Raw genomic sequence first — 111414 nt, forward strand, 5'->3', positions numbered from 1 at the left:
CAAGCTTACGGCTCAATCCTTACGCACCGTGATTGTCTACGGGATGGCCCTGGGCGGCATGAACTTCCTCTTCTATATGTCACTGCGCACCGTTCCACTGGGAATCGCCGTGGCACTGGAGTTCACTGGTCCTCTGGCGGTGGCCATTTACGCTTCGCGCAGGGCAATCGACTTTCTCTGGATAGCCCTGGCATTGATTGGCCTGCTTCTGTTGATACCCACTGGAGCCGCCAGTGCCGGGATTGACTTGGTAGGAGCCGGCTACGCATTGGGGGCCGGGCTCTGCTGGGCGCTGTACATTCTATTTGGGCAGAAAGCCGGGGCGGACAATGGCGTGCAAACCGCCGCCCTGGGGGTGATGATCGCCGCCCTGTTCGTCGCCCCTATCGGCATCGTGCACGCCGGCGCCGCACTGCTGACACCGAGCCTGATTCCAATCGCCATTGGAGTCGCCATCTTGTCTACCGCCCTACCCTACACCTTAGAGATGATCTCACTGACCCGGATACCGGCCCGTACCTTCGGTACCCTGATGAGTATCGAACCGGCATTCGGCGCCTTGTCGGGGCTCGTGTTCCTCCAGGAGTATTTATCATTGGCCCAATGGACAGCCATTACCTGCATCATTCTTGCGTCGGTCGGCGCTACGTTGACCATGGGCAACACAGCGAAGCCCGCCATCGCGGCAGATTGAAGCAGGATTTAACGAAGGACTGGTATTTACCCCGCATTTAGGCCATGTTTAGCTCCGTAACCCAATGCCAGACATGGATTTTTTTCATACAGGACGTCATGAACGCTTCAAGCGAAAGCGAACGCCACCGTATGTGGGCATAAGATCCACGACGGTATAAGGACGGGAATGAAACGAATTTTGATATTGATCGCCGTACTTGCAGTTGCGGGCTGCGCGGCGACATCGAAAACTGAAGTCAAGCGCGGTAAAAAGGGTCTGCACATCAACTGCTCTGGTCTTTCCTCATCCTGGGACCAGTGCGCCGCCAGCGCCGCCAATTCATGCGCCCCAAAAGGCTACAAGGTCATCGCCAAATCGGGTGATGCCGTCGAGGAGCCGGGGGATTATCCCTTCGGACTCAACCCCGCCGGTTATACCAGCCGCAGTATGATCGTCATCTGTAAGTAAATAGGCGGTGTCAGTCGAGCCGTTGTTCGACTATTCGACGATTGATCTCTTCATAGCTGGACTTGAGGACATCACGCTGGACCTCCGGAGCGACCAGCATCCGCGCCACAACCAGCGCACCTACACATTGCGACAGGATGGCCCAAGCCAGGCTGTCGCTTTCCAATATCCGCGTCCAGCTTTCATGCAACCGGCAGATCCATGTTTGCGCCGCTTCCCTCACCCCCACATCCGATCGCGCGATCTCGGCGCCCAGAACCGGCAATGCGCAACCGGCCTCCGGTTGCTCAACGTGGCTCATGCTCAGGTACTGCTTGAGACAGCGCTGCAGTTTCGTTGTGCCCATGGCCCCGTCACCGCTCAAACGATCAAGGCTTTGGGCCAACTCCCGCTCAACAATAGCCTTGAACAGCTCATCCTTGGATGAGAAGTGGCTGTAGAACGCCCCGCCGCTCAACCCAATCGCTTTCATCAGGCCATCGACACCGACCGTGGAGAAACCCGATGTCTTGGCGGATACGGCACTGCTGGCGAGCAGTTTCTCCCGGGTTTCCATTTTGTGATTGGCTGAATAACGCATCGTCCTGCCTCTGATTACTCATCTTGACGCTCGCCGGATCTTAGCATAACGTCCGTTTAGTTAACGATCGTTTACCAATGAGGCTACTCATGAACAACAAGAAGGTCGTACTGGTTGTTGGCGCGGGTGATGCCACTGGTGGAGCAATTGCCAAGCGTTTCGCACAGGAGGGGTTTGTCGCCTGTGTCACCCGCCGCAACGCCGACAAACTCGAGTCATTGGTTGACGGGATCCGTGCCCAAGGTGGGGAAGCTCACGGTTTTGCCTGTGACGCCCGTAAAGAGGACGACGTGATTGCGTTGGTCGAACAAATCGAGAACCAAATCGGCCCGATTGAAGCCTTTGTGTTTAACATCGGCGCCAATGTGCCCTGCAGCATCCTCGAAGAAACCGCGCGCAAATATTTCAAGATTTGGGAGATGGCCTGCTTCTCGGGCTTCCTCAACGCACGGGAAGTAGCCAAGCGGATGGTCAAACGCCAGCGAGGGACCATTCTGTTTACCGGAGCAACGGCGGGATTGCGCGGAGCCTCAGGGTTTGCCGCGTTCGCTGGCGCCAAGCATGGCATCCGGGCATTGGCCCAGAGCATGGCGCGTGAACTGGGCCCGATGAACATTCACGTGGCTCATGTGGTGGTGGACGGCGCTATCGACACCGATTTCATCCGCGATAATTTTCCAGAAAAATATGCCACCAAGGATGAGGACGGCATCCTGAATCCCGAGCACATTGCCGACAATTATTGGTATCTGCACAGCCAACCCCGTGATGCCTGGACCTTTGAGCTGGACCTGCGCCCCTGGAATGAACGCTGGTAAACCCTCCCCCCACAAAAAATAAGAGAGCAGATACCATGAGCAAATCGGTGGAGTTTTATTTCGATCTCGGCAGCCCGACCACGTACCTGGCCTATACCCAGTTGCCGACGCTTTGTGCACAGACAAACAGCCAGCTGGTCTATCGCCCAATGCTGCTGGGTGGTGTCTTCAAGGCCACCGGCAATGCGTCACCGGTCACCATACCGGCCAAGGGCCCTTATCTGTTCAAGGATTTGGATCGCTTCGCCAAACGCTACGGCGTTGCCTTCAAGCTCAACCCTTTTTTCCCCATCAATACGCTCTTGCTGATGCGTGCCGTGACCGGCATGCAACTGCGCCAACCCGAACGCTTCGAAGCTTTCATCGACTGCCTATTCCGCGCCCTGTGGGTGGACGGTCGAAACCTCAACGACCCGGCAACGGTGGCAGCGGTCTTGGATGAAGGGGGTTTCGATCCTGAATATGTACTGGCCATGACGACCGACGAACAGGTCAAGCAAGCGCTCAAGACCGCCACCGAAGAAGCCATCGAACGAGGCGTATTCGGCGCCCCAAGCATGTTTGTCGGCGACGAGCTGTTCTTCGGCCAGGATCGGCTGGACTTCGTCCGTGAAGCCCTTGCCTGATCTCCTGCGTCAGATCGCCAGTGTCCGCGTGTTCAGCCATTGCAGCGCGTCGCCTTCCAGCAACGGGCTCAATCGACGCTGAACCTCGGCGTGATAAGCGTTGAACCAGTCTTTTTCGTCCTGGGTCAGCAGCGACGCCTCCAGGCAACGGGTATCGATTGGGCAGAGCGTCAGGGTCTCGAACTCAAGGAACTCACCGAACTCGCTGTTACCCGCTTCACGGTTCAACACCAGGTTTTCGATCCGTACCCCCCAACGGCCCGGACGATAAGTGCCCGGTTCGATGGAGGTGATCATGCCCGCCTGCATCGCCGTTTGCGGCGCCACAGCGGCCTGGTAGGCAATCACTTGAGGACCTTCGTGAACGTTGAGGAAATAACCCACGCCATGGCCGGTACCGTGCCCGTAATCCACTTGTTCGGCCCAGATGGGCGCACGGGCGATGGCATCCAGCAAGGGCGACAGGATGCCTCGCGGGAATTTGGCTCGGGACAAGGCAATCACACCTTTGAGCACACGGGTGCAATCACGTTTCTGCTCGGCGGTGGGTGTCCCGACCGGCACCATGCGGGTGATGTCGGTGGTACCGCCGAGGTACTGTCCGCCGGAATCGATCAGCAGCAAGCCATCGCCTTCGATGAGCGCATGGGCTTCTTCGGTGGCGTGGTAATGAGGCATCGCGCCATTGGCGTTGAACGCAGCGATGGTGTTGAAGCTCAGGGAAACAAAATCCGGCCGACGGGTACGGGCGGCGGTCAGGTGCTCATCGATGGTCAGCTCAGTGATGCGCTCGCGGCCCCAGGCGCTGTCCAGCCATGCGAAGAACTCGCAAAGCGCCGCTCCATCCTGCTCCATGGCCCGACGGATGTGCTCAGCGTCGGCCAGGCTTTTGCGGGACTTGGCCAACGTCGTCGGATTAAGTCCTTCGACCAGCTTCACGCCACTGCCCAGGTTATCCAGCAAGCCGACCGTAACCCGCGCCGGATCGATCTGCAGGCTAGCCCCGTCCGGTATTTCACGCAATGCGGCCGCGGCTTCGCTGTAATCACGCAAGGTCACGCCGTCCTGTTCGAGAACGGCACGCAGCGATGCGTCAACCTTGTCCAGGGCCACGAACAGCGTGGCCTGTTCCTGGCTGATCAAGGCAAAGGACACGAACACCGGGTTGAAGGACACATCCGCGCCGCGCAGGTTGAACAGCCAGGCGATGTCATCCAGCGTGGCAATAAAATGCCAGTCGGCGCCACGTTCCTTGAGGGCTTCGCGCAGCTTGGCGAGTTTCTCGACCCGGCTGACAGTCGCCTGCGGGGGCAAGTGCGCGTAGACCGGCTGAGCGGGCAAGCTTGGGCGATCAGTCCAGACCTCCTTGAGCAAATCGATGTCGGTGCGCAACCGCGCGCCGCGTTCCTCGAGCTTGCCGCTCAGGGTCCGGGCCGACGCCACGGCCATGACCGCACCGTCGACCGCAACCACGCCACCTTCAGGCGTCTGTTCGGCGAGCCAGTCCAAGGGCCCGGGCTGGCCAGGAATGAGCTTGACCAGCTCGATACCGCTGCCCTCCAGCTCCTTGGTGGCCTGTTCCCAATAACGGCTGTCAGCCCAAACTCCGGCGAAACTTGCGGTCACGATCAACGTACCTACCGAGCCATGGAAGCCCGACAACCATTGCCGCCCCTGCCAGTAGCCCGGCAGGTACTCCGACAGGTGTGGGTCGGCCGATGGCACCAGCAGCGCGTGAATGCCCTCCCGGCTCATCAGTTGGCGGATTCGGGCCAGGCGCTGGGGAACCAGTCCATGGGTCAAAGGCTCGGTGCTCATCGTTTCTCCTGTTCATCAATATTGTTGTTTGGTGCCGAAGACGCTCGGCTTACGGGGTGGAGGCCCAGAACGCGGGCGCAGTCGCACAGGCTGCCTTGATCAACCGCACCGCCTCATCGATATCCTGCTCGCGGGTAAAACGCCCCAGACTCAAACGAATGGTCCGCCCAGCCGCACGCGCATCGTGCCCGAGGGCCAGCAGCACGTGAGATGGCGTATTAGCTGCCGAATTGCACGCCGAAGTCGCGGAAAATGCAATCGACGCGCCCAAGGTTGCCGGGTTGAACTCACCTTCGTTGAACGTCAGGCTCAGCGTGTGAGGAATTCGCTGGTTCGCACTGCCGTTTATACATACACCGGGCAAAGCCAGCAGTGGTTCCAGCAAACGATTGCGCAGCAGAGCGATTTTAGCGAGTTCTTCGTCGAATGCCTGGGCGGCCAGTTCGAATGCGGCCCCCATGGCGGCGATCTGATGGGTCGCCAGGGTGCCGGAGCGCAAACCGCCTTCATGTCCGCCGCCATGAATTTGTGCCAACAGCCGAGGCCGGGCGCGGTCGCCGACGTAAAGGGCACCGATGCCCTTGGGGCCGTAGATTTTATGCGCGGAAAAAGACATCAGATCCACCGGCCAGCGGGCCAGGTCGATCCTCACCTTGCCGGCGCCCTGGGCCGCGTCTACATGCAACAACGCACCGTGCTCGCGAACGATCTCGCCAATGGTGACAACGTCATTGACGGTGCCCAGTTCATTGTTCACCAGCATCAGCGACACCAGGAACGTATCGTCGCGCAGGGCCTCGCGAACAGCTTGCGGGTTGATCAGGCCTTCGGCGTCCGGCGCCAGCCAGGTCACCGCGATGCCACGTTCTTCGAGCTGTCGCGCCGTATCGAGAATGGCTTTGTGTTCGATCAAGCTGGTGATGATATGCCCACCGGAACCGCTGCGCGCCTGGGCTACCCCCTTGAGGGCCAGGTTGTTGGACTCGGTGGCGCCGGACGTCCAGACGATCTGTTCGGCCTGAGCCGCCACCAATTGCGCCACCTGCTGGCGCGCAAGCTCCACCGAACGCCGGGCTTCCTGGCCGAAGGCATGGGAGCTGGAGGCCGGGTTGCCGAAGTTGCCGTCAAAACCCAGGCATTGGACCATGACCTGGATGACCCGCTCATCCACCGGCGTGGTGGCGGCGTAATCAAAATACAAAGGACGTTTATTCATAGGAAACTCGCAGAGCCTGCTCGGGATCAGGCGCCCTCGTTGGGTTCAAGACTAGCAATACCTGATCAAGGACCTTAAAGAAGTCGGACTTCGTTTTAAAGTGCGTAGGAACGCTCCTGAACCGCGAGCTTAACAGGCATCGCGTCGAAGCTCAGCCCTCAATGTAATGCCGCTCACTTAAGGCAATCGACAAACCCGTGGCGAGGGAGCTTGCTCCCGCTGGTCCGCGAAGCGGCCCCAAAACCTGCCAAATGCGGAGCATCAGACACACCGCACCCGCCGGTTTACGACTGCTTCGCAGCCGAGCGGGAGCAAGCTCCCTCGCCACACGTCCATCACTTTTCTTAAATGAACCGCATTGAGCCCTCAACGGAGGCTTTCGAGCAACAACGGATACAGCGAGGCGACCAGTAACAGCGCCATTCCCCAGTTGAACAGGCGCAGCCAGCGGCGATCACGCAGCAAGTTGCGCAACAGGCTGCCGCAGACCACCCACAGGCTCACGCTAGGCAAGTTGATCAAGGCAAACACCGCTGCAATCACCACCACATTGAGAAAATAACCCTGAAGCGGTGTATAGGTGCTGATCGCGCCGATAGCCATGATCCAGGCTTTCGGATTGACCCATTGGAACGCTGCTGCGCCCCAATAGCTGATCGGCGTATTTTCCCCAGGCTGGTTTTCCGAGACCGGACCGGAGTGGGCTATTTTCCACGCCAAGTACAGTAGATACGCCGCACCGATGTAACGCAGCGCGGTATAGAGCAAGGGGTAAGTCTGGAATACCGCTCCCAAGCCAAGGCCTACCGCCAACACCAAGGAGAAGAACCCGCAGGTGATGCCCAGCATATGTGGAATGGTGCGGTTGAAACCGAAGTTGACACCTGAAGCCAGCAACATGGTGTTGTTGGGCCCAGGCGTGATCGAAGTCACGAGGGCAAACAGGGCAAAGCCCAGCAGCAGGTCAAGTGAAAGGGTCATGGCAGGTCAATCCATCGGGGCAGTCAGTCAAGTCATGACCCTACCCCACGTCCTGGCGCAAACCCATGGACAGTTGGGCAAAACTTCGAGCGGTACAGTCCCTCAGCTGGACCGGCCAGGCTGTTGCACGACCCGCTCGGCACTCATCTGACCCTGATCGTCGAAGCTCACGTTTTTTTGCGACGGGCCGAGCAATTCGATTTTTTTCGCGTGGTATTCGTCGAACGACAACCCACGGCGGTTCAAGGCTTCGAGTGCCAGCTCTCGGGTTTCTTCGGCGGTGTAGGGGCGCAGCTCTGGAGATGAGGTAGCGCAACCGCTCAATACGGTGGCAGTCAACAGCAGCAAAACAGCAAGGGTACGGTTCATGGCGGATGTCCGGGGTTCTGGGGTTGGGCGATGAACAAAGGCTACCCGCCGGCCACGCCCGGCAGAAATCAACCCTCTCGATAGTGGATATTGCCCCCCAGGATCTACCGCTGCGCTCCATCGACCAACGGGCAGTGCAGCGCGTTATCCAGACTGCGTTCAATATTGCGCAGCACTTGGAACGAGCCGAATGTCACGGCTTTGGCACGGTGTGCCTGGATCAGCCGCCAGAAATCCTGCTCGCCACTTTCAAAGCGTTGAAACGCCGCTTCACCCGCCTCACGGGTTTGCCATTGCAAGTAATTGAGCACACGTCGACCGTCCTCGCTGGCCTGGATACTGGCGCTCAGGAAACCCTGATGATCCCGCGCCAGCCGCTCGGTCTGTTCCGACAGGGCTGTGACCAGCGCTTGCTGCCATTGAGGTTCGATGTCGAACTCCATGAGTTGGGTGAAGCTGTGATTGTTCCTTGGTGATTGCATGAAAGGTCCCCGATGCTCGTAAGGCGAATCTTGCGATCCGAAGGCATGCAGGGTAAAACCTCTAGTTAACTAAAGGTCAAGCAGTGAATTCAGGCGATGGCACAGATAAACGTCCATAAGGAACTCACCGTCGGCCAAGTGGCCGCCCGCAGCGGCGTAGCGGTCACGGCCCTGCACTTCTATGAATCCAAGGGACTGATCAAAAGCACTCGCAACCCAGGCAATCAACGCCGCTACCCGCGGGAAGTGTTGCGCCGTGTAGCGCTGATCAAGGTCGCCCAGCGCCTGGGCATTCCTTTGGCGGAAATCGGCGAGGCATTGAAAACCCTGCCGGATAACCGCACGCCAACGGCTGCTGACTGGCAGATCCTGTCGGCGCGGTGGAGCCGGGACCTGGATGAACGCATCCAGCAACTGATGGCACTGCGCGATCGACTCAACGGTTGCATCGGCTGCGGATGCCTGTCGATGGAAGCTTGCCCGCTGCGCAATCACGGCGATGTGCTGGGTCAGCAAGGGCCGGGAGCACATCTGTTGGACAAGCCGCGGACGTTCGTCGGGCCGTGAACCGGCCCCAAGGTGCTGGCCTATAGTGGATGGGCGCAAATCGACGAAGACCCTCTTCGCCTCCCGTAACAACAAGGAGAAACGTCATGGGCGTCAAATCCACTCCCGAAGGGTTCAATAACATCACACCCTACCTGGGCATTCAAAAAGCTGCCGAAGCCATCGACTTCTACAAAAAAGCCTTCAATGCCACCGAGATCATGCGCCTGGCCATGCCCGACGGGGGCATCGGCCATGCCGAACTGCGGATCAACGGCTACCCGATCATGCTCGGCACGCCTTGTGATCAGGGCCCGCTGAGCAACCCGGACCAATCGCCGTCGGTCGGCCTGCACTTATACGTCGAGGACGTGGACAGTGCCTTTGCCCAGGCGATTGCGGCCGGTGGCAAGGTGATTTCCGAGGTCAAGGATCAGTTTTATGGTGACCGCAGCGGCAGCCTGAAAGATCCCTATGGGCATGTGTGGTTCCTGGCAACGCACAAAGAGGACCTGACCCAGGAGCAGATCGAGCAGCGGGCCAAAGAAATGTTTCAACAGCAAGGCTGACGCGTTCTGAAGCTAACGTACCTGTGGCGAGGGAGCTGCCCCTCGCCACAAAATCCACGAACACTAAACGCGAAACATTTTCTTTCATCTTCCCTTTCAGGATTTGGGTTGCTCGTTCGTCTTAATTAGATGCAGCAGGCCACGTCGGCAAAAGCCACGGCCGGCTTTTCAGGGTTCAGGGTATTGCGAAGCCCCTAATACCGAGCCTTTCATCGAATCAAGACGTTCAATCATGTCGAAGAAATCCCGCTCCAAACTGTGGTTCCTGGTTCATAGCTGGCTGGCCCTGCCTATCTGGTTTTTCGTGCTCATCGTTTGCGTAACCGGCACCCTCGCGGTGGTCAGCCAGGAGATCGTCTGGCTGGCCAACCCCGACATGCGGGCGAGCAAGCCCTCGGACGATGCCCCGCTGCTCAGCTATGACCAGGTGATCGCCGCGATCAAGCAGGCCCAACCGCAAACCCAGGTGCAAAGCATCATCCGCCCGGACGAGTCGCATTTTGCGCTGGAGGCCAAGGTGACCTACCCCGACGGGCGCCCCGACACGGTCTACGTCAACCCGTACAGTGGCGCCATCCAGGGCTCGGCGCCGACGTTCAACTTCCAGGCCTTCACCCGGGCCCTGCATGGCTGGTGGCTGGTGCCGTTCACCAACGGTTACAGTTGGGGCTGGTACCTGGTGTCGTTCCTCGGCCTGCCCTTGCTCGCATCCCTGGTGACCGGGCTGGTGGTCTACAAGCGTTTCTGGAAAGGCTTCTTTCGTCCGACCTTGCGGATTCGCCATGGCGCACGGATTTTCTGGGGTGATTTCCACCGGCTCAGCGGAATCTGGTCAATCTGGTTCATCGCCGTCATCTCCATCACCGGCACCTGGTTCCTGATCCAAGCCTTGCTGGGCGACAACCAGATATCCATTTCCAGCGAACCGGTCATCCCGGTGGTGGCCCGTGAAAACGTTCCGTTGTCGGTCGATGGCCTGGCGCCACCGCAAGTGAACCTGGACCGGGCCATTGAAATCGCCCAGCAACGCATCCCGGGACTGGAAGCGAGTTTCATCAGTCTGCCCGGCAATGCCTACAGCCATCTGGAAATCGGCGGCCGCGGTTGGTATCCGCTGATGTTCCAGACCGCCACCATCAACCCCTACAACGGCGACGTGGCCGCCTCAAGGCTGCTGTCGGACCGCACGACCCTGGAGTTCGTCACCGAATCCATGCGGCCATTGCACACTGGGGACTTCGGCGGCCTCTGGATCAAGCTCATCTGGTTTTTCTTCGGTTTGATCCTGAGCATGATGGTCCTCAGCGGGCTGCTGATCTGGACCAAACGCACCGCCCTGGCCACCGCCAATGCGTTCAAGCGCAGCCAAAAACCTACTCGTGAAGCCCGAACTGCGCGGTCATTGCAGCCGTCCATGCACCGTGAATCGCCGGAGGGCAACCTGTGAACCCGTCCAACACAGCCTCACCACCGTCGCGCCTGAGCTTGTTCTGGCACAAATGGCGCTTTCACCTCAACGTGCTGTTGCTGCTGATCCCCTTGGGATTCATGCCCAAATATTTCTCGGAAGCGTCGTTGTTCCGCGGTGATGGCGGGCTTGGTGAGCGGGAAGTCGGCGAAGTCCAGGTCGGTCCCTGGAGCCTGCGCCTGGCGGAATTTCGCAACGAACCCCCTCGCGTCCAAGGGCCTGCCGGGCCGATGAAGCACTTCAACGCGGCCCTGTGCCAAAGCTGTACCGGCCAGGTCAAGGCCACCTACCTGCGCATCGGCAAGCCCCGCAGTCTGCGGGCCGCCGGGGTGATTTTCTTCGGCTCGCCCTATCGCATGGGCGCCTTGTTGCCGGTGCCACAAAAGACCCAGCCCGACGCTGAGTTGTGGATAACCCTAGAAGGCTGGGACGGTTCGATGCATCAGGCCTCCATCCCCCTGAGCCAGGCCTCCCCCGCCACTGTCGCCTGGCTGAAGACTCAAGGAACCCAACCATGACTCCCCGCGCCTCTCTCAACAGCCTGGCGCTGCTGCTCTGCATCGGCTTCAGCAGCATCGCCCTGGCCCACAACCCCATGTGTGAATGCAAGGCCATCGACGCCGAACAGATCCAATGCACCGGCGGCTTTTCCGACGGCAGCGGCGCGCCCGGGGTGACCCTGGACGTGATCGGCTACGACGAAACCATCCTGGTGCCAGGCAAGCTCGGCGCCGACTCGACGCTGACCTTCAAGAAACCAAACGCCGAATTCTACGTGCTCTTCGACGCCGGCCCCGGCCACGTGGTGGAAATCGACCAAGCCGATATCGAGGCCCCATGACCAGCCCCACCACCCAAGTCATCCGCCCCGCTGGCGCGGGCCATGAAACCCTGTATGTCTTGCTGCTGTGCCTGATCATCGTGCTGGTGGCCGGCTCGGTAGTGGCCTGGCACGGCGAAGCCGACGACACCGTTCACATCGCCTCGAACCAACTCGATGCCCGCCGTGACCTCAGCGCCGCCGAGCAAGGCATTTACGCAGACTTGCGAGTGACTCTGGATGAGATCCGCCTGCTGCGTGAGGAGCAACAGTCCCTGCCCGGCCCGCAAACACTGGCCGATGAAGGTTTTGCCCCGTTCGCCCAGGACGCCAGCTCCGTCAGCCGCGGCGGCCATACCTGGCAACAGTTGGAGGACCGGGCCTACTTCGGCGCAAGCCCCCGCCCATCCGTCGCTGGCTCGTTTCTGATGCGCATCAGCGAAGCGTCAGACGCCGTTCCCGACATCTGGCTCAATCGCAGCAAAGACCTCTCCGCCCCCTCCGCGCTGGACGATGCCGCGTTGTCCGCCGCTGGCTGGCAACAGATCGTCGCGCAATTCGACGCAGGCGTAACCCGCCAGCACCGACACTGACCCACGCCCCCATTCGAGAAGACCCTCCGCCCATGCCTATTGCATCTCAACGCCGACCCTTGCTGCGCCTGTTGTTGATCGGCCTGCTGGCCTGCCTGTTCACCTCGCAGGCCAGCGCCGAAACAGCCAAGCGCCTGCGCATCGGCATCACCTTGCACCCTTATTACAGCTACGTGGCGAACATTGTCGGCGATAAGGCCGAAGTGGTGCCGCTGATCCCGGCGGGTTTCAACCCCCATGCCTATGAACCACGGGCCGAGGACATCAAGCGTATCGGCGGCCTCGACGTGATCGTGCTCAACGGCGTAGGTCACGACGATTTTGCCGACCGCATGATCGCCGCCAGCGAAACCCCCAACGTGAAGGTGATCGAGGCCAACGAGAACGTACCCTTGCTGGCCGCCACCGGCACCGCGGCCCGCGGCGCGGGCAAGGTCGTGAACCCGCACACCTTCCTGTCCATCAGCGCCTCCATCGCCCAGGTCAATAACATCGCCCGGGAGTTGGGCAAGCTCGACCCGGACAACGCCAAGGCCTACACCCAAAACGCCCGCGCCTACGGCAAGCGCCTGCGGCAGATGCGCGCCGCTGCCCTGGCGAAACTGACCCAGGCCCCCAATGCCGAGTTGCGGGTCGCCACGGTGCATGCCGCCTATGACTATCTGCTGCGCGAATTCGGCCTGGAAGTGACCGCCGTGGTCGAGCCGGCCCACGGCATCGAACCGAGCCCCAGCCAGTTGAAGAAGACCATCGACCAACTGCGCGAGCTGGACGTGAAGGTGATTTTCTCGGAAATGGATTTCCCGTCCACCTACGTCGACACCATCCAGCGTGAATCGGGGGTGAAGCTGTACCCGCTGTCACACATTTCTTACGGCGACTACAGCGCCGAGAAGTACGAAAAGGAAATGACCGGCAACCTCGACACCGTGGTCCGAGCGATTCAGGAGTCCGGCGCATGACTGTCCAGGAAATCGTCACCCCGCAACGCGTCGGCCCTTTGATTGAGTGCTCCGACGTCAGCCTGAACCTGGGGCGCACCACGATTCTCGACGCGGTGACCTTCCAGGTACAGCCCGGCAGCATCCATGCACTGGTGGGCCCCAATGGCGGCGGCAAGAGTTCGTTGATCAAGACCTTGCTGGGGCAGATGCCGCATCAGGGACGCTTGAGCCTGCAGTGGCCGGGCGAACCCGGTGTCATCGGCTATGTGCCCCAGGCGCTGGAGTTCGACCGGGGCCTGCCTATGACGGTGGATGATTTCATGGCGGCGATGTGTCAACGGCGGCCGGCGTTCCTGGGCCTGAGCAAGCATTATGCCGGCGCCATCGGCCAGGCCCTGGAGCGGGTCGGCATGCAGGACAAGCGCAAGCGGCGCATGGGCGCGCTGTCCGGCGGCGAGCGCCAGCGGGTATTGCTGGCCCAGGGGCTTATTCCGCCGCCGCAATTGCTGGTGCTGGATGAACCGATGTCGGCCCTGGATGAGGCCGGCATCCAGGTGTTCGAACAATTGTTGCAAGACTGGCGCCAGGCCGGCATCACGGTGCTCTGGATCGAACATGACCTGGAAGCCGTCGGGCGCCTGGCCGACCGCGTCACGGGCTTGAATCGCCGAGTGCTGTTCGACGGACCGCCTCGCCAAACCCTGACTCCAGAACGCCTGCTGACGCTGTTTTCCACCCACCCACGCACGAATGGGAGCGCTGCCTGATGAGTTATGAAGCCTTCCGTTTGATGGTCCAGGGCTGGGCCTCGTCCGGTTACCTGCCCGAGGCGCTGGCCTACGGGTTTGTGGTCAATGCGCTGTTGGCCGGATTGTTGATCGGCCCGGTGCTGGGCGGCCTCGGCACGCTGGTGGTGGTCAAGCGCTTTGCATTTTTCTCCGAAGCGGTGGGCCATGCGGCGCTGACCGGCGTGGCCGTTGGCATCCTGCTCGGCGAACCCTATACCGGCCCCTACGGCAGCCTGTTCGGTTACTGCCTGCTGTTCGGCATCCTGCTCAATTACCTGCGCAACCGCACCGGCCTGGCGCCGGACACGCTGATCGGTGTGTTCCTGTCGGTGTCCCTGGCCCTGGGTGCCAGCCTGCTGCTGATCCTGGCGGGCAAGATCAATGTGCACATCCTGGAGAACGTGCTGTTTGGTTCAGTGCTGACGGTCAACGGCAATGACCTGCTGGTGCTGGCGGTGGTCGGCTCGCTGGTGATGGCCCTGGCGCTGCCGCTGTACAACCGCATTATGCTCGCCAGCTTCAACCCGCAACTGGCGGCGGTGCGCGGGGTGGCGGTCAAGACCCTGGATTATCTGTTCGTGGTGTTGGTGACGTTGATCACCGTGGCGGCAGTGAAAGTCATCGGCGCCATTCTGGTGGGCGCCCTTTTGGTGATTCCGGCAGCGGCGGCGCGTCTGCTCAGCCAGTCGTTGAAAGGTTTTTTCTGGTGTTCCGTGTTGATTGCGACCGTCAGCACCTTGTGCGGGATTCTCGCGCCGATTGTCTTCGATCTGCCGATCCCGTCCGGTGCCGCAATCATCCTGGTGGCCGGCATCGCCTTCGCCTTGAGCGCCATCGCCCGCGGCATTGTCCCCAGTCTCAAAGGGAATCTTGGATAAATGGTTTTTTCATTACGACAACTGGCCTTGGTCGCGGCCCTGTGCAGCGTGGTCACCCCCTCTTCATTTGCCACCGAAAGCAGACCGGTGCACTTGCTGGCGTCGTTGCCGGTCACCTATGGCTTGGGCGAGGCCTTGCTCAAGGGCTCCGACGTCAAACTGGAAAGAGCCGCGCCCGCCAATTTGCCCGGCACTCGGCAGAGCGCCTACTTCAGTGGCCGTGGTGCGGCGGCCCTGAGCAAACTGGCCAACGATGCCGACGGCGTGATCGGCCTGCGCTCGTTGTGGCCGGACGATCCGTTGTACCCCATGGCTCGCCGGAGCAATATTCGCATCGTCGAAATCGATGCCGCTCGCCCCGTAGACGGCGCCCTGCCCGGCATTGCCCTGCAGCCGGGCACAGCCGACGGGCTGGCGAGCCAGCCGTGGATGGCCAGCCATAACCTGGGGCGCATGGCCGATGTGATCGCCGCCGACCTGGTGCGCCTGGCCCCAACGGCCAAACCGAAGATCGACAGCAACCTGGCGGCGCTCAAGCAACGTCTGCTCAAACTCAGCGCCGACAGCGAGAAGCAGCTCGCCAATGCCGACAACCTGAGCGTGGTCAGCCTGAGCGAGCATTTCGGTTACCTGATCAGCGGGCTCAATCTGGACGGCATCAGCACCGATACCCGGCCCGACGCCGACTGGACAGCCGAAGCGCTCAAGCAATTGACCGCTAACTTGAAAGACAACGACGTGGCCTTGGTGCTGCACCATCGTCAACCCTCGGAGGCGGTGAAAGCAGCCATTTCCGAGGGTGGCAGCCAATTGCTGGTACTCAGCACCGACGCCGCCGACCCGGTGGCGGAGCTGGAGAGCAATGTGGGACTGGTGGTCGCGGCGCTGACGAAGAAGGGCTGACTACAGAAAACGCAATCCCCCTGTGGGAGCTAGCCTGCTCGCGAAGAGGCCGACACCTTCAACATCGATGTCGACTGACACACCGCCATCGCGAGCAAGCTCGCTCCCACAGTTGATCGCCGATGGTCACAGATTTCGCCTACACCACAAAGTCCATGTGGGAGCGAGCCTGCTCGCGAAGAGGCCGGCACCTTCAACATTGATGTCGACTGTCACAGCGCCTTCGCGAGCAAGCTCGCTCCCACAGTTGATCGCCGATGGTCACAGATTTCGCCTACACCACAAAGTCCATGTGGGAGCGAGCCTGCTCGCGAAGAGGCCGACACCTTCAACATCGATGTCGACTGTCACAGCGCTTTCGCGAGCAGGCTCGCTCCCACAGTGATCGCGGATGTTCACAGATTTCGCGTACACCACAAAGTCCATGTGGGAGCGAGCTTACTCGCGAAGAGGCCGGCACCTTCAACATTGATGTCGACTGACACAGCGCCTTCGCGAGCAGGCTCGCTCCCACAGTTGATCGCCGATGGTCACAGATTTCGCCTACACCACAAAGTCCATGTGGGAGCGAGCTTGCTCGCGAAGAGGCCGGCACCTTCAACATTGATGTCGACTGACACAGCGCTTTCGCGAGCAGGCTCGCTCCCACAGTTGATCGCCGATGGTCACAGATTTCGCCTACACCACAAAGTCCATGTGGGAGCGAGCCTGCTCGCGAAGAGGCCGACACCTTCAACATCGATGTCGACTGACACACCGCCATCGCGAGCAGGCTCGCTCCCACAGTTGATCGCCGATGGTCACAGATTTCGCGTAAACCACAAAGTCCATGTGTGAGCGAGCCTGCTCGCGAAGAGGCCGGCGCCTTCAACATTGATGTCGACTGACACAGCGCTTTCGCGAGCAGGCTCGCTCCCACAGGTTTTGTGTTATTCCTGAAATATTGCGTTAAAACACCTCCCCCGGCACCCGCACAAACCCTTCCATCAACACCCGTGCGCTGCGGCTCATGATGGCTTTGTTCACGGTCCATTCGCCGTTGACCTGGCTGGCCTCGGCGCCGACGCGCAAGGTGCCGGACGGGTGGCCGAAACGCACGGCGTTGCGCTCGATGCCGCCCGCTGCCAGGTTCACCAGAGTGCCGGAAATCGCTGCGGCCGTGCCGATGGCAACTGCCGCCGTGCCCATCATGGCGTGGTGCAGTTTGCCCATGGACAGCGCCCGCACCAGCAGGTCGACATCCCGGGCCGCCACGGCTTTTCCGCTGGATGAAACGTAAGCCGCAGGCGGTGCGACAAACGCCACTTTCGGCGTGTGCTGGCGCTGGGTGGCTTCGTCCAGGTGCTTGATCAAGCCCATGCGCAAGGCCCCATGGGCGCGGATAGTTTCGAACATCGCCAACGCCTTGGGATCGCCGTTGATCGCGCCCTGCAATTCGGTGCCGGTGTAACCGACGTCCCGGGCATTGATGAAGATCGTCGGGATGCCAGCGTTGATCAGGGTAGCCTTGAAGGTGCCGACACCTGGCACTTCAAGGTCGTCCACCAGGTTGCCAGTGGGGAACATCGAGCCGCTACCGCCCTCTTCCTCCGCCGCCGGGTCCATGAATTCCAACTGCACTTCGGCTGCCGGGAAGGTCACGCCGTCGAGTTCGAAATCACCGGTTTCCTGCACCGCGCCGCCAGTGATCGGCACGTGGGCGATGATGGTCTTGCCGATGTTGGCTTGCCAGATTCGCACCACAGCCACGCCGTTTTGTGGAATACGGCCGGACTCCACCAAGCCACTGCTGATGGCGAATGAACCGACCGCCGCCGACAGGTTGCCGCAGTTGCCGCTCCAGTCCACGAACGGTTTGTCGATGGACACCTGGCCGAACAGATAATCTACGTCGTGGTCGACCCGGGTGCTCTTGGACAGGATCACGGTCTTGCTGGTGCTGGACGTCGCACCGCCCATGCCGTCGATCTGCTTCTCATACGGGTCGGGGCTGCCGATCACCCGCAACAGCAAGGCATCCCGGACGGGGCCTGGGACACGGGCCGCTTCGGGCAGGTCTTGCAGGCTGAAGAACACGCCTTTGCTGGTGCCGCCACGCATGTAAGTGGCGGGAATTCTGATTTGAGGTGCGTGAGCCATGGTGCTCCTTAAGCGGACACCCACCGGTGCCCGCAGCAGTGATTTAAACGGCAACCGCCGATTCCAGGAAGTCCTGGGCAAAGCGTTGCAATACGCCACCGGCCTCGTAGATCGACACTTCTTCAGCCGTATCGAGGCGACAGGTCACCGGCACCTCGACGCGCTCGCCGTTCTTGCGAGTGATGACCAAGGTCAGCGTCGCACGCGGAGTGCGTTCGCCGATTACGTCATAGATCTCGGTGCCGTCGATGCCCAGGGTCTTGCGATCGGTCCCGGGCTTGAACTCCAGCGGCAACACGCCCATGCCCACCAGGTTGGTACGGTGGATGCGTTCGAAACCTTCGGCGGCGATCGCCTCGACACCCGCCAGGCGCACGCCCTTGGCTGCCCAGTCCCGGGACGAACCCTGGCCGTAGTCGGCGCCGGCAATGATGATCAGCGGCTGCTTGCGTTCCATGTAGGTTTCGATGGCTTCCCACATGCGCATCACTTTGCCTTCCGGCTCGACCCGGGCCAGGGAACCCTGCTTGACCTTGCCGTTTTCCTGGACCATTTCGTTGAACAGTTTCGGGTTGGCGAAGGTCGCGCGCTGCGCCGTCAAGTGGTCGCCGCGGTGGGTCGCATAGGAGTTGAAGTCTTCTTCCGGCAGGCCCATTTTCGCCAGGTATTCGCCGGCGGCGCTGTCCAGCATGATGGCGTTGGACGGCGACAGGTGGTCAGTGGTGATGTTGTCCGGCAACACCGCCAGCGGACGCATGCCCTTGAGCGGCCGCGCACCGGCCAGCGCCCCTTCCCAATAAGGCGGACGACGAATGTAGGTGCTTTGTGGGCGCCAGTCATAGAGCGGCGTGACTTTCGGCCCGGTGTCTTCCTGGATGGCGAACATCGGGATGTACACCTGGCGAAACTGCTCCGGCTTCACCGACGCCTTGACCACCGCATTGATTTCTTCGTCGCTCGGCCAGATGTCCTTGAGGCGGATTTCCCGACCGTCCACCATGCCCAGCACATCCTTCTCGATGTCGAAGCGGATGGTCCCGGCGATGGCGTAGGCCACCACCAGTGGCGGCGACGCGAGGAACGCCTGCTTGGCGTACGGGTGGATGCGCCCGTCGAAGTTGCGGTTGCCCGACAGCACAGCGGTGGCGTACAGGTCCCGGTCGATGATTTCCTGCTGGATCACCGGGTCCAGCGCGCCGGACATGCCGTTACAGGTAGTGCAGGCAAAGGCCACCACGCCGAAGCCCAGTTGCTCCAACTCTTTGGTCAGGCCGGCTTCATCCAGGTACAACGCCACGGTTTTCGAACCCGGTGCCAGGGACGACTTGACCCATGGCTTACGGGTCAGGCCAAGGCGATTGGCGTTGCGCGCCAGCAGGCCAGCGGCGATCACATTGCGCGGGTTGCTGGTGTTGGTGCAGCTGGTGATGGCGGCGATGATCACCGCGCCGTCCGGCATCTGTCCTGGCACATCGTCCCACTGACCGGAAATGCCTTTGGCGGCCAGATCCGACACCGCGACGCGGGCGTGGGGGTTGCTCGGGCCGGCCATGTTGCGCACCACCGAGGACAGGTCGAACGTCAGGCCGCGCTCATATTGCGCGCTCTTGAGGCTGTCAGCCCAAAGACCGGTCTGTTTGGCGTAGGTCTCGACCAGTTGCACCTGCTCGTCTTCGCGGCCGGTCAGCTTCAGGTAATCGATGGTCTGTTGGTCAATATGGAACATCGCCGCCGTGGCGCCGTATTCCGGGGCCATGTTGGAAATGGTCGCACGGTCGCCCAAGGTCAGGGCACTGGCCCCTTCGCCGAAAAATTCCAGCCAGGCACCGACGACTTTTTGCTTGCGCAGGAATTCGGTCAGTGCCAGCACCATGTCGGTGGCAGTGATGCCAGGTTGCAGTTGTCCGGTCAGCTCGACGCCGATGATTTCCGGCAAGCGCATCCACGAGGCGCGACCCAGCATGACGCTTTCGGCTTCCAGGCCGCCGACGCCGATGGCGATCACGCCCAGGGCATCGACGTGGGGCGTATGGCTGTCGGTACCCACACAGGTGTCGGGGAACGCCACGCCGTCACGTTGCTGGATCACCGGTGACATTTTTTCCAGGTTGATCTGGTGCATGATCCCGTTGCCCGGCGGAATCACATCGACGTTCTTGAAGGCCTTCTTGGTCCAGTTGATGAAGTGAAAGCGGTCTTCGTTGCGCCGGTCTTCGATGGCGCGGTTCTTGGCGAAGGCTTGAGGGTCGGAACCACCGCTTTCCACCGCCAGGGAGTGGTCGACGATCAGTTGGGTCGGCACCACCGGATTGACCTGCGCCGGATCACCGCCCTGCAGGGCGATGGCGTCGCGCAGGCCGGCCAGGTCCACCAGCGCGGTCTGGCCGAGGATGTCGTGGCACACCACTCGGGCCGGGAACCAGGGGAAATCCAGGTCGCGCTTGCGCTCGATCAGTTGCAGCAGTGACTCGCGTAGCGTGGCCGGGTCACAGCGACGCACCAGGTTCTCCGCCAGCACACGGGAGGTGTACGGCAGGCCGTCGTAGGCGCCGGGCCGGATGGCATCCACCGCCTCGCGAACGTCGAAATAATCCAGCGAAGTGCCGGGCAGCGGTTTGCGAAATTCTGTGTTCATCGTCAGGACTCGGTCACGGTGGTTTCAGAAGGGGCTGGCTCAGGACTTGAAGTCACCCCCGGCCACTGTGGGAGCGAGCTTGCTCGCGATAGCGGTGTATCCGTCGACATCAATGTTGAATGTCAGTGCGCAATCGCGAGCAAGCTCGCTCCCACAGGGTTTCGGGGTCATTCAGTTCCGGCGGCTAAAACCCTCCAGCTCAGCGCTGCTCGATTGGCACGAACTTGCGCTGTTCGACGCCGGTGTATTCGGCGCTCGGGCGGATGATGCGGTTGTTGGCGCGTTGTTCGAACACATGGGCGGCCCAGCCGGTCAGGCGCGAGCAGACGAAGATCGGCGTGAACAGCTTGGTCGGGATGCCCATGAAGTGGTATGTCGAGGCATGGTAGAAATCGGCGTTGGGAAACAGTTTCTTCTGCTCCCACATGGTCTTGTCGATGGCTTCGGAAACCGGAAACAGCACCGTATCGCCCACTTCGTCGGCGAGTTTTTTCGACCAGCCCTTGATCACCTCGTTACGCGGGTCGTTGTCCTTATAGATCGCGTGGCCGAAGCCCATGATCTTGTCCTTGCGCTCGAGCATCGCCAAGGTGCCCTTGACCGCCTCCTCCGGCGACTGGAAGCGCTCGATCATTGCCATTGCCGCTTCGTTGGCACCACCATGCAACGGGCCGCGCAGCGAGCCGATGGCGGCAGTGATGCAGGAAAACAGGTCCGACAGGGTGGAGGCGCAGACCCGGGCGGTGAAAGTCGAGGCGTTGAATTCGTGCTCGGCGTACAGGATCAGCGAGACGTTCATCACCTTGACGTGCAACTCGCTCGGCTTCTTGCCATGCAGCAGGTGCAGGAAATGACCGCCGATGGACGCTTCGTCGGTCACGCACTCGATGCGCTGGCCTTCGTGGCTGAAGCGATACCAGTAACACATGATCGCCGGGAACGCGGCCAGCAGGCGGTCGGTCTTGTCGTGCTGCTCGGAAAAGTCTTCCTCGGGTTCCAGGTTGCCCAGGAACGAGCAGCCGCTGCGCATCACGTCCATCGGGTGGGCGTCGGCGGGAATGCGCTCCAGCACTTCTTTCAAGGCTTGGGGCAAGTCGCGTAGCTGGCTCAGCTTGCGCATGTAGGCGTCCAGCTGTGCCTGGGTCGGCAGCTCGCCGTACAGCAGCAGGTAGGCCACTTCTTCAAATTGCGCGTCAGCCGCCAGGTCGCGAACGTCGTAGCCGCGATAGGTCAGGCCAGCGCCCGACTGGCCCACGGTGGACAATGCAGTTTGCCCGGCCACCTGGCCACGGAGCCCGGCGCCACTGAGTACTTTTGCTTCGGCCATTTGCTGTCTCCATTTTTTGAATTTGTAGGGAATCGGCAAGTTGTAGGGGATCGCGCCTTACTTCTTCGACGCGAACAACGCATCGAGCTTCTGCTCGAAGGTGTGGTAGTCGATGCGATCGTAAAGCTCCATGCGCGTTTGCATGGTGTCGATGACGTTCTGTTGCGTACCGTCGCGGCGGATCGCGGTATAGACGTTCTCGGCGGCCTTGTTCATGGCACGGAAGGCCGACAACGGGTACAGCACCAGGGACACGTCGGCACCGGCCAGCTGCTCGGTGGTGTACAACGGAGTCGCGCCGAATTCGGTGATGTTCGCCAGGATCGGCGCTCGCACGCGGCTGGCGAACAGCTTGTACATCTCCAGTTCGGTGATGGCCTCAGGGAAAATCATGTCGGCACCCGCCTCGATGCAGGCGGCGGCGCGGTCGAGAGCAGACTCCAAGCCCTCCACGGCCAGGGCATCGGTACGGGCCATGATCACGAAACTGTCGTCGGTGCGGGCATCGACGGCGGCCTTGATGCGGTCGACCATTTCCTGCTGGGAGACGATCTCTTTATTCGGACGATGACCGCAGCGCTTGGCGCCGACCTGGTCTTCGATATGAATGGCTGCCGCACCGAACTTGATCATCGACTTGACCGTACGGGCCACGTTGAACGCCGAGGAACCGAAACCGGTGTCCACGTCCACCAGCAATGGCAGGTCGCACACGTCAGTGATCCGCCGCACATCGGTCAGCACGTCATCCAGGCCGGTGATGCCCAGGTCCGGCACGCCGAGGGAACCGGCCGCCACGCCGCCGCCGGACAGGTAGATCGCCTTGAAACCGGCGCGCTTGGCCAGCAACGCGTGGTTGGCGTTGATCGTCCCCACCACTTGCAGCGGATGCTCATTGGCGACCGCATCGCGGAAACGCTGGCCTGGAGTGCTGTTGCTCATGACTCACCTCGTTCAGTGGCGCTGTCCTGAAAATGACGCGCGATGTTGCGTTTGGAGGCGCCGATGTGCCGACGCATCAATAATTCAGCCAGTTCGCCGTCGCGGTCGGCGATGGCGTCTAGAATCCGATGGTGCTCGGCAAATGCCTGGCGCGGACGGTTGGGCGTGGTGGAAAACTGGATGCGGTACATGCGCACCAGTTGATACAGCTCGCCACACAGCATTTGCGTCAGGGTGCGGTTGCCGCTGCCCTGGATGATCCGGTAGTGGAAGTCGAAATCGCCTTCCTGCTGGTAATAGCCGACGCCGGCCTGGAACGCCGCATCGCGCTCGTGGGTTTCCAGAACCCGGCGCAGCTCGTCGATTTCTTCCAGGGTCATGCGTTCGGCCGCCAGGCGGCAGGCCATGCCTTCGAGGGACTCACGGATTTCATAGAGTTCCAGCAGCTCGGCGTGGCTCAGGGACACCACTCGGGCCCCGACGTGGGGAATGCGCACCAGCAAGCGCTGGCCTTCCAGGCGATGGATCGCCTCGCGCAGCGGCCCGCGGCTGATGCCGTAGGTGCGTGCGAGCTCGGGCTCGGAGATCTTGCTGCCGGGGGCGATCTCGCCTTTGACGATGGCGGCCTGGATACGTCGAAAGACATTCTCGGAAAGGGTTTCCGAGTCATCTTGGACCATCACCGGGGATTCGAGCTGATCGAGCATATTGTCGACACCTTTAAAATCAATACAGCAAAAACTACCCAATAAGCCCGTAAACGTCAAAGATAAAATCAACATTGTCGACAATCGTCTAATAAGAGCAGCAGTCATAACCGATCTATTGATTGACTCGTAGCGTCGGGCCAGCGGTGGCGTCAGAAAACCACCGTGCTAGAATGCCGCGCGATTTGCCGCTCTCCTTTTATAGGGAAGGCTGCCCAGGGAGCTTGTGCAGTAATGCCAGGGCCTGAACCGATAAACGGAACGCTGCGCACCAGGATCTATGACACTCAAGCCCTTATCTGCTGTTCTATATTTCATGTGCCTGCCGGGGCTTGCTGCGGCGGGCGAAAAAACTGTGTACGGTCTCAATGAATACGCAGCCCTGCAGGGCATCGACCTGGAGGTCGCCGCCAAGCTTGACACCGGTGCCAAGACCGCTTCGCTCAGCGCTCGCGACATCAAGCGTTTCAAGCGCAACGGCGAATCCTGGGTGCGCTTTTACCTGGCCATCGACGCGGCCCACTCTCACCCCATCGAACGCCCGCTGGCCCGCGTCAGCAAGATCAAGCGCCGTGCCGGAGACTACGACCCGGAAGAAGGCAAGAATTACACGGCGCGGCCGGTCATCGAGCTGGACATCTGCATGGGTTCGGCCCTACGCAGCATCGAAGTGAACCTGACCGACCGTAGCGCCTTCCAATACCCGTTACTGATCGGCTCCGAGGCGCTCAAGCGCTTCGACGCGCTGGTCGACCCCAGTCTTAAATACGCTGCCGGCAAACCCGCCTGCGCCAATGCCGCTCAAACCGCAGAGTAATTCCAATGCGCTCCCTTACCCTCCATCTGAAAATGCTGATCGCCATCCTGGTGGCGGTGGGCCTGTCGGTGACGGCCTATCAGATTTTCGTGCTCGGCATTCCGGTGACCGAAGACGCCACCGACGACTTGTGGAACATCGACGCCAAGGTCGAGTTCGTGCCCAATGCCAAGGATCCGGTAAAGATCCAGATGTTCGTGCCGCCCCTGAGCCGCGACTACGTCAGCCTCAACGAGAGCTTCATTTCCAACAACTACGGTGTAGCGGTGAACCGGGTCGACGGTAACCGCAAGGTGACGTGGTCGGCCCGTCGCGCCAAAGGCAACCAGACGCTGTATTACCGGCTGGTGTTGACCAAGCGCTACACCGCCGAAAAAACCAAGGTCAAGGGCCCGACCTTCCGCGACAGCATCGCCGTCGAAGGCCCGGAGAAGCTGGCCGCCGAAGCCCTGCTCGCGCCGATCCGCCAGCACTCGGCCGACGTCGAGACGTTCATCAGCGAGGCCATCAAGCGCGTCAACAACCTCAACGACGACAACGTCAAGCTGCTATTGGCCGGCGATCCCTCATCCGCCAACAAGGCCCGGATCGTCGAATTGGTCCTCTCCATCGCCCACGTGCCGGTGGAAAAGGTCCACACCATCCGCCTGGTCGCCGATCAACCACAGACACCTGAACTGTGGTTGCGCAGTTTCAACGGCGCCGACTGGCTGTACTTCAACCCGGACAGCGGCGAACAGGGGCTGCCCACCGACCGCCTGCTGTGGTGGACCGGCGATGAAAACCTGATCACCGTCGATGGCGGCAAGAAAGCCACCGTCACCTTCACCATGAACAACAGCGAAATGAACGCCATTCGCCTGGCCAAGCTGACGGACGAGAACACCGACGCCAACTTCCTCGAGTACTCGCTCTACGGCCTGCCGCTGCAAACCCAGCAGACCTTCATGATCATGGTGATGATCCCGATCGGCGTGCTGGTGATCCTGGTGCTGCGCAACCTGATCGGCCTGCAGACCCTCGGGACCTTTACCCCGGTGCTGATCGCCCTCGCCTTCCGGGAAACCCAACTGGGCTTCGGGATCATCCTGTTCACGGTGATCACGACACTGGGCCTGTCGCTGCGTTCGTACCTGGAACACCTCAAGCTGCAGATGCTGCCGAGGCTTTCGGTGGTGCTGACGTTCGTGGTGGTGCTGATCGCCGCCATCAGCCTGTTCAGCCACAAGCTGGGCCTGGAGCGGGGCCTGTCGGTGGCGCTGTTCCCGATGGTGATCCTGACCATGACCATCGAACGCCTGTCCATCACCTGGGAAGAACGCGGCGCCGGCCACGCGATGAAAGTCGCCATCGGCACCTTGTTCGCCGCCGCCCTGGCGCACCTGATCATGAGCGTGCCGGAGTTGGTGTACTTCGTGTTCACCTTCCCGGCGATCCTGCTGATCCTGGTGGGCTTCATGCTGGCCATGGGTCGTTATCGCGGCTATCGCCTGACCGAGCTGGTGCGGTTCAAGGCCTTCCTCAAGGCTGACTCGTAATGTTCGGCCTCTGGAAGACCTGGAAGGCCCTGGAAGCCCGGGGCATCATGGGCATCAACCGGCGCAATGCCGACTACGTGCTCAAGTACAACAAGCGCAGCCTGTACCCCATCGTCGATGACAAGATCATCACCAAGGAACGGGCCATCGCTGCCGGCATCCACGTGCCGGAACTGTACGGGGTAATCTCCACCGAGAAGGAAATCGACAAGCTCGATGCGATCATCGGTGGACGTACCGATTTCGTGATCAAGCCGGCCCAGGGCGCGGGCGGCGACGGCATCATCGTGATCGCCGACCGCTTCGAGGGGCGTTATCGCACGGTGTCCGGCAAGATCATCAGCCACGAGGAAATCGAGCACCACGTTTCCAGCATCCTCACCGGCTTGTACTCCTTGGGCGGGCACCGTGACCGGGCGCTGATCGAGTACCGCGTGACGCCGGACCAGATCTTCAAGAGCATCAGCTATGAAGGCGTGCCGGACATCCGCATCATCGTGTTGATGGGCTATCCGGTGATGGCCATGCTGCGCTTGCCAACGCGTCAATCCGGCGGCAAGGCCAACCTGCACCAGGGCGCCATCGGCGTGGGTGTCGACCTCGCCACCGGCCTGACCCTGCGCGGCACCTGGCTGAACAACATCATTACCAAACACCCCGACACCACCAACGCGGTGGACGGTGTCCAGCTCCCCTACTGGGACGGGTTCATGAAGCTGGCCGCCGGTTGCTATGAGCTGTGCGGGCTGGGCTACATCGGCGTCGACATGGTGCTGGACCAGGAGAAAGGTCCGTTGATCCTGGAACTGAACGCCAGGCCGGGGCTGAACATCCAGATCGCCAACGATTGCGGCCTGACCCTGCGCACCCACGCCGTGGAAGCACGCCTGGAAGAGCTCAAGGCCCGTGGCGTCGTTGAAACCGTGGAAGAACGCGTAGCGTTTGCCCAGGAGTTGTTTGGGCATATTCCGCCGGTTGAAGGCTGAGGGCTGAAACTGAGGTTTGACGTTTGCCCCTGTGGCGAGGGAGCTTGCTCCCGCTGGGGTGCGAAGTACCCCTCAAAACCCGGCACCACGCTGCATCAGGCTGACCTCGTTCAACTGCTTGGGGCTGCTGCGCAACCCAGCGGGAGCAAGCTCCCTCGCCACATGGTGTTCACACCCAAATATTTTCGATAACCCCCATACTTGCTCATCTCCGACATCCCTCTAGGAGCAAATCCTACAGAGGGATTACAATCGCCACCCCGCCTCAACGGCTGACCCGCCCCGCCATGCCAACCTGCTTCGTACACCCGTTGCCCTACCGCGCCAACCCTGCCGAGTATTTCGCGGCGATCCGCCATGCCCCCGGTAGCGTGCTGCTCGACAGCGGCCGGCCGAGCGCCGAACGCGGTCGTTATGACCTGCTCAGCGCCTGGCCGCTGGAGCAGCTGGCGGTGCAACCGGACGAGAACGGTGGCGATTTCCTTCAACGCTTACGCACTCAACTGACACAGCTGGGGCATGCAGTCTTGCCAGACATGGTGCAATTGCCCTTCGCCGGTGGCCTGATCGGCTACTTGAGCTACGACTTCGGCCGACACCTCGAAGCCCTGCCGTCCCACGCCAAAGACGACCTGCAACTGCCCGATGCGCGTTTCGGTGTGTACGACTGGGCGATGGTCACCGATCATCAGGCCGGCACCAGCCAACTGGTGTTCCATCCCCATTGTGGCGAAGGCGAACGCCAGCGCCTGATCGCGCTGTTCAGCCAGCCGGCCGTGTTACCCATGGCCGCCTTCAGCCTTCAAGGCACCATGACGCCTGACCTCAGCGCCGAAGCTTATCGACAGGCGTTCGAACGTATCCAGGCGTATATCCAGGCCGGCGACTGCTACCAGGTCAACTTTGCCCAGCGTTTTCGCGCGTCCTGTGAAGGCGACGCCTGGGTCGCCTACCAGGCGCTGCGGGCGGCTTGCCCGACGCCATTCTCAGGCTTCCAGAGCCTGCCGGATGGCGGTGCGGTGCTGAGTCTGTCGCCGGAACGCTTCGTCAAGGTCAGCCAGGGCCACGTGGAAACCCGACCCATCAAGGGCACCCGCCCCCGGGGCACTACGCCTGGCGAAGACGCGGTCTACGCCGCCGAACTGCTGGCCAGCCCCAAGGATCGGGCGGAAAACCTGATGATCGTCGACCTGCTGCGCAATGACCTGGGCCGCACCTGCCGTATCGGTTCGGTGCGGGTGCCGGAGTTGTTCAGCCTGGAAAGCTACCCGAACGTGCATCACCTGGTCAGCAGCGTGACCGGCGAGCTGGCCGACGAGAAGGATGCCCTGGACCTGATCGCCGGCAGCTTCCCTGGCGGCTCGATCACCGGCGCCCCGAAAATCCGCGCCATGCAGATCATCGACGAACTCGAGCCGACCCGGCGCGGGCTGTATTGTGGCTCGTTGCTGTACCTGGACGTGCGCGGGGAAATGGACAGTTCCATCGCCATCCGCAGTTTGCTGGTCAAGGATGGCCAGGTGTGTTGCTGGGGCGGCGGCGGGATTGTCGCGGACTCGGATTGGCAGGCGGAATACCAGGAGTCGATTACCAAGGTCAGGGTGCTGCTGGAAACCTTGCAGAATTTGTAACCGTTCCCCTTGTGGGAGCTTGCTCGCGATTGCGTTGGGTCAGCAGCATTTGAATCGACTGGCATACCGCTATCGCGAGCAAGCTCGCTCCCACAGGGGATAGTGGTTTACAGGACCAAGGTCCGGTTCGAAGCCTTGATGAATTCCTGCTTCAACTCGGCAAAACTGTGCACCGCCGGGAATTGCGGGAACTCACGGATCACATTCTCAGGCGCATGAAACAGAATCCCGGCGTCGGCTTCGCCCAGCATCGTGGTGTCGTTGTAGGAGTCCCCCGCCGCAACCACGCGGTAGTACAGGCTCTTGAAAGCCAGGACCGACTGGCGCTTGGGATCTTTCTGGCGTAGCTGGTACCCGGTCACCCGCCCGCTGTCATCGGTAATCAATCGATGGCAGAGCAAAGTCGGGAAACCGAGTTGACGCATCAAGGGTTGGGAAAATTCATAGAATGTGTCGGAAAGGATCACCACCTGGAAACGCTCGCGCAGCCAGTCGACGAACTCGATAGCGCCATCCAGCGGCTTGAGCGTGGCGATGACTTCCTGGATATCGGACAGCTTGAGGCCGTGTTCATCGAGGATGCGCAACCGTTGCTTCATCAGCACGTCATAGTCGGGAATGTCCCGAGTGGTTGCCCTGAGGGATTCAATCCCGGTTTTTTCAGCGAAGGCGATCCAGATTTCCGGGACCAGCACACCTTCCAGGTCGAGACAGGCAATTTCCACAAGACACTCCCATTTTTTGATATTTATCGGTTGAGCGAATAAAAGGCCTGCCGACTCTAGCCATTCGCCGGAGGCTGCGCAACGCACAGGAGCGCGCCAGCCTCGACAGCTTTTGTTACCATCAGCCCATATAGAGCGCCCAGCGCCACCGACCTGTAGGAAACCGCCCTGATGAGCCCATCGTTTGACGTCGTGGAACTCGCCACGACCTATGCCAACAAGTCCCCGCAGGACATCCTCAAATTGGCCTTCGCCGAGTTCGGCGATGACCTGTGGATATCTTTTAGCGGCGCCGAAGACGTGGTGCTGGTGGACATGGCCTGGAAGCTGAACAAGAACGTCAAGGTATTCAGCCTCGATACCGGTCGCCTGCACCCGGAAACCTACCGTTTCATCGACCAGGTGCGCGAGCACTACAAGATCGAGATCGAACTGGTTTCGCCGGACTACACGAAACTTGAACCCTTCGTGAAGGAAAAAGGCCTGTTCAGCTTCTACAAGGACGGCCACGGCGAGTGCTGCGGCATCCGCAAGATCGAGCCGCTGCGGCGCAAGCTCAGCGATGTCCGCGCCTGGGCCACCGGCCAGCGCCGCGACCAGAGCCCCGGTACCCGCAGCCAGGTGGCCGTGCTGGAAATCGACACGGCGTTTTCCACCCCGGAGCGCACCCTGTACAAGTTCAACCCGCTGTCGCAGATGACCAGTGAAGAAGTCTGGGGTTACATCCGCATGCTGGAGCTGCCTTACAACAGCCTGCATGAACGCGGCTTCATCAGCATTGGTTGCGAGCCCTGCACCCGCCCAGTACTGCCAAACCAGCACGAACGCGAAGGGCGTTGGTGGTGGGAAGAAGCCACGCAGAAAGAATGCGGGCTGCACGCCGGCAATATCATCAGCAAATCCAAGGCTTGAGAAAACCGCTGCGTCGTGAAGCCTGGGGCCGCTTTATTTTTCGTTGGAAAGGACAGCTCATGCGAATTCTCGTGGTCAACGTCAACACCACCGAATCCATCACCCAGGCCATCGCCCGCCAAGCCCAAGCCGTGGCGGCGCCGGGCACCGAGATCATCGGGCTCACGCCGTTTTTCGGCGCCGACTCCATCGAAGGCAACTTTGAAAGCTACCTGGCAGCCATTGCGGTGATGGACCGGGTGATGTCCTACGATCAGCCGTTCGACGCGGTGATCCAGGCCGGCTACGGCGAACATGGCCGAGAAGGCTTGCAGGAACTGCTGAATGTGCCGGTGGTGGACATTACCGACGCCGGCGCCAGCACCGCCATGTTCCTGGGCCACGCCTATTCGGTGGTCACCACCCTGGACCGCACCGTGCCGCTGATCGAAGACCGCCTCAAATTGTCCGGCCTGTTCGACCGCTGCGCCTCGGTACGGGCCAGTGGCCTGGCGGTGCTGGAGCTTGAGCAGGACCCGCAACGGGCGGTTGAAGCCATCGTGCGCCAGGCCGAACTGGCGGTCAGCCAGGACAAGGCCGAGGTGATCTGCCTGGGGTGCGGCGGCATGGCCGGGCTCGATGAGCAGATCCGCCAGCGCACCGGGGTGCCAGTGGTCGATGGTGTGACCGCTGCGGTGACCATTGCCGAATCCCTGGTGCGGCTGGGGTTGTCGACCTCGAAAGTGCGCACCTATGCGACGCCTCGGCCCAAGACCATCATTGGTTGGCCGGGGCTGTTGGGGCGGTGAGCATTATTTTCTAAACTGCGTGATCCTATCGCGAGCAAGCTCGCTCCCACATTGGTTTTGCGGCGAGCACACATTTTGTGAACACTAAAATCCATGTGGGAGCGAGCTTGCTCGCGATGAGGGCAACGCGGTACTCGGCCAACCTCAAACCGCGCTAAACCGCTCCCCCAACCCCTGCGCGGCAAACTGCTCAATGATGAAATCCACAAACGCCCGGGTCTTGCCCGGTAAGAGTTTGTGCTCAGCGTAATAGATGGAAATGTTGCCATCGTCGACGTACCAGTCCGGCAGCACCCGTTGCAACACGCCGGATTCCAGGTAGGAAACGGCGAACGGCATGCTCACCAGGGCGATGCCCAGCCCTTGGGCTGCGGTGGCGCAGGCCGCTTCCGAATCGCTCATGGTCATACGGGCCTTAAGCATGAGCGGGCTGTGTTGCCGGGTGCGGCTGGTCAGTTGCCAGGAACGAATACGCCCAGTCTGGGGCGAGCGGATCAGGATGCCGTGGTGGTGCGCCAAATCCTCCGGCTCGATCAGCGGCCCATGGTGTTGCAGATAGTCTGTTGAGGCGACCAGCACCCGATGGGCCACCGTCAACTTGCGCGCCACCACACCCAAGGGCAACTCAAAACCACCCCCGATGGCGGCATCGAAGCCTTGGCCGATCAGGTCCACCTGGCGGTTATCGAAATGCCAGTCCGGATTGATCGCCGGGTAACGTTGCAAAAACTCCCCCAGTAACGGCACGACATACAATCGACCGAACGCCGTGCCCATGCTCACCTTCAGCGTCCCTGCCGGCTGCCCACTGGCACTGGCCAGGTTGGCGACGGCGTTCTGGATGGTATTGAAACTGCTGCTGACTTCCCTCAAGAACAGCTGGCCGGCTTCAGTCAGGGCCAGGCTACGGGTGCTACGCTGGAACAGCCGGACGCCCATCCGCGCTTCGAGCTTGGCCACGCTTTTACCCACCGCCGCCGGGGTCACGCTCAAGCGCCGCGCAGCCTCGGCAAAGCTGCCGACTTCGGCGCTGCGCACAAAGCATTCGATACTGCTAAAGGTTTCCATCGGCGCCACTCTAAACTTTTGGTTTACACAGACTGTATCAATAAGCGTCTACACAGCCGAGAACCATTTCCCGATACTCCGTCCATCAACCGCGGCATCTCGCCTCGGCACACTTGGAGAACACCATGAGCACGCAAACATTGAGCGGTAAAGTCGCCTTGATCCAAGGCGGTTCTCGCGGCATCGGCGCCGCCATCGTCAAACGCCTCGCAGCAGAAGGCGCCGCGGTGGCCTTCACCTACGTCAGCTCTGCCGCAAAGTCTGAAGAACTGCAAAACAGCATTACCGCAACGGGCGGCAAGGCCTTGGCGATCAAGGCCGACAGCGCCGACGCCGACGCCATCCGCAATGCCGTCGCTGCCACGGTCGAGGCCTTCGGCCGGTTGGACATCCTGGTCAACAATGCCGGCGTGCTGGCCATGGCACCGCTGGACGAATTCAAACTCGAAGACTTCGACCAGACCCTGGCGATCAACGTGCGCAGCGTGTTCGTCGCCACCCAGGCCGCCGCGCGACACATGACCGAAGGTGGTCGGGTCATCAACATCGGCAGCACCAACGCCGACCGCATGCCCTTCGCCGGTGGCGCGCCTTACGCCATGAGCAAATCCGCGCTGGTGGGCCTGACCAAAGGCCTGGCCCGTGACCTCGGCCCGCGGGGCATCACCGTCAACAATGTGCAGCCCGGCCCAGTGGACACCGACATGAACCCGGCCGACAGCGACTTCGCCTCCAGCCTGATGTCGCTGATGGCGATCGGGCGCTACGGCAACGTCGACGAAATCGCCAGCTTCGTTGCCTATCTGGCAGGGCCGGAAGCCGGCTACATCACCGGCGCCAGCCTGACCATCGACGGTGGTTTCGGCGCCTGATCAGGCATGAAAAACGCCGATCATGGCTTCAACCCATGTGGCGAGGGAGCTTACTCCCGCCGGGCTGCGCAGCAGCCCTTTTTTAGGCCCACTCCAATTCCGGCAAGCCACAAAGGCCTGGCTGGAACATCTTCAAGGAGCGAATGATCCCGTCGGCATGGGCGTATTTTTCGTCAGCCATGGCTGAATCCGGAATGGCAATGGCGGTCATGCCGGCGGCTTTTGCAGCCGTCACACCGAACGGTGAATCCTCGAACACCAGGCAGTCGCGCGGAGCAACGCCCAGGCGGCGTGCGGCAGTGAGGAAGATATCCGGCGCCGGTTTCGCCGCAGTGACTTCAGGGTCGTCCGCCGTCACGATGAAGTCGAACAGCGCGAACCAGTCCCGGTGCAAGGTAGTTTTAAGCGCAAACGACTGGCTCGACGAACTGGTGCCCACCGCTATCGGAACGCCACTGGCCTTCAGGTGCCGCACCAGCTCCTCGGCGCCCGGCATTGCCAGCGCATGGGGAAAGCGCTCACGCATCAGCGGCTCACGAATCACCAGGAACTCCTCGGGAGTGATCGGCAACTCCAGCGCCTGGACCACATAACGGGCCAGATCCCCGGCACCACGACCGATGATGTTCTGCTTGACGCTCCAGTCGAACGTGCGCCCGTAGCGCTCGGCGATGATGGAGGTGACCTCGGTGTAAATCCCCTCGGTGTCCAGCAGCAGCCCATCCATGTCGAAAATTACAGCCTTGATCGGGCCAAACTCTTTCAGCGGTGCATTCATCGCATCTGATCCGTTATCAACACAACATTCCAGGGATGGCTCAGGTGCGGCCAGGTCAGTGTGTTCGCCTTAAAGGATTCAGCAGGATAACGAGGGGCGCTTGGAACAGGCAACGAGAAATCTGTATGTCGGACATTTCTTTGGCGAGGAAGCAAGTTTCCGCGCCAAAGAAAGCGCAGCATCAAGTCATGGCCGGGTCGCTACTGACTCGATCCGCTGGATCCACTCGAACCACTGCTTGAGCTACCGCCGCTGTCGCTGGTCCCGGCTCCGGTTCCGCTGCTGGAAGAATCGCCGCCCATGGAACTGCCACCGCTCGTTGAACCACTTCCCGTACCCGGGCTGGTGCTGCTGCCACTGGCGTCGCTGCCGTTGCCGCCCTCCACGGAGCCCGGCGGCAAGGCATTCCCGGATGGCGAACTGGAGCCCGCCTCCATCTCGGTGGACGGTGGCATCCCGCCTTTATCCACAGGAGGGTTACTGCTTGAGGACTGTGCGCCAACAGCCACTGAGCTGAGCGAAAGAACGCCGGCAAGTGTCAACGCCGTCACGGTGAACTTCATCATGGTGAGTCTCCTTTTCAAGATACCTACCTGATGTGTGGCAACCGTGGCTGGTCGATGGTGCCGCGAAATCGACGAGCGGACCCGTTATCAGCTCGGCTTGCCTGAAGCATCGTCACCGGCGATGTCCGGGTCATCCGGGGTCGCCTCGACATCTTCATCGTCGCTGGGCACCTGCTCTACACCAGCCTCGTCGTCAGGCGGACGCTGGTCGCGGCTCAGGGAGTCGGTCGGTGATGGCAGCGGGTACTCCGGGGTTTCATCGTCGTCGGGGACAGGAAAATCGGCAGTCATATAACCTCCTGGCAGGCGGGATCACCTGTCATGCAGTTCGAGGACGAGAAGCATCAGCTTGAGCGGCTTCAATCGTAGGACTCGTCCTCAAGCTCAGCGTCCTCATCCTCGATCAAGGGCACCTGGGCGTCATCCATCAGGGACCCGGGGTCTTCATTGCCCGGGTCGTTGACGCCCGGATCATTGATGAAGGGAACGCCCGTCGGACCTTTTTCTTCCTTGCCTTCAGTTTCCGGCGTCATGGCACACCTCGCGATTGCTGATGGATGTATGAATTCGAGGCGGGCAGCGGCCAATCGTTCCAGTTATATGCTCAAGAAAAAACCCGGCACATGGCCGGGTCTTTTCATCCAAGCATGCGCTTAGCGATGCTTTCTTTTATGTTTGTGCTTGTGCTTCTTACCACCCGAGTGACCGTCGTTGTCATTCGACAGGTTGCTGCCTAATGCGCCACCCGCCGCGCCGCCAACGCCCGCGCCGATGGTAGAACCGGTAGAGCCGCCCAGGCGATTGCCGACAATTGAACCACCGGCCGAACCCAAGCCGCCACCAATAGCCGCTTCCGTACGGCTGCCTTTACGCGCACCCACCGCACTGCCGGCTGCACCACCGACGCCGGCGCCAATCGCGGCACCTGTGCTGCCGCCCATCTGCTGGCCGACCACGTTACCCAATACACCGCCCAAACCCCCGCCGACTGCAGCGGTACCGTCACCGGCAGCCATCGCGCCCTGGGCTACCAAAAGCCCAAGCACCAAGGTGGACAAAGTCAAACGCATGATAGAAACCTCAAGAATGCCGCATCGGGGGAGAAATGGCCGGTGCGCGCTAGCGTCAGTTTACGCTAGATAGCGATCAGCCATACCGGTTGGACAACAAACGGAGGGGGAGTTTTATGACAGGCAAAAAAAAGCCCGCTGGGGAAACGGGCCAGGTACTGCTTTCTAACGGATGAGCTGAGATTACGTGCCTGCTTGTGAAAGAAACGTGAAAGGAACGGCCCGTTGAAAAAAGATGAAAAATATTTACGAGACTTTCTATTTTCTTGGCGAAATCCAGCTAAAAAAAAGCCCCGTTCAGTGACGGGGCTGCGCTTTCTATCATTTCCTGACCGGAACCTTGGGCAAAAACTTGGCCTTCTCCCCTCGCTGCACTTTGGACACCTTCGTCCGGATGGACTTGATCGGCTCGTCGCCAAAGTCTGATCGGTAGGCTGACTGACCACATTGCAACCCTTCATTGATCGGATACGCGGCGCCGTTCTCTTCGCTGTACGTTGCTCCCATCGACTTTCCCCTTTCATCGAGGTCCATACCGGCAACAACCGATTGCCTGAAAAATATCGACCTTCACGACCATGAGACTAGTCGGTCATTAAAAGACTGGCGCTTCAGAAAAGCCCTTGGCCGACGAATGGAACTCGCTGTTTCAAAAAGGAAACACTCACTCAGCCCCCAACATCGTCCGGTTTAAAATCCGCGAAACCTGATCGGCTGAATAAGGTTTGGACAAAAACTCAAAGCCTTCATGACCACTGTAGGCCAACTCTTCGCTATAACCAGACGTCAGGACCACCGGCAGGTCCGGGCGACGCCGACGCAATTCCTTGGCCAGGGCTATGCCGCTGATGCCCGGCATGACGACGTCAGAAAATACCGCATCGAATGCCTTCGCATCCGGGCCAACCATTTCCAGCGCCTCTTCGGCGTTGGTCGCCCAGGCCGTTTCGTAGCCCAGGTCGTGGAGGATCTGGTTCGCAAAACGCCCTACCTCGAGGTTGTCTTCCACGATCAACACCCGGCGCTGGCCCTTTTCCAGCATCAGATGCGGGCTTTCTTCCTTGGCCGGCTCACAGGTTTTTTCGGGTTCCACTTCCGGAAGGTACAAGGTAAATACCGTTCCCTCCCCAACCACGGTCGAAACATCGACGTCGCCGCCAGACTGCTTGGCAAACCCGAACACCTGGGACAACCCCAGCCCGGTGCCCTTGCCCACGTCCTTGGTGGTGAAAAAGGGTTCGAAGATGTGCTCAAGCACTTCTGAGGTAATACCGGTGCCGGTGTCCGCCAGGGCAATAGCAGTAAAGGCCTGTCGGGACCCGGCATGACCGCGGATCGGCGGCATGCCATCACCGCAATGAAGCCGAAGCCACAACGTGCCCTGCCCATTCATGGCATCCCGGGCGTTCAGCGCCATGTTGATCAGGGCCGTTTCGAACTGGCTCAGATCCGCACGGATGAAACACGGTCGGTCGCACAACTCGACCTTGACCTGAATGCGCGCCCCCGTGACGGTTTCCAGCATGTCCCCCAGGCTCTGCACCTGCTTGCCCACATCGATGACTTGCGGCTTCAACGGCTGACGCCGGGCAAACGCCAGCAGTTGGCTGGTCAACTTGGCGGCGCGCTCCACGGTCTCGGAAACCGCTGTCATGTAGCGATTGCGACGCTCAGTGGACAGGTTGGGCATGCGCAGGAAGTCGACGGAGGAGCGGATGATCGTCAGCAGGTTATTGAAGTCATGGGCTACGCCGCCCGTAAGCTGGCCAATGGCCTCGAGTTTTTGCGACTGGCGTAGCGCCGCTTCGGTCTGCTTGAGACGGGTGGTGCGTTCCTCCACGCGTTCCTCCAGCGTCGCATTCAGCTCAGCCAAAGCGGTCAGCCCTTCACGCACGGCGGCGTCGGCGCGGGTGCGTTCGATATGGGCCCAGGACCGCTCGGTGACTTCCATCAGCAGCGCCAGATCATGGGATGACCAGACTCGGGGGGTTTTATCGTGGATGGCCATCAACGCCGTCAAACGCCCATTCTTGATCAGCGGGACGCAAATGGTCGCGGCGATACCAATCGCCTGGAACGTTGCCGCTTCGTCTGGCGCCAGCTCTGCCAAGTTATCGTTGATTACCAGCGGTTTGCCAGCGCGCAGGTTGGTGACCGCCAGCCGACCGAAATCCGCCAGCCGATAGTGTCCGACAATATGGGGCGAGCCGGCCCGGGCCCAATCGCCGCGAATCGTGAAACCGTCCTCATCCTCATCCATGTCCGCATACGCACAATTGGACAGGTTCAGGTGCGCCGCCAGAATCCGCGTGGTGGTCGCCATGATCACCAGCGGGTCGGTGGCGTTCGCCACCGCACTGCCGATGGCATCCAAGACCGCCAGGCGCTGGGTCATGAACACCGTCGAGGTGGTCTCGGTGACCGTATCCAACATGCCCACGACCTTGCCGAACTGGTCGCGAATGGGGCTATAGCAGAAGGTGAAATAGGCCTGCTCAAGGCCGCCGCCACGCTCGATAACCAGGGGAAAGTTTTCTATATAGGTCGCTTGCCCGCCGAAAGCCCCCTGCACGATCGGGCCAATGTCGCTCCAGACCTCCTGCCAGACCTCATCGAACCGCCGGCCCAGCGCTTCAGGCTTATTGCCGAGGATGGTCAGGAATGCATCGTTGTACACCGTGATCAAATCCGGCCCCCACACAATGGCCTGGGGGAAATGCGAGGCAAGGCTCAGCGCTACGGTGGTTTTCAACACGTCGGGCCACTGTTTCGGCGGCCCGAGCGGATTCTCGCCCCAATCATGGCCGCGTATCCGTTCGGCCATTTCTCCGTAGCTTTGCAGCCAGTCTGTCATTGCGATCGATCCTTCTGCCGCCAATACAAATCAAGGGAGGCACTCATGACCTCAAGCCGGGCCGTATTATCCCGCGTCAGGGGGGAATGCGCGATTGGATTGTGGGATGTGTAGGGCTGTAAATGGGGGGTGAAGGGCGAAAAGGTGCAGGGGGGCTACAGTAATGTCCTACATATCAGCGGGGAACGCCCTGATGTAGGCAATAGATCTACTGATTTGTAAGACGTACAGCTCGGACGCTTACGATGATGACAACGTCCTACATATGATTGGGAATCCCCTTCCCTATCAATCCCTTGCGTATTTTTTGCGGTGGCGGCTATAGTCCTGGCGTCGCCCAGATGGCGACCGGGTTTGGCGACCCGCAGTGGTATGCGAAAGCGCTTGCTTGTTGCAGGCGTTCTCGCATCTGTAGAGTTGTCGTTATGGCAGCTGTACGCGGGAGATCTTCGGGTCTGCCGGCTTCCACTCCGGTTCGCCAACCTGCGTACAGTTGCCACCCTCGTTTGGCGACGACAGGTGGCGAAACTCTTCCAGTGGAGCTTTCTAATGAACCAATATATGGGCCTCACCAGCAACGCCGACGACCAACCCCTCTACGTCGATACCACCGCCCCGCTACACATCCTGCTCGATGCAGCAGCCTACCGAATCCGTGCCGCTACCCAGTTTCTGGAAAACATCGCGATGCGTGACGACCAGACCATCGACCCAGCCACCCTTCAGGATCTGGCGCAGCTTTGTTGCATTCCGCTGCGCGATGGTTGCGACGTGATGGATGTGATTGCGCGACGGTTGGATGCGGCGCCTGCAGGTTCCACTGTATAAACCTGCCAGTCGACAATCCCGTGGCGAGGGAGCTTGCTCCCGCTTGAGTGCGAAGCGCTCACCAAAAGGGGCCGCTACGCAGCCCAGCGGGAGCAAACTCCCTCGCCACCGAGAATCTATTGGAGCGTCAGGACCGAACCGACTCAAAAAGAGATGCCTATGACATTGACGGTCGAAAGCTTGGTCAGGATCGCAATGACCAATCCAATCAACGCGCAAATCACCTCGCGCCTACCTTCACTCGGTCTGGATCAATGCCTGCTCACGGCTGGTTGCCTGTTCCAAGCCATCTGGAATCATCAGTCGAAGCGGCCACCCGCGTGGGGCGTGAAGGATTACGACGTTTTTTACTTTGACCCTGACCTGTCTTGGGAGGCCGAGAACGAGGTTATCAACGCCGCCCAGCGTCTCTTCCAGGACCTCGACGCCAATATTGAGATCAAGAACCAGGCTCGCGTCCACCTTTGGTACGGTCAGCGGTTTGGCAAGCCTTATCCTCAGCTTCAGTCAGCCCGGGATGGCATTGATCGTTATCTGGTTGCGGGTACGTGTATTGGACTGGACGCGGAAACCGGTGAGGTCTATGCGCCCTATGGCCTGGACGACGTAGAGCAAGGCGTTCTTCGTATCAACCCAAAGAATCCCCTGCCAGATTTATTCGATGAGAAGGCGAAAAGTTATCAGGCTCGCTGGCCTTGGCTCAGGATCATGGATGACCTTCGCTGATCCGACTCACTCAAGGAGCGAAGCCGACTTGAGCAAATCGTAAAGCCCCTCAGGTACCAACGGTGATAGAGCCGTGAAACTGGCACTGGAGCACCACGTAGCCCTGAACGAAGCGCCGTCGCTTTCAAAGCCTTCCAGCCAAGGTTTTTCGTAGACATCGGCGTCGTCGAACCTAGCATCGTAGACTTGGACGATCTCGTGCCCAGGCTTGCCGGCGTAGGTGAAAATGCTTTCCAACGTGCCAATCAGTCGAAGGTCGCTGATCGAGGTGCCCAGCTCTTCTTGCACCTCTCGGACGATGGCATCGTGGCTCCTTTCGCCGAACTCAATACCACCGCCAACAGGACGAAAAAACGTCTGCTTTTTGATGGCATCGTAAAACTGGTTGACCAGTATTTTTCCGTGATGATGAAAGATACAGAGCGCGAGAGGACGAATACGGTGTTCCGACATGAGTAAAACTTCCTTTTGATTTAATAACGTACAACGCCCTGCCAATCCAACGGTGTCAGGGTTGAAACGCATACCGACTCAACCTTGGCTCATCGTCCCCGAAAAACTCGCCTCCACCGGACCGATAAGAACGACTTCCCCCACGCCGTTCCAGTGAACCGTCACACGCCCGCCATCACATTCAACTTCAACGGTGCTGTCCAACAAACCACGACGAATCCCATTAACAACCGCGCCACACGAGCAGGAGCCGGAGCCAAGGGCAATACCAGCGCCCCGCTCCCAGATGCGCAGTCGGATGTGCCTCCGGTTAATGACCTGGACGAAATGTACGTTGGTCTTGAGTGGAAATAGAGGGTTGGTTTCGATTGCCGGTCCGATCGTCAAGATATCAACGGCTGCCAAGTCATCCACAAAATAAGTGCAGTGCGGATTTCCCATGCTGCATGTTGCCGGGTCACCTGAAAGTGGCAAAGCAGCGGTGTTCAATTCCCGAGCCAAGGGAATATCTTGCCAGTCGAAAAGCGGCAGCCCCATGTTGACAGAGATTTCTCCGGTCGAGGTTCGCTCGCAGCCAAGTAGTCCGCGCTGGGTGCGCAGCACTATCGAATTCGTATTGGACTCGCGCATGAGCAGGTCCGCAGCACCTCGCGTCGCACTGCCGCAAACATCCAGCGTAGAACCATCGGCATTCCAGAAAACCAAACGCGCATCAGCATCGTCGCAATCGAGCAGCACCGCCAATTGATTGAAGCCGATGCCTCGATTCCGATCACCCATTCGCCGGACCATGGCGCTTGTCACAGGATTGATCGAGCTTCGCGAATCCACGACAACGAAGTCATCGCCGTTGGCGTGCATTTTATGAAAAGTCAGCGGCATGCAAATACTCTATTGATGTGTAGGTTGCATCTGCCCGTAAGCATGGGTCATGACCTCCCAGGTCTTCGCATCAGCAGGAATCAGATGCTCGATGCGCAATGAGCTCATCGTGATATCGAGCGGCATGCCGAATGTCGTAAACGTTGACATAAACTTCAGCTCGCCGCGGGAAGAGTTGATTCGCGTCAGCAACAACGGCGGCACTTCGTCAGCCAGCGTTGAAAGTCTGTGCGGGACCGGCAGGTTCTTCAGAATATCGGCCAGCGCAGGATTGCTTGAGGCTTCTCGAGCTGCCCGTTGCCAAGCCACCCATCTTATTTCCTCGGCGTTGCACAAATGATCGCCCAAGCCGCCTGCTTGCAGCAGCGTCACCAAGAGGTTCAGCCCTTCTGCCGCGTCTCTGGCAAGACCCACCAAATCGAACAAAACGCCAGTGCTGGCGTTGGCTGCAAGAACTTCCCAATGACTGCCCAAAACAATCGCCGGAGCAGGATTGTTGGCGTGAAGTATGTGATCAATGGCCCCACGAACCACTTCCATCGACGGTGAGGCCAGAGGCGTAGCGTCATAGCGGGGGGCATAACCGCTGGCGAGAAAGATGTTGTTGCAACGCTCCAAAGGAACATCCAGAGCGGTCAGCAGATTATGCAAAGTACCAGGACTGGCTTTGGCGCGACCCGTCTCGATGCAACTGAGGTGGCGCTGAGACATTCCGGTAATCAGTGCGAGATTCAACTGGCTCAATCCAGCCTGTTGGCGCAACTGGCGCAGTTGTACACCCGCTGATATGGATGATGTTGATCGAGGAAAAGGTCGGCTACTCATGCGTTGACTCTGATATTGCGGATAGGCGTCGTCCATGACCTCAGAGGTCATTGAGGCCATTGCGACCTTATCACTAACCTTCCCGTACTGATCGATGGTTTTGTCCAAGGAGGACAACGTGAAAAAGCCCTACATTGCTCTAATCACATTGCTGCTTTTTTCTTTATATACAGCGAGCACTCTACTGCTCGCAGAGCAATCGCTACTCGAGTTCGGCTACGGGCTAATGTCTAGTCCAGACACCGCGCAGGTTGTCATCGACCTTTATCTGCTCGCTTGCCTGGCGTGCATCTGGATGTACAAGGACTCGCGCTCGAAAGGCCGGTCGCTCGCCTCATTACTGCCCTACTTCCTGATCACGGCGTTGTTCGTATCGATCGGTCCACTGCTGTACATCGTCATTAATGGGTTTGCCCGTAAACCGGTTAACGACTAGCGCCCACCTAAACCAATCCTTCAATCACGCTGAGGTGGCATTGACCAGCCCTGCCCTCAATCCAAACGGCGACACAGATAGGCTTGGGTTTGATAGGGAAAGTCAATAACTTCACGCCCTCGCAAGGATGGATGCGTGTCGACCAAGTGCTGCAACTGATCGCTCACCTTGGCCTTTTCGGCAGGAGGCAACGCGGCGATGAAACTCACCGACAGGAAGCGGTCCATGATGACTTCCTTGGCAGTTCCTGAATGCGTGTATTGAAAACAGGTCAGTTCGGGAGTCGAGAAGTCGTTTCCCGTGAAGGGTGACCGCCACGATCCGGTATGAAAACGGGGAGTGTCGCCTTCGTACGGCGTGATGATGTCAGTGATGGCGGCCACCCAGTCCACCGACTCATCACGTACGTTCCAGATCAGCCCCAGGCGGCCATTCGGCCTGAGCACTCGGTGGATCTCGGCAAGCGCTCTTTCGTTTGCAAACCAGTGGAAGGCTTGGGCGCACACCAGCGCTTGTGCTGCTCCAGATCCGAGCGGAATACTTTCTGCCGTCCCTTCCACAATCCTGACGTCCGGTAGACTCTTGGAAAACTCGGCGCGCATGGCCTCAACGGGTTCGACTGCAACAACATCGAGCTCCATGGATTTCAACAATCGAGTGAATTTTCCTGTGCCGGCTCCTAAATCGATAACTGCCGATCCGGGAAGAAGGCCCAATTCCTGTTTAAGCCAGGCACGTAGTTCGCTTGGGTAGTTCGGGCGTCCCTTGGCATAAGTGTGGGCTTGGGATGAGTATCCAATCTGAGCGGCCTTTTGAATGTTCGCCATGAGCAATGACCCTCATTGTGATGTTCATTAGCCGGGCTGCCCCTGGATTGAAGGGGAAGAATAATTGCCTAGCCCTTTTCCGGATTTTCAACTGTCTTTCTGCGGCCCTTCGGAGTCACCACTTTGTATTCACCGGGACTGGCCTCTCCAACTGGCTGTGCGGTCAAAGAGTCGCTACGAAAGCGGTAATGCGCTGAGGTCTTCTTGGCGGAGGGGCGAACGGTTTGGATAGGCGTCGCCTTTGCCGGGGCAGCCGACAGGAAAGCGCTCGGCTCCATCGCAAACCGCTCTGCCAGCGCGTAAGCCATCTTGTGACTGATGGGCCGATCTCCACTGAGGACCTTGGACACCGCCGTTTTATCACCAATTTCAGGGAGGTCTGAACCCGTGAGCCCGAGCGTCTCCATCAAATCCTTGATCAGTTGCACAGGGGTGCAGGTCGCCTCAGAAGTGGCATTCGATTCGCGGAACTGGTCGGAGTCGCGCTGGTAAGCGAGAATTTCGTCCTCAAGCTCAACGAGAATTTTCTCCTCGGTCTTGCTCAGTTCACGCCCGTCTGTGAGTTCATCGAGCAGGCCGGTCGCACGCTCATAGTCGGCAGGGGTCTTGATGCCATGCACAAACTCCCCGCGCAGGCGCTCCAACACCGCGTGCAACTCACCCAGCGTTGCGATCACGGTTTGAAAGTCGTTCCGGGCTGCGCTCATCGTTTTACCCCTTTGTTTCTTGCATACCAGCTGTTGGCAACGTCGTAATCGGCATGCGTGTAGATGTGTTTGACGTAGAACTTTTGCCGGGTGTAGTTGACTCCGCCTACCACCCTGAGATTGTTACCGCCTACGTCGATCACAACCCAATTCATCGCGGCTCTGGGCTTGAACAAGTCGACACCGTGCGTACCAAAAAGCTTTTGCAGGTCCGCGAACGCCTTGGGGCGAGCCATCTTCAAAATACGTAGGCAACGATCAAGCCCAGCCTTGTCGTTCGGGTACAAAATCGCAGCGTCGTCAAAACGTGATGGCGTGAGTATATCCATGGGCGTCCTTGTCTTTGAGCCGATGGTACTCTGGTTGTGTTTTTTCACAACCCGGGTTGTAAGCCAAGTCGTAACATGGCTTACCGTTTTCTGGGAACACCTGGAGTTTCTTCTGGAGGGTCAAGGCATCCCTCACAAATCAGCGCAGGATCAGCACCGCCGCCACCGCTATCACGGCCACCACGCCAAAAACCATTCGCGCGATCCAGGGCGCGGTGAGCCAGACGCCGGCAGCCCCGGCGATCTGCCCGACGTTCTTCTCGGTCAGGCGGAAGCTCGGTTCGCGGAAAGGGTTGCCGCAATGAGGACAGGCGTAGGCCTTGTCGGAAATTCGGGAAGCGCATTCAGGGCAATCGATCAGACTCATTGTGCAACCTCAGGGTGAGTGGAATTTGTGGTCTTCAACAGACTGCTTATTTGCAGTTTTTGTTCGGGATCAGCTTAGTCTTTCGATTAGCGCTGTACGAAAAAACCAACGGCTTCACAAAAAAACCATAGCCCTGGACACTCGAACACTGATCGAACCCCTCGCAATGCCATGGGTCTGCTCCTGTATGACCTCTTCGGAATCTCCCCCTATGACCCCACACCAAAGCCTCGTTTTCCTGGCACGAGGCGGCTATGCCGCTCGAGGCGCTATTTATCTGATCATGGGTATCTTCGCCTTGCTGGCGGCTCGAGACTCAAGCAATCCGAAAGACAGCCACAGCAGCCTGGAAGCGTTGTTGAGCCAACCGTTCGGCCACGCCCTCGTCGGTCTGGTGGTAATGGGACTGCTCGCCTTCGCCGGATGGCGCGTGTTGCAAGCCACCCGCGATGTCGATCATCACGGCAACGAACTCAAGGGCCTGGTCATTCGTGCGGGCCTGCTGGCGGGAGGGTTGATCAACGGCGCGCTGGCGTTCTTTGCGTTGAGCCTGCTCGTCAGCGGGTTGAAAAACTCCGGCGGTTCCGGCGACGGACACACCCAGGACCTGCTGGCGCGCTTGTTGTCCTGGGACCATTCGAATGTGTTGATCTACCTTATCGCCCTGGTGCCATTCGGGATGGGTATCGCTCACATCATCAAGGGTTGGAAAGCGTCGTTCGAGCAGTACTTTGAAGCGGACGAAGACGTCATGCGCTATGTGCGCCCGGTGTCGCGCTTCGGTCTTATCGCCCGTGGTGTCGTCTTCATCGAAATCGCCCTGCTGTTGATCATCAGTGGCTCGACCTATAAAGCCATGGACCCACCCGGCATGAAGGACGCCCTCGATGCGCTTCAGAGTCTGCCGGCTGGGGGTGTGGTTTTGATGATGATGGCGTTGGGCTTGATCGCTTTTTCGGTCTACAGCTTTTCCGAAGCGGCCTGGCGCAAGATCAACATGGATGTGCCAGGGATGTCGGACACATAGCGCTGACTTATTACTGGGCAGGTTGTACGCGACGTAAAAGGTCGTTCAACACGTAGGTGTCCAGGAAAGCTGTGACCTCGGTGACCTGTCCATCCTTGAATGTCATGTGCCACAGGTAGGTGTTGTTGTAGGGTTTACGATCCAGTGCGGTGGCTTCGCCGTTCCACAGAACCACGACAACATCATCGTCGGCAACAATGTTCCGGACGGTAGGGGAAATAGGCGTCGCCAGCCGAGCACTGATAGGGCGTACGGCTTGCTCCATTAAATCTTCCTTGCTGTTGTACACCCCAGATACGGGACTGGATCCGGCAACGGTCCATGTGGCATTGGGCGCCAACAGATCGAACACCGTGCCTTTGCCTTGCTGCCAGTTCGTAAACGCCTGGCGCACCCGATCTGTATTGGTGTTTTGAGTCGCGGTTTCCGATGCCCACACTGGGCTCGCTGAAAGAGCCAGAGGCAGTGCGATAGCTAGAAGGCGTAAAGCCGAACTCATCCGAGTGGTCATGATTGTTCTCCCAACAATGCCGTTGATAGGAAGCGCTTGAAGGGGAACCTTAACGGCATGCGTTTGGATGCTGTTGCTCGATACTGTTGCGCATTTGCCTGATGCTGTTTGGTGATAAGCACTGGTGCGATTAGAGGGCGTTGACTTCATTCAGAGATGGATACTGGTTTCCAGAATCGCCCGGCCAGCCAGCGACTGACACTCAAGATCCAAGCAACTAAAGCGATCAATCCGACACTCAGCAGCATGCCATTCACACCCGTGCTGCTGATGAGCCTGCCGGCGATAAAAGGAAACCCGAATACGCCAATAAAGTAGGACAGGCTGAAAAGCAGGAGCGCCTGTGCGGTCAGTCCAGGCGGTGCCTCGTTGGCCGCCAAGCCATTAATGACCGAATAGTTGAGACCATAACCAATCCCAAGTAAGGCAGCGGTCAACCCATAACTCAGGCTGTCATGGACCCACACACCGAACCCTGCCACGGCGATCAACATCAGCGTAGTCAATAGACAAGAAGTCGCGAATGGGTCACGCCTGACGACCCACCCGGCAATCAATAATCGACAAGCGATAGCCGCCCCCATGAAACCAACGAAGAACAGCGAGTAGTCAAGGCCCTGACTGGCTGCGTAGCTTGTCTGGAAACTGCCCAGTCCGCCGAAGATCGCGCCCCCCAGCCCCACCATAAAAATGGACAACGCTGAACGTGAGCGTAGAACATCCGCCGCCGATTTCAGCCCCATTCGAACCTTATCGCCAGACCGGCGCTCCACCTCGGCGAAACCCGTTCTCAACCACCAGAAATACAATCCCCCCAGCAACGCCGAAGCCGCAGCACAGAAGAAAGCCGTCTGGATGGGTAACCCGGCAGAGCTCGCCAACTTGCCGATGAGAGGGCCGCTGCCGATCCCGGTCAACATGCTGCCCGATAAAAGCGCGAAGCAATGAGTCCGCCTGGCGGGCTCGACCATCGCGGCCACCATGATGGGCCCGACCGTGTAAAACAGCCCCCATCCGATCCCTAGCATCAAACCGCAGGCCAACAACGCGATGCCAAGGCCCGACACCAGGGCGAACCCCATCGATGAAATGACCAGAAATACGGCGCCAAGGGCCATGCACGGAGCAGCGCCTATGCGCTGCATCAAATGCCCCGAACCGACCACCGCTACCAGAGTACTCGTCATGGCAACGGCAAAGACTTGTCCAGCATCGCGCTCAGTTCCCCCCAGGGAAGACACCAGCAGCGAAACCAGAAAGGTGGCGCCATAAGAAATGGACAGAAGAAAGCTGGCGATACAAAACAGACTGAATCGATTGGAGGGCCTGCCGCTGGCGAGCGATGGCATCGGTGTTTTTCTCGCGAGTTGAATAGGCCTTTTTTGTAGCATGGTGGCGCGGGGGGATAGTCATGCTGGTGATGGAGTCAACGTTAGGAAATTCACATCTTTGCTGACAGATCAGGTGTCCTCGATGCGTTGTTGCACCGGTTGCCGAGGGAGTTGGGCGAGGGTTGACGGGGGCGACCGGCGTATATCCAATCGATATACGCGTGTAGACATCAGCTATACACAGACGTAGTATCTACCGCGAAGCCCCCCTCAACGGCATCAATCTCAATCGATAGATCTTTCCAACGACGGATCACATTAAGCGAAGCACCGAGGCATCTCCAAGGCGGGAATAAACATGACCGTATGTATTGAAGAAAAATCCAAGCCCGTTCCCATCAACATGAGAGCGGATGAAAAAAAACGCAACCTGATCGATCTGGCGGCTGCTATGTCCGGTCGTGATCGAACCAGCTTTATCTTGGAAGCTGCTTGTCAGAAAGCAGAGGAAGTCATTCTGGATAAACGGCTGTTCCTTCTCGACGACGCGGCGTTTGACGCATTTGAGCAGGCCATGGAAGCGAATCCAATTCGAGGTAACAAGTGCCTGCATCAACTTCTCGAAAGGCCCAAACGGTGGAGCTGAGGGCGCCGGAAAAGCTGAACGATGAACACATCCTGGATGAATTCGATTCTGGTGTGGCATCGATCAACGATTACCTCCAAAGACAAGCGCGCAAAGCTCAAGCGGCAAAACAGGCCGTTGTATACGTGATCTGTCGAAAGGATACGCCGGTCGTCATGGGCTATTACACCCTGTCGAGCGGATCGATCGCACGCGAGAACGTCGTTCCGAAAAGCCCTCAACGCAACTCTCCAAGCGTGCATCCAGTGACACTCCTGGGGCGCATGGGGGTCACGCTCGCAGCTCAAGGCCAAGGCTTTGCAATTGACTTACTGCAAGATGCGATTGAACGAGCGATCACTGCGTCAAGCACCATCGGCTCTACCGCAATGATTGTTCACCCGCTTACTGAACGTCTGTCGAGCTTTTACATCAAGTACGCCGGGTTTATACCGTGTCCAAGGCTTTCGCCCATTACGCTGATGTTGCCGCTTCGGTAGCAGTTGATGGATTCAAATCAGAAAAAAGACACTCCAGCGCCATACCAGTCCCCACATGGACATTTTCCAGACACCAAAAACCACAAACCCCCGACTTTCTCTAGGAAAATCAGGGGTTTGTGTTTACAAAATGTGGCGGTGAAGGAGAGATTCGAACTCTCGATACAGTTTCCTGTATACACACTTTCCAGGCGTGCTCCTTAAGCCACTCGGACACTTCACCGTATCTCGATAAACTGTTCAGTCTGTCGAGGCGCGCTAATGTAGTCGAAAGCTTTTCCGATGGCAAAGGTTTTTTTCAGAATTTTCATGCGGTTAAGGTGGTCAGACATTTCAAACGCGCCGGGGCATGGCAAACCGGCCAATCTTCGGGTTTGCCTATGCGCGGCCCTATAGATGAAGGCGCGGCTGAATGGGCGGCCCAGGCTGTTTATAGGGTGCAGGGCTGACCGGTGAGTCAGTCACGGCGCTTTACCTGGCCTGCGGCGGTGGGTAACGTCTGCGTCACTTCTCTTACAAGGAATAGCGTCATGAGCGATCTGATTGCCTACCATCTCGAAGACGGTATCGCGACCCTGACCTTGAACAATGGCAAGGTGAATGCCATCTCGCCGGATGTGATTGCCGCGTTCAACACTGCGCTGGACCAGGCGACAGCGGATCGGGCGGTAGTGATCATTACCGGGCAACCGGGGATTTTGTCGGGCGGTTACGATCTCAAAGTCATGACCGCCGGCCCCAAGGAAGCGGTGAGCTTGGTCACGGCCGGCTCCACGCTGGCCCGGCGCCTGTTGTCGCACCCCTTCCCCGTCGTCGTCGCCTGCCCTGGGCATGCGGTGGCCAAGGGAGCGTTCCTGCTGCTGTCGGCGGACTACCGGATTGGCGTGGATGGGCCGTTCAGTATCGGCCTGAACGAGGTGCAGATCGGCATGACCATGCACCACGCGGGTATCGAGCTGGCCCGTGATCGCCTGCGCAAGTCGGCGTTTCATCGCTCGGTGATCAATGCCGAGATGTTCAACCCGCAAGGCGCGGTGGATGCAGGCTTCCTCGACAAGGTGGTGTCCGCCGAAGAGCTGCAGGGTGCCGCGCTGGAGGCCGCGCGTCAGTTGAAGAAAATCAACATGACGGCCCACAAGAACACCAAGCTGAAAGTTCGCAAGGCGCTGCTGGAAACCCTGGACAGTGCGATTCTGCTGGATCAGGAGCATATGGGCTGACGCTACCAAGTTATTCAAGGTTCACGCGGACCAACGTGGCGAGGGAGCTTGCTCCCGCTCGGCTGCGCAGCAGTCGTAAAAAGTGCCAGGCGTTTTTTCCTGATGCTTCGTGTGTTGAAAGGTTTTGGGGCTGCTGCGCAGCCCAGCGGGAGCTTGCTCCCTCGCCACAGATCAGCCTTCTTAGATTTGGGCTTTTTCCTACATGCATTGTTTAAAATTCAGCAACCGCTCTAGCCCGCTTCTGTCACGTTATTCGGAAACATACGCTTAAACATCGTCCATCTCCTACCTCCATAGCGGCAATTGCCGAAAACAGTGCACATCCGTACACTGCGCCACCTTTTGTCCCGATGGGGCCTGTAGATGCTGTTTGTACTGCGTATGTTGTTGATGGGACTGCACTTTGTCCTGGCGGGTGTGCTTGGGGTGATCCTGGGTGTGTGCCGGCCGTTCAACCCGGACAACAGTCGTTTATGTGCCAGGCTATATGCGCTGCCCGCCATGTGCATTTTGCGCCTGCGGGTCAGGGCCGATGTTGGCACGCTGGTGGATAAACCCCACAGTTGCGTGATCATCGCCAACCACCAATCCAACTATGACCTGTTCGTGTTCGGTAACGTAGTGCCGCGCCGTACCGTGTGCATCGGCAAGAAGAGCCTGAAGTGGGTGCCGCTGTTCGGGCAACTGTTCTGGCTGGCGGGCAATGTGCTGATCGACCGTGGCAACGCGATCAAGGCGCGCCAGTCGATGCTGACCACTACTCATACGTTGCAGCATGAGGACACCTCGATCTGGGTGTTCCCGGAAGGCACGCGCAATCTTGGCGAGGATCTGTTGCCGTTCAAGAAAGGGGCCTTCCAGATGGCGATAGCCGCCGGAGTGCCAATTGTTCCCGTGTGCGTCAGCAACTACATCAAACACATGCGCCTCAATCGCTGGCACAGCGGTGACATCCTCATACGCTCCCTGCCGGCCATTCCTACCGCAGGGTTGAGCATGGATGACATGCCCCGGCTCATGGCCCAATGCCGTGAGCAGATGCGCGAGTGCATCGCGTTGATGGATCGACAGGTACAAGCCGCTTGAAAAGAAAACCCGCCCTCCGGCGGGTTTTCTTTTGCCAACGAACTCAGCGGATTTTGCTGACTCTCAAGTAGCAGGAACGCTAAGCTGGTCGTTGCCTGCCACTGCCATTTTCCAATAAGAAGTGAACTTCCATTATGGGTAGAGTCGTTGCTGCTGCGGTTTACAGCGCCGGAAAGAAAGTCACCAACATTACCCTCGACGAAGGCAGCGCCTGGGCTGCCAAACCTGGCCACTTTGTGTGGATCGGCCTGGAAGAACCCAGCGCCTTGGAGCTGACCAACCTGCAGCGTCAATTCAATCTGCATGAATTGGCGATCGAAGACGCCATGGAGAAGCACAGCCGTCCTAAGCTTGAGACCTTTGGCGACGCGCTGTTTATCGTCACGTATTCGCCGATACGCAAGGACGGCAAACTGCTGTTCATCGAAACCCATATCTTTGCCGGTAAGGGCTACATCATCACCGCCCGTAACGGTCACTCAGCGTCCTACGCCCACGTCCGCCAACGCTGTGAGGCACGTCCTATCCTGCTGGAGCATGGCGAAGATTTCGTACTCTACGCCATCCTTGATTTCGTGATTGAAAACTACCAGCCAATGGGTGAAGCCATTCACGCCGAGATCGATGAGCTGGAACGTAACGTGCTGTGCAGCGCCCTGAACGAACGGGATATCCAGAACCTGCACAGCTTGCGCCGTGATGTATTGCGCCTGCGTCGCTATGCGGCGCCCATGGTGGAGATCAGCGAAGAGTTACAGAGGCTGGACTTCCCCTTTATCGACAAGAACATGAGTCCGTATTTTCGCGACGTGCAGATTCATGTCACACGACAAATGGAAGACCTGGCCACCCTGGCGGACATCGCCAGCCAAACCATTGAAATCGGAGTACTGCTGGAGGCCTCTCGCCAGAGCGTGGTGCAACGCAAGTTTGCGGCGTGGGCGGCGATTCTGGCGTTCCCCACCGCAGTGGCCGGGATCTACGGGATGAACTTCGAGAACATGCCGGAATTGACCTGGCACTACGGCTATTTTCTGGTGCTGGGGTTCATCGGGGTGGGATGTACGGCCTTGTGGGCGAGCTTCAAGCGGTCGGGCTGGCTTTAGGGCTGCTCTCCTGGGGAGCTGCGTAGCCTGCATCGCGAGCAGGCTCGCTCTCACATTAGAGGGTGATCGTTAGCCTTGGGTGACTTCGGGCTGCGGTTTGTGCGCAACGAAACGCATCATCCACTCTGCTACGGTGGTGCCGTGGTGTTCCTGGGCCAGGCTCGCCACGCCTTGGCTGTAGATCTGTTCCCCGAGGTGTTGCTGGCGAATCTCCAGCAAGGCCCGGGAGTAGTCGTGGATGAATTCCGGGTGGCCCTGGAAGCACAGCACCTGATCGTTGATGTGATAGGCAGCGAACGGGCAGAAATCGCTGGAGGCAATGACCGTGGCATTTTCGGGCAATTGGGTCACCTGGTCCTGATGGCTGATCAGCAGCGTCAGTTCTTCCATCACCGGGCTCATCCACGGCGCCTTGGCCGCGAGTGTGTAGCGATGAGTGCCGACGCCCCAGCCCTGGGTGGCGCGTTCAGTCTTGCCGCCCAGCAACAGCGCCAACAGTTGATGGCCAAAGCACACGCCCAGCAGCTTGTCGCCACGCTGATAGCGGTCCAGAAGGTAGGTCTTGAGGGTTTGAATCCAGGGGTCGCTGCCGAAGGAGTCGGCCTTGCTGCCGGTCACAAGATAAGCGTCGAACTGCTCGTCATCGCTGGGGTAGTGCCCCTGCATCACGTTGTACACCGTGAACTCGGCCGCCACGGGCTGTTGTGAAAACAGGCGCTGGAACATCTGCCCGTAACCTTGATATTGGTCGACCAGTTCCGGACGCAGGATATCGGTTTCCAGAATGCAGATGCGTAGCGACATAAAAAATACCTGACACGATGATGGGAATATTGCACACCCCCAGAGCCTGCCCTGAAACACGGTCCCAAGGCAAGTCCCTCCCCGGGACTGTCAGAACAGTTCGTGCCTGGCGGCCTTTTCCAACAACAAGGCCGGCGGTGAAAAACGCTCGCCGTATTGTTCGGCCAGGTACTGGGCCCGAGCGACAAAGTCCTGTAGGCCGTATTGGTTGATGAACTGCAATGCACCGCCGGTCCAGGCGGCAAAGCCGATGCCCAGGATCGAGCCAACATTGCCGTCAGCTGTCGAGGTCAGCACGCCCTCCTCCACGCAACGCACGGTTTCCAGGGCCTGGATGAACAGCAGCCGATCACGGACATCCTGCGGCGAAATCTGCCCATCGGTTTTCTCGAAACGGCTTTTGAGCCCCGGCCACAGATGCTTTTGCCCATCGGCCGGATATTCATAGAAACCCGCCCCGGCGGCCTTGCCCGGCCGCTTGTATTCGTTGAGCAACACGTCAATCACAGCGAATGCCGGGTGCTCAATTGGCGTTTCTCCTTCTGCTTGCAGGTCCTTGGCGGTTTGCGTGCGGATATGGCTCATCAGGCTGAGGGAAACTTCATCAGAGATCGCCAGGGGCCCGACCGGCATCCCGGCCTTGCGCGCTTCGGCCTCGATCATCGGCGCACTCACGCCCTCACCGAGCATGGCGATACCTTCCTGGGTAAAGGTGCCGAACACGCGAGAGGTAAAGAAGCCGCGACTGTCATTGACCACAATCGGCGTCTTGTTGATTTGCAGGACGAAATCGAAACCCCGCGCCAAGGTCTCGTTGCTGGTGCGGGGGCCCTTGATGATTTCCACCAAAGGCATTTTTTCCACCGGGCTGAAAAAGTGCAGGCCGATGAATTTCGTCGGGTCCGGCACTGCCGTGGCCAAACCGCTGATAGGTAAAGTCGAGGTGTTGGAAGCAATTACCGCGTCATGCCCCACCACCGCCTGGGCAGCGGCCGACACCTTGGCTTTCAAGGCACGGTCTTCAAACACCGCTTCGATGATCAAATCGCAACCGGCCAGGTCCGCGTCGCTGTCGGTAATATGAATCCGCGTTAACGTGGCTTCGCGCTGCTCGGCGGTAAGTTGGCCGCGGGCGACTTTCTTCTCCAGCAGCACCGCAGAACGGGCTTTACCCTTTTCGGCGGCGGCCAGGTCGACATCCTTGAGCACAACCTCGACGCCGGCCATGGCGCTGACGTAGGCGATACCGGCGCCCATCATGCCGGCACCGAGCACGCCGACTTTTTTCGTCAGATAAGGCGCAAAACCCTGTGGGCGAGAGCCGCCGGCCTTGATCTCATTGAGCTGGAACCAGAAGGTGCCGATCAGGTTCTTCGCCACCTGGCCGGTGGCCAACTCGGTGAAGTAGCGGGTTTCGATCAGATGGGCCGTGTCGAAATCCACCTGTGCGCCTTCCACCGCCGCACAGAGGATCTTCTCCGGTGCGGGCAGGCAACCTTGGGTCTTGTTACGCAGGATCGAGGGGGCAATCGCCAGCATTGGCGCGACTTTCGGGTCCGACGGCGTACCACCAGGAATCTGATACCCCTTCACGTCCCAGGGCTGGACCACGCTGGGATTGGCGAGAATCCAGGCCCGGGATCTGGCCAGCAGCTCGTCATGGTCAACTGCCAATTCATCGATCAGCCCCGCCTGCAGCGCTTGCTGTGGGCGAACCTTTTTTCCCTCCAGCAGATACGGCAAGGCCTTCTCCAAACCGAGCAGGCGCACCATCCGCACCACCCCGCCGCCACCCGGCAACAGGCCCAGGGTGACTTCCGGCAGGCCGATCTGCACCGATGAGTGATCCAATGCCACGCGACGATGGCAGGCCAGGCATACCTCCCACCCGCCGCCGAGCGCCGCACCGTTGATAGCCGCAACCACCGGTTTTCCCAGGGTTTCCAGCGCACGCAATTGCGCCTTGATCCCCAGGACCCTTTCGTAGAACGCCGTGGCCTCGGGTTTGCCGACCTTGACCAGTTCGTTCAGGTCGCCGCCGGCGAAGAAGGTTTTCTTGGCCGAGGTGATGATCACTCCGGCAATCGAGTCTTTCTCGACGATCAAACGCGCGACGCAGGCGGCCATGGCTTCGCGATACGCGGCATTCATGGTGTTGGCGCTCTGGCCCGGCATGTCCAGGGTCAGGACGACGATCCGGTCCTGGCCGGTTTCATAACGGATGGCATCGGTCATCAAAAGTGTTCCTTGAAGTCGTGGCTCAGAGGCGTTCGATCACGGTGGCAATGCCCATGCCGCCGCCAACACACAGGGTCGCCAGGCCATAGCGCAGGCGCCGCACCTCCAACTCATCGAGCAGCGTGCCGAGGATTGCGCACCCGGTGGCGCCCAAGGGATGGCCCATGGCGATGGAGCCGCCGTTGACGTTGACCTTGGCGGGTTCGATGGCCATGTCCTTGATGAACTTGAGCACCACCGAGGCGAAGGCTTCGTTGACTTCGAACAGGTCGATGTCCTCGACCCGCAGCCCGGCCTTGGCCAAGGCCTTGCGGGTGGCCGGCGCCGGGCCGGTGAGCATGATGGTCGGGTCGGTGCTGGTGACGGCGGTGGCGACGATCCGCGCCCGGGGTTGCAGGCCCATCGCGCGCCCCTTGGCCTCGGAACCGATCAACATCAGCGCCGCACCATCGACGATGCCGGAACTGTTGCCCGGCGTGTGCACATGGTTGATTCGTTCGACATGGCTGTAGACCCTCAGCGCCGTGCCGTCGAAGCCCATCTGGCCCATGGCTTCGAAGCTCGGCTTGAGCTTGCCCAGGCCTTCGAGTGTGGAGTCGGCGCGGATGAATTCGTCATGGTCCAGCAGCACGATGCCATTCTGGTCCCGTACCGCCACCAGGGATTTGGCGAATGAACCGTCAGCCCGGGCCCGCGTGGCTTTTTGCTGGGAGTGCAGCGCATAGGTATCGACATCCGCGCGACTGAAACCCTCCAGGGTGGCGATCAGGTCCGCACCGATACCTTGGGGAATGAAGTGACCGTGCAGGTTGGATTGCGGGTCGAGCGCCCATGCGCCGCCGTCACTGCCCATGGGCACTCGGGACATGGATTCGACGCCGCCAGCCACCACCAGGTCCTCGAACCCGGATCGCACTTTCATGGCCGCCAGGTTCACCGCTTCCAGGCCCGAGGCGCAAAACCGATTGAGCTGCACCCCCGCCACACTGACATCCCAATCGGCCATCAAAGAGGCGGTCTTGGCGATGTCGGCGCCCTGCTCCCCTACAGGCGTTACGCAACCCAGCACGATATCGTCCACCTGGCTGGTGTCCAGGCTCATGCGCTGTTGCAAAGCGATGAGCAAGCCGGCCATCAGGTTCACCGGTTTCACACTGTGCAAGGCGCCATCGGCCTTGCCTTTGCCGCGGGGCGTGCGCAGTGCGTCGAAAATCAAGGCTTGGGTCATGACATCCTCGAAACCAGGGGGGTAATGCGACGCCTCCAACCATAAGCCCAGCGGCGCGGGATTCAATGACCACAGCGCTCAACCCCGTTGACGACGACGCTCAGACGAACGGTAGCCTGCTATCGGGTTAACCGATTCAGGTAAGCAAGCTGTCTAGCAAAAGGGCCGGCAAGAAGCTGGCAATAGGCCTCATGCCGTTTTAATAGCAATGAGCTAGGACCTGATACGAATTGGATCTAAGCCAACGGCGCTGTGGCCCCTAATGTAATCCTTGTACAAGTAAGTCGTCGGGTTTTGCCGAGGCCCTTGTCAAACAGGAAGTGCACCGCCAGCCGCCAAGGATATGCAGGCTGGCCTCAGGAAATAACAAAAAGGCGGGTCAGCCATGTTCAAACATTCGAAAGTTCGTCAAGCCGGACTTATTCTCTTCGCCACGACGCTGCTGTTGATTTTGCCGAATATCACCAAGGTGATCGGCTGAGTCCTGCGCGCGGGTACCTGAATCATCAGCACGTTGTATCGCCAAAAAATGTGACGGATTCGTTGTTCCGGCGGTGGTGGCTGTGCCAACCTTTATGGCATCCCCTCGACATGGAAGGCGATCCATTTGAAAGCTCTCATTGTGTTCGGGGCGTTGCTGCTCAGCACGCCCCTGTATGCCGCGCAACTGGTGTTGGAGTTGGGCGCGGGTACTCGCACCTGGCAAACCGAAGAATTGCTCAAGCATCCTGAAGCTCGAACGATCCAGATCGCTGAAGATGTTTCCTACAAGAAAGCGATGAGTTATCGCGCCGTGCCTTTGACAGCGTTGTTGATCGGCATCCGGCCGGACGACCACCTGCAAGCCGTGGCGCTGGACGGTTTTGCCGCCGAGATGCCCGCAGCGCCCTTACTCAACAAGAGCGGCGCCCGTGCCTGGCTGGCGATTGAAGACCCTGCCAAACCTTGGCCGTCACTGGGCGAAGGCAAAAACAGCGCCGGGCCTTTCTACCTGGTCTGGACGGACCCTCAGACGGGCCATATCAGCCCTGAGCAATGGCCATACGCAGTGGCGAGCATCAAGCGCCTGTCAGCAGTGGCCGAACGCTTCCCCGCCCTGTTGCCGTCGCCCACGCTGGCCAAGGACGATCCGATCAATAAAGGCTTCGAGCTGTTCCAGAAGAACTGCCTGGCATGTCATCGCCTCAATGGCGCAGGTGATGCACAGTTCGGCCCGGACCTGAACATCCCCTTCAATCCTACCGAGTACTTCTCGGGGGACTTCCTCAAGCGTTATATCCGCGACCCGCAGGGCCTGCGTCACTGGCCCCAGGGCAAGATGCCGGGTTTCTCGGAGGCGGTGCTGCCGGACTCGGAGCTGGATTTGTTGGTGGGGTATTTGAAGCATATGGCGGGGCGCAAATAGCCGTTGGCCCACTGAGATCGCTTTTGTGGCGAGGGAGCTTGCTCCCGCTCGAGTGCGAAGCGCTCGCAAGCTCGTTAAAGGGCTGCTGCGCAGCCCAGCGGGAGCAAGCTCCCTCGCCACAAAATCTCGCTCGCCAGGCAGTTACTGGATTTGCACGGTAATCACCGGCGCCGGTGTCACGACCACCTTGGCATGCATCTGCTCACAACCGCCGCCACGGCGCATGCCGCGTACCGGGCAGGCGTCCAGGTAATCCAGGCCCACGGCCAGTTTCAGGTGTCGCTCCGGGCGGGCCAGTTGGTTGGTCACGTCGAAGCTGTACCAGGCGCCATCGAGCCAGGCCTCGGCCCAGGCGTGGCTGGCCAGGTGTTCGCTGTTGTCACTGAACAGATAGCCCGATACGTAGCGCGCCGGTACGCCCAGGCTGCGGACGCAAGCCAGGAATGCATGGGCGTGATCCTGGCACACCCCACTACGCCCGGCAAAAGCCTGGGCCGCGCTGGTCTCGACTTCAGTGACACCAGGGGTGTAGGTCATGTGTTGGTTCAGCCCATGCATCAAATCGATCAGGGCCGTGCGATCGCGGCGCTGCTTGCATTGCTGCTGGGCAAAGGCGCGAAGAGCCTCGTCCGCTTCGGTCAACCGCGTGAACCGCAGGAATGGCAATGCCGATTGGCTCTCATGCTCGGCCTCGTGCAACGGATCGATGTCCACCTGCCCGCGGGCGCCGATGATGATCGTTTCGTGGGGCTCGTCCAGGGTGAGTACGTGAAGGATGTTACCGAACGGATCCAGCTGCGCTCGCACTGGCCGGGGTAGATCGAGCTGCCAGCTCAGCACATGCTGGCGTTCGCTGTCGTGGGGTGTCAGTCGCAGGTACTGGATGCTTGCGCGAACCTGATCTTCGTAGTGGTAGGCCGTTTCGTGGCTGATTGAGAGTCTCATATGACCTCCAGGTAGGAACTGTGAATGGCATTGCCCAGTTCGCGGACCAGTGGGATGAACTCGGTGAGCCAGGCATGCAGGCCCCCGTCGAGGATTTCGTTGATACCGGTGTAGCGCAGGCGCGCGTCCATTTCCGCGCCCAGGCGTTGTGCCTGCCGGCCATTGGAGCCCGGCAGGCTCGCGAGAATCTGGTCAATCTCTTCGGTGCAAGCACGCAGTGAACGCGGCACGTCGGCGCGTAACAGCAACAGTTCAGCCACATGGCGGGCACCCGGGGCGTCGCGATAGATCTCGGTGTAGGCCTCGAAGGAAGACAAGGCACGCAACAAGGCGCTCCACTGGTAATACGCGTGGGCCGTGCCGTCGCTGACTGTGTCGGCCTGGTCGCCGGCCATTTCGTAGCGGGCGTCGAGCAGGCGCAGGGTGTTGTCGGCCCTTTCGATAAAGGTCCCCAGGCGAATGAACCTGAACGCGTCGTTACGCATGATGGTGCCGTAGGTTGCGCCTCGAAACAGGTGGGATCGTTCCTTGACCCACTCGCAGAAACGGCTCATGCCGTAGCGGCTCAAGCCTTGCTCGGCAATATCGCGAATCTCTAGCCAGGTGGCGTTGATGTTTTCCCACATGTCGGCGGTGATTCGCCCACGTACTGCATGGGCACTGGCCCGTGCGGAACCGAGGCAGCTGTAGATGCTGGCCGGGTTGGCGGCGTCCAGGGCAAAGAAATGCAGCAATCGCTCGGCATGCAAATCGCCGTGTCGCTCCCGGTAATCGTCCAGCGTCCCAGTGATCAGCAACGGCATGGCCAGTTCGTGCAGGCCGTCGCCGCGCCCGTCCTGGGGCATCAGGGACAGCGAGTAGCTGACGTCGAGCATCCGCGCGAGGTTTTCTGCGCGCTCCAGGTAGCGCGACATCCAATACAGGTCCGAGGCGGTTCTACTTAACATGGCAGCTCCTTCAATCCTCGACCACCCAGGTGTCTTTCGTGCCACCGCCCTGGGATGAGTTCACCACCAGCGACCCTTCGCGCAGTGCCACACGGGTCAGGCCGCCAGGCACCACACGGGTTTCCCGGCCGGACAGCACAAACGGCCGCAAGTCGATGTGACGGGGTGCGATGCCATTTTCGACAAAGGTCGGACAGGTCGAAAGCGACAGCGTCGGTTGGGCGATATAGGCATGTGGCTTGGCCTTGATCCGCTCGCGGAAGGCATCGATCTGCGCCGTCGTCGCCGCCGGTCCCACCAGCATTCCGTAACCGCCGGAGCCCTGGGTTTCCTTGACGACCAGATCCGGAAGATTCGCCAGCACGTGGGAAAGCTCGGCGGGATTACGACACTGCCAGGTAGGAACGTTCTTCAGGATCGGCTCTTCGTCCAGGTAGAAACGGATCATGTCGGTAACGAACGGGTACACCGACTTGTCGTCCGCCACCCCCGTGCCGATGGCATTGGCCAGCACCACATTGCCCGAACGGTAAGACGACAACAGCCCCGGTACACCGAGCATCGAATCCGGGTTGAAGGCCAGTGGATCGAGGAACGCATCGTCGAGGCGACGGTAGATCACATCCACCGCCTTCGGCCCGTCGGTGGTGCGCATGAATACCTTGTCGTCGCGTACGAACAGGTCAGCGCCTTCCACCAACTCCACACCCATCTCCCGGGCCAGGAATGCATGCTCGAAGAAAGCACTGTTGAAACGCCCCGGGGTGAGCACCACGACGCTGGGGTCATCCAGCGGGCTGGCGCTTTTCAGGGTGTCGAGCAGCAGGTTGGGATAATGATCAATCGGCGCAATGCGTTGGACAGCGAACAGTTCGGGAAACAGGCGCATCATCATCTTGCGGTCTTCCAGCATGTAGCTGACGCCGCTGGGCGTACGAAGATTGTCTTCGAGCACGTAGTAGGTGCCGTCGCCATCGCGTACCAGGTCGACCCCGCAAATGTGGGCATAGATGTCGCGGTGCAGGTCAAGCCCTTGCATCGCCAGTTGATATTGTTCGTTGGCCAGCACCTGCTCGGCCGGAACAATCCCGGCCCGAATGATGCGTTGTTCGTGGTAGAGGTCGGCCAGGAACATGTTCAGCGCCTTGACCCGCTGGATGCAGCCGCGTTCGACGACTCGCCATTCACTGGCGGGGATGCTACGTGGGATGGTGTCAAAAGGGATCAGGCGCTCTGTCCCCTGCTCGTCACCGTAGAGCGTGAATGTAATCCCGGCGCGGTGAAACAACAGATCGGCTTCGCGCCGTCGTTGGGCCAGAAGCTCGTCAGGCGTCTCGGCCAGCCAACGAGCGAACGCCCGGTAATGCGGGCGGACCTGGCCGTCGGCGTCGTACATCTCATCAAAACCGGTGCGGATCATGCCCGTACTCCTTGTCACTCTGACATCCGGCTTCGCAAGGCCCGTGCCATCGGCATAAACGCTTTATGATCAACGGGTTGGATTATCCAGCGAGAGGCCGTGCACCCTTGTAGTGCAGCCAATACCCCCCACACCGCCGCACCGCCTCATTGCAACGCATGGGCTTGGCTACCCTGAGCATAGACACGGAAAAAGGACGTAGCCTGCTGCGGATACAGTTGGGTACAAAACCTGGGGGAGTGAGAGCGGAGGGTCAGTTGGCAAGGGAGGAGCTGTATGACAGTCATCGCGAGCAAGCTCGCTCCCACAAGGGATTGTGGTGAACACAAATCCCCTGTGGGAGCGAGCTTGCTCGCGATCGGTGGCGGGCACACATGAAAACGGCCGACACAAAGGTCAGCCGTTACTCTGGTTGCAGTAGATGACGTATCAGGCGTGCAGGCGCCGAATCTCCTGCTTGACACCCCAACCCTCGATGATGCCGCCCAAGGGCTCGACAACTGCCTCGAAGTCTTGCTCGAAGTCTCCAATGTCGTCGTAGGTGGCGTACATCACCCGGCTCAGTTCCAATGACCAGGCCCCGTCGTCCCGTGCGCTGATTTGTGCGTTCAATGACTCACCCCGAAACTGACCTGCCGCCCTGCGCGCCCGCTCCTCATCCGGGAAAATGGCGTAGAACTCGATGGGATGGAATTGTGAGAAATCGAAACCGCCTTCTTTCATGCGGCGAAGCACACTGGTGCTGATGTCTTCTTGATAGGCTGTGCTCATGAAACGTCCTCCTCAAACCGATGGATAGACTTTCCGTCTTCCCGTGCCTACAACCCGTAAGTTGCACTGCGTTACGGCATCAAATGACCGTCGGGACACAAGCATGTAGCTGACAAGACCGGACCTTCGCGATCCTTTCGCTGATCTCAATTGCAGAGTAGCCGCAAGTCAGGGTCACTGCCAAGCGGGGCCAGGCACTGAAGTTCATGAAATCGGTGTAATGCTGATGATTTCGATGCTGTGCTGGGATTTGAGGTTCTTGACCGTCGGGTCTTCGGTGCGACCTTCCAGATCGTTGAGGTCAAGCTTGGCGGGCACTGGAAGCAGCTTTTCGCGGATCAATTGTGCAGCCTGCTCCATCGTGGGCTCCTGGTCATAGTCGAACTGCTCGGCGATGGCTTCGCCGTGGTCATCCACGAAAGTGATTTCCCACTTTTGCATCGGTCTCTCCTCGATCAATTCAGGGCCTGGCTTACCTGTATCTCGACATTGATGGCTGAGCAATCGTTCCGCTGAGGGGTTGGACGGCACATATGAGAAGACCGCCTCGCGGGCGGTCTTTTCCTATAGCCCTGGTAATTTACTTCTCGGCACGTTCCTTCAGGGCTTTCAAGGTGTTGAACGGCGCGTCCACCACAAACTTGTTGGACAGCCAGGACGGTACACTGCCACCCGGATCAGTATGGACCTGATAGGTCACTTCGACCTGATCCGCGCCCTTGGGCGTGAACTTCCAGAAGCCTTCGACCTGGGTCACCCGCACATACCCCTGTTCCTCGGGCAGGTACTTCGGCACGCCCTTGAGATTACGGGTCAGGCTGCCATCGGCGCCTTCGACGGTGGTCACTTCCAGCACCGAGTCCCGGGCCGTGACCGGCCACGGCGTATTGAACTGGGTGTAGGTCCAGCTCTTATCGCCCTCGTGCTTGACCAGTTTCTGGCTCTTGCACTCATGAATCCAGGCGCAAGCACCCGGGACATCTTCCTGCAAGGCACGCAGCTTGGCCATGGTGGTTTTCATGACCGTCACGCCTTGGTAGGCCTTGTATTTGGAGCCGGCCACTTCACTGAGTGAAACCTTGATGCCGTCCTGCTCCTTGACCACTTTCCAGTCTTCTGCCTGGGCAGTTGCCGTTGCCAGCAGCATGGTCAAACCACATAACACAGCCATCCGATGCAGCGAACCCATAATTTTTTCCTTATTTTCCAAGTTCGTTCATTTCAGTTCCAATCATTGACCTATCACGCTGCCGTCACTTGCTCCCACCAACCGATCAGCCGGATAGCCTCTTCACTGCTGTTGCCACAGACCTCAATGTCAGCTCCGAACGCGGAACACACCGCCGGACGCGCCGGCTCACCGAAAATCCGGCACAGGTTATCAACCGACAATTGCACGCAACGTTCGCCCGCCGGCTTGCCCTGGGGCATGCCTGGGATCGGCGAGCTGATAGAAGGGGCGATGCAGCAGGCGCCACAGCCTTCACGGCATTTCATGACGACAACATCCTCACGGCAGGTAATGGTTGGTAACAAGACACAGAGTAACGGCTAAAACACTCGTTTTAAATTACCGTTCACGTGTTTTTTCACTCTCGGCGCGATGACCGAACAGTCAGAAGAGGAACAGGTCTGGCGAAGGTCTACTGCTTGAATTCGAAATCCAACGCGGCGCCTTCCACTTCATTGTGCTCCTGATTGCGCAGCGGCAACTGCATTTCATTGCTCAGCAAACGACCATTGAGTTGGAACGGTCCAGGTCTCTCTTCAAACATCGATGGCAACAGAGTCTCACGCTTGGGTAACGGCACCTTACCCCGTGGCTGCAGTTCCTCGACCATGTCATGGGGCAGGCTCAAGTCCAGTTTGGCCGGCGGCAATGGGGTCTTGGCGACCTCACGGGCAGATTTGCTCTTGGAGGCGACGGGGGCGCGTCTTTTTTTCGCAGGAGCCGCTTTTTTCGCAGGCGCCTTTTTGACCACGGCCGGTTTTTTCGGCGCATTTTTCGTGGCGCTGGCGGCGGGTTTCTCCTGTGCCGAAGCCGCGACGACACCTCCCATATGGAAAGCGGTCAACAGACCAATCAAAACCCAGGCAGCAGGAAAAATGGCTTTCATAGACACAACGGCACTTGCGGCAGAGCCCCCATGCTCGCCTGATAATGAGGCGCTGACAAGCACATCAGGTTAAGCCGCTGATTCCTATAAAAATCCGCTCGCGGTCTCTTGGCATAACTGTGTGGCCAACAGTCCCAGCGTCATCAAGGCCCGCTCTGCCTCGCGGTTCCAGGGCATGCCACAGTTCAGTCGGATACAGTGATTGAACTGCTCGGTGTTACTGAAGATCAGCCCGGGCGCGATACTGATGCCTTGCTGCAATGCCCGCACATGCAACTCCTGGGTGTTGACCCGCCCCGGCAGGCTGACCCACAGGATGAAGCCTCCGGTGGGGCGACTCATTTGCGTGCCTTCGGGGAAGTACTGTTGCACCGCCAGCTGAAAGGCACTGAGATTCTTGCGGTACTCCTGGCGGATATAGCGCAGGTGGCGGTCATAGCCGCCATTTTCCAGGTACGCCGCAATGCCCATCTGCGTGACGCTGCACGCCGAGTGGGTACTGAAAGTCTGGAGCCGCTGGATTTCCTGCTGGAATTTCCCGGCGATCATCCAGCCGATACGCACCCCCGGCGACAACGTCTTGGAAAAGCTCGAACAGTAGATGACCCGGTCCAACCGATCATAGGCTTTGAGCGCTTTGGTGCGACCTTGCTCGAACATCAGCTCGCCATAGATATCGTCCTCGACGATCTGGATGTCGAAGTCCGACGCCAGGCGCAACAGTTGCTTTTGCCGCTCCTCAGGCATCGTCCCACCCAGGGGGTTGCTCAAGCGCGTGGTCAGCACCAGCGCCTTGATCGACCATTGGTTGGCCGCCAGTTGCAGGGCCTCAAGACTCATGCCGGTGACCGGGTCGCTGGGGATCTCGATGACCTTGAGACCCAACAGGTCCGCCAGTTGCAGCAAGCCGTAGTAGGTGGGTGATTCGGCAGCGATCAGATCCCCTGGCCGGGTCAGCACGCGCAAGGACATCTGCAGCGCATCGACACAGCCGTGGGTGATCACCACTTCGGAGGGATCCACCACCACACCGGCATCGCGCATGCGAATCGCCACCTGACGTCGCAACGGCTCAAAACCCGGGCTGAACATGTAGCTGAACGCCCGTGGGCTGTGGAATCGCGTGACCTTGGCCAATTGCTGATGCAGCGCCCGCACTGGCAAGTAATCGACGCTCGGCACCGCCGCCCCCAACGGGAATACCCCTTCGCGACGCGACTCGACCAATACCTGCTGGATGATGCTGCTGCGCGTCACCAGCCCCGGACGCTCGACCCGGGCGATGTCCGGCGTCGGCGCCGTCAAGGCGGGCGTCTGGTGCACGTAGTAACCCGATTGCGGCCGCGCACGGATCAGCCCCTGGTCTTCAAGGTTGGCGTAAGCCTGCAGCACCGTCGCGTGGCTGACGTTGAGCTGCGAACTCATCTTGCGCACCGAAGGCACACGTTCTCCGGGCTGATACACACCGCGCCGGATGTCTTCAGCCAGTTGTTGAGCAATACGTTGATAGAGCAGGAGGTTGGTCATGACGCAGCACTCGATTTCACGGGCATTTTATTCTTATCGGAAACGATACCGGAACAGTTTAGAAGTGTACTGGGACAGTTGCCAGATTACTCGACAGGATAGTGGAGTGACAGCTCTAACTGTACCCCTCGTGGGGCAATCTGCGAGCCCAAAAAAACCCGGCGCCGTTAACGGGGCCGGGGTTTCCAGTGACGCAGCCCTCAGCGGGCGGCGCCGAGCTGGCCTTTCTCGTCGGAGAACACAATTTCAACGCGACGGTTCTGTGCCCGGCCACGCTCGGAAGCGTTGACGTCCACCGGGAACTCATCGCCATAGCCTTCGACCTGAATGCGCTTTTCGTCCACCCCCAGGTCCACCAGCACATCCGCCACCGCCTGTGCGCGATCACGGGACAGCTTGAGGTTTTCCTGCTTGCCACCGGTGCTGTCGGTATAGCCCTCAATGCGCACCACACGCTTGGGATTGAGCTGCAAAAACTGCACGATCTTGAGCACGACGCGGTTGGCCGAGTTCTTCAACTCAGCCTCGCCGGTGTCGAACAGTACATCACCGAGGGTCATCACCAGGCCGCGATCAGTCTGGGTGGTCGCCATCGCCATGATCTGCTCTTCGAGCCATTTGCCTTGCTGCTGAACGCTCAGTAGCTTGGATTCACGCAACGCCAACTGCAGGCGCTGGCGCTCCAACTCGAGCTTCGTCGCGCGCTCTTCGTTGAGCAGCTGATTGCTGTGCTCCCGGGCGATCTGACTGTAGCGCTGGCTCAGGTAGGCGTAATGCTGCACGTCCTCACCGCTGCCCCAGTAGGAGGACAAGCGATCGGCACGGGCCAGGGATTCGCCGGCACGGATCACGTCCCGGGGGGCAGCACGCAATACGTTGGCGTCTTCCTTGACCTTCTGGAAGTCGGTGCTGGCCTGTTCAAGTGCTGCTTCGCTGCGCTGGCCGGCGCAGCCATACAAGCTGGTCAGCCCCACGAGGACCAGACCGCCTAATACATGGGACTGCTTCATTGGGCATCATCCCTCAACTGTTTGCGCAGACGCTTGATGCGGGTGTCGAGCACGTTCAGTTGCTCCTGGCTCTTGAGGGTCAGCACCTTCGCTTCGGCCAGGCGCGCATCCAGTTCGGCCTGTTCGGCACGCATGCGCGCCTTCTTGTACGATTCGTCGGTCATGTTGGATTTGGCCCGGGTGAATTTTTCTTCAGCCAGCTTCAATTCGGGCACTTCGTCGGCATTGGCGCCCACGGCCCGGGCTTGTTCCAATGCCTGTTCGGTCAGGCGGATCTGTTCATTCGGCGCCGGATCGGCTGCGCAGCCCGCCAGAGCCAGAACGGCCAGGGCAGCGAAAAGAGGTCGAATAGTCACTAATATTCCCTACTGTTTTGGGGCACTGACAGGTGGCTGCAACTGTGTTTTCCAACGCTCGAGATTGCGCTGCAACACAGCCTCCGTCAGGCCGGACGCGGCCAATTCTGTCATCTTTTGCGCCAGCTGTCCGCGTAACCATGGGTCATTGCAGGCAGAGTTATGGGAAACCGCGAGGAACAGGCCGGGTTTATCCACAGGTTGCGGTGCAGCCTGCAGGTCGCTCGCCATCCCCAGTGTCTGCGCCATTGCCAGGCCCGAATAGCGCCCCGCCAGGACATACTCCACCTCCCCCAACAGCAATTTCTGAAAGGCCTGGGTCAGGTTGGGCGTGCGGGTCAGGGACAATTTCTGCTCGGCAAAAACGCCGAATCCCTGGGTCATACGTGCCTTTTCCGACAACGCGCCGGGATGACCGTGTAGGTCTTCGGGCTGGTTGATGACCAGTGTCGAATCCTTGCGGGTCCAGACCAGGTAATCGTTTTCCAACAAGGGCGGATGAACGTAGTCCAAGGCTTCAAGCCCGGTGCTGGTCAGCGGAGCGTCGGTGAGCAGGTCCATGCGTCCGCTGCGCACTTCGTCCAGCGCCTGGGCGCGCTTGCCGGCGTAAAGCAATTCGATCTTGATGCCCAACTCCCCTGCCACTTGCTGGAGCAGGTCGGCACCGGCGCCGATCAGGTGCTTGGGGTCCTGAGGGTCTTGCCATAGATAGGGCGGCGCATCCGGGCTGCCGGTGGCGATCAGTCGTTCACACTTGCCAGCGGCGGCAGACAGACCTGGCACAGCCGTCAGGGCCCACAGCAACGACCAGCCGGCCAAACGACGAAAATCCATGGCAATACGCTCCCCTTGCAGCGAAAACAAATAGTGCGGAAATAAAAAACCCGGCCAAAGGCCGGGCTCTTTATAAGTGAAGACGCCGGATTAGACCAGCTTCTCCAGCTCAGGGATGGCTTCGAACAAGTCCGCTACCAGGCCGTAGTCAGCCACCTGGAAGATCGGCGCTTCTTCGTCCTTGTTGATCGCAACGATCACCTTGGAGTCTTTCATGCCGGCCAGGTGCTGGATCGCGCCGGAGATACCGACGGCGATGTACAGCTGTGGCGCAACGATCTTGCCGGTCTGACCGACCTGCATGTCGTTGGGTACGAAACCTGCGTCGACCGCGGCGCGGGAAGCGCCGACGGCAGCGCCCAGCTTGTCGGCCAGGGCGTACAGGTGCTTGAAGTTGTCACCGTTCTGCATGCCTCGGCCGCCGGAAACGACGATCTTGGCAGCGGTCAGTTCAGGACGATCGGACTTGGCCAGCTCTTCGCCAACGAAGCTGGAAATGCCAGCATCGTGGGCAGCAGCAACGGCTTCAACGGCAGCCGAGCCACCTTCAGCGGCAACCGGGTCGAAACCGGTGGCGCGCACGGTGATGACCTTGACCGACGCGTTCGATTGCACAGTGGCAATGGCGTTACCGGCGTAGATCGGACGCTTGAAGGTGTCGGCGCTTTCTACCGAGATGATCTCGGAGATCTGGTCGACGTCCAGCGCAGCAGCAACGCGGGGCAGGATGTTTTTGCCGTTGGAAGTGGCGGCTGCCAGGATGTGGCTATAGCCCTTGCCAAGCTCGGCTACCAGCGGCGCGACGTTTTCCGGCAACTGGTGCGCGTAGGCGGCGTTGTCGGCCGACAGCACTTTTGCCACGCCAGCGATTTTCGTAGCGGCTTCGGCAACGGCGCCAGCGCCCTGCCCGGCTACCAGGACGTGGACATCGCCACCGATTTTGACAGCGGCAGCAACGGTGTTCAACGTGGCCGGAGCCAGCGCTTTGTTATCGTGTTCGGCGATTACCAAGATAGTCATGATTAGATTACCTTCGCTTCGTTTTTCAGTTTCTCGACCAGTTCAGCCACCGACTTGACCTTGATGCCCGCGCTGCGTGCAGCCGGCGCTTCGACTTTGAGGGTCTTGTTGGTGGAGGCGGTGGAAACGCCCAAAGCGTCAGGCGTCAGCACTTCAAGCGGCTTCTTCTTGGCTTTCATGATGTTTGGCAGGGACGCATAGCGCGGCTCGTTCAAACGCAGGTCGGTGGTGACGATGGCCGGTAGTTTCAGGGAAACCGTCTGCGCGCCGCCATCGATTTCGCGGGTCACGGCAACGCTGTCACCGCTGACTTCGACCTTGGACGCGAACGTGCCCTGACCGTAGCCGCTCAATGCGGCGAGCATCTGGCCGGTCTGGTTGTTGTCGCTGTCGATGGCCTGCTTGCCGAGGATCACCAGCGAAGGCTGTTCCTTGTCGACAACGGCCTTGAGCAGCTTGGCCACGGCCAGGGAGGTCAGGTCTTCGGCGGATTCGACGAGGATGGCGCGGTCGGCACCCAGTGCCAGCGCTGTGCGCAGTTGTTCCTGGGCGGTGGTCGGGCCGATGGAGACGACGACGATCTCAGTCGCCACGCCTTTTTCTTTCAGGCGTACGGCTTCTTCTACGGCGATTTCGCAGAAGGGGTTCATCGACATCTTGACGTTGGCGAGGTCGACGCCGGAGTTGTCCGCTTTGACGCGAACCTTGACGTTATAGTCGACCACTCGTTTGACAGCTACAAGAACCTTCATGGATTCCTCGTTACTCTCCGGTGAAAAGAAAGTCGCCTAGGCGAACCTGGCGGTTGATGCTCATGGGCGCAAGGGCACCTCTAAAAACGCCGGCATGAACCACACATGACCTTGCACACGGGAGTGAAGACCGTTCGTCAGTGATGACCGATGAGTCATTCATTATCGCGGCGTGTAAACTGCGCGTCAGAGCCACGCAATACGTCACTTTGTGCTGCCTTCGCCCTGTCTTTAGAGGTGCTCTTGAAACCAACAGTCAGCCTACGGCGAGCGCAAAACCGCCCGTATCTTGACCGGAACGCCTATTCCGGTCAATACGGCAAAATGGTCAGTCATAAGCCGTACGTCAGTGATTTATCTGGGCTGCGACAATTTCAAACGAACGTTTGTATTGGACCCTGAGAGTGGTGTAGATATAATGCGCCGCTTAAGAGAGAACCGCGTGTCATCCCTTGTCGCTTTCGTCGCTTTTCGCGAAGGAAACAACGGATGCAACGCCAAACCTCCAATTAGAAAAAACTGTAGAGCCTTGAGTAGGAGATAGCCTGTGGAACGCGAATACATGGAATTCGACGTGGTCATCGTCGGTGCCGGCCCCGCTGGCCTGTCTGCCGCTTGCCGGCTGAAACAGAAGGCCGCCGAAGCCGGTAAGGAAATCAGCGTCTGCGTGGTCGAAAAAGGCTCCGAAGTCGGTGCGCACATCCTCTCCGGTGCGGTGTTCGAACCCCGCGCCCTGAACGAACTGTTCCCGGACTGGAAAGAACTCGGCGCACCGCTGAATACACCCGTCAAACGCGATGACATTTATGTCCTGAAAAACGCCGAGACCGCGAGCAGAATCCCTGACTTCTTTGTGCCCAAGACCATGCACAACGAAGGCAACTATATTATTTCCCTGGGCAACCTGTGCCGCTGGCTGGCCCAGCAGGCCGAGAACCTGGGCGTGGAGATCTACCCGGGCTTCGCCGCTCAGGAAGCGCTGTTCGACGAGAACGGTGTAGTGCGCGGGATCATCACCGGCGACCTGGGTGTCGACCGTGAAGGTCAGCCTAAGGAAGGTCTCTACACCCCTGGCATGGAACTGCGTGGCAAGTACACGCTGTTCGCCGAAGGCTGCCGTGGCCACATCGGCAAGCAGTTGATCAAGCGTTTCAACCTCGACAGCGAGGCCGACGCCCAGCACTACGGCATCGGCCTGAAGGAAATCTGGGAAATCGACCCGGCCAAGCACCAACCTGGCCTGGTGGTGCACACCGCCGGCTGGCCGCTGGACATCATGGGCACCGAGAACACCGGCGGCTCGTTCCTTTATCACCTGGAAAACAACCAGGTGGTGGTCGGCCTGATCGTCGACCTGTCCTACAGCAACACCTACCTGTCGCCGTTCGACGAGTTCCAGCGCCTCAAGCATCACCCGGTGCTCAAGCAGTATCTGGAAGGCGGCAAGCGGATCAGCTACGGCGCTCGCGCCATTTGCAAGGGCGGTCTGAATTCGCTGCCTAAAATGGTCTTCAAGGGCGGTGCGTTGATCGGTTGCGACCTCGGCACCCTGAACTTCGCCAAGATCAAAGGCAGCCACACCGCGATGAAGTCCGGCATGCTCGCCGCCGACGCCGTGGCCGATGCGCTGTTCGCAGGTTCCGAAGGCGCGGACGAACTGACCACCTACGTCGACGCTTTCAAGGCCAGCTGGCTGTATGAAGAGCTGTTCGCCAGCCGCAACTTCGGCGCCGCAATCCACAAGTACGGCGCCATCATCGGCGGTGGCTTCAACTGGCTCGACCAGAACATCTTCGGCGGCAAGCTGCCGTTCACCCTGCATGACAACAAGCCGGACTATGCCTGTCTGAAACTGGCGGCCGATTGCAAGAAGATCGACTACCCGAAACCGGACGGCAAGATCAGCTTCGACAAACTCAGCTCGGTGTTCATCTCCGGTACCAACCATGAAGAGGAACAGCCTTGCCACCTGAAGCTGACTGATCCGAGCATCCCGATCAGCAAGAACCTGCCGCTGTACGACGAACCGGCCCAACGCTACTGCCCGGCCGGCGTGTATGAGGTGGTGACCAAGGAAGACGGCGAGAAGCGCTTCCAGATCAACGCCCAGAACTGCGTCCACTGCAAGACCTGCGACATCAAGGACCCTGCACAGAACATCACCTGGGTGTCTCCGGAAGGCGCCGGTGGGCCGACTTACCCGAACATGTAAGCCGATTCGCTGAACATCAAGGCTCCCGCAATGGGGGCCTTTTTGTTGCCTGCTATTCAAGGAACACCGCAACCCAATGTGGGAGCGAGCTTGCTCGCGATAGCGATTTTTCATTCAACACAGATGTCGACTGACCCACCGCTATCGCGAGCAAGCTCGCTCCCACAGGGGAAAATCGCAGGATCAGGCGGCGCGCTCTTCCCCGGGGTTACGCTCGAAGTAGCGTTTGTACTCCCGGCTGAACTGCGACGAGCTCTGATACCCCACCTGATGCGCGACCTGGGCCACGCCCAAGCCTTCGCTGAGCAGCAGCCGCTGAGCCTTGAGCAGCCGCAAGCGCTTGAGGTACTGCACCGGCGACAGCAGCGTGCTGCGCTTGAAATGCTCATGAAAGGTCGAGGCGCTCATGTTCGCGCAACTGGCCAGCGTCTCGACGTTCAGCGGCTCGGTGAAATGTGCATGCAGATGGCTCAGGGCCGCGGCAATCCGGGCGAACTGCCCTTGCTGCTCCACCAGCGCGCGCAGTACATCGGCCTGGGGCCCGCGCAAGGCGACGAACAGCAATTCCCGCAACCGCGCCTGACCCATGACCTGGCATTCCAACGGATCGTGCAGACAGTGCAACAAGCGCTCGACACACCCACGCATGTCGTGATCGAGCACGGCACACGTCATCGACTCCGGCGTCTGGGGCGCCAGGCTGCGCCCCGCCACCAGTCCCATGGCCAGTACCAGTTCGCCGAGCATCACCCGATCGATCGCGACGGAAATCCCCAGCAGCGGTGCATTGGGCATGGCATAGGTTTCGCACTCGAACGGCACCGGCAACGCCTGGATCAGATAATGCCCGGCACCATATTCCAGGGTGCGAGGCCCCAGGTAGGCCAACTTGCTGCCTTGGGCAATGATCACCAGGCTCGGCTCGTAGAGCTGCGGGCCACGGGCGATGTCCTCGCTGCACCGCAGCACTTGTACGCCAGGCAACGGGGTCGGAATAAAACCGTCACGGGTCGCCAGGGGTTCGATCAGCGAAACCAGCGCCGCGTTGGCATCGAGATGACGGGTCAGCAACATGGGAAAAACTTCACGAAAAAAGGGATGGGAACATCATCGCAGGTCTGGTGCTCCATAGGATCAATCCACGGCCAAGGTCGGAGGATTAGGCATGACACCCGTAGGAATCGTCATCGCCGAATGCCGCCATGGCTCCCAGAATAGATCACCTCACCACTGTTCACTGCTTAGCGAGGTCCATTATGTACACCGCCATCGGATATGCCGCCCAGTCGCCCACCACCCCCCTCGCCCCCATGAAGTTCGAGCGCCGCAGCCCGCGAGCTGACGATGTGGCGATCGAGATTCTTTACTGCGGCGTCTGCCACTCCGACATCCACCAGGCTCGCAACGAATGGGGCATCGCGGTCTACCCGCTGATGCCCGGCCATGAGATCGTCGGCAAAGTTACCGCCGTCGGTGCGGACGTCACCCGCTATAAGGTTGGCGACCTGGTGGGCGTTGGCTGCATGGTCGACTCCTGCCGCGAGTGCGAAGCCTGTCATGCTGACCTGGAGCAATACTGCTATCAGGGCATGACCCAGACCTATGCCAGCCCGGACCGTATCAGCGGCGGGCACACCATGGGCGGTTACTCCAACAGCATCGTGGTCAAAGAACACTTTGTCCTACGCATCCCGGAAGCACTCGACCCGGCCAGCGCCGCGCCGATTCTCTGTGCCGGCATCACCACCTACTCGCCCCTCAAGCACTACGGCGTGAAGGCCGGCGACAAAGTCGGCGTGCTGGGCATGGGCGGTCTCGGTCACATGGGCATCAAGTTCGCCAAAGCCATGGGCGCGGAAGTAACGCTGTTCACTCGCTCGGCCAGCAAGGCTGACGAGGCCCGTCGCCAGGGCGCCGACCATGTGATCGTGTCCACCGACGCCGAGCAGATGGCCGCTGCCGCCGGGCGCTTCCACTTCCTGCTGGACACCATTCCGGTGCAACACGACCTCAACCCCTACCTCAACACGTTGCATTTCGACGGTGTACACATTCTGGTGGGCCTGGTCGAGCCGATTGATCCGCCGGTCCATGCGGCCAATTTGATCATGGGCCGTCGGGTCCTGGCCGGCTCGTTGATTGGCGGTATCGCAGAGACCCAGGAAGTGCTGGATTTTTGCGCCGAACACAACATCAGCTGCAACATTGAAATGCTCGACATCCGTCAGATCAACGAGGCCTACAGCCGCATGATCGCCGGGGACGTGAAGTACCGCTTCGTCATCGACATGGCGACGCTCAAGGCCTGACTTTCGTCAGACTTTGGCCCCCAGCTCCGCCGACAACCGGGCTGTGACCCCTTTGACCAGGGGAATCAGCTCGGCCATTTTTTCCAGCGGCATGTACGGCACGGTGCTGGCGATGCTGATGCCAGCGACAATGCGCTTGCCGGCGTCACGAATCGGCGCCGCCACGCAACGAATCGACGGTTCGTTGTCTTCCAGGTCAAACGCATAGCCCCCCGCCACATACTCCACCATCCGTTGCTGGAACTGTTCCCAGGATTGCTCCTGATGCAGGGGCCAGAACTGATTCTTCCCACCGGCCGGTAGGCTGATTTCGTATAGCCTCTTCCATTGTTCCTGCGAGTCATCGAGCATCAGCGCCTTGCCAATCCCCGTGCGTGCCAGCGGCATGCGATGGCCGACGCGCGAGCGCATTTCCGGGCCGTTACGCCCCGGATTCTTCAGCAGGTACAAGACCTCGTCGCCCTCGCGAATCGCCAGGTGAACAGTGTCCCCAGTGAGCGCCGACAGTTCGTCCAGGTACGGCCCCGCCAGGCTCACCAGTGGCAGTTCTTCCCGAGCCTGGAAACCCAGCTCGATCAGCTTCGGCCCCAGCAGGTAGCCCACTTGCGGCACCACACGCAGGTAACGTTCGTCCACCAGGCAACTGGCGAGGCGATGGGTGGTGCTGCGGGTGGTGCCGATCAGCCGGGCGATTTCCTTCAAGTCACGGGCGCCGCTGGCAACCGCCTGCACAACACCCAGGCCGCGCAGCAATGTCTGGGTGCCTGTAGGCGCGGCGTCCTTGGTGATTTTTGGATCGTCTTGCTGCATATCCGGCCTTCAACAGTGAGCGGGGAACGGGCGGCATTATGGTCGCCCGCCCCGTCGGACTACAACTCGATGCGCTCGACCTTCCCCACCAGCAGGATGTAGGACAGCGCGCCAGCCAATGCCAGAACGGCGATATAGGTGATGGCCGGGGCAAACGAATCGCCGCTGGCGAGAAAACCGATGACGATCGGCGTGGCGATGGCCGCCAGGTTACCGATGAAGTTGAACACCCCGCCCGTCAGCCCGAGCAACCGCGCCGGGGCCAGTGTCGAGACCAGCGACCAAGTGATCGACGCCAGGCCGTTGCCGAAGAACGCCAGCGCCAGGAAGGCAATCACCAGCGGCGTCGATTCAACAAAGTTGGCACCGATGATCGCGGTGGAAATCAACAGACCGCCAATGATCGGCAGCTTGCGGGCAAACCCCACCGTGGCACCGCGACGGATCAGCCAGTCGGAGAAGAACCCGGAACACAACACGCCCACGAACGCTGCGAGAAATGGCAGCGACGCCAACAGCCCAGACTTGATGAAGTCCATGCCGCGATATTTCACCAGGTAGGTCGGGAACCACGTCAGGAAAAACCACAGCGTGGAGTTGAGGCAGAACTGGCCCAGGTAAATGCCCCACAACTTGCGTTGGGTCAGGACAATACCCAGGTCGGTCCAGCTGAATTTTGCCTTGGCCTTCGCCGTATCGGCCTGGATATCCACCAGCCCGCCGCCTTCGCGAATCAGCTCGATTTCGGCGGCATTGGCGCCTTTGAAATCCCGTGGCTCGCGATACACCGCGTACCAGATCACCGCCCAGAGAATGCCCACCGCGCCGGTGGCGACAAACACCATGTGCCAACCGAACGCGTGTTGCAGCCACGCCAGTACCGGCGTCAGGAAGGCCAACCCGACGAACTGCCCGGAGGTGTAGAAACCGATGGCCGTGGCCCGCTCGCGCTCAGGAAACCAAGTGGTAACCACACGGCTGTTGATCGGGTACGCCGGCGCTTCCAGGGCACCGACCGCCATGCGCAACACGAATAGCGCAATGAAACTGGCGGCGAACCCCAGCATCACCGTGGCCACCGACCACAACAGCAGTGCCACGCTGTACAGAATGCGCGGCGGCACTCGGTCCACCAGCCAGCCACCGGGGATCTGCATGGCGGCGTAGGTCCAGCCGAATGCCGAGAAGATCAGCCCGACATGGATAGGATCAATACCCAGTTCGCTGGTCAGCGCGGGGGCGGCGATCGAGAGGTTGCTGCGGTCAAGGTAGTTGATCACCACGGTGATGAACAGCAGGACCATGATGAAAAAACGCTTGCGGCTGGGCGTCACCAACGACGCCTGCGCGCTCAGGGTGTGCGCTTGCATGTGCGGTGCCTCTTTTTATGGTTATTGAGGAATCGGGCGAATCGAAGAAGATCTTCCTGCTTGCGAAGATCAAATTGTGGGAGCGAGCTTGCTCGCGATGACGGTGTGTCAGTTGGCGAAGGTGTGACTGTCACACCTTCGCGAGCAGGCTCGCTCCCACAAGGGAACCTAATGAGTCAGCGCTGCCTCACCACTCGGCAAAACTGCCATCGGCATGGCGCCAGATCGGGTTGCGCCAGCGGTGGCCGATGGCCGCGCGTTCGATGACGTATTCCTCGTTGATCTCAATGCCCAGGCCCGGGCCATTGGGGATTTTCACGAAGCCTTTGTCGTAGTCGAATACCTGCGGATCCTTGATGTAATCCAACAGGTCGTTGCTCTCGTTGTAATGGATGCCCAGGCTCTGCTCCTGGATGAACGCGTTGTAGCAGACCGCATCCAGTTGCAGGCACGCCGCCAGGGCGATAGGGCCCAACGGGCAGTGCAGCGCCAGCGCCACGTCGTAGGCCTCGGCCATGTTGGCGATCTTGCGGGTTTCGGTGATGCCACCGGCGTGGGATGCATCCGGCTGGATGATGTCCACGTAGCCTTCGCTCAGCACGCGCTTGAAATCCCAACGGGAGAACAACCGCTCGCCCAGGGCAATCGGGGTGCTGGTCAGCGGCGCCAGTTCCTTGAGGGCTTCGTAGTTTTCGCTGAGCACCGGCTCTTCGATGAACATCAGCTTGAAGGGATCGAGTTCCTTCATCAGCACCTTGGCCATCGGCTTATGGACCCGGCCGTGGAAGTCCACGCCAATGCCGACGTTTGGTCCTACCGCGTCCCGCACCGCTGCCACGTTGGCCAGGGCCAGGTCGACTTTTTCAAAGGTGTCAAGGAACTGCAGCTCTTCGGTGCCGTTCATCTTCACTGCCGTAAAGCCCCGCGCCACGGCCTCTTTCGCCGCTCGGGCGGTGTCCGCTGGCCGGTCGCCACCGATCCACGAATACACGCGGATCTTGTCGCGCACCTGACCACCGAGCAAATCGCTGACCGACACGCCCAAGGCCTTGCCCTTGATATCCCACAACGCCTGGTCGATGCCGGCCAGGGCGCTCATGTGAATGGCGCCACCCCGGTAGAAGCCGCCGCGATAGAGCACGGTCCAGATGTCTTCGATGTTGCGTGGGTCTTTGCCGATCAGGTAGTCGGATAGTTCTTCAACGGCAGCCGCCACCGTGTGGGCACGCCCTTCGACCACGGGCTCGCCCCAACCGGTCACGCCCTCGTCGGTTTCGACCTTGAGGAAGCACCAGCGCGGCGGAACGATAAACGTGGTCAGTTTGGTGATTTTCATCTTGTTGTCTCTCTTATCAGATGCAGCGCACAGGGCGCTGGAAAAGTCTTCAGTTCAGGGCATTCCACGCGGCCACGTAGGCCTTGGCGCGCACCGCCACCTCATCTGCCGTCAGGCCCGGCTTGAACAGCCCGGAGCCCAGGCCGAAACCCTTGACCCCAGCCTCGACGAACACCGCCATGTTGTCCGGGGTAATCCCGCCCACCGGTACCAGCACGGTCCCGGCCGGCAGTACCGCAAGCCAGGCCTTGACCACTGCGGGCCCCATTTGCTCGGCCGGGAACATCTTCAGTACATGAGCACCTTCGGCCAGCGCGGCAAACGCTTCGGTGGGTGTGGCGACGCCTGGCGACAAGTACAGCCCCGCCGCTTTCGCCGCCCGCAATACCTTCGGGTCGCTGTGGGGCATGACGATCACTTGGCCACCAGCGGCTTTCACCCGTTCGACCTGTTCCGGCGTGAGCACCGTACCGGCACCGATCAGGCAATCGGCGGGCAAGGTACTGCGCAGGATGCGGATACTTTCGTACGGCTCAGGGGAATTGAGCGGTACTTCGATGACGCGAAATCCGGCGCTGTAAAGGACGTCGCCGATGGCGGCCGCCTCTTCGGGACGCAAACCGCGCAGGATCGCGATCAGCCCGTTGTGCGCCAGTGCTTGTGTGAGCATGTCAGACCTCCAGTCAGGGTTAACGCGATGCGGTGGAGTCGAGCAGCCCGGCCGCCACGGCCAGTTGCCACAAACCCCGTTCGGTGGCCTGTTCGGCCAGGGTCACGCGGGCGAAACCGCAGGCGTCGAGAGCCCGTTGATAACGGGCGCAGAGTTGGGAATTGCCGATCAGCACCACCGTCGGCAGGTGGATGCTGTCGCGCCGGCGGCGCTGTACCGTGGCCAGCGCCGTCAGCTCATGGCCGATCAACAGGCCAGAGAGGTAATCCGCCTGGGCGCTGGCACCGAGTTCGCCGGTCAAGCCCAGGCTGCGGGCGCTGAACACGGTGGATAACGGACCGATCTGGCCGTCCACCGACAACGCCACCTGGACACCACGATCAAAGGCCTGAGCGTCGAACGCCGCGCCGCGCTGCTGGGTACGGCCGAGAATGCTGTGGTCGCTGAGCACGGCGAAAATTTCGCCGGTCATGAAGGTGTCGAAATGCACGATGCAGCCACCGGCGACTTCCACCCATTTGGAATGACTACCGGGCAGACCGATCAGCACCGCTTCGTTCGGCAGGCTGTGCAAGGCGCCGAGCACCTGGGTCTCTTCGCCGCGCATCACGTTGGGTAAGCGCGAACGCTGGATGACCCCCGGCACGATGTGCACATCGACACCGCGAAGACTGCGCACGGTTTGTAGGGAATGTCCGAGATTGGCGACGTTGGCGGGCGTGTCGCAGTAAGGCGCTTCGCGCCAGCCTTGGGCGCTACCGACCATGCCGCAGGCAATGACGGGCAGGCCTGGCTGTGCATCGAGCCAATCGCCGCAGGCCTCGTCGAAGGCCAGTTCGAAGCCGTCGATGCACACGCGACCGGCCAGGGTTCGCGGCCCGGAGGGCAACTGCATGATCCCCGAGGACAGCGAGCGCTGTTCGAGCACCTCGCCCCCAGCGGCGAGTTTGTAAGCCCGTAATGAGGTGGTCCCCCAATCGAGCGCAATCAATTGCGCCTGCATCCGTTTCACCTGTTCTGTTTATTGGCAGTGAGTGAGACGGACTATAAACCTGGGCGCAGAAAAATCTCAATATATAAATATCACTCCCATATATTGGGACTACAAAAACAACAATATAAAGCCAATCGCCATTCGCCCGCGACCCTGCTACTTTTTCTGATCGGACGCCTCAGCACTCAGGGAAACGTTATGGGACAACTGTTGAAAATCCTCGGCCGCACTTCCTCTATCAACGTCAGAAAAGTCTTGTGGACCTGCCAGGAACTGGAAATCGCCTACGAACGCGAAGACTGGGGCATTGGTTTTTCCTCTACCCATGACCCGGCATTCCTGGCGCTCAACCCCAACGCCCAGGTGCCGGTGATCATTGATGAAAACGGTGTGCTCTGGGAATCAAATACGATCTGCCGTTATCTGGTGGGCAAGCACGGGCGCAACGATTTGTTGCCCGCCGAGCCAGCCGCCCGGGCACGTATCGAACAGTGGATGGATTGGCAGGCGACGGAGCTCAACCCGTCATGGGGTTATCCTTTTTACGCGCTGGTGCGCAAGGATCCGGATTGCCAGGACCCACAGCGAATAGCCGCCGGGATCAAAGGCTGGAACGAGAAGATGGGCCTGCTGGAGCAGCAGTTGACCCGCACCGGCGCCTACGTGGCCGGCGCGGACTTTTCCCTCGCGGACGTGCTCATCGGCCTGTCCGTACACCGCTGGCGCCAGACGCCCATGGAGCGTCCCGACTACCCAGCCGTGGCCGCCTACTGCAAACGCCTCGAACAACGGCCGGGGTTTGCCGAGTACGCATCCGCCGCGCACTCATGAACGACTCAGTTGCCTTGGGCGAAATCCCGTAGCACCTTGCCATCCATTCGGTAGCGCACCCACTCTTCCTGGGGTTGCGCACCGAGGGATTTATAGAACTCGATAGCCGGTGTGTTCCAGTCCAGCACGCTCCACTCGAAGCGACCGCAATCGTTGTCGCAGGCCACTTTCGCCAGATGGCGCAACAAGGTCTTGCCCGCCCCGCCGCCGCGCTGTTCAGGCGTGATGTACAGGTCCTCGAGGTACAGGCAGTTGCTGCCCAGCCAAGTGGAATAACTGAAGAAAAATACCGCGAAACCGATCGGCACGCCGTCACGCAGGCAGATCAACCCGTGGGCGGTCGCGCCCTCGCTGAACAGGCTGCGCTCGATGTCCGCCACACTGGCGATGACTTCGTGGCGGGCCTTTTCGTAATCGGCCAGCTCAGTGATGAAGGCAAGGATTTGAGGCGCATCGCTGGGTTGCGCAGGACGGATCTCGATCGACATGAACGGGCCTTGTAGCCAATTGAAAGCGCCATACTAAGCCGCCAGAGGGCGCTCGTCACACCTCAAGGCAAATTTGAGGGCCGAGCCAACAAGCACCATTCGTCGCCCCCCAGGCACCAACCCAAATCCAGCGAGGCCCAAGATCAGGCAAGCACTCTAAAAAATGGAGGCGACACCATGATCACTTCAAGGCTGACTGCATTCACATTCGCCACGCTGCTGTCTTCAATCGCTTTCGCGGCTTCCACCTCCGGCACCGGGCCAACCGACCCGGTGGAGGCGCCCAATTCCCCCGCTACGCAGGGGATGCCCAAGTTGAACACCGACGGTACCGGCGGCGGCCTGAACAGTGGCCAGCCACCCGCTACCGGCACCGATCCGCGGGTGCAGGGCAATGACATGGGGCGTCAGGGCGGCTTGAATACGCCGGACTCTACAACCCCTGACAATGCCGAGACCGGTGTGGACTCGAAAACCACGACCGGGGGTTCGGGTTCGGAAGGTGGCGCCAGCCAGTAGCCTCTGCTCAGACACTTGAGGAGGAAGATCCCATGCCTCGTGGAAGCAAAGACAAATACTCCGCCGAGCAAAAGCGCAAGGCCGAACACATCGAAGAGAGTTATGAGAAGAAAGGCCTGTCCGAGGCCAAGGCCGAGGCACGCGCTTGGGCGACGGTCAACAAACAGTCCGGCGGCGGCGAACGTTCCGGCGGTTCGGGGAAGGCGAAACCGGCCGTGGAAAAGAAAACCGACCGCAAGGAATCAGCCCGACGCGCCGCCAAGACCCGCGAAGGTCATCCGCGCGCCAGCAAGGCCTCTCATGAGGCCCAGACGGTGGACAGCCTGATGAAGGAAGCCCGGGCGAAGAATATTTCCGGGCGCTCGAAGATGCGTAAACAAGAGCTGATCGAAGCCCTGCGTAAGGCGGGATGATCCTCGGCGTCAGGGAGGACGCCATCGCGAGCAAGCTCGCTCCCACAGGGGATCTGCGCTGTGCCGAAGCTCTGGCGCCTGGCACAAAATCCTGTGGGAGCGAGCTTGCTCGCGATGGCGGTAGCTCAGTCGCCAGTGATCTCTGTTTTCAGCGTTGCTTCAACCGGTCGATCACCACTGCCAGCAGCAGGATCGAGCCACGGATGACGTACTGGTAGAAGGTGTCAATGTTCTTCAGGTTCATCGCGTTTTCGATGATCGCCAGAATCAACACCCCGGCAATGACGTGGCGAATCATGCCGATGCCACCGCTCAGCGAAACCCCACCCAGGACACACGCCGAGATCACGGTGAGCTCAAAGCCCTGGCCGATCATCGGTTGGCCCGAGGTCATGCGCGATGCCAGGATCACACCCGCCAGGGCACCGATCACGCCATGCACGGCGAAGATGATGATCTTGGTGCGATCAACGTTCACCCCCGCCAACAACGCCGCTTCCTGGTTGCCACCGATGGCCATGGTATTGCGCCCGTAGGTGGTGTAGTTCAGCAGCCAGCCGAAGAACAGAAAGCACACGATGGTGATCAGGATCGGCACCGGCACACCAAACATCTGCCCGTTGCCGAACACGAAGAACGACTCCTGGGACACACCCACCGCTTTGCCGTTGGCAAAGATGTAGGCCAGGCCGCGGACAATCTGCATGGTCGCCAGTGTGGTAATCAACGCATTGACCCGCAGCTTGGCAATGACGATGCCGTTGATCAAGCCGACGATCAATCCCATCACCAGCGCGGCACTGATACCTAGGAATACGCTGTTGGTGTCACGCATTACTACCGCTGCGACCACGCCGGCACAGGCAATCACCGAGCCTACCGACAAGTCGAAGTGCCCCGACGCCAGGCAATACAACATGGTGCAGGCCGCGATGCCAGTGGTGGAAATCGCCAGGCCCAGGCCGCGCATGTTCAGCGGTGACAGGAAGTTGTCGATCATCAAGGTGCAGAGCACGAAGATACCGACAGCCGCCAGCAGCATGACCCAGTCGTCCAGGAAACGGCGCAGGTCCAGGGGTTTGCGTGCCGTTGGCAGTGCATTATTTTGAATGGTCATGATTACCTCTCAGTTCGCCGCGTCGGCAACGCGTTGGCGTGGCAGCGCCAGTTGCAGCAGGTTGGATTCGTTGGCCTGGTCACGCGGCAATTCGCCACGCATGGTCCCTTCGCAGAGCACCAGGATTCGGTCGGAAATGCCCATCACTTCCATCAGGTCGCTGGACACCACAATCACCGCGATACCGTCGGCCGCCAGGTTGTGGATGATCTGGTAGATCTCGGCCTTGGCGCCGATGTCGATGCCGCGGGTGGGCTCATCCAGCAGCAGGACCTTCATCGGCATCGACAGCCAGCGACCCAGAATCGCCTTCTGCTGGTTGCCGCCGGACAGGTACATGATTTTCTGCCCCGCCGTCGGGGTCTTCACTTTCAATGCCTTGATCTGTTTATCGGCGTTGCCCCGCTCCCAATCGCCGCGCAACAGGCAGCCGAGGGCGGAATGAGTCGGACGGGCACTGATGTTGATGTTCTCGCCCACGCTGCCCAGCGGGATGATGCCTTCCTTCTTGCGATCTTCCGGGCACAGCAGCACGCCAGCCGCGATGGCATCCCGTGGCGAACGCAGCTTCAATTCCTTGTCGTGCAGCACCAGGCTTCCCTCGCTCTGGCGCTCCAGGCCACTGAGCAAGCGAAACAGCTCGGTACGACCGGCACCGACCAGCCCGAACAATCCAAGGATTTCACCCTTGTGCACCTGGAAACTCACCGGTTCGCGCAAGCCTGGCCCCAGCAGGCCTTTCACCTGCAGCGCCACCTCACCGCGCTCCCGAGGACGGTAATCATAGATGTCCTGGATATCGCGACCGACCATGCAGGTGACCAACTGGTCGTGGGTCAATTCGCTCATGTCCTCGAAGGTCCGTACGTAGCGGCCGTCCTTGAACACCGTCACCGCATTACAGATGCGGAACACCTCTTCCATCCGGTGACTGACGTACAGCACCACTTTGCCCTCGTCCCGCAGACGGGCAATGATCGCCATCAAGCGGTCGATTTCCCGCGCCGAAAGGCTGCTGGTGGGTTCGTCGAAGGCAATGACATGGGCGCCGCGGGACAAGGCCTTGGCGATTTCCACCAGTTGACGCTGGCCGAGGGACAGGCGACCGACTTTCTCTAGCGGGTCGATTTCGTCGGCCAGGCCTTTGAGCAGCTTCAACGCCCGCTGGCGCAGCAGCCCTCGATTGACCAGGCCGAAACGGGCCGGCAAATGCCCAAGGAACAGGTTTTCGGCAACGGTCATTTCCGGCACCAGGTGCAACTCCTGGTGGATCACCGCCACGCCGCTGGCAATGCTGTCGGCGGTGGATTTGAAGGCCATCGTCTGCTCGCCGATCTGCAAATCGCCGCTGCTCGGGATGTACGCACCGCCGAGGATCTTCAACAACGTGGACTTGCCCGCGCCGTTCTCGCCCATCAAGGCATGGACCTGCCCCGGATGAGCCACAAAACTGATATTGGCCAGCGCCTGCACGCCGGGAAAGGATTTGCCGATCCCGTTGAACCGCAAGCTGCCACCGATATTGTGTTGCTGTGTCGCTGTTTGCGCTTGCATAACCACCTCGAACTCACAGAGATCAGCGGCCCCGTCGCCAGGGCCGCTTTTGACTCAACCAGCCGTCAGTTCCACAGGCCGATTTTTTCCAGCTCTTGCTTGAAGTTCTCCCGAGTGATCAGCGTCACCTCGTCCATGGCGGTGTACTTCGGCGGTTCCTTGCCGGTGGTGACCCACTCGAACATCATTTCGGCGGTCTTGTAGCCTTCGATGTGCGGGCTAGGCAGCATCGAACCGAAGAAACCGCTGTTGGGCTTTTTCAGTTCGCCGATGGCGTCGGTGCCGTTGATGCCGATACCGATCACGTTGGTCGCCGCAAAACCGGCACTTTCAGTGGCGCGCACACCACCCAGTACCGTGTTGTCATTCATGCCGCCGATGATCAGGTTTTTCGCCGCGCTCGGCAGCTTGACCAAGGCCGAGTTGGTGGCATCCATGCTGCCGGGTACATCGAGGGTTTTCAGCGCGGTGAAAAGGATGTGATCGTCCGGCATGCCGGCTTTCTTCAGGGCGTCGACCGAACCGTCGGTGCGTTTCTTGCCAGTGTCCAGTTCGTTGTAGGTGTTGATCACAGCGTAGGTGTCTTTCCAGTCCCAGCCGCGTTTTTTCGCTTCAGCCGCCATGGCGCCGCCCTGCTTCTGGCCCACTTCAAAGGCAGCCATGCCCAGGTACGGCACGTCTTCCATGAACTTGCCATCGGAACCGACGAAGCGGTCATCGACGGCGATCACTTTCATGTCGTTGAGTTTGGCCTTGGCCATGATGGCTGGGCCGAGAGACACGTCCGGCGGGCAGATCACAAAGCCCTTGGCGCCGTTGGCGGCGAGGCTGTCGATGGCCGAGAGGGTCTTCTCGCCGTCGGGCACGGCGATCTTGATCACCTTGAAGCCCCTGTCCTTTCCCGCCTTTTCGGCGAACGCCCATTCGGTCTGGAACCAGGGTTCCTCGGCCTGCTTGACCAGAAAACCGATTTTCACTTCTTCAGCCGCCAGCAAGCTGCTGCTGAGGCTGACCGCGGTAACCGCCAGAGCGGCACGGCACAGGGAACGGATCCCACGACGATGATTCATAGTTGACTCCTTGTTTTTTTTATTGAAAGCCAAACGACCAGGGTTCTGCTCCACCGTCGGTGGAAATGCGCAGGCTGGGCGGTCACAGCAAGTTGCTACACAGCATAGGCCTAAATAGTCATATCGTATGATGATTGGATTACAGGCGAAGTTTCCGACTGCAACCCAGAAATATTCAGTCGTGGTACATGACCGAACGTCCACCATCGATGGTGATGCATGAGGCATTGATAAAAGGTGCTTCATCGCTGGCCAGGAACACGGCCGTCATTGCCACTTCGATCGGTTGCCCGATTCGCCGTGGCGGGTGCAGATCCAGCGCACGCTGACGTTCGGCATGGGGATCGGCAAAGCCGTTCCAGTAGTCGACGTTCAGTTGGGTTTCGATATAACCCGGTGCGATGGCGTTGACGCGTACCCCTTTGGGCGCGTATTCGATGCCCAGGGCGCGGGTCAGGCCGAGCAGGCCGTGCTTGGCCACCGGGTAAGGGAAACATCCGGGAATGATGTGGGACGAATGGGTCGACGCGATGTTGATAATGCTGCCCACGCCCTGCTCGAGCATCTGCGGCAATACCGCCTTGCAGCCGTACCAGGCGCCATCCAGGTCGATGGCGAAGCAACGACGCCAGTCTTCTTCGGTCATTTCCAGCGGGTCACGGAATACATTGACGCCAGCACAGTTCACCAACACGTCGATGCGACCGTGCAGCTCGATGGCAAGCCGGGCCATCGCGTGCAGGTCCTGCTGGTTCGACACATCGGCTTTCAGCGCTTGCACATCCGCGCCGCGCTCACGCCACTGGACAGCCACCGTTTCGACCTTTTCGGCCTGAATGTCACTGATCACCAGCCGTGCCTGTTGCGAAGCGAACGCGGCGACGATCGCCTCGCCAATACCCTGGGCAGCGCCGGTCAGCAACACCACCTTGTTTTTCAGGCGCTCGCCCTTCGGTGGCTCGGGCACCGGCTGCAAGACAAGAGGCTCAGCCATGGATCAAGATTCCTGTTCGCAGGCACGACGAAAACCGGGCATCCAGGGATGACCGGTCAAAAGGCGTCGCGGAAAACAGTGAATCGCGTACGCCGCCAGGGCGTACGGGGGAAGATCGTTGCATCACTTCACCTGTTTTGTTTTTTTAGTGTGAGTGCGTATTGCTGATGGAGCCGACTATAAACCCGACCGCCGAACAATCTCAATATATATATTTACATCCCATATTTTGGGATTTAACCCGCAAACCGGGTACACGCCACACCCGGCACATCAACCCGCATCGACAGCACCGCGCCGTCCAGTGGATGACCCAACGGGCTCGCCGCACTGGTGATGTACAAGGTCTTGAGGTCTTCGCCACCGAACACACAACTGGTAGGCCGGCTGACGGGCAATTCGATCACCCGGTCGACCTGGCCTTGCGGATTCAATCGCAGCAGGCAGCTGCCATCCCAGCGCGCGTTCCAGATGTAACCTCGGGCATCCATCGCCGAACCATCCGGGCCGCCACGAGGGTGGGGACCGAACCAGGCCTCGGCCGGCGCCAGATGGCCTTCAGGGTAGATAAAGTGCCGGTACAACGTGCCATCAAGGCTTTCGCCGAAATACACCGTGGTGCCATCGGGGCTCCACAGCAAGGTGTTCGGGATGCCCAGCCCGCGTAACAACGGCATGACACGGCCATCGCCCCCGACGCGAAACAGGCCACCGGACCGCCGCTCGACAGGCAAGTCTTCGCCCTCTTCACCGATATTGTTCTGCATGGTGCCGAGCCAGAGCTGGCCCAGGGCATCACAACGGGCTTCGTTGGGACGATTGCCGGGTTGCGGATCGGCCATGCACAGCAGGGACAGGCGCGGTTCCAGGCCCGGCGAATCCAGGTCCAGACGGTAGACACCACTGCTCAGCGTCACCAGTGCATCACCACTCTGCGTCGGGATGAAAGCGGACACGTGCTCGGGCATCTGCCAGATCTGCACATTGGCGCCGATCAACCGCAGCGCCTGCTTGCCGGCGATATCGACCCAGTACAAGGCCTGGGTCGGCTCATCCCAGAACGGCCCCTCACCCAATGTCGCCCGATGTTCCGTAACAGCCGTCCACTTCATTGAAACCTCCCGTTCCCAGTTTGCCCGGTGGCGTCTGTTCGACCGGCCATGACATTAGGGTAAAAGCGCTTGATGGCCAGGTCAGCATTATCGATCAAAGTCATGCAGGCCCATACGCCCCGCGCCGCATCTCGGGCCGCGATGGCGTCGGCGATATCCTTGTGGATAGGCAAGGTACGGCGCAGTTCATCCGGGTCGGCAGCCGACACCTCGAACGATACCGCCAGCAGCGCGCCCAGGGCCGGGACCATTTGTTCGATGAATTGATTATGGCTGGCGGCGAGGATGCACTCGTGGAAGAACTGGTCGGCGCGGTTGTAATCGGCGCCGCTGTCCACGGCCCGCTCCAGCGCATGGTAGGCCAGGCGGATCGCCTGCACCTGATCGGCCGTGGCCCGTTCGCAGGCCCAGCGCACCGCCATCGGCTCGATGGTACGGCGCAGGTCCAGCAGGTCATCGACAAAGTTTTCCGGCAGGCCGTTGCGTGACAGCCAGCCGACCACCTGTGGATCGAACAGGTTCCAGCGCCGCACCGGCAACACACGAGTGCCGACTTTTGGTCCGACTTCCAGCATGCCTTTGGCCACCAGGGTCTTGATCGCCTCGCGAATGACCGTGCGGCTGACGCCCAGTTGCTGGCCCAGGTCCGCCTCAACCTTGATGGTCTGCCCAGGCTTGACCCCGCCGGCGGCTATCCAGCCCCCCAGCCAATCGACGGTCGATGCATGAAAACTGCTGGACATGAACACCCCTGGGCCACTCTTATTGGAGGCCCACGCTAATCATCATATGATTGGGTGTCAATTTGAATTTTTGCGGCATCACACCTGTGGGAGCGAGCCTGCTCGCGATAACGGTGTGTCAGTTAAGGCTAGGTTGACGATGCTGCCGTCATCGCGAGCAAGCTCGCTCCCACAAAGGCTCAGGGTTCCAGGCCGATAGGGAAGAACACGCCGCCACTCCACACGCCCAACCAGCGCTGCCCATTGATCTCGCGCCTGACCGCCAGCTCCACCAGTTGGTAGAACACATTGCGATGGATCAGCGCTTCGAGATTGCTGCGCACATGCACGTAGGGTGCAGGTTCCTGGGTCTGGGGATCGATCACCACCCGCATCGGATGGTCGCCGCCGGCCTCAGTGGTTTCCTCGACATTCGTCGTGAAGCGCAACAACTGCCCTTCCCCCTCGCCTTCAACCTCAAGGGTCACGGCCACGAACGGCGCATCGTCGACCTTGATGCCGACTTTTTCCACAGGGGTAATCAGGAAGTAATCATCGCCGTCGCGGCGGATGATGGTAGAGAACAGCTTGACCATCGGCTTACGCCCGATGGGCGTGCCCAGGTAGTACCAGGTGCCGTCCCGGGCGATGCGCATGTCGATGTCGCCGCAGAAGTCAGGGTTCCACAAGTGCACCGGCGGCAGCCCTTTGGTCTTGGGGATCTGCCCCAGCAAGTCATTGGCTTTTTGCGGTCCGCTCATGGTGACTCCTTGAATTTATTCGTCGCTCATCCCCAGCAGGCTGCGGGCATATTCACGCAACGGCGTGGCGATGAGGTCTTGTGGCTGCTTGTCGTGCAACGTCAGTAAACCGCCACGACTCTTGATACGAGCAGTATCAATCAAATACTGGGTGCTGGTCTCGATCAACATGATTTGAATCACGCTGGTGTCGACACCCAGGCGATCCACGGCCTCTTCATCCTGCCATTCGTCGGTGTTGCCGATGCGGTTGTCCGCCTTGGCAAACCGGGTGTAGAGCAAATAATGGGCACCGGCGGCACGGGCTTCGCCCATGGCTTGGTCGAGACCTTCGGGAACCCGGGCGCGACGGACCATGGGGAAATACTCGATAAAGCCATTGAAGGCTTCCTCGGCCACCACATTGGGACGCGGATAGGCACTGCCTGGCGGAGCGAAGGCTCCTTGGGCGATGTAGATGAAAGAATCCGGCTGAATACGCAGATTGTTCACTCGACGGCTGTCGCTATGATCCAGCAGACCGGCATCGCTCATGTGATAACGAACGCCCTCTCCCATGTCGCTGACATTCATGCAGCCACCAAGCGCCAAAATGGCCAGCAGCAAAACCAGGCTACGCATCCTACCCTCCAAAAACCGGTGTCGGAAAACCGGCGAATGGCCAGTGGATGCAGCTTTTGCGCCAGACCAGGAGATTGACTGGATTTTCAGCCTGGAATGCAGTTGTGGCGAGGGAGCTTGCTCCCGCTGGGCAGCGAAGCGGCCCCCGCTTGGCTTTGCAAAGGCTTACGACTGCTGCGCAGACGAGCAAGAGCAAGCTCCCTCACCACAAAGGGCTCGTCAGCCGCCAATGATCTTCATGATGGTCGCGCCGCCGGAGAACGCCACTTCCTGCTTGTCCCCCAAAGCCTTGACCAGCAACCGCTGAAGCGCCGGCAATGCCTGATGCCGGGGTTTGTCCAGGAGATCGCCGACAAAGTGACGATTGCTCGACGACAGGCAGCCATGCAACCAACCCGTAGAGGACAGCCGCAACCGCGAACAAGTACGGCAGAAAGGCACGCTTTCATTGGCGATCACGCCGAAATGCCCCAGCCCCGGGATTTCATAGCGCACCGCGGTAGCGTCCACCGGTGCATCGGCTTGCAGGTATTCGTACTGATCACCGATCAGACTCAACAACTGTTGGAGACTGACGAACTGCTGCAAAAATGCGTTCGAATCGCTGGCCAAATGCCCCATGCGCATCAACTCGATAAAACGCAGTTCATAACCGCGCTCCAGGCAGTATTCGAGCAGGGGCATCACCTGATCCAGGTTTTGCCCGCGCAATGGCACCATGTTGACCTTGATCTTCAGGCCTGCCGCCCGGGCCTGATCCATACCGTCGAGCACCGTCGCCAAATCACCGCCGCGGGCGATGCTGCGAAACGCGTCGGGGTCCAAGGTATCGAGGGAAACGTTGATGCGGCGGATGCCTGCATCCACGAGCAAGGGCAGTTTTTTCGCCAGCAGTTGACCGTTGGTGGTCAGACTGATGTCTTCCAGGCCCATCTGCCCCACCGCCATCATGAAACTTTCAAGCTTGGGACTGACCAGCGGCTCGCCACCGGTAATGCGCAACCGCTCGATTCCGGCAGCTTCAATCAGATAAGCCACACCCCGCGCCATCGCCTCGGCCGACAGTTCATCCTGCGCAGCCACCAGCCGCTTGCCGTTGGGCACGCAGTAGGTACAAGCGTAATTGCAGGCGGAAGTCAGGCTGATCCGCAAATTGCGAAAACGCCTGCCTTGACGGTCAACGATCATGGATCACTCCGGCGAAAGAAAAATCGGACTCGCGAAACTTGACCTAGAAATCAAGTATGCGCAAGGTCCAAGCCTGAGTATATTCCTGGGGCACTGCGCCATGTAAGCGGACATGGCGCAATAAGGCATCTGAATGTCAGGTGCTAGGAACGTCGGTATCGCGCTTGCGCTTGTTGCCCATGCGCACGCCAATATCCATCAGGAACTGGAAAAAGCCTTCCTGGTCTTCCAGCACATTGCTCCAGAACGGCGAGTGATACAGCGCCACCGCGCCGTGCACCAACGCCCAGGCGGCGCAGTAATGGAAATAAGGCGGCACGTCTTCGAGCTTGCCTTCGCTGATCCGGCCCTTGATCAGCAGCGTCAGGCGTTCGAAGTTCGAGGCGCGGATCTTGTGCAGCTCCTCGACCATCTCCGGCACCTGGTTGCCCTTGACCACCTTCTCTTCCAGGCGATCGAACAAACGGTAACGCTGCGGGTCGCGCATGCGGAACTCGAAGTAGGCCCGGGACAGGGCCTCCTTGTCCTTGTCCACGTCGGCCGAATGCAGCAGCTCGTTCAAATCGCGCTCGTAATCGAGCATCAGGCGCAGGTAGATCTCCGCCTTGGACTTGAAATGTTTATAGATCGTGCCTTTGCCGATACCCACGGCATCCGCAATCATCTCGACGGTGACACTGTCTTCACCTTGGTCGAGGAACAACTTGAGCGCGGTGTCGAGAATTTCCTGCTCGCGGCGGCGAAACTCACGGACCTTACGGGGTTCTTTGTGCATAAGAAAAAGGTCTGAAGGGTCAAAATTCGAAGCCCGGTATTATGCCTAACTTACGCAAAAATGCACGGATCATCCGTTCTCCGCCACAGTTCTTCCGAAAACCTTGCAAGCCCGACTCCACTCTTTTCACCCCGACACGCCTTACCGGCAAGCTTTGGCGACAGTGAGAACTTATCCGAAGCGAGCGTATTCCAAATATGTTTAAAAACCGCCTCGGCCCGACTGGACGCGCTGGGATACTGATCAATACTTGAACTGTCAGTGCGACATCTCCCCCAAGTGACGCGCTGATAAAGGTACCAATGGACCGTGTGCCTTTGTTTTACTCCTAATGGTCTTAACCCGGATTCACCCCCCAGAACCCGGGTTTTTTTTGCATGAAATTCAGACTTGCCCCGGACGGACATGGGCTAGCGGAAACAATTGCTTAAAGTTTTCCGTCGTCTGCTCAGCGAATCGCTCGTAGGACTCGCCCCGCAACATCGCCAGGAACTCCGCCACTTCTCGTACGTATTGCGGAAGGTTCGGCTTGCCACGATACGGAATCGGCGCCAGGTACGGCGAGTCGGTCTCCACCAGCAGGCGATCGGCCGGCACTTTACTGGCGACGTCGCGCAGGGCGTCAGCGTTGCGGAACGTGACAATCCCAGACAAGGAAATGTAGTAACCCATGTCCAGCGCGGCCTTGGCCATGTCCCAGTCTTCGGTGAAGCAATGCAGCACTCCGGCCTGGGGCAGCGCCGCGTCACGCAGCAAGGCCAGGGTGTCGGCCCGGGCGCCACGGGTGTGGATGATCACCGGCTTACCGGTCTGTTGCGCAGCCTCCAGGTGCAGTCGAAACGAGGCTTGCTGCACCTCGGCGGCTTCTGGTTCGTAGTGATAGTCCAGACCGGTTTCGCCAATGGCTACTACCCGCGGGTGGTCCAGCTCACGCAGCAGCCAGTCCAAGGCCGGCGTGGCATCGGGCTGGACATCCAGCGGATGGATACCGACCGAACAATCGACATCCTCATAGCGTTCAGCCAGCGCCTTGACGTCAGCGGCGTTGTCGGCGCTGACACCGATGCACAGGAAGTGGCCGACACCCCGTTGGCGGGCGGCGTCCAGTGCGGCATCCAGGGAGCCGTCATGGGCAGCGAGGTCGAGGCGGTCAAGGTGGCAATGGGAATCTACAAGCATAAAGGGCTGGGCTACATCGTATGGGTGGGACGGTCGGACTTCAGGGTTCCGGCCAGGTGGGTTTCGATCTGATTACGGGCCGAACTGTCGCCTTCATTGAACTGCACGCCAACGCCGGCGGCCCGGTTGCCTTGCGCGCCTTTGGGAGTCATCCAGATTACCTTGCCGGCGACCGGGACCTTCTCCGGCTCATCCATCAGGCTCAACAGCATGAACACCTCATCGCCCAAGCGATAATTCTTGTTGGTAGGAATGAACAGGCCGCCATTTTTGATGAAGGGCATATAGGCGGCGTAAAGCACCGACTTGTCCTTGATGGTCAGGGACAGGATGCCGTTGCGTGGCCCGGGGCTGACAGGTTCGTTCATACTGATCTCCGCTGCGATTGAGCTGAGTTTAGGCCGTGTCTGTCAGTTTCGACCAGGCAAACTCGCCCACTGCACCAACAGAGCCTCAAGCAAAAGCACCCGATTGAGGTTCGCCTTGCCTAGCACCTTCTGACGTTGGGCAAGAATCCAGTCCTGAATGTTCAAGATTTTGTCCTGGCTGCTTTTTTGCGCCAGGTACTGAATCACCTTGCGCATGTCCGACAGCCCCAGGCCAGCCTCGTCCTCAGTGAGTTGGTAGCGCAGGATCAGGCTCGACCAGTCGCAGAACCAGTCAAACAGCAATAGCAGCGGGATGGCATTCCAACCCTCAGCCAGTTGCGTGGGGGATTGCTGCTGCTTGAGCAGCTTTTTTACACCGTCCACCACCAACGCCCGCTGCTCCAACACGCCCTGAGCCCGAAGACTGACGGCCGCCAAGGGCGAACCGGCGGCCAGGGTCAGCAATTCAACGCGCTCTTCATCGCTGCTGTCAGGCAAGGCCTGGGCCAGCCACTGCAGGCTCGTCGCCTCGCTCGGCAGCGGACAGGCCTGCTGTACGCAGCGGCTCTTGATCGTTGGCAGCAAGCGGCTCGGCTGGTGGCTGACCAGCAACAGCACGGTGTCGCCAGACGGTTCTTCGAGGCTTTTGAGCAAGGCGTTGGCGGCGTTGACGTTCATCGACTCGACCGGCTCGATCAACACCACTTTGCGCCCGCCCATCTGCGCGGTCTGGACCACGAAGCTAACCAGTTCACGAACCTGGTCGACCTTGATCGCCTTGTCCGCCTCCTCCGGCTCCAGCACGTAGTTGTCTGGATGGCTGCCGGCCTTGAGCAGCAGGCAGGATTTGCACTCGCCACATGCGTTCGAAGCACCCGGACGCTGGCACAGCAGGCTGGCCATCAGGCGCTCGGCCAGCGCCCGCTTGCCAATGCCGACCGGGCCGTGCAGCAGATAGGCATGGGCATGCTGGGCACGCCCGGCGAGCTGCTGCCAGAGGCCGTCCTGCCAGGGGTAGGCTTCAGCCACGGGCACGCTCCAACAAACGCGGTAGCAGGCCGTCCAAAGACTGCTGGACCTGCGCCAACGGTTGCGCGGCATCGATCAACAGGTAACGGGACGGATCGGCCTTGGCGCGACTCAGGAAGGCATTGCGCACCGCATTGAAAAACCCTTGGCCTTCCAGTTCGAAACGATCCAGCCGCCCTCGGGCGCTGGCGCGGGCCAGGCCGATTTCCACCGGCAAATCGAACACCAGGGTCAGGTCCGGCCGCAGGTCGCCCTGGACGAAGGTCTCCAACGCGGCGATGCGCTCCAGGGACAAGCCCCGGCCGCCGCCCTGATAGGCGTAGGTCGAGTCGGTAAAACGGTCGCAAAGCACCACCGCGCCCCGGGCCAACGCCGGGCGAATCACCTCGGCCAAATGCTGCGCCCGCGCCGCGAACACCAGCAACAGCTCGGTATCGGGGTTCATGACTTCTTCGATCGGGGCCAACAACACCTCGCGAATCCGCTCGGCCAACGGCGTGCCGCCAGGCTCACGGGTCAGCAGCACCTCGATGCCGGCAGCCCTCAGGCGTTCGGCCAGGTATTCGCGGTTGGTGCTCTTGCCAGCGCCTTCGGGGCCTTCCAACGTAATAAACAAGCCAGTCACGGGCGATCCTTAATCAAAGTCATTGCGGGCTCGGCGGCTCGCTGGCATTCGGTTCGGGGGCAGGTTGCTGTGCGGGTACTGGGGGCACGGCTTCAGGCGCCGTATCAGGCGAAGCCGCGGGAATCGGCACCTGTTCGTCCGGTGTGGCCGGGGCCGGGCTGGACCGGTAATCGGCGCGACGCTTGAGCTGGAACTCACGCACCGCGTTGTTGTGCGACTCCAGATCATCGGAGAACACATGACTGCCATCACCGCGAGCGACAAAGTAGAGGCTATTGCCCTGCACCGGGTTCAACGCGGCGTGAATCGCCTCGCGTCCCACCATCGCAATCGGCGTTGGCGGCAGGCCCGGAATCAGATAGGTGTTATACGGATTTTCTTCTTTCAAATGGGCACGGGTAAGTTTGCCGGTGTAGCGCTCGCCCAGCCCGTAGATCACCGTGGGGTCGGTTTGCAGCAGCATGCCCAAGCGCATGCGGCGCACGAACACACCGGCAATCTGCCCGCGCTCCTGGGGCACGCCGGTTTCCTTTTCCACCAGGGAGGCCATGATCAGCGCTTGATAGGGCTGGGTGTAAGGCACATCGGCGGCCCGCTGTGCCCACTCCTTGGCAAGTACATCTTCCAGCCGGTCATAGGCTTTTTTCAGCAGATCGGCATCCGACGTACCGCGTACAAAACGATAGGTGTCCGGGAAAAACCGACCTTCGGGAAATACCCCGGAATGGCCAAGGCGCTCCATCACCTGGCTATCGCTCAACCCGGTGAGGGTCTTCTGGAGTTTTTCATCCTTGGCCAGCGCCGCGCGGACCTGACGGAAATTCCAGCCTTCCACCAACGTCACGCTGTACTGCACCACTTCACCGCGCTTCCAGACACCGATGAGGTTTTCCATCGTCATGCCCGGCACCATCCGATACTCACCGGAGTGCAGCGGCTGGCCGGCCAGATTGAAGCGCCAATAGACCCGCAGCCAGAAAGCGTCCTTGATCAGGCCGTCGGTTTCGAGGCGCTTGAGGGTTCCAGTCGGGGTGGTCCCGTTGGGCACGTCCAGCATCTCTTCCTGGGTAATGTTCAGCGGCTGTTGCAACGCCGAATGAATCTTCCAGGCCGAAACGCCCAACAACAGCCCTGCCAGAACCAGTCCGGTTTCCAGCAGCAGCAAGAATTTACGTCTCACGAATCAAACATCCAATAGCGCACGGGCAAGGGCCTGCAGTTTACGGGTGAGCGGCCCAACCGACCAGCGCGCCGAACCACATGCCTGCACTGGCCACACGCCATAAACACTGTTGCAGACGAAGACTTCATCAGCCTGGTGCAGCTGTTCGAGGCGAATGTCGGTGATTTGCGTGGCGATGCCTTGAGACTCGGCTTGAAACAATAATTCTGCGCGCATCACGCCGGCCACACCGCAACGGCTCAGATCCGCTGTGACCAAGACGCCATCGCGCACCAGGAACAGGTTGCTGAAGACGCCTTCGATCACCCGCCCGGACGTGTCCAGCATCAAGCCTTCGGCGTATTGAGCATCGGTCCATTCGGCGCGAGCCAGCACTTGTTCAAGGCGATTGAGGTGCTTGAGGCCTGCGAGCAAAGGCTGCTCGGACAAGCGTACGGTGCAAGGGAACAGATGAACGCCGCGTTCGGCATGCGCAGCGGGATAAGCGGGCGGCGAGCTCCCTTGCAGGATCCTGCGCCCCCGTGCAGAGGGATCGGCGGCATAACCGCGCAAGCTGTCACCGCGGGTCACGATCAGCTTCAACACCCCGTCACCCAGGCGTTGCGCATAGGTATTCAGCTCGGCGCTCAACTCGGTCATGTCAACCTTGAGCGCCAATCGCTGGCAACCCAACCCCAGGCGTTGCAGATGACGCTCCAGCAACACGGGCTCGCCATCGCTTACGGCGATGGTTTCGAACAGTCCATCGCCATAAGCCAGGCCGCGATCTTTCAGCGACAGAACGTCGGCCGGTAGACCGTCGACCCAGCTTTCCATCAACCAGCGAACCGGCGGAACACCAGCGAGCCGTTGGTCCCGCCGAAACCGAAGGAGTTGGACAACACCACATCGATGTCCATGCCGCGGGCCGTGTGCGGAACGAAGTCCAGGTCGCAGCCTTCATCTGGCTCATCGAGGTTGATGGTCGGCGGCGCCACCTGGCTGTTGATCGCCAATACGCTGAAGATCGCCTCCACCGCCCCTGCCGCACCCAGCAGGTGACCGGTCATGGACTTGGTCGAGCTGACCGCCAGTTTATAGGCGTGCTCGCCGAACACGGTCTTGATCGCCTGGGCTTCAGCCAAGTCGCCAGCCGGGGTCGAAGTACCATGGGCGTTGATGTACTGCACCTGCTCGCCGTTGATTTTCGCGTCACGCAAGGCATTGGCGATGCAACGGGCTGCCCCGGCGCCATCGGCGGGTGGCGACGTCATGTGGTACGCGTCGCCGCTGGTCCCAAAGCCGATCAGTTCGGCATAGATGGTCGCGCCGCGCGCCTTGGCGTGCTCCAGCTCCTCGAGCACCAGTGCACCGGCGCCGTCGGACAGCACGAAGCCGTCGCGCCCCTTGTCCCACGGCCGACTCGCGCGGGCCGGTTCGTCGTTGCGGGTCGACAGCGCACGAGAAGCACCGAAGCCACCCATACCCAGGCCGCAAGCCGCCATTTCGGCGCCCCCGGCAATCATCACGTCGGCTTCGTCGTACATGATATTACGCGCGGCCATGCCGATGCAGTGGGTACCGGTGGTGCACGCCGTGGCGATGGCGTAGTTAGGTCCCTGGGCACCCAAGTGGATGGACAGGAAACCGGAAATCATATTGATGATCGAGCCCGGCACGAAGAACGGAGAAATCCGTCGCGGCCCCGATTCGTGCAGCGTGCGGCTGGTTTCTTCGATATTGGTCAAACCGCCAATACCCGACCCCATGGCCACGCCGATGCGTTCACGGTTGGCGTCGGTGACTTCCAGACCGGCGTTACGCACCGCCTGGAAACCGGCTGCCAAGCCGTATTGAATGAACAGGTCAAGTTTGCGGGCTTCCTTGACCGACAGATATTCCTCGACATTGAAACCCTTTACCGAGCCGCCAAAACGGGTGGAATAGGCAGAAAGGTCGGTGTGTTCGATCAGACCAATGCCACTACGGCCAGCCAGAATGCCCTGCCAGCTGCTCGGCACATCCGTGCCCAGTGGCGACAACATACCCATACCGGTGACTACGACGCGTCTACGCGACACAGCACTCTCCTTTTTCTAATGACGACTTTGCATCAGGCCTAAAGAAAAAACCGCACGCCGTGATGGCAGTGCGGTTTTTCCATGACAGCTAGCGACGACTAAAAACGATTACGCCTGATGGTTGGTAACGTAGTCGATAGCAGCTTGTACAGTAGTGATCTTCTCAGCTTCTTCGTCAGGGATTTCGGTCTCGAATTCCTCTTCCAGAGCCATCACCAGCTCAACGGTGTCAAGGGAGTCGGCACCCAGGTCCTCAACGAAGGAAGCGGTGTTCACAACTTCTTCTTCTTTGACGCCCAGTTGCTCGGCAACGATTTTCTTGACGCGCTCTTCGATGGTGCTCATACCTTGTTTTCACTCCTAATGGACAAATCCAGGCAGCTGGCCGGTGGGTAAGTGTATAGAAGAACTTTTCGATTTTTCAACCGAAAGCTTCACTCCTCAAACCCCGCAGCCCGCCGTCTATAAATTGATTGCAGCTTTATAACGGATTTTAGACAGCTCGTATGACATTTTTTTGAAGCAATCCGTCACATTTAACTCATGTACATCCCGCCGTTTACCGGGATTGTAGCCCCGGTCACGTATGCCGCACCGTCCGAGGCAAGAAAAGCGACCACAGACGCGATTTCTTGAGCTTGCCCCAGGCGACCCAGCGGAATTTGGGTCAACAACGCTTCACGCTGCGCTTCTGGCAGTTCGCGGGTCATGTCGGTGTCGATAAAACCCGGGGCTACCGAGTTTACCGTAATCGAGCGCGAACCCACTTCACGGGCCAGTGCACGGCTGAAACCTTCCAGACCGGCCTTTGCCGCAGCATAGTTTACTTGGCCTGCGTTGCCCATGGCACCCACAACCGAGCCGATACTGATAATTCGCCCCCAACGCGCCTTGGTCATGCCACGCAGAACGCCCTTGGACAGCCGATACAGGCTGTTCAGGTTGGTGTCGATCACATCGAACCATTCGTCATCTTTCATGCGCATCATCAGGTTATCGCGGGTGATACCGGCATTATTGACCAGGATCGCCGGCGCGCCGAACTGCTCCTGGATGCTTGCCAACACCGCCGCGACGGATTCGTCGCTGGTGACATTCAGCTCAAGGCCGGTGCCTTGAATGTCATTTTCCTTGAGGGTCGCGGCGATGCGCTCAGCGCCCGAAGCGGACGTCGCGGTACCCACGACGATGGCGCCTTGACGACCCAGTTCCAGGGCAATGGCCTGGCCGATGCCACGGCTTGCACCGGTCACCAGTGCAACTTTACCTTGCAGACTCATGCAAGCTTCTCCTGTTCAGGCCTGCGCTGCACGGGTGGCAGCGAAAGCGTCTGGGGTATTGAGATTGGAAGTCGACACGCCTTCGGCGCAGCGTTTGTTCAGACCGGCCAGCACTTTACCAGGGCCGCACTCGACCAGCTCGGTCGCGCCCTTGGCCGCCAGGGCCTGCACCGATTCGACCCAGCGAACCGGCTTGTAGAGTTGTTCCAGCAAATCGCGCTTGAGGGTCTCGAGATCCGGCGCCACGTTGGCGCTGACGTTCTGTACCACGGGAATCTGCGGCGCCTGCCAATCGATGGCGGCGATGGATTCGGCAAAACGCTCGGCAGCCGGGCGCATCAGCTCGCAGTGTGACGGCACGCTGACCGGCAGCGGCATCGCCCGCTTGGCGCCACGGGCCTTGCAACCTTCGATGGCGCGCTCGACAGCCGCCTTGGCTCCGGCAATCACCACCTGGCCCGGCGAGTTGAAGTTCACCGCACTGACCACATCACCTTGCGCCGCTTCGGCACAGGCCGCCAGTACATCGGCATCGTCCAGGCCGAGGATCGCGGCCATCCCACCCTGCCCGGCCGGAACAGCCTCCTGCATCAACTGGCCACGACGCTCCACCAACTTCACCGCATCGCCCAGGCCCAGGCTGCCGGCCGCCACGAGGGCGCTGTACTCACCCAGGCTGTGCCCAGCGACGAACGCCGGACGCGCACCACCTTCGGCCAGCCAGAGGCGCCATAGCGCGATAGAGGCGGTCAGGATCGCCGGTTGGGTTTTATCGGTTTGATTGAGCTGCTCTTCCGGCCCTTGCTGGGTCAGTGCCCACAGGTCGTAGCCAAGTGCATCGGAAGCTTCTTTGAATGTTTCGAGGACCAACGGGTATTGCGCGCCCAGCTCGGCCAGCATGCCGAGGGACTGCGAGCCCTGTCCTGGAAAGACGAATGCGAGGGAAGCAGACATGAAAACAAAGCCCCTAATGATCTTGTCGTCAAAAATTGACGCCCCTGGGGGCGCTAGGAAACTGACAGTTGGATGGCGGGTTGAACCGACCGGTCACATTTAAGCATTGTCGGACGAAAACGCCTAAGTTAACAAATCTTCGAGGCGACCATGAAGGCGCTCGGGCAGGTTTTCCTGGATTTCGATCACCGCCCGGTTAATCGCGCTTTGAAAACCCAGCACGCCCGCCGAGCCGTGGCTCTTGATCACGATCCCCTGCAGCCCGAGGAAACTCGCACCGTTATGCCGCGCCGGGGCCAGGTCCGCCTGCAGTCGACGCATCAACGGCAGCGCCAGGGCACCGACCACTCGCGACGCCAGGTTTTGCTTGAACAGGGTCTCGATGCGCTGGCCAATCATGGTCGCCAGGCCCTCGCTGGACTTGAGCAGAATATTGCCGACGAAGCCATCACACACCACCACATCCGCCTCGCCGCGGTACACGCCATCGCCCTCGACAAAGCCGATGTAGTTGATACCACGCGCGCCCTGCAACAACGTCGCCGCCAGTTTGACCTGCTGGTTGCCCTTGATGTCTTCGGTGCCGATGTTCAGCAGCGCCACGCGAGGGCGCACGATGCCCAGGGTTTCAGCTGCCACCGAGCCCATCACCGCAAACTGCAGGAGGTGCTCGGCACTGCAATCGACGTTGGCGCCCAGGTCGAGCAACTGACAAAAACCCCGCTGGGTCGGAATCGCCGCGACCATCGCGGGTCGGTCGATCCCCGGCAATGTCTTGAGCACGTAGCGCGACAACGCCATCAACGCCCCCGTATTGCCCGCACTGACACATGCCTGGACTTTGCCGTCACGCAGTAGCTCGAGGGCCACCCGCATCGAAGCATCAGGCTTGCCGCGCAGGGCCTGGGCCGGCTTTTCGTCCATAGTGATGATTTCAGACGCAGGCGCAATGGTCAGGCGCGAGCGATCCATAGCCGATTGGCCGCTGAGCATGTCTTCAAGAAGGGAGGGTTGACCGACAAGGGTCAGGTGCAGCGAGGGCGTAGCATTCAGACAAGCAAGACTGGCCTGAACAATGCTGCGGGGACCGAAGTCCCCGCCCATTGCGTCAATCGCGATGACTTGAGCGGACAAGGATTACTCGTCAGCGCCCTTGTCGATCACTTTACGACCACGGTATACGCCTTCTGGCGATACGTGGTGACGCAGGTGAACTTCACCAGTGGTTTTTTCTACGGACAGGGTGCTAGCCTCGAGAGCGTCGTGCGAACGGCGCATGTCACGGGCAGAGCGGGATTTTTTGTTCTGCTGAACAGCCATAATTGATTAACTCCTAAACGTTTGGGTCACGCTTTAACTGCGCCAATACACTGAACGGGTTGGACCGCGTTACCTCGTCCTCGCTCGGTTCGGGCTCACCTGCTCCCGCCGGCTGCTGGCATTCTTCCGGATGATGAGCAGGCACAATGGGCAAGGCGAGCAGAAGCTCCTCCTCGATCAGTGACTGCAGATCCAATGGATCTTCGCCCAGTTCCAGCACGTCATAACCTTTCGGCAACGACTGGGTATTCGCACCCTCCTTCACCACGGCGTAACTGCATTCGCTGTGGATCGGCAGGGTGACCAGCTCAAGACAACGCTGGCAAACCATTTTGACTTCAGTGTCGATAAAGCTGTGGATTACCACAGATTTACGTTCATCTCGTTCAAAAACGAATTTGGCCTGGACCGTACCGACATCGTCGGAAAGCGGGTCGCAGAGTCTCTTCAAATCGGCCAGCAGCAGCTCACCTTGAAGGGTGGTGCCACGGTCAGCCAATTTGCGCGGGTCAACGTGAGGTGGAATCGGGTCATTCAACATAGGCGCAGCATTATAGGGATGCACCCGGCCATGTCAAAGGAAATTCAGCCCTGTCCGTCACTTGCGCGCCTCGCTAGAATTCGATCCTGTCTTTTGGAGATGCCCATGCTGCCTTTATTACTCGCCTCAAGCTCCGTCTATCGCCGGGAATTGCTCGCCCGCCTGAGGCTACCGTTCGTCTGCAGCTCCCCGGACATCGACGAAAGCCATCGGCCCGGCGAACCCGCCCTCGAACTGGTCAAGCGCCTGGCCCGGGAAAAAGCCCTGGCGCTGGCAGGCAACCACCCGGCACACCTGATCATCGGCTCGGATCAAGTGGCCGTGCTCGGCGAGCGCATCCTGGGCAAACCTCATACCTTCGAGAATGCCCGCGAACAACTGTTGGCCGCCAGCGGCGCCAGGGTCACTTTCCTGACGGGCCTGGCGCTGCTCAACAGCCACACCGGCACCTGCCAGGTCGACTGCATTCCGTTTACCGTGAACATGCGCGTACTGGATCCAGAGCGTATTGAACGCTACCTGCGGGCCGAGCAGCCCTACGACTGCGCTGGCAGCTTCAAGGCCGAAGGGCTTGGCGTCAGCCTGTTCCAGAGCACAGATGGCCCGGACGCAACCAGCCTGATTGGCCTGCCATTGATTCGCCTTGTGGATATGTTGCTGGTCGAGGGTGTGCAGATCCCCTGAAACATGGGCTTGCACACCTGCGCGGCGAGGGAGCTTGCTCCCGCCTGGTTGCGCAGCGACCGCAAAAAAGGGCTGCTGCGCAGCCCAGCGGGAGCAAGCTCCCTCGCCACGGGGGGCCGGTGCGATCTTTCAGATCAGCGCAACGCCGGCCCCTGGAACCCCATCCACATCGCCAGATGCTCAGCGATGCTGGCCCCCAGTTTTTTCGAGAAGCGGTCAATCGGCGACTCTTCGATGGTGAAATCCACCAACTCCTTCTCGCCAATCACATCACGAGCCACCGAACTGGCACTGCCCAAGCCGTCGATCAAGCCCAACGGCAACGCCTGCTCTCCCGACCAGACCAGGCCGGAAAACAGCTCCGGATGCTCCTTGTCTTTCAGCCGCTCACCCCTGCCCTTCTTGACGCTGGCAATGAACTGTTTGTGGGTAGTGTCGAGTACGCCCTGCCAGAACAGCGTTTCCTCAGGCTTTTGCGGCTGAAACGGATCGAGGAAGGATTTGTGTTCGCCAGCGGTGTAGACCCTGCGCTCCACTCCGAGCTTGCCCAGCGTCTCGACAAAACCATACCCCGCAGCGGTCACACCAATGGAACCGACCAGACTCGCCTTATCGGCATAGATCTGGTCCGCCGCACTGGCAATGTAATACGCACCAGAGGCGCCGAGATCGGAAATGACCGCATAGAGCTTGATATCCGGATGCGCCGCACGCAAACGCACGATTTCGTCATAAACGTAACCCGCCTGCACCGGACTACCGCCCGGACTGTTGATGCGCAGCACGACCCCTTTGACCTTCGAATCTTCGAACGCAGCCCGCAGGCTACCGATGATGTTGTCTGCGCTGGCGGTTTCCTTGTCGGCAATCATGCCCTCGATGTCGATGACCGCCGTATAGGCCGAACCACCCCCAGGAACCTTTTTCATATCCACTGCCTGGAAGATCAACGCCAGGCCGACAAACAGATAGATGAAAACCAGGGACTTGAAGAAGATCCCCCAGCGACGCGCACGACGCTGTTCTTCCACCCCGGCAAGCAGGGTCTTTTCCAGCAATTTCCAGCTTTTATCATCACCGTTGTCAGCGCTCGCTTTGGCCGGTGCCTTCCATTCATCGGTCATACATGCATCCTCAACAGATTTTAATCGGTACGCCGGCTCAGCCAGGCGTGCAATTCAGGAAAATGGTCAATCGCCAGTCGTGGTTCGAATGCCCGCAGCGCCTCGATGGACTGCGCGCCATAGCTGACAGCGACAGACCCCATACCGGCGTTGCGGGCCATTTGCAGATCAAATGAGGAATCCCCCACCATCAACGCTTGATCCGCCCGCACCTCACAATGAGCCAGTATCTGCTCAAGCATCAACGGATGCGGCTTGCTGGCGGTTTCATCCGCAGCGCGGGTGATATCGAAGTAATCTTCCCAGCCATGGGATTTCAAGACCCGATCCAACCCTCGGCGAGCCTTGCCGGTAGCAACCGCCAGGTGATAGCCCTCGCCCCGCAAAGCATGGAGCGTATCCACCACGCCATCGAACAACGGCGAAGGCTCGGCTTCCAGCGCAATGTAGTGATCGGCGTAATGCTGACGAAAAACCACCAACTCATCGTCATCGATCTCCGGATACAAGCTGCGAATCGCTTCCGGCAAGCCGAGACCGATGATGCCTTTTACCGCGAAGTCATCACACCGGGCAAAGCCCGTACGGTCCGACGCAACATGCATCGACTCCACGATACGACCAATGGAATTGGCCAGAGTGCCGTCCCAATCAAAGATCAGCAGTTTGTAATCAGGATGCACTCAACCGCTCCACGGTCTTGGCCCACATGTCATCCACAGGGGCCTGCAATTTCAGCTCGCCGCCATCGGGCAGCGGCACGGTGAGCATGTAAGCATGGAGAAACAGGCGCTTGCCGCCCAGGTCGCGGATTTCCTTGGTGAAATCGTCATCGCCGTATTTGCTGTCACCGGCAATGCAATGCCCGGCATGTAGGGTATGGACGCGGATCTGATGGGTGCGACCCGTCACCGGCTTGGCCTCGACCAGGGTGGCGAAGTCACCGAAGCGGCGCAGCACCTTGAAGACCGTCAGTGCCTCCTTGCCCTCCTCGTTGACTTCCACCATGCGCTCGCCGGAACGCAGGTTGCTCTTGAGCAACGGCGCACGGACTTGCTTGATGGAGGTATCCCAACGACCCCGCACCAGCGCCATGTAGCGCTTGTCGACGCCATCGCCGCGCAGTTGCTCGTGCAAGTGGCGCAACATGCTGCGCTTCTTGGCGATCATCAGCAGGCCGGAGGTGTCGCGGTCCAGGCGATGGACCAGCTCCAGCTCCTTGGCATCGGGGCGCAACTGACGAAAGGCTTCGATCACGCCAAAATTCAGGCCGCTGCCGCCATGAACTGCAATGCCCGCGGGCTTGTTGATCACGATCAGCGCCTTGTCTTCATGGACAATCGACGCTTCCAGGCGCTGCAACAGACCTTGGGCCAGGGGCACCGGCTCATCGCGCTCGGGCACGCGAACCGGCGGCACGCGCACGATATCGCCGGCCTGGAGCTTGTATTCGGGCTTGATCCGACCTTTGTTCACCCGCACTTCGCCTTTACGCAAAATGCGGTAAATCAAAGTCTTGGGCACGCCTTTGAGCCGGGCTAGCAGGAAATTATCGATTCGTTGGCCGGCATATTCCGGCGAGACCTCGAGCAGTTGAACGGCAGGGGTCGAAGGGGCAGTAGTTGTCATGGCCGCGATCATAACAATTTTTTATGGAATTGAAGCACTTAATCATTGCTGCTATAGTCGCGAACGCCGCCAAAAGTGGCTGGACAGCGGACTAACGGTCAAAAACCGGCCCTGACCAACGCAATTCACGAGGACGAGAGGCCGTCCTACGGGGCTTTCGCGACGTAACGGTAGAGTTTGCAGGTGTAACGAGCGCAGGTGACATGAGGCCTGAAATACGCGGCAAAGCAGAGTTTTGACTCGCCTTGCGCGCCACATTCACGGCCAGTTCACAAAGTGCAGTCAGCTACGAACGAACCCGAGCGAGAGCTTCGGAAACAACGCCTAAATTAGCCATGATGCGTGACCTCCCCTTTCGGAGCTCACGGTAAATGCCAACCCGCTGCGGATTCTGCGCGCGGCAGCACCCGATTATCAGGGATACGTGTAGGGTGGAGATGTACAACCGTCGGACTGTGTAGCACTAGGCTTATATATAGACGCTTCATCTCGTCCACAGACGCCGGTTGATTCCTCCTCCTGACTGAGTGCTTGAATAGCCAGCAAGCAGGACGCGTCCGTCGCGACTTCGCCATCATTGGGTCGAACTCGCTGGACACTGGAATGGCCCGGCCACTTCCATGACGCACCTGACACCGACCGTGAGAAGTCGTGTGTGCCGAACGCCGTTTCCGGCAGCCCGGAAACCGACGGTACTACATGAAAAGAATGCTGATTAACGCAACTCAACCCGAAGAGTTGCGTGTTGCACTGGTAGACGGCCAGCGCCTCTACGACCTGGATATCGAATCCGGTGCACGCGAGCAGAAGAAGGCCAACATCTATAAAGGCCGGATTACTCGCATCGAACCAAGCCTTGAGGCTGCCTTTGTCGATTTCGGCTCCGAGCGCCACGGCTTCCTGCCCCTCAAAGAAATCTCCCGCGAGTACTTCAAGAAAGCCCCGGAAGGCCGCGTCAACATCAAGGACGTCCTGAGCGAAGGCCAGGAAGTCATCGTCCAGGTCGAAAAAGAAGAACGTGGCAACAAGGGCGCCGCCCTGACCACCTTCATCAGCCTGGCCGGCCGTTACCTGGTCCTGATGCCGAACAACCCGCGTGCCGGCGGCATCTCCCGCCGCATCGAAGGCGAAGAGCGCAACGAACTGCGTGAAGCCCTGAACGGCTTGGTTGCACCGGCCGACATGGGCCTGATCGTTCGCACCGCCGGCCTTGGCCGCAGCAGCGAAGAAATGCAGTGGGACCTCGACTACCTGCTGCAACTGTGGACCGCCATCAAAGAAGCCTCGCTGGATCGCTCCGCGCCATTCCTGATCTACCAGGAAAGCAACGTGATCATCCGCGCCATCCGCGATTACCTGCGCCAGGACATCGGCGAAGTGCTGATCGACAGCGTCGAAGCCCAGGACGAAGCCCTGACCTTCATTCGCCAGGTGATGCCGCAGTACGCCAGCAAGATCAAGCTCTACGAAGACAGCGTTCCGCTGTTCAACCGTTTCCAGATCGAAAGCCAGATCGAGACCGCCTTCCAGCGCGTCGTCGAACTGCCGTCCGGCGGCTCCATCGTCATCGATCCGACCGAAGCCCTGGTGTCCATCGACATCAACTCGGCGCGCGCCACCAAAGGCAGCGACATCGAAGAAACCGCCCTGCAGACCAACCTTGAAGCGGCCGAAGAAATCGCCCGTCAGTTGCGCCTGCGTGACATCGGCGGCCTGATCGTCATCGACTTCATCGACATGACCCCGGCCAAGAACCAGCGCGCCGTGGAAGAAAAAGTCCGCGAATGCCTCGAAGCCGACCGCGCTCGCGTACAGGTCGGTCGCATCTCGCGCTTCGGCCTGCTGGAAATGTCCCGTCAGCGCCTGCGTCCGTCCCTGGGCGAAAGCAGCGGCATCGTCTGCCCGCGCTGCAACGGCACCGGCATTATTCGTGACGTCGAGTCGCTGTCCCTCGCGATCCTGCGCCTGATCGAAGAAGAAGCCCTGAAAGACCGCACCGCCGAAGTTCGCGCCCAAGTGCCGATCCCGGTGGCCGCATTCCTGCTCAACGAAAAACGCAATTCGATCACCAAGATCGAACTGCGCACCCGGGCCCGTATCGTCATCCTGCCGAACGACCACCTCGAGACGCCGCACTTCGAAGTGCAGCGCCTGCGCGATGACAGCCCGGAAGCCCACACCAACCAGTCCAGCTACGAAATCGCTGCAGCCGCTGCCGAAGTCGAAGAAGTCCAGCCAGCTGCCGCTGCCACCCGCACCCTGGTTCGCCAGGAAGCAGCGGTCAAGACTGCCCCGGCCCGCGCCAACGCTCCGGTCCCGACCGAAGTGGCCGCCCCGGTTGCCGCCCCGGCCTCTGCACCTGAGCCAAGCCTGTTCAAAGGCCTGGTGAAGTCGCTGGTCAGCCTGTTCGCCACCAAGGAAGAGCCTGCAGCGCCAGCCGTTGTCGCCAAGCCAGCCGCTACCGAGCGCCCTGCCCGCAACGAGGAACGCCGCAACGGTCGTCAGCAGACCCGCAACCGTAACGGTCGCCGTGATGAAGAGCGCAAGCCGCGCGAAGAACGTGCACCGCGTGAAGAGCGCGCGCCACGTGAGCCGCGTGAAGAGCGCCAACCTCGTGAAGCCCGTGAGGAAGCGCCAGCCGTAGCCCGCGAAGAACGTGCACCGCGTGCACCGCGTGAAGAACGTCAACCACGCGCCCCTCGCGAAGATCGCAAGCCACGTGGCGAGCGTGAAGAGCGAGTGCGTGAACTGCGCGAGCCACTGGATGCCGCCCCGGCCGTCGCTGCCGCCACCGCTGAAGAGCGTCCAGCTCGCCAGCCTCGTGAAGAGCGCGCACCGCGTCCTCCACGCGAAGAGCGCCAGCCACGCGCCGAGCAGGCAGCCGCCGCTGCCAGCGAAGAAGAAGTGCTGAACGCTGAAGAGCAACTGCAGGAAGACGGTCAGGACGGCGCCGAAGGCGATCGTCCACGCCGCCGCTCCCGTGGCCAGCGTCGTCGCAGCAACCGTCGTGAGCGCCAGCGTGACGCCAATGGCAACGTGATCGAAGGTTCGGAAGAATCCGAATCCGCCGAGAACGCTGAAGCACCAAGCGCTGCGGACCTGGCTGCGGGCCTGGCCGTAACGGCGGCAGTTGCCAGCAGCACCATCAGCGCCCCTGCCGAAGCCGAGGCCAATGAGCAAGCCGAACGTGCTACCGCTACGGTGGAAAACGCGCCGGTTGAAGCGCCCGTGGTCGAAGCCACCACCCCGGTAGACGCCACCGCGTCGCCAGAAGTGGAACTCGCACCGACTCGTGAAGCCGAGCCTGAAGCCGAAGCCGTCGTGGAGCCTGCACCGGTCGTCGAACAGCCAGCGATGATCGCCGAGCCTGCCGTCGAAGCCGTGTTCGATACACCCGCTGAGGAAATGGCTCCAGAACCTGCCCGTGAGGAGCAGACTGCGTTCAACTGGACCGCGGAGCCCGTCACATCGACGCCCGTTGTCGAGCCAGAGCCGACGCCAGAACCCGTGAAAGCGGCCGAACCAGAAGTGGTCGAGCCGGCTCCATTGGTCGAAGCACCGGTGGTTGTCGAAGCACCGGCTCCGGTGGAAGAGCCTGCACCTGCCAGCGCCCTGACCGCGAACGGCCGCGCGCCGAACGATCCGCGTGAAGTGCGCCGTCGCAAGCGTGAAGCCGAGCGTCTGCAGAAGGAAGCCGAACAAGCTGCCGCTGCCGCCCCTCAAGCGCCTGTGGTCGAAGCCGCTCCAATCGTGGAAGCCGTCGAGGAAACACCTGCCCCGGTCGCGGAAACGGCTGCCGAACCTGCCCCGGCAGAATCGGCTCCAGTGGCCGACGAACCTCAGCACTCCGCTGAAGAAGTCGCACCGCGTCACATTGAAGCCCTGGAAAAACAGCACGAGCCTAAACCTCACGCCTGATTCCATCGCCCAGTAAAAAGCCCCGCCTGGTTAACCCCAGGCGGGGCTTTTTTATGCCCTCATACTTATCCACAGGAGGACTGGGACCAGGTACAAGACTTATGCCACTGAAGATCCAATGTGGGAGCGAGCTTGCTCGCGATGGCGCCGGGTCAGCTTGCATCAATGCTGAATGTCAGACCGCTTTCGCGAGCAAGCTCGCTCCCACAGGGGTTCTGCGTCGCCTGTTATTTGAAGGCCAGTGCCTCCGGCACATCGACATCCCACGTCACGCCAGCGTCATCCACCGGCACTTCGACCACTTGCGCCCCGGCAAACAATACCTTGGCCCCCCGATCGCCGGTCAATGCCATCAGTTTCGGCCCAAACCCACGACCAAATCCCACCGGATGCCCGTACTCACCGGCCAGGACCGGCACGCTGATGTCATCCTCGCGAATCCCCGCCGCCACCTGCTCGATACTCGACGGCAAGATGAACGGCATGTCGCCCAACACAATCAACCATCCATCCAGGTCCGGGCAGGCCTGGACACCGGCCGCGATGCTGTCCCCCAAACCGGGCGAGTCCAGCTCCACAAAATCACAGCCATAGGCTTGGGCCATGCGAATGACTTGCGGACGATGCTTGCTCGTTACCAAGACGCGCTTTTCCAGGGACGTAGGCAAATTCACCAGCACTTGCTCGATCACCGAGCGGACGGCACCGTCGCGTCCTGTGCAATCTGCCAGCAACTTATCCTTATCGAGGCCTGCCACCTGACGGAAACGGCTGCCCGATCCGGCCGCGAGAATGATCACGCCTATCGCACTCATACGCCCTCCTCACCTTGGGCTTACAGCGGCTTTTTCTGACGCAGTTCAACGCCATTTTTGATCGCCACGATTTCGGCCAGCAGCGACAGGGCGATTTCCGCCGGCGTGTGGCTGCCGATGTGCAAGCCGATCGGCCCGTGCAGCCGCTCGATGGCCTGTGCTGACAAGCCTAGCTGAGCCAGATTGTCCCGGCGCTTTTGACTGTTAACCCGCGAGCCCAGGGCTCCAACATAGAAGGCCTGGGAATCCAGGGCAGTCAGCAATGCCATGTCGTCCAGGCGTGGATCGTGAGTCAGGGCCACGATGGCCGTGCGCTCGTCGGTCTGGATGCTCAGCACCGCTTCGTCGGGCATACCCGAGACGAAACGGCCATGTTGTTCTTCCCAGCCGTAGACAAACTCCTTGCGTGGATCGCAGATCAGCACTTCGAAATCCAGCAACCGGGCCATTTCCGCCACGTAACGCGACAGCTGCCCGGCGCCGATCAGCAAAAGCCGCCAACGCGGACCGTAGATGGCCCGCAGGACGTGGCCATCGAACACTAGGGCGTCGGTTTTGCTGGCCGGAGTCAGAACTACCTGACCTGTGCTGACCGTCAGCTCACGGGCGACAATCTCATGGGCGTCGCAGCGCTCCAACAGTTCAGCGACCCACTGGGGATCGCCAACCCGCTCTTCGGTCAGACGCAAGGTACCGCCGCACGGCAGGCCGAAGCGCGCCGCCTCCTCACGGGTCACGCCGTAGGTGATCAGTTGCACCGGCGGACCGTCCGCCGGGATGCGACCGTCGTGCAGCCGGGCGATCAAGTCATCCTCGACACAACCGCCCGACACCGAGCCAATCACCACGCCATCTTCGCGCAGGGCCAGCATCGCCCCCGGCGGCCTCGGTGCAGTGCCCCAGGTCTGGACCACGGTGAACAACACCACCCGCTGTCCGGCGCGGCGCCATTGAAGCACGCTGCGCAGGACGTTCAGATCAACGCTGTCCATCAGGCTTTGGCCTGCTGCCAGCCCTGCAGCTGATAGCGCACCGGCAGGTTACGAATGCGCTTGCCGGTGGCAGCGAAAATCGCGTTGCACAGCGCCGGCGCAATCGGCGGTACGCCCGGCTCGCCGACACCGCCCAACGGCACCTCACCGGGTGGAGTGACCAAATGCACCGCCACTTCCTTGGGCGCCAGGGACATGCGTGCCACTTCGTACATGTGGAAGTTGTCCTGCTGCACTTTGCCGTCCTTGAAGCTGATTTCCCCCACCATGGCATTGCCCAAGCCCATGACGCAGGCACCTTCGAATTGCGAACGGATGCGCTCAGGGTTGATCTGTGGGCCGCAGTCCACCGCAATGTCCGCCTTGTGCACGATCACCGTGCCATCGTCCTTGACCTCCACCTCGAGCACCGCCGCCACGTAGGTGACGAAGCTGTAGTGCACCGCCAGCCCCAGGCCACGGCCCTTGGGCAGTTCCCTGCCCCAACCGGCGGCCTTCGCGGCGGTTTCCAGCACCGTGCGGATCCGCGCCGTATCAATCGGGTAACGCTCGGGGGATTCGCCGTAGTTCCATTCTTCGCTCAAGGTACGCGGATCGATCTTACGGTCCGGCCCGAGCAATTTGAGCTGGTACTTCAGCGGATCCTGACCGGCCTTGTGGGCCAATTCGTCGATGAAGCTCTGAATCGCAAAACCGTGAGGAATGTTCGACACCGAGCGATACCAGCCTACCCGGGCATGGGCCACCGCTTCGGGGTTTTCCAGACGCAGGTTGGGAATGGCGTAGGCC

120 protein-coding genes and 1 tRNA gene (2 of these 121 cut by a window edge) are annotated in these 111414 nt (G+C 60.0%); 40 read left to right on the forward strand and 81 right to left on the reverse strand.

The features are described 5' to 3' along the window. Positions 1 to 694, forward strand: partial view of a threonine/homoserine exporter RhtA gene (gene rhtA, locus QNH97_RS19805; RefSeq protein ID WP_283553534.1) — the 3' portion only. The gene continues 194 nt to the left of window position 1, outside the view; only the last 694 of its 888 coding nucleotides appear in the window; its start codon lies off the left edge, out of view; it ends in the stop codon at positions 692 to 694. A 168-nt stretch (positions 695 to 862) separates the two neighbouring features. Further along, positions 863 to 1144, forward strand: coding sequence for a hypothetical protein (locus QNH97_RS19810; RefSeq protein WP_014337379.1), 282 nt, complete (start codon positions 863 to 865; stop codon positions 1142 to 1144). Between the two features lie 10 nt (positions 1145 to 1154). Here the strand turns inward: QNH97_RS19810 and QNH97_RS19815 are convergent, their stop codons facing one another. After that, positions 1155 to 1724: a TetR/AcrR family transcriptional regulator gene (locus tag QNH97_RS19815; protein ID WP_283553535.1), complete on the reverse strand. Its 570-nt coding sequence runs from the start codon at positions 1722 to 1724 to the stop codon at positions 1155 to 1157. A gap of 89 nt (positions 1725 to 1813) precedes the next feature. Here QNH97_RS19815 and QNH97_RS19820 point away from each other — a divergent pair, with 89 nt between their 5' ends. Together QNH97_RS19820 and QNH97_RS19825 are read left to right on the forward strand one after the other, a co-directional pair. Continuing rightward, positions 1814 to 2542 carry an SDR family oxidoreductase gene (locus QNH97_RS19820; protein WP_283553536.1) on the forward strand — a complete coding sequence of 243 codons (729 nt, stop codon included), beginning with the start codon at positions 1814 to 1816 and terminating at the stop codon, positions 2540 to 2542. A 35-nt stretch (positions 2543 to 2577) separates the two neighbouring features. Next, the gene (locus QNH97_RS19825) at positions 2578 to 3168 is read left to right on the forward strand and encodes a 2-hydroxychromene-2-carboxylate isomerase (RefSeq protein ID WP_283553537.1); all 591 of its coding nucleotides are present in this window, start codon (positions 2578 to 2580) and stop codon (positions 3166 to 3168) included. Positions 3169 to 3177: 9 nt separating this feature from the next. Here QNH97_RS19825 and QNH97_RS19830 read toward each other — a convergent pair whose 3' ends face one another. The 5 genes from QNH97_RS19830 to QNH97_RS19850 all read right to left on the reverse strand — a co-directional run bounded on the left by QNH97_RS19830 (position 3178) and on the right by QNH97_RS19850 (position 8034). Further along, complete coding sequence (locus tag QNH97_RS19830; protein WP_283553538.1) at positions 3178 to 4986, reverse strand: aminopeptidase P family protein; 1809 nt, start codon at positions 4984 to 4986, stop codon at positions 3178 to 3180. Between the two features lie 49 nt (positions 4987 to 5035). Further along, the gene (locus QNH97_RS19835; protein ID WP_283553539.1) at positions 5036 to 6202 is read right to left on the reverse strand and encodes a cysteine desulfurase family protein; all 1167 of its coding nucleotides are present in this window, start codon (positions 6200 to 6202) and stop codon (positions 5036 to 5038) included. Positions 6203 to 6568: 366 nt separating this feature from the next. Then, on the reverse strand, positions 6569 to 7183 hold the full coding sequence (locus QNH97_RS19840) for a LysE family translocator (RefSeq protein WP_283553540.1): 615 nt from the start codon (positions 7181 to 7183) through the stop codon (positions 6569 to 6571). Positions 7184 to 7285: 102 nt separating this feature from the next. Then, complete coding sequence (locus QNH97_RS19845; protein ID WP_283553541.1) at positions 7286 to 7552, reverse strand: hypothetical protein; 267 nt, start codon at positions 7550 to 7552, stop codon at positions 7286 to 7288. A gap of 104 nt (positions 7553 to 7656) precedes the next feature. Then, a complete protein-coding gene (locus QNH97_RS19850) occupies positions 7657 to 8034 on the reverse strand; it encodes an antibiotic biosynthesis monooxygenase (RefSeq protein ID WP_283553542.1) in 378 nt (125 codons plus the stop codon). 96 nt (positions 8035 to 8130) lie between these two features. Here QNH97_RS19850 and soxR point away from each other — a divergent pair, with 96 nt between their 5' ends. The 10 genes from soxR (at position 8131) to QNH97_RS19900 (ending at position 15543) form a co-directional block, all read left to right on the forward strand. Then, positions 8131 to 8601, forward strand: a complete 471-nt coding sequence (gene soxR / locus QNH97_RS19855; protein ID WP_283553543.1) for a redox-sensitive transcriptional activator SoxR — start codon at positions 8131 to 8133, stop codon at positions 8599 to 8601. A gap of 86 nt (positions 8602 to 8687) precedes the next feature. Then, on the forward strand, positions 8688 to 9149 hold the full coding sequence (locus QNH97_RS19860; protein WP_283553544.1) for a VOC family protein: 462 nt from the start codon (positions 8688 to 8690) through the stop codon (positions 9147 to 9149). 232 nt (positions 9150 to 9381) lie between these two features. Then, positions 9382 to 10596: a PepSY-associated TM helix domain-containing protein gene (locus tag QNH97_RS19865; protein WP_283553545.1), complete on the forward strand. Its 1215-nt coding sequence runs from the start codon at positions 9382 to 9384 to the stop codon at positions 10594 to 10596. Further along, complete coding sequence (locus QNH97_RS19870) at positions 10593 to 11135, forward strand: PA2404 family protein (RefSeq protein WP_283553546.1); 543 nt, start codon at positions 10593 to 10595, stop codon at positions 11133 to 11135. The genes QNH97_RS19865 and QNH97_RS19870 overlap by 4 nt, the downstream gene beginning before the upstream one ends. Then, positions 11132 to 11458, forward strand: coding sequence for a hypothetical protein (locus QNH97_RS19875; RefSeq protein ID WP_283553547.1), 327 nt, complete (start codon positions 11132 to 11134; stop codon positions 11456 to 11458). The genes QNH97_RS19870 and QNH97_RS19875 overlap by 4 nt, the downstream gene beginning before the upstream one ends. Continuing rightward, entirely contained in the window at positions 11455 to 12030 is a 576-nt protein-coding gene (locus QNH97_RS19880) for a DUF6162 family protein (protein WP_283553548.1), read from the forward strand. Before QNH97_RS19875 ends, QNH97_RS19880 begins: the two co-directional genes overlap by 4 nt. 32 nt (positions 12031 to 12062) lie before the next feature. Then, positions 12063 to 12992 (forward strand): metal ABC transporter solute-binding protein, Zn/Mn family, encoded by a 930-nt coding sequence (locus QNH97_RS19885; protein WP_283553549.1) that lies wholly within the window; start codon positions 12063 to 12065, stop codon positions 12990 to 12992. Beyond that, positions 12989 to 13741: a metal ABC transporter ATP-binding protein gene (locus QNH97_RS19890; protein ID WP_283553550.1), complete on the forward strand. Its 753-nt coding sequence runs from the start codon at positions 12989 to 12991 to the stop codon at positions 13739 to 13741. The genes QNH97_RS19885 and QNH97_RS19890 overlap by 4 nt, the downstream gene beginning before the upstream one ends. Continuing rightward, positions 13741 to 14640: a metal ABC transporter permease gene (locus QNH97_RS19895; protein ID WP_123416006.1), complete on the forward strand. Its 900-nt coding sequence runs from the start codon at positions 13741 to 13743 to the stop codon at positions 14638 to 14640. The genes QNH97_RS19890 and QNH97_RS19895 overlap by 1 nt, the downstream gene beginning before the upstream one ends. Beyond that, on the forward strand, positions 14641 to 15543 hold the full coding sequence (locus QNH97_RS19900; RefSeq protein WP_283553551.1) for a metal ABC transporter solute-binding protein, Zn/Mn family: 903 nt from the start codon (positions 14641 to 14643) through the stop codon (positions 15541 to 15543). Between the two features lie 948 nt (positions 15544 to 16491). On the opposite strand, the gene prpF is transcribed toward QNH97_RS19900, so the two are convergent. From prpF to QNH97_RS19925, 5 genes are all read right to left on the reverse strand, one after another. After that, positions 16492 to 17682 carry a 2-methylaconitate cis-trans isomerase PrpF gene (gene prpF / locus QNH97_RS19905; protein WP_283553552.1) on the reverse strand — a complete coding sequence of 397 codons (1191 nt, stop codon included), beginning with the start codon at positions 17680 to 17682 and terminating at the stop codon, positions 16492 to 16494. 43 nt (positions 17683 to 17725) lie between these two features. Then, positions 17726 to 20317 carry a Fe/S-dependent 2-methylisocitrate dehydratase AcnD gene (gene acnD, locus QNH97_RS19910; protein ID WP_283553553.1) on the reverse strand — a complete coding sequence of 864 codons (2592 nt, stop codon included), beginning with the start codon at positions 20315 to 20317 and terminating at the stop codon, positions 17726 to 17728. Between the two features lie 199 nt (positions 20318 to 20516). Then, entirely contained in the window at positions 20517 to 21644 is a 1128-nt protein-coding gene (prpC, locus tag QNH97_RS19915; RefSeq protein ID WP_283553554.1) for a bifunctional 2-methylcitrate synthase/citrate synthase, read from the reverse strand. A gap of 57 nt (positions 21645 to 21701) precedes the next feature. Continuing rightward, complete coding sequence (gene prpB, locus QNH97_RS19920) at positions 21702 to 22586, reverse strand: methylisocitrate lyase (protein WP_025214773.1); 885 nt, start codon at positions 22584 to 22586, stop codon at positions 21702 to 21704. Continuing rightward, complete coding sequence (locus QNH97_RS19925) at positions 22583 to 23293, reverse strand: GntR family transcriptional regulator (RefSeq protein WP_283553555.1); 711 nt, start codon at positions 23291 to 23293, stop codon at positions 22583 to 22585. Before QNH97_RS19925 ends, prpB begins: the two co-directional genes overlap by 4 nt. A gap of 280 nt (positions 23294 to 23573) precedes the next feature. Between QNH97_RS19925 and rloA the strand changes: the two genes are divergently transcribed. From rloA to pabB, 4 genes are all read left to right on the forward strand, one after another. Beyond that, a complete protein-coding gene (rloA, locus tag QNH97_RS19930) occupies positions 23574 to 24110 on the forward strand; it encodes a retropepsin-like aspartic peptidase RloA (RefSeq protein ID WP_283553556.1) in 537 nt (178 codons plus the stop codon). A gap of 5 nt (positions 24111 to 24115) precedes the next feature. Continuing rightward, positions 24116 to 25648: an osmotic stress tolerance membrane protein RloB gene (gene rloB, locus QNH97_RS19935; protein ID WP_283553557.1), complete on the forward strand. Its 1533-nt coding sequence runs from the start codon at positions 24116 to 24118 to the stop codon at positions 25646 to 25648. After that, the gene (locus QNH97_RS19940; protein ID WP_283553558.1) at positions 25648 to 26634 is read left to right on the forward strand and encodes an alpha-L-glutamate ligase-like protein; all 987 of its coding nucleotides are present in this window, start codon (positions 25648 to 25650) and stop codon (positions 26632 to 26634) included. Before rloB ends, QNH97_RS19940 begins: the two co-directional genes overlap by 1 nt. 287 nt (positions 26635 to 26921) lie before the next feature. After that, positions 26922 to 28265, forward strand: coding sequence for an aminodeoxychorismate synthase component I (gene pabB, locus QNH97_RS19945; protein ID WP_283553559.1), 1344 nt, complete (start codon positions 26922 to 26924; stop codon positions 28263 to 28265). Positions 28266 to 28372: 107 nt separating this feature from the next. On the opposite strand, the gene thrH is transcribed toward pabB, so the two are convergent. Continuing rightward, positions 28373 to 28990 (reverse strand): bifunctional phosphoserine phosphatase/homoserine phosphotransferase ThrH, encoded by a 618-nt coding sequence (gene thrH / locus QNH97_RS19950; RefSeq protein WP_283553560.1) that lies wholly within the window; start codon positions 28988 to 28990, stop codon positions 28373 to 28375. A gap of 171 nt (positions 28991 to 29161) precedes the next feature. Between thrH and QNH97_RS19955 the strand changes: the two genes are divergently transcribed. Both QNH97_RS19955 and QNH97_RS19960 read left to right on the forward strand, forming a co-directional pair. Beyond that, positions 29162 to 29902: a phosphoadenylyl-sulfate reductase gene (locus QNH97_RS19955; protein ID WP_025214780.1), complete on the forward strand. Its 741-nt coding sequence runs from the start codon at positions 29162 to 29164 to the stop codon at positions 29900 to 29902. 59 nt (positions 29903 to 29961) lie between these two features. Then, a complete protein-coding gene (locus QNH97_RS19960; protein WP_283553561.1) occupies positions 29962 to 30690 on the forward strand; it encodes an aspartate/glutamate racemase family protein in 729 nt (242 codons plus the stop codon). 144 nt (positions 30691 to 30834) lie between these two features. Here the strand turns inward: QNH97_RS19960 and QNH97_RS19965 are convergent, their stop codons facing one another. Next, entirely contained in the window at positions 30835 to 31758 is a 924-nt protein-coding gene (locus QNH97_RS19965) for a LysR family transcriptional regulator (protein WP_283553562.1), read from the reverse strand. Positions 31759 to 31883: 125 nt separating this feature from the next. Between QNH97_RS19965 and QNH97_RS19970 the strand changes: the two genes are divergently transcribed. Beyond that, positions 31884 to 32630 carry a 3-oxoacyl-ACP reductase family protein gene (locus QNH97_RS19970; protein WP_283553563.1) on the forward strand — a complete coding sequence of 249 codons (747 nt, stop codon included), beginning with the start codon at positions 31884 to 31886 and terminating at the stop codon, positions 32628 to 32630. 82 nt (positions 32631 to 32712) lie between these two features. Here QNH97_RS19970 and QNH97_RS19975 read toward each other — a convergent pair whose 3' ends face one another. Beyond that, positions 32713 to 33408: an HAD-IA family hydrolase gene (locus tag QNH97_RS19975; protein WP_283553564.1), complete on the reverse strand. Its 696-nt coding sequence runs from the start codon at positions 33406 to 33408 to the stop codon at positions 32713 to 32715. Between the two features lie 300 nt (positions 33409 to 33708). On the opposite strand from QNH97_RS19975, the gene QNH97_RS19980 reads away from it, so the two are divergent. Further along, a complete protein-coding gene (locus QNH97_RS19980) occupies positions 33709 to 34005 on the forward strand; it encodes a hypothetical protein (RefSeq protein ID WP_283553565.1) in 297 nt (98 codons plus the stop codon). Positions 34006 to 34061: 56 nt separating this feature from the next. On the opposite strand, the gene QNH97_RS19985 is transcribed toward QNH97_RS19980, so the two are convergent. The 3 genes from QNH97_RS19985 to QNH97_RS19995 all read right to left on the reverse strand — a co-directional run bounded on the left by QNH97_RS19985 (position 34062) and on the right by QNH97_RS19995 (position 35044). Beyond that, complete coding sequence (locus QNH97_RS19985) at positions 34062 to 34265, reverse strand: hypothetical protein (RefSeq protein WP_283553566.1); 204 nt, start codon at positions 34263 to 34265, stop codon at positions 34062 to 34064. A 68-nt stretch (positions 34266 to 34333) separates the two neighbouring features. Further along, complete coding sequence (locus tag QNH97_RS19990) at positions 34334 to 34507, reverse strand: hypothetical protein (RefSeq protein WP_283553567.1); 174 nt, start codon at positions 34505 to 34507, stop codon at positions 34334 to 34336. Between the two features lie 120 nt (positions 34508 to 34627). After that, positions 34628 to 35044 carry a glycine zipper domain-containing protein gene (locus QNH97_RS19995; protein ID WP_283553568.1) on the reverse strand — a complete coding sequence of 139 codons (417 nt, stop codon included), beginning with the start codon at positions 35042 to 35044 and terminating at the stop codon, positions 34628 to 34630. Between the two features lie 225 nt (positions 35045 to 35269). Between QNH97_RS19995 and QNH97_RS20000 the strand changes: the two genes are divergently transcribed. Further along, entirely contained in the window at positions 35270 to 35470 is a 201-nt protein-coding gene (locus QNH97_RS20000; RefSeq protein ID WP_283553569.1) for a hypothetical protein, read from the forward strand. Positions 35471 to 35708: 238 nt separating this feature from the next. On the opposite strand, the gene QNH97_RS20005 is transcribed toward QNH97_RS20000, so the two are convergent. After that, a complete protein-coding gene (locus QNH97_RS20005; protein WP_283553570.1) occupies positions 35709 to 37898 on the reverse strand; it encodes a GAF domain-containing hybrid sensor histidine kinase/response regulator in 2190 nt (729 codons plus the stop codon). Positions 37899 to 38447: 549 nt separating this feature from the next. On the opposite strand from QNH97_RS20005, the gene QNH97_RS20010 reads away from it, so the two are divergent. After that, on the forward strand, positions 38448 to 38726 hold the full coding sequence (locus tag QNH97_RS20010; protein ID WP_283553571.1) for a short-chain dehydrogenase: 279 nt from the start codon (positions 38448 to 38450) through the stop codon (positions 38724 to 38726). Between the two features lie 159 nt (positions 38727 to 38885). Then, positions 38886 to 39452 carry a nucleotidyltransferase family protein gene (locus QNH97_RS20015; RefSeq protein WP_283553572.1) on the forward strand — a complete coding sequence of 189 codons (567 nt, stop codon included), beginning with the start codon at positions 38886 to 38888 and terminating at the stop codon, positions 39450 to 39452. A gap of 6 nt (positions 39453 to 39458) precedes the next feature. Here QNH97_RS20015 and QNH97_RS20020 read toward each other — a convergent pair whose 3' ends face one another. From QNH97_RS20020 to QNH97_RS20030, 3 genes are all read right to left on the reverse strand, one after another. After that, entirely contained in the window at positions 39459 to 39905 is a 447-nt protein-coding gene (locus QNH97_RS20020) for an NUDIX hydrolase (RefSeq protein WP_283557515.1), read from the reverse strand. A gap of 78 nt (positions 39906 to 39983) precedes the next feature. Further along, positions 39984 to 40787 (reverse strand): diaminopimelate epimerase, encoded by an 804-nt coding sequence (gene dapF / locus QNH97_RS20025; protein ID WP_283553573.1) that lies wholly within the window; start codon positions 40785 to 40787, stop codon positions 39984 to 39986. Positions 40788 to 40796: 9 nt separating this feature from the next. Next, positions 40797 to 41612 (reverse strand): helix-turn-helix domain-containing protein, encoded by an 816-nt coding sequence (locus tag QNH97_RS20030; RefSeq protein ID WP_283557516.1) that lies wholly within the window; start codon positions 41610 to 41612, stop codon positions 40797 to 40799. A 118-nt stretch (positions 41613 to 41730) separates the two neighbouring features. Between QNH97_RS20030 and QNH97_RS20035 the strand changes: the two genes are divergently transcribed. Further along, positions 41731 to 42048: a DUF2834 domain-containing protein gene (locus QNH97_RS20035; RefSeq protein ID WP_283553574.1), complete on the forward strand. Its 318-nt coding sequence runs from the start codon at positions 41731 to 41733 to the stop codon at positions 42046 to 42048. Positions 42049 to 42104: 56 nt separating this feature from the next. Here QNH97_RS20035 and QNH97_RS20040 read toward each other — a convergent pair whose 3' ends face one another. The 4 genes from QNH97_RS20040 to QNH97_RS20055 form a co-directional block, all read right to left on the reverse strand. Beyond that, positions 42105 to 42875 (reverse strand): class I SAM-dependent methyltransferase, encoded by a 771-nt coding sequence (locus QNH97_RS20040; protein ID WP_283553575.1) that lies wholly within the window; start codon positions 42873 to 42875, stop codon positions 42105 to 42107. Positions 42876 to 42943: 68 nt separating this feature from the next. After that, positions 42944 to 43582 (reverse strand): helix-turn-helix domain-containing protein, encoded by a 639-nt coding sequence (locus QNH97_RS20045; protein ID WP_283553576.1) that lies wholly within the window; start codon positions 43580 to 43582, stop codon positions 42944 to 42946. After that, on the reverse strand, positions 43579 to 43911 hold the full coding sequence (locus QNH97_RS20050) for a type II toxin-antitoxin system HigB family toxin (protein WP_283553577.1): 333 nt from the start codon (positions 43909 to 43911) through the stop codon (positions 43579 to 43581). Before QNH97_RS20050 ends, QNH97_RS20045 begins: the two co-directional genes overlap by 4 nt. 139 nt (positions 43912 to 44050) lie before the next feature. Next, entirely contained in the window at positions 44051 to 44278 is a 228-nt protein-coding gene (locus tag QNH97_RS20055) for an integrase (protein WP_025214807.1), read from the reverse strand. Positions 44279 to 44489: 211 nt separating this feature from the next. On the opposite strand from QNH97_RS20055, the gene QNH97_RS20060 reads away from it, so the two are divergent. Then, positions 44490 to 45305, forward strand: a complete 816-nt coding sequence (locus tag QNH97_RS20060) for a DUF1206 domain-containing protein (protein WP_283553578.1) — start codon at positions 44490 to 44492, stop codon at positions 45303 to 45305. 10 nt (positions 45306 to 45315) lie between these two features. On the opposite strand, the gene QNH97_RS20065 is transcribed toward QNH97_RS20060, so the two are convergent. Then, positions 45316 to 45816, reverse strand: a complete 501-nt coding sequence (locus tag QNH97_RS20065; RefSeq protein WP_350356192.1) for a nuclear transport factor 2 family protein — start codon at positions 45814 to 45816, stop codon at positions 45316 to 45318. Positions 45817 to 45962: 146 nt separating this feature from the next. Further along, a complete protein-coding gene (locus tag QNH97_RS20070; RefSeq protein ID WP_283553579.1) occupies positions 45963 to 47165 on the reverse strand; it encodes an MFS transporter in 1203 nt (400 codons plus the stop codon). A gap of 340 nt (positions 47166 to 47505) precedes the next feature. Between QNH97_RS20070 and QNH97_RS20075 the strand changes: the two genes are divergently transcribed. Together QNH97_RS20075 and QNH97_RS20080 are read left to right on the forward strand one after the other, a co-directional pair. Next, positions 47506 to 47793: a type II toxin-antitoxin system TacA family antitoxin gene (locus QNH97_RS20075; RefSeq protein WP_283553580.1), complete on the forward strand. Its 288-nt coding sequence runs from the start codon at positions 47506 to 47508 to the stop codon at positions 47791 to 47793. Further along, a complete protein-coding gene (locus QNH97_RS20080; protein ID WP_283553581.1) occupies positions 47751 to 48272 on the forward strand; it encodes a GNAT family N-acetyltransferase in 522 nt (173 codons plus the stop codon). Before QNH97_RS20075 ends, QNH97_RS20080 begins: the two co-directional genes overlap by 43 nt. 133 nt (positions 48273 to 48405) lie before the next feature. Here QNH97_RS20080 and QNH97_RS20085 read toward each other — a convergent pair. Beyond that, positions 48406 to 48495: transfer RNA gene (locus QNH97_RS20085), tRNA-Ser, on the reverse strand. Between the two features lie 307 nt (positions 48496 to 48802). Between QNH97_RS20085 and QNH97_RS20090 the strand changes: the two genes are divergently transcribed. From QNH97_RS20090 to QNH97_RS20100, 3 genes are all read left to right on the forward strand, one after another. Next, positions 48803 to 49492, forward strand: coding sequence for a crotonase/enoyl-CoA hydratase family protein (locus tag QNH97_RS20090; RefSeq protein WP_283553582.1), 690 nt, complete (start codon positions 48803 to 48805; stop codon positions 49490 to 49492). Between the two features lie 363 nt (positions 49493 to 49855). Further along, complete coding sequence (locus tag QNH97_RS20095) at positions 49856 to 50578, forward strand: 1-acylglycerol-3-phosphate O-acyltransferase (protein ID WP_283553583.1); 723 nt, start codon at positions 49856 to 49858, stop codon at positions 50576 to 50578. 134 nt (positions 50579 to 50712) lie between these two features. Then, a complete protein-coding gene (locus tag QNH97_RS20100; protein ID WP_283553584.1) occupies positions 50713 to 51684 on the forward strand; it encodes a magnesium and cobalt transport protein CorA in 972 nt (323 codons plus the stop codon). 69 nt (positions 51685 to 51753) lie between these two features. Here QNH97_RS20100 and QNH97_RS20105 read toward each other — a convergent pair whose 3' ends face one another. From QNH97_RS20105 to QNH97_RS20115, 3 genes are all read right to left on the reverse strand, one after another. After that, a complete protein-coding gene (locus QNH97_RS20105; protein WP_283553585.1) occupies positions 51754 to 52488 on the reverse strand; it encodes an amidotransferase in 735 nt (244 codons plus the stop codon). Between the two features lie 90 nt (positions 52489 to 52578). Then, positions 52579 to 54723, reverse strand: a complete 2145-nt coding sequence (locus QNH97_RS20110; RefSeq protein WP_283553586.1) for a 3-hydroxyacyl-CoA dehydrogenase NAD-binding domain-containing protein — start codon at positions 54721 to 54723, stop codon at positions 52579 to 52581. Positions 54724 to 54748: 25 nt separating this feature from the next. Then, a complete protein-coding gene (locus tag QNH97_RS20115) occupies positions 54749 to 55954 on the reverse strand; it encodes an acetyl-CoA C-acetyltransferase (RefSeq protein WP_283553587.1) in 1206 nt (401 codons plus the stop codon). Between the two features lie 607 nt (positions 55955 to 56561). Here QNH97_RS20115 and QNH97_RS20120 point away from each other — a divergent pair. Beyond that, the gene (locus QNH97_RS20120) at positions 56562 to 57359 is read left to right on the forward strand and encodes a c-type cytochrome (protein ID WP_283553588.1); all 798 of its coding nucleotides are present in this window, start codon (positions 56562 to 56564) and stop codon (positions 57357 to 57359) included. Positions 57360 to 57500: 141 nt separating this feature from the next. On the opposite strand, the gene QNH97_RS20125 is transcribed toward QNH97_RS20120, so the two are convergent. The 14 genes from QNH97_RS20125 to QNH97_RS20190 form a co-directional block, all read right to left on the reverse strand. Continuing rightward, positions 57501 to 58304: a transglutaminase family protein gene (locus QNH97_RS20125; protein WP_283553589.1), complete on the reverse strand. Its 804-nt coding sequence runs from the start codon at positions 58302 to 58304 to the stop codon at positions 57501 to 57503. Continuing rightward, a complete protein-coding gene (locus QNH97_RS20130; RefSeq protein ID WP_283553590.1) occupies positions 58301 to 59251 on the reverse strand; it encodes an alpha-E domain-containing protein in 951 nt (316 codons plus the stop codon). Before QNH97_RS20130 ends, QNH97_RS20125 begins: the two co-directional genes overlap by 4 nt. 10 nt (positions 59252 to 59261) lie before the next feature. Continuing rightward, positions 59262 to 60671, reverse strand: coding sequence for a circularly permuted type 2 ATP-grasp protein (locus tag QNH97_RS20135; RefSeq protein WP_283553591.1), 1410 nt, complete (start codon positions 60669 to 60671; stop codon positions 59262 to 59264). Positions 60672 to 61100: 429 nt separating this feature from the next. After that, positions 61101 to 61442 (reverse strand): ribonuclease E inhibitor RraB, encoded by a 342-nt coding sequence (locus QNH97_RS20140; RefSeq protein ID WP_283553592.1) that lies wholly within the window; start codon positions 61440 to 61442, stop codon positions 61101 to 61103. A gap of 204 nt (positions 61443 to 61646) precedes the next feature. Beyond that, a complete protein-coding gene (locus tag QNH97_RS20145) occupies positions 61647 to 61883 on the reverse strand; it encodes a hypothetical protein (protein WP_283553593.1) in 237 nt (78 codons plus the stop codon). Between the two features lie 139 nt (positions 61884 to 62022). After that, positions 62023 to 62631, reverse strand: coding sequence for an START domain-containing protein (locus tag QNH97_RS20150; protein WP_283553594.1), 609 nt, complete (start codon positions 62629 to 62631; stop codon positions 62023 to 62025). A gap of 53 nt (positions 62632 to 62684) precedes the next feature. After that, entirely contained in the window at positions 62685 to 62939 is a 255-nt protein-coding gene (locus QNH97_RS20155; RefSeq protein ID WP_283553595.1) for a YkgJ family cysteine cluster protein, read from the reverse strand. 146 nt (positions 62940 to 63085) lie between these two features. Then, on the reverse strand, positions 63086 to 63559 hold the full coding sequence (locus tag QNH97_RS20160) for a translation initiation factor 2 (protein WP_283557518.1): 474 nt from the start codon (positions 63557 to 63559) through the stop codon (positions 63086 to 63088). Positions 63560 to 63643: 84 nt separating this feature from the next. Then, entirely contained in the window at positions 63644 to 65086 is a 1443-nt protein-coding gene (locus tag QNH97_RS20165; RefSeq protein WP_283553596.1) for an aminotransferase-like domain-containing protein, read from the reverse strand. Between the two features lie 200 nt (positions 65087 to 65286). After that, complete coding sequence (locus QNH97_RS20170) at positions 65287 to 66096, reverse strand: OmpA family protein (protein WP_283553597.1); 810 nt, start codon at positions 66094 to 66096, stop codon at positions 65287 to 65289. Then, a complete protein-coding gene (locus tag QNH97_RS20175) occupies positions 66093 to 66452 on the reverse strand; it encodes a DUF4398 domain-containing protein (RefSeq protein ID WP_283553598.1) in 360 nt (119 codons plus the stop codon). The genes QNH97_RS20170 and QNH97_RS20175 overlap by 4 nt, the downstream gene beginning before the upstream one ends. A 9-nt stretch (positions 66453 to 66461) precedes the next feature. Then, positions 66462 to 67286 carry a substrate-binding periplasmic protein gene (locus QNH97_RS20180; RefSeq protein WP_283553599.1) on the reverse strand — a complete coding sequence of 275 codons (825 nt, stop codon included), beginning with the start codon at positions 67284 to 67286 and terminating at the stop codon, positions 66462 to 66464. Between the two features lie 90 nt (positions 67287 to 67376). Beyond that, positions 67377 to 68306 carry an electron transfer flavoprotein subunit alpha/FixB family protein gene (locus QNH97_RS20185; RefSeq protein ID WP_283553600.1) on the reverse strand — a complete coding sequence of 310 codons (930 nt, stop codon included), beginning with the start codon at positions 68304 to 68306 and terminating at the stop codon, positions 67377 to 67379. Between the two features lie 2 nt (positions 68307 to 68308). Next, complete coding sequence (locus QNH97_RS20190; RefSeq protein WP_014339477.1) at positions 68309 to 69058, reverse strand: electron transfer flavoprotein subunit beta/FixA family protein; 750 nt, start codon at positions 69056 to 69058, stop codon at positions 68309 to 68311. Positions 69059 to 69605: 547 nt separating this feature from the next. Between QNH97_RS20190 and QNH97_RS20195 the strand changes: the two genes are divergently transcribed. Continuing rightward, positions 69606 to 71270: an electron transfer flavoprotein-ubiquinone oxidoreductase gene (locus QNH97_RS20195; RefSeq protein ID WP_283553601.1), complete on the forward strand. Its 1665-nt coding sequence runs from the start codon at positions 69606 to 69608 to the stop codon at positions 71268 to 71270. A 183-nt stretch (positions 71271 to 71453) separates the two neighbouring features. Here the strand turns inward: QNH97_RS20195 and QNH97_RS20200 are convergent, their stop codons facing one another. After that, positions 71454 to 72344 carry an AraC family transcriptional regulator gene (locus QNH97_RS20200; protein ID WP_283553602.1) on the reverse strand — a complete coding sequence of 297 codons (891 nt, stop codon included), beginning with the start codon at positions 72342 to 72344 and terminating at the stop codon, positions 71454 to 71456. 182 nt (positions 72345 to 72526) lie between these two features. Between QNH97_RS20200 and QNH97_RS20205 the strand changes: the two genes are divergently transcribed. After that, complete coding sequence (locus QNH97_RS20205) at positions 72527 to 73579, forward strand: NAD(P)-dependent alcohol dehydrogenase (protein WP_283553603.1); 1053 nt, start codon at positions 72527 to 72529, stop codon at positions 73577 to 73579. A 6-nt stretch (positions 73580 to 73585) separates the two neighbouring features. Here the strand turns inward: QNH97_RS20205 and QNH97_RS20210 are convergent, their stop codons facing one another. The 5 genes from QNH97_RS20210 to QNH97_RS20230 form a co-directional block, all read right to left on the reverse strand. Then, on the reverse strand, positions 73586 to 74389 hold the full coding sequence (locus tag QNH97_RS20210) for an IclR family transcriptional regulator (RefSeq protein WP_003204204.1): 804 nt from the start codon (positions 74387 to 74389) through the stop codon (positions 73586 to 73588). A gap of 59 nt (positions 74390 to 74448) precedes the next feature. Beyond that, positions 74449 to 75759 (reverse strand): MFS transporter, encoded by a 1311-nt coding sequence (locus QNH97_RS20215; protein ID WP_283553604.1) that lies wholly within the window; start codon positions 75757 to 75759, stop codon positions 74449 to 74451. 187 nt (positions 75760 to 75946) lie between these two features. Next, positions 75947 to 77095 carry a galactonate dehydratase gene (dgoD, locus tag QNH97_RS20220; protein ID WP_283553605.1) on the reverse strand — a complete coding sequence of 383 codons (1149 nt, stop codon included), beginning with the start codon at positions 77093 to 77095 and terminating at the stop codon, positions 75947 to 75949. Between the two features lie 49 nt (positions 77096 to 77144). Further along, on the reverse strand, positions 77145 to 77765 hold the full coding sequence (locus QNH97_RS20225; RefSeq protein WP_283553606.1) for a 2-dehydro-3-deoxy-6-phosphogalactonate aldolase: 621 nt from the start codon (positions 77763 to 77765) through the stop codon (positions 77145 to 77147). A 19-nt stretch (positions 77766 to 77784) separates the two neighbouring features. Further along, positions 77785 to 78768 carry a 2-dehydro-3-deoxygalactonokinase gene (locus QNH97_RS20230; RefSeq protein ID WP_283553607.1) on the reverse strand — a complete coding sequence of 328 codons (984 nt, stop codon included), beginning with the start codon at positions 78766 to 78768 and terminating at the stop codon, positions 77785 to 77787. Between the two features lie 189 nt (positions 78769 to 78957). On the opposite strand from QNH97_RS20230, the gene QNH97_RS20235 reads away from it, so the two are divergent. Further along, entirely contained in the window at positions 78958 to 79590 is a 633-nt protein-coding gene (locus tag QNH97_RS20235) for a glutathione S-transferase family protein (RefSeq protein WP_283553608.1), read from the forward strand. A gap of 5 nt (positions 79591 to 79595) precedes the next feature. Here the strand turns inward: QNH97_RS20235 and QNH97_RS20240 are convergent, their stop codons facing one another. Continuing rightward, entirely contained in the window at positions 79596 to 80078 is a 483-nt protein-coding gene (locus QNH97_RS20240; RefSeq protein ID WP_003179435.1) for a GNAT family N-acetyltransferase, read from the reverse strand. Positions 80079 to 80255: 177 nt separating this feature from the next. Between QNH97_RS20240 and QNH97_RS20245 the strand changes: the two genes are divergently transcribed. Together QNH97_RS20245 and QNH97_RS20250 are read left to right on the forward strand one after the other, a co-directional pair. Then, entirely contained in the window at positions 80256 to 80597 is a 342-nt protein-coding gene (locus tag QNH97_RS20245; protein ID WP_283553609.1) for a hypothetical protein, read from the forward strand. 32 nt (positions 80598 to 80629) lie between these two features. Then, positions 80630 to 81010 (forward strand): Rho termination factor N-terminal domain-containing protein, encoded by a 381-nt coding sequence (locus tag QNH97_RS20250; protein WP_283553610.1) that lies wholly within the window; start codon positions 80630 to 80632, stop codon positions 81008 to 81010. A gap of 148 nt (positions 81011 to 81158) precedes the next feature. Here the strand turns inward: QNH97_RS20250 and araH are convergent, their stop codons facing one another. From araH to QNH97_RS20365, 23 genes are all read right to left on the reverse strand, one after another. Beyond that, positions 81159 to 82127 (reverse strand): L-arabinose ABC transporter permease AraH, encoded by a 969-nt coding sequence (araH, locus tag QNH97_RS20255; protein ID WP_135846452.1) that lies wholly within the window; start codon positions 82125 to 82127, stop codon positions 81159 to 81161. A 9-nt stretch (positions 82128 to 82136) separates the two neighbouring features. After that, the gene (araG, locus tag QNH97_RS20260; protein WP_283553611.1) at positions 82137 to 83681 is read right to left on the reverse strand and encodes an L-arabinose ABC transporter ATP-binding protein AraG; all 1545 of its coding nucleotides are present in this window, start codon (positions 83679 to 83681) and stop codon (positions 82137 to 82139) included. Positions 83682 to 83746: 65 nt separating this feature from the next. After that, positions 83747 to 84751 (reverse strand): substrate-binding domain-containing protein, encoded by a 1005-nt coding sequence (locus QNH97_RS20265; RefSeq protein ID WP_283553612.1) that lies wholly within the window; start codon positions 84749 to 84751, stop codon positions 83747 to 83749. A gap of 175 nt (positions 84752 to 84926) precedes the next feature. Next, on the reverse strand, positions 84927 to 85745 hold the full coding sequence (locus QNH97_RS20270; RefSeq protein WP_283553613.1) for an SDR family oxidoreductase: 819 nt from the start codon (positions 85743 to 85745) through the stop codon (positions 84927 to 84929). Positions 85746 to 85981: 236 nt separating this feature from the next. Then, complete coding sequence (locus QNH97_RS20275; RefSeq protein ID WP_283553614.1) at positions 85982 to 86857, reverse strand: SMP-30/gluconolactonase/LRE family protein; 876 nt, start codon at positions 86855 to 86857, stop codon at positions 85982 to 85984. Beyond that, complete coding sequence (locus QNH97_RS20280; RefSeq protein WP_283553615.1) at positions 86854 to 87600, reverse strand: FadR/GntR family transcriptional regulator; 747 nt, start codon at positions 87598 to 87600, stop codon at positions 86854 to 86856. Before QNH97_RS20280 ends, QNH97_RS20275 begins: the two co-directional genes overlap by 4 nt. 179 nt (positions 87601 to 87779) lie before the next feature. Continuing rightward, positions 87780 to 88340, reverse strand: coding sequence for a DUF1285 domain-containing protein (locus QNH97_RS20285; protein ID WP_283553616.1), 561 nt, complete (start codon positions 88338 to 88340; stop codon positions 87780 to 87782). A gap of 15 nt (positions 88341 to 88355) precedes the next feature. Next, positions 88356 to 88961, reverse strand: a complete 606-nt coding sequence (locus tag QNH97_RS20290) for a DUF4823 domain-containing protein (RefSeq protein ID WP_283553617.1) — start codon at positions 88959 to 88961, stop codon at positions 88356 to 88358. A gap of 219 nt (positions 88962 to 89180) precedes the next feature. Then, complete coding sequence (locus QNH97_RS20295) at positions 89181 to 90149, reverse strand: GTP 3',8-cyclase MoaA (protein ID WP_283553618.1); 969 nt, start codon at positions 90147 to 90149, stop codon at positions 89181 to 89183. 136 nt (positions 90150 to 90285) lie between these two features. Beyond that, complete coding sequence (locus QNH97_RS20300) at positions 90286 to 90924, reverse strand: TetR/AcrR family transcriptional regulator (RefSeq protein ID WP_283553619.1); 639 nt, start codon at positions 90922 to 90924, stop codon at positions 90286 to 90288. A 384-nt stretch (positions 90925 to 91308) separates the two neighbouring features. Further along, complete coding sequence (locus QNH97_RS20305) at positions 91309 to 92103, reverse strand: TatD family hydrolase (RefSeq protein WP_283553620.1); 795 nt, start codon at positions 92101 to 92103, stop codon at positions 91309 to 91311. Positions 92104 to 92114: 11 nt separating this feature from the next. Beyond that, on the reverse strand, positions 92115 to 92471 hold the full coding sequence (locus QNH97_RS20310; protein ID WP_283553621.1) for a PilZ domain-containing protein: 357 nt from the start codon (positions 92469 to 92471) through the stop codon (positions 92115 to 92117). A 42-nt stretch (positions 92472 to 92513) separates the two neighbouring features. After that, complete coding sequence (locus QNH97_RS20315; RefSeq protein ID WP_283553622.1) at positions 92514 to 93500, reverse strand: DNA polymerase III subunit delta'; 987 nt, start codon at positions 93498 to 93500, stop codon at positions 92514 to 92516. Then, a complete protein-coding gene (gene tmk, locus QNH97_RS20320; RefSeq protein ID WP_283553623.1) occupies positions 93493 to 94125 on the reverse strand; it encodes a dTMP kinase in 633 nt (210 codons plus the stop codon). Before tmk ends, QNH97_RS20315 begins: the two co-directional genes overlap by 8 nt. Before the next feature lie 19 nt (positions 94126 to 94144). Then, positions 94145 to 95305: an endolytic transglycosylase MltG gene (mltG, locus tag QNH97_RS20325; protein WP_283553624.1), complete on the reverse strand. Its 1161-nt coding sequence runs from the start codon at positions 95303 to 95305 to the stop codon at positions 94145 to 94147. A 3-nt stretch (positions 95306 to 95308) separates the two neighbouring features. Next, positions 95309 to 96124, reverse strand: coding sequence for an aminodeoxychorismate lyase (gene pabC, locus QNH97_RS20330; protein ID WP_283553625.1), 816 nt, complete (start codon positions 96122 to 96124; stop codon positions 95309 to 95311). Beyond that, positions 96124 to 97368, reverse strand: a complete 1245-nt coding sequence (fabF, locus tag QNH97_RS20335) for a beta-ketoacyl-ACP synthase II (RefSeq protein ID WP_283553626.1) — start codon at positions 97366 to 97368, stop codon at positions 96124 to 96126. Before fabF ends, pabC begins: the two co-directional genes overlap by 1 nt. Positions 97369 to 97476: 108 nt before the next feature. Further along, complete coding sequence (gene acpP / locus QNH97_RS20340; RefSeq protein ID WP_003442511.1) at positions 97477 to 97713, reverse strand: acyl carrier protein; 237 nt, start codon at positions 97711 to 97713, stop codon at positions 97477 to 97479. Positions 97714 to 97904: 191 nt separating this feature from the next. Continuing rightward, positions 97905 to 98648, reverse strand: coding sequence for a 3-oxoacyl-ACP reductase FabG (fabG, locus tag QNH97_RS20345; protein WP_025214858.1), 744 nt, complete (start codon positions 98646 to 98648; stop codon positions 97905 to 97907). Positions 98649 to 98663: 15 nt separating this feature from the next. Continuing rightward, positions 98664 to 99602 (reverse strand): ACP S-malonyltransferase, encoded by a 939-nt coding sequence (gene fabD, locus QNH97_RS20350; RefSeq protein WP_283553627.1) that lies wholly within the window; start codon positions 99600 to 99602, stop codon positions 98664 to 98666. A gap of 123 nt (positions 99603 to 99725) precedes the next feature. Next, the gene (gene plsX, locus QNH97_RS20355) at positions 99726 to 100736 is read right to left on the reverse strand and encodes a phosphate acyltransferase PlsX (RefSeq protein ID WP_502944401.1); all 1011 of its coding nucleotides are present in this window, start codon (positions 100734 to 100736) and stop codon (positions 99726 to 99728) included. A gap of 3 nt (positions 100737 to 100739) precedes the next feature. Beyond that, entirely contained in the window at positions 100740 to 100922 is a 183-nt protein-coding gene (rpmF, locus tag QNH97_RS20360) for a 50S ribosomal protein L32 (protein WP_003179396.1), read from the reverse strand. A gap of 13 nt (positions 100923 to 100935) precedes the next feature. Continuing rightward, on the reverse strand, positions 100936 to 101463 hold the full coding sequence (locus QNH97_RS20365; RefSeq protein ID WP_283553628.1) for a YceD family protein: 528 nt from the start codon (positions 101461 to 101463) through the stop codon (positions 100936 to 100938). A gap of 105 nt (positions 101464 to 101568) precedes the next feature. On the opposite strand from QNH97_RS20365, the gene QNH97_RS20370 reads away from it, so the two are divergent. Continuing rightward, on the forward strand, positions 101569 to 102147 hold the full coding sequence (locus QNH97_RS20370; RefSeq protein WP_283553629.1) for a Maf family protein: 579 nt from the start codon (positions 101569 to 101571) through the stop codon (positions 102145 to 102147). Positions 102148 to 102281: 134 nt separating this feature from the next. On the opposite strand, the gene QNH97_RS20375 is transcribed toward QNH97_RS20370, so the two are convergent. From QNH97_RS20375 to rluC, 3 genes are read right to left on the reverse strand one after another with little or no spacing between them, the layout of a single operon-like run. Beyond that, the gene (locus QNH97_RS20375; RefSeq protein WP_283553630.1) at positions 102282 to 103271 is read right to left on the reverse strand and encodes a S49 family peptidase; all 990 of its coding nucleotides are present in this window, start codon (positions 103269 to 103271) and stop codon (positions 102282 to 102284) included. Positions 103272 to 103291: 20 nt separating this feature from the next. After that, the gene (locus QNH97_RS20380) at positions 103292 to 103954 is read right to left on the reverse strand and encodes an HAD-IA family hydrolase (protein ID WP_283553631.1); all 663 of its coding nucleotides are present in this window, start codon (positions 103952 to 103954) and stop codon (positions 103292 to 103294) included. Continuing rightward, positions 103944 to 104900 carry a 23S rRNA pseudouridine(955/2504/2580) synthase RluC gene (rluC, locus tag QNH97_RS20385; protein WP_283553632.1) on the reverse strand — a complete coding sequence of 319 codons (957 nt, stop codon included), beginning with the start codon at positions 104898 to 104900 and terminating at the stop codon, positions 103944 to 103946. Before rluC ends, QNH97_RS20380 begins: the two co-directional genes overlap by 11 nt. Before the next feature lie 699 nt (positions 104901 to 105599). Between rluC and rne the strand changes: the two genes are divergently transcribed. Beyond that, the gene (gene rne, locus QNH97_RS20390) at positions 105600 to 108818 is read left to right on the forward strand and encodes a ribonuclease E (RefSeq protein ID WP_283553633.1); all 3219 of its coding nucleotides are present in this window, start codon (positions 105600 to 105602) and stop codon (positions 108816 to 108818) included. Positions 108819 to 109045: 227 nt separating this feature from the next. On the opposite strand, the gene QNH97_RS20395 is transcribed toward rne, so the two are convergent. The 3 genes in view from QNH97_RS20395 to QNH97_RS20405 are tightly spaced (at most 20 nt apart) and all read right to left on the reverse strand, a layout consistent with a single transcriptional unit that may run on beyond the window. Then, on the reverse strand, positions 109046 to 109633 hold the full coding sequence (locus QNH97_RS20395; protein WP_283553634.1) for a nucleotidyltransferase family protein: 588 nt from the start codon (positions 109631 to 109633) through the stop codon (positions 109046 to 109048). Positions 109634 to 109653: 20 nt separating this feature from the next. After that, positions 109654 to 110625, reverse strand: coding sequence for an XdhC family protein (locus QNH97_RS20400; RefSeq protein WP_283553635.1), 972 nt, complete (start codon positions 110623 to 110625; stop codon positions 109654 to 109656). Further along, positions 110625 to 111414 carry the end of a xanthine dehydrogenase family protein molybdopterin-binding subunit gene (locus QNH97_RS20405; protein WP_283553636.1) on the reverse strand. 1526 nt of this gene lie beyond the right edge of the window, so the window shows 790 of its 2316 coding nt (coding positions 1527–2316); its start codon lies beyond the right edge, outside the window; it ends in the stop codon at positions 110625 to 110627. The genes QNH97_RS20400 and QNH97_RS20405 overlap by 1 nt, the downstream gene beginning before the upstream one ends.

Origin of the sequence: Pseudomonas sp. G2-4, assembly GCF_030064125.1 — a bacterium.
Classification (GTDB): Bacteria; Pseudomonadota; Gammaproteobacteria; order Pseudomonadales; family Pseudomonadaceae; genus Aquipseudomonas.

Bases quoted from the DNA above. Each gene is read 5' to 3' on its own strand.
- QNH97_RS19810 (WP_014337379.1), top strand. From the start codon at position 863: ATGAAACGAATTTTGATATTGATCGCCGTACTTGCAGTTGCGGGCTGC.
- QNH97_RS19815 (WP_283553535.1), bottom strand. From the start codon at position 1,724: ATGCGTTATTCAGCCAATCACAAAATGGAAACCCGGGAGAAACTGCTC.
- QNH97_RS19820 (WP_283553536.1), top strand. From the start codon at position 1,814: ATGAACAACAAGAAGGTCGTACTGGTTGTTGGCGCGGGTGATGCCACT.
- QNH97_RS19825 (WP_283553537.1), top strand. From the start codon at position 2,578: ATGAGCAAATCGGTGGAGTTTTATTTCGATCTCGGCAGCCCGACCACG.
- QNH97_RS19830 (WP_283553538.1), bottom strand. From the start codon at position 4,986: ATGAGCACCGAGCCTTTGACCCATGGACTGGTTCCCCAGCGCCTGGCC.
- QNH97_RS19835 (WP_283553539.1), bottom strand. From the start codon at position 6,202: ATGAATAAACGTCCTTTGTATTTTGATTACGCCGCCACCACGCCGGTG.
- QNH97_RS19840 (WP_283553540.1), bottom strand. From the start codon at position 7,183: ATGACCCTTTCACTTGACCTGCTGCTGGGCTTTGCCCTGTTTGCCCTC.
- QNH97_RS19845 (WP_283553541.1), bottom strand. From the start codon at position 7,552: ATGAACCGTACCCTTGCTGTTTTGCTGCTGTTGACTGCCACCGTATTG.
- QNH97_RS19850 (WP_283553542.1), bottom strand. From the start codon at position 8,034: ATGCAATCACCAAGGAACAATCACAGCTTCACCCAACTCATGGAGTTC.
- soxR (WP_283553543.1), top strand. From the start codon at position 8,131: ATGGCACAGATAAACGTCCATAAGGAACTCACCGTCGGCCAAGTGGCC.
- QNH97_RS19860 (WP_283553544.1), top strand. From the start codon at position 8,688: ATGGGCGTCAAATCCACTCCCGAAGGGTTCAATAACATCACACCCTAC.
- QNH97_RS19865 (WP_283553545.1), top strand. From the start codon at position 9,382: ATGTCGAAGAAATCCCGCTCCAAACTGTGGTTCCTGGTTCATAGCTGG.
- QNH97_RS19875 (WP_283553547.1), top strand. From the start codon at position 11,132: ATGACTCCCCGCGCCTCTCTCAACAGCCTGGCGCTGCTGCTCTGCATC.
- QNH97_RS19880 (WP_283553548.1), top strand. From the start codon at position 11,455: ATGACCAGCCCCACCACCCAAGTCATCCGCCCCGCTGGCGCGGGCCAT.
- QNH97_RS19885 (WP_283553549.1), top strand. From the start codon at position 12,063: ATGCCTATTGCATCTCAACGCCGACCCTTGCTGCGCCTGTTGTTGATC.
- QNH97_RS19890 (WP_283553550.1), top strand. From the start codon at position 12,989: ATGACTGTCCAGGAAATCGTCACCCCGCAACGCGTCGGCCCTTTGATT.
- QNH97_RS19895 (WP_123416006.1), top strand. From the start codon at position 13,741: ATGAGTTATGAAGCCTTCCGTTTGATGGTCCAGGGCTGGGCCTCGTCC.
- QNH97_RS19900 (WP_283553551.1), top strand. From the start codon at position 14,641: ATGGTTTTTTCATTACGACAACTGGCCTTGGTCGCGGCCCTGTGCAGC.
- prpF (WP_283553552.1), bottom strand. From the start codon at position 17,682: ATGGCTCACGCACCTCAAATCAGAATTCCCGCCACTTACATGCGTGGC.
- acnD (WP_283553553.1), bottom strand. From the start codon at position 20,317: ATGAACACAGAATTTCGCAAACCGCTGCCCGGCACTTCGCTGGATTAT.
- prpC (WP_283553554.1), bottom strand. From the start codon at position 21,644: ATGGCCGAAGCAAAAGTACTCAGTGGCGCCGGGCTCCGTGGCCAGGTG.
- prpB (WP_025214773.1), bottom strand. From the start codon at position 22,586: ATGAGCAACAGCACTCCAGGCCAGCGTTTCCGCGATGCGGTCGCCAAT.
- QNH97_RS19925 (WP_283553555.1), bottom strand. From the start codon at position 23,293: ATGCTCGATCAGCTCGAATCCCCGGTGATGGTCCAAGATGACTCGGAA.
- rloA (WP_283553556.1), top strand. From the start codon at position 23,574: ATGACACTCAAGCCCTTATCTGCTGTTCTATATTTCATGTGCCTGCCG.
- rloB (WP_283553557.1), top strand. From the start codon at position 24,116: ATGCGCTCCCTTACCCTCCATCTGAAAATGCTGATCGCCATCCTGGTG.
- QNH97_RS19940 (WP_283553558.1), top strand. From the start codon at position 25,648: ATGTTCGGCCTCTGGAAGACCTGGAAGGCCCTGGAAGCCCGGGGCATC.
- pabB (WP_283553559.1), top strand. From the start codon at position 26,922: ATGCCAACCTGCTTCGTACACCCGTTGCCCTACCGCGCCAACCCTGCC.
- QNH97_RS19955 (WP_025214780.1), top strand. From the start codon at position 29,162: ATGAGCCCATCGTTTGACGTCGTGGAACTCGCCACGACCTATGCCAAC.
- QNH97_RS19960 (WP_283553561.1), top strand. From the start codon at position 29,962: ATGCGAATTCTCGTGGTCAACGTCAACACCACCGAATCCATCACCCAG.
- QNH97_RS19965 (WP_283553562.1), bottom strand. From the start codon at position 31,758: ATGGAAACCTTTAGCAGTATCGAATGCTTTGTGCGCAGCGCCGAAGTC.
- QNH97_RS19970 (WP_283553563.1), top strand. From the start codon at position 31,884: ATGAGCACGCAAACATTGAGCGGTAAAGTCGCCTTGATCCAAGGCGGT.
- QNH97_RS19975 (WP_283553564.1), bottom strand. From the start codon at position 33,408: ATGAATGCACCGCTGAAAGAGTTTGGCCCGATCAAGGCTGTAATTTTC.
- QNH97_RS19980 (WP_283553565.1), top strand. From the start codon at position 33,709: ATGGAACTGCCACCGCTCGTTGAACCACTTCCCGTACCCGGGCTGGTG.
- QNH97_RS19985 (WP_283553566.1), bottom strand. From the start codon at position 34,265: ATGACTGCCGATTTTCCTGTCCCCGACGACGATGAAACCCCGGAGTAC.
- QNH97_RS19990 (WP_283553567.1), bottom strand. From the start codon at position 34,507: ATGACGCCGGAAACTGAAGGCAAGGAAGAAAAAGGTCCGACGGGCGTT.
- QNH97_RS19995 (WP_283553568.1), bottom strand. From the start codon at position 35,044: ATGCGTTTGACTTTGTCCACCTTGGTGCTTGGGCTTTTGGTAGCCCAG.
- QNH97_RS20005 (WP_283553570.1), bottom strand. From the start codon at position 37,898: ATGACAGACTGGCTGCAAAGCTACGGAGAAATGGCCGAACGGATACGC.
- QNH97_RS20010 (WP_283553571.1), top strand. From the start codon at position 38,448: ATGAACCAATATATGGGCCTCACCAGCAACGCCGACGACCAACCCCTC.
- QNH97_RS20015 (WP_283553572.1), top strand. From the start codon at position 38,886: ATGACATTGACGGTCGAAAGCTTGGTCAGGATCGCAATGACCAATCCA.
- QNH97_RS20020 (WP_283557515.1), bottom strand. From the start codon at position 39,905: ATGTCGGAACACCGTATTCGTCCTCTCGCGCTCTGTATCTTTCATCAT.
- dapF (WP_283553573.1), bottom strand. From the start codon at position 40,787: ATGCCGCTGACTTTTCATAAAATGCACGCCAACGGCGATGACTTCGTT.
- QNH97_RS20030 (WP_283557516.1), bottom strand. From the start codon at position 41,612: ATGAGTAGCCGACCTTTTCCTCGATCAACATCATCCATATCAGCGGGT.
- QNH97_RS20040 (WP_283553575.1), bottom strand. From the start codon at position 42,875: ATGGCGAACATTCAAAAGGCCGCTCAGATTGGATACTCATCCCAAGCC.
- QNH97_RS20045 (WP_283553576.1), bottom strand. From the start codon at position 43,582: ATGAGCGCAGCCCGGAACGACTTTCAAACCGTGATCGCAACGCTGGGT.
- QNH97_RS20050 (WP_283553577.1), bottom strand. From the start codon at position 43,911: ATGGATATACTCACGCCATCACGTTTTGACGACGCTGCGATTTTGTAC.
- QNH97_RS20055 (WP_025214807.1), bottom strand. From the start codon at position 44,278: ATGAGTCTGATCGATTGCCCTGAATGCGCTTCCCGAATTTCCGACAAG.
- QNH97_RS20060 (WP_283553578.1), top strand. From the start codon at position 44,490: ATGACCCCACACCAAAGCCTCGTTTTCCTGGCACGAGGCGGCTATGCC.
- QNH97_RS20065 (WP_350356192.1), bottom strand. From the start codon at position 45,816: ATGACCACTCGGATGAGTTCGGCTTTACGCCTTCTAGCTATCGCACTG.
- QNH97_RS20070 (WP_283553579.1), bottom strand. From the start codon at position 47,165: ATGCCATCGCTCGCCAGCGGCAGGCCCTCCAATCGATTCAGTCTGTTT.
- QNH97_RS20075 (WP_283553580.1), top strand. From the start codon at position 47,506: ATGACCGTATGTATTGAAGAAAAATCCAAGCCCGTTCCCATCAACATG.
- QNH97_RS20090 (WP_283553582.1), top strand. From the start codon at position 48,803: ATGAGCGATCTGATTGCCTACCATCTCGAAGACGGTATCGCGACCCTG.
- QNH97_RS20095 (WP_283553583.1), top strand. From the start codon at position 49,856: ATGCTGTTTGTACTGCGTATGTTGTTGATGGGACTGCACTTTGTCCTG.
- QNH97_RS20100 (WP_283553584.1), top strand. From the start codon at position 50,713: ATGGGTAGAGTCGTTGCTGCTGCGGTTTACAGCGCCGGAAAGAAAGTC.
- QNH97_RS20105 (WP_283553585.1), bottom strand. From the start codon at position 52,488: ATGTCGCTACGCATCTGCATTCTGGAAACCGATATCCTGCGTCCGGAA.
- QNH97_RS20110 (WP_283553586.1), bottom strand. From the start codon at position 54,723: ATGACCGATGCCATCCGTTATGAAACCGGCCAGGACCGGATCGTCGTC.
- QNH97_RS20115 (WP_283553587.1), bottom strand. From the start codon at position 55,954: ATGACCCAAGCCTTGATTTTCGACGCACTGCGCACGCCCCGCGGCAAA.
- QNH97_RS20125 (WP_283553589.1), bottom strand. From the start codon at position 58,304: ATGAGACTCTCAATCAGCCACGAAACGGCCTACCACTACGAAGATCAG.
- QNH97_RS20130 (WP_283553590.1), bottom strand. From the start codon at position 59,251: ATGTTAAGTAGAACCGCCTCGGACCTGTATTGGATGTCGCGCTACCTG.
- QNH97_RS20135 (WP_283553591.1), bottom strand. From the start codon at position 60,671: ATGATCCGCACCGGTTTTGATGAGATGTACGACGCCGACGGCCAGGTC.
- QNH97_RS20140 (WP_283553592.1), bottom strand. From the start codon at position 61,442: ATGAGCACAGCCTATCAAGAAGACATCAGCACCAGTGTGCTTCGCCGC.
- QNH97_RS20145 (WP_283553593.1), bottom strand. From the start codon at position 61,883: ATGCAAAAGTGGGAAATCACTTTCGTGGATGACCACGGCGAAGCCATC.
- QNH97_RS20150 (WP_283553594.1), bottom strand. From the start codon at position 62,631: ATGGGTTCGCTGCATCGGATGGCTGTGTTATGTGGTTTGACCATGCTG.
- QNH97_RS20155 (WP_283553595.1), bottom strand. From the start codon at position 62,939: ATGAAATGCCGTGAAGGCTGTGGCGCCTGCTGCATCGCCCCTTCTATC.
- QNH97_RS20160 (WP_283557518.1), bottom strand. From the start codon at position 63,559: ATGAAAGCCATTTTTCCTGCTGCCTGGGTTTTGATTGGTCTGTTGACC.
- QNH97_RS20165 (WP_283553596.1), bottom strand. From the start codon at position 65,086: ATGACCAACCTCCTGCTCTATCAACGTATTGCTCAACAACTGGCTGAA.
- QNH97_RS20170 (WP_283553597.1), bottom strand. From the start codon at position 66,096: ATGAAGCAGTCCCATGTATTAGGCGGTCTGGTCCTCGTGGGGCTGACC.
- QNH97_RS20180 (WP_283553599.1), bottom strand. From the start codon at position 67,286: ATGGATTTTCGTCGTTTGGCCGGCTGGTCGTTGCTGTGGGCCCTGACG.
- QNH97_RS20185 (WP_283553600.1), bottom strand. From the start codon at position 68,306: ATGACTATCTTGGTAATCGCCGAACACGATAACAAAGCGCTGGCTCCG.
- QNH97_RS20190 (WP_014339477.1), bottom strand. From the start codon at position 69,058: ATGAAGGTTCTTGTAGCTGTCAAACGAGTGGTCGACTATAACGTCAAG.
- QNH97_RS20200 (WP_283553602.1), bottom strand. From the start codon at position 72,344: ATGTTGCTGACCCGTCATCTCGATGCCAACGCGGCGCTGGTTTCGCTG.
- QNH97_RS20205 (WP_283553603.1), top strand. From the start codon at position 72,527: ATGTACACCGCCATCGGATATGCCGCCCAGTCGCCCACCACCCCCCTC.
- QNH97_RS20210 (WP_003204204.1), bottom strand. From the start codon at position 74,389: ATGCAGCAAGACGATCCAAAAATCACCAAGGACGCCGCGCCTACAGGC.
- QNH97_RS20215 (WP_283553604.1), bottom strand. From the start codon at position 75,759: ATGCAAGCGCACACCCTGAGCGCGCAGGCGTCGTTGGTGACGCCCAGC.
- dgoD (WP_283553605.1), bottom strand. From the start codon at position 77,095: ATGAAAATCACCAAACTGACCACGTTTATCGTTCCGCCGCGCTGGTGC.
- QNH97_RS20225 (WP_283553606.1), bottom strand. From the start codon at position 77,765: ATGCTCACACAAGCACTGGCGCACAACGGGCTGATCGCGATCCTGCGC.
- QNH97_RS20230 (WP_283553607.1), bottom strand. From the start codon at position 78,768: ATGCAGGCGCAATTGATTGCGCTCGATTGGGGGACCACCTCATTACGG.
- QNH97_RS20235 (WP_283553608.1), top strand. From the start codon at position 78,958: ATGGGACAACTGTTGAAAATCCTCGGCCGCACTTCCTCTATCAACGTC.
- QNH97_RS20240 (WP_003179435.1), bottom strand. From the start codon at position 80,078: ATGTCGATCGAGATCCGTCCTGCGCAACCCAGCGATGCGCCTCAAATC.
- QNH97_RS20245 (WP_283553609.1), top strand. From the start codon at position 80,256: ATGATCACTTCAAGGCTGACTGCATTCACATTCGCCACGCTGCTGTCT.
- QNH97_RS20250 (WP_283553610.1), top strand. From the start codon at position 80,630: ATGCCTCGTGGAAGCAAAGACAAATACTCCGCCGAGCAAAAGCGCAAG.
- araH (WP_135846452.1), bottom strand. From the start codon at position 82,127: ATGACCATTCAAAATAATGCACTGCCAACGGCACGCAAACCCCTGGAC.
- araG (WP_283553611.1), bottom strand. From the start codon at position 83,681: ATGCAAGCGCAAACAGCGACACAGCAACACAATATCGGTGGCAGCTTG.
- QNH97_RS20265 (WP_283553612.1), bottom strand. From the start codon at position 84,751: ATGAATCATCGTCGTGGGATCCGTTCCCTGTGCCGTGCCGCTCTGGCG.
- QNH97_RS20270 (WP_283553613.1), bottom strand. From the start codon at position 85,745: ATGGCTGAGCCTCTTGTCTTGCAGCCGGTGCCCGAGCCACCGAAGGGC.
- QNH97_RS20275 (WP_283553614.1), bottom strand. From the start codon at position 86,857: ATGAAGTGGACGGCTGTTACGGAACATCGGGCGACATTGGGTGAGGGG.
- QNH97_RS20280 (WP_283553615.1), bottom strand. From the start codon at position 87,600: ATGTCCAGCAGTTTTCATGCATCGACCGTCGATTGGCTGGGGGGCTGG.
- QNH97_RS20285 (WP_283553616.1), bottom strand. From the start codon at position 88,340: ATGAGCGGACCGCAAAAAGCCAATGACTTGCTGGGGCAGATCCCCAAG.
- QNH97_RS20290 (WP_283553617.1), bottom strand. From the start codon at position 88,961: ATGCGTAGCCTGGTTTTGCTGCTGGCCATTTTGGCGCTTGGTGGCTGC.
- QNH97_RS20295 (WP_283553618.1), bottom strand. From the start codon at position 90,149: ATGATCGTTGACCGTCAAGGCAGGCGTTTTCGCAATTTGCGGATCAGC.
- QNH97_RS20300 (WP_283553619.1), bottom strand. From the start codon at position 90,924: ATGCACAAAGAACCCCGTAAGGTCCGTGAGTTTCGCCGCCGCGAGCAG.
- QNH97_RS20305 (WP_283553620.1), bottom strand. From the start codon at position 92,103: ATGCTTGTAGATTCCCATTGCCACCTTGACCGCCTCGACCTCGCTGCC.
- QNH97_RS20310 (WP_283553621.1), bottom strand. From the start codon at position 92,471: ATGAACGAACCTGTCAGCCCCGGGCCACGCAACGGCATCCTGTCCCTG.
- pabC (WP_283553625.1), bottom strand. From the start codon at position 96,124: ATGGAAAGCTGGGTCGACGGTCTACCGGCCGACGTTCTGTCGCTGAAA.
- acpP (WP_003442511.1), bottom strand. From the start codon at position 97,713: ATGAGCACCATCGAAGAGCGCGTCAAGAAAATCGTTGCCGAGCAACTG.
- fabG (WP_025214858.1), bottom strand. From the start codon at position 98,648: ATGAGTCTGCAAGGTAAAGTTGCACTGGTGACCGGTGCAAGCCGTGGC.
- fabD (WP_283553627.1), bottom strand. From the start codon at position 99,602: ATGTCTGCTTCCCTCGCATTCGTCTTTCCAGGACAGGGCTCGCAGTCC.
- rpmF (WP_003179396.1), bottom strand. From the start codon at position 100,922: ATGGCTGTTCAGCAGAACAAAAAATCCCGCTCTGCCCGTGACATGCGC.
- QNH97_RS20365 (WP_283553628.1), bottom strand. From the start codon at position 101,463: ATGTTGAATGACCCGATTCCACCTCACGTTGACCCGCGCAAATTGGCT.
- QNH97_RS20370 (WP_283553629.1), top strand. From the start codon at position 101,569: ATGCTGCCTTTATTACTCGCCTCAAGCTCCGTCTATCGCCGGGAATTG.
- QNH97_RS20375 (WP_283553630.1), bottom strand. From the start codon at position 103,271: ATGACCGATGAATGGAAGGCACCGGCCAAAGCGAGCGCTGACAACGGT.
- rluC (WP_283553632.1), bottom strand. From the start codon at position 104,900: ATGACAACTACTGCCCCTTCGACCCCTGCCGTTCAACTGCTCGAGGTC.
- rne (WP_283553633.1), top strand. From the start codon at position 105,600: ATGAAAAGAATGCTGATTAACGCAACTCAACCCGAAGAGTTGCGTGTT.
- QNH97_RS20395 (WP_283553634.1), bottom strand. From the start codon at position 109,633: ATGAGTGCGATAGGCGTGATCATTCTCGCGGCCGGATCGGGCAGCCGT.
- QNH97_RS20400 (WP_283553635.1), bottom strand. From the start codon at position 110,625: ATGGACAGCGTTGATCTGAACGTCCTGCGCAGCGTGCTTCAATGGCGC.